The following is a 115,343-nucleotide window of genomic DNA, read 5'->3' on the forward strand; positions in this document are numbered from 1 at the left end:
CTAACGAGCGGCGGACTGGTCGACGCTGCGCCTCACCCATATAATTCCACCCACGATTGGAGTTTTGGATATGTCCCATAGCATCACCGATAGCACCATCCTTTTGGGCCATGGCTCCGGCGGTCAGATGATGAAACGCATCATCGATGAGGTCTTTTTGGATGCCTTTGGGACGCCCGAGTTGCTCGAAGGCAACGACGCCGGCGTCGCCGCGCTGCCCGCGAGCGGGCGCATCGCCATGTCGACCGACAGCTTTGTAGTCTCGCCGCAGTTCTTCCCCGGTGGCAACATCGGCCGTCTCGCCGTGTGCGGAACCGTCAACGATGTCGCGACCTCGGGCGCCAACGTGCGCTACCTATCGTGCGGTTTTATCCTCGAAGAGGGCTATCCCATGGATAAGCTCCGCCAGATTGTGCAGACCATGGCCGAGACGGCGCGCGAGGCGGGCGTAGCGATCATCACCGGCGACACCAAAGTTGTTGAGCGCGGCGGGGCCGACGGCGTCTACATCAATACCGCCGGCGTGGGCGAAGTGCCTGCGGATGTGGCGCTCAGCGGTGCAAACTGCCAGCCTGGCGATGTCATCCTGGTGTCGGGCACACTCGGCGACCACGGCATCGCCATCATGAGCCAGCGCGAGGGCCTGGCGTTTTCGAGCACGATCGAAAGCGATGCCGCGCCGCTCAACCACCTGATTGCCGACGTTTTGGCCGCAGCGCCCGGCACGCGTTGCTTTCGCGACCCCACGCGCGGCGGCCTGGCATCCACACTCAACGAGTTTGCCCAGGCCAGCGGTGTTGCCATGGAGATCGACGAGGATGCCGTGCCCGTGCGCCCCGACGTGCAGGCGGCATGTGAGATGCTCGGCTACGATGTGCTGCAGGTAGCAAACGAGGGCAAGATGGTCGCCGTGGTGCCGGCCGAGCAAGGCGATGCGGCTCTAGCCGCCATGCGCGTCGCCCGCTACGGCGAGAATGCCGCCATCATCGGTCGCGTGCTGCCACTTGCCGAGGGCTCCCGTCCCGCCGTGCGCGTGCGCACCGGCTGGGGCTCTACCCGCATCCTCGACATGCTCGTGGGAGAGCAGCTGCCGAGAATTTGCTAGGGCGGAATCTCATGAGTGGCGCGATGTCACCTGATATCCCTGGAGATGTTCAGATTCCAAGCACACCCAACGCGTAAGCCCAGTATTATGGGGTGCATTTTGAAACCCAACGACGGGAGCTTTCATGGCAGCAGCTTTTTCCCATGTGATCTTTGATCTGGACGGCACCATCCTCAACACGCTCGAGGACCTGGCAGCCGCCGGCAACCATACCTGCGAGGCGCACGGCTGGCCCACGTTTGCCGTTGACGAGTACCGCTACAAGGTGGGAAACGGTATGCTCAAGCTGGTTGAGCGCTTTATGCCCGCCGAGTACGCGGGCGACGGCCGTATGTTTGAGCAGACGCTTGCCGAGTTTAGGGCTTATTACGGCGAGCACAAGGAGGACCACACCGCCCCCTATGCCGGCACGATCGAGATGCTCGACCGCTTGCGTGCCGCGGGTGTGCAGCTTGCCGTGCTCACTAACAAGGACCACGTCTCGGCGGCCCCGCTTATCGAGAAGTATTTTGGTTCCGAGCGCTTTGCGCTGGTACAGGGCCGTGTCGATGCGTTTCCGCCTAAGCCCGAGGCACCCGTCACGCTGCATGTGATGGAAGAGCTGGGCGCCGACCCGGCGACCACGCTCTACGTAGGCGATTCCAATGTCGATATCCTGACCGGCCACAACGCCGGTCTTAAGAGCGCAGGCGTCAGCTGGGGCTTCCGCGGCCGCGCAGAGCTGGAAGCCGCCGGCGCCGACTACGTGGTGGACAGCCAGGCAGAGCTCGCGGCGCTGGTGCTGGGCGAGTAGCGAGCGGGCACCAGAGCGAACAAATTGGCATGAAAAGAGGACGGCATAGACCTTCTGGTCATGCCGTCCTCTTTGAATGACAAGTTGTCGCTCTGGTGCCCACGCAGCGTCGAGCAGTTGCGGCGTTTGGTAAAACGCCGCAACGAACTAGTTCATCATCGCATTCATCATCTCGGTGGTTGCGGAATCGTCGGCAGACCACTCGCTATCCTCGTTGGCGGAATACTTAAAGGTGACCTTGGTGTCCTTGGTCTTAGCGGCCTTGGTCACGTCGACCATCACCTGGCCGGCCATCTTGTACAGCTCGTCCTCGGAAGGCATCGTATCGAGTGCGGCGATCTTCTCCTGATACTGGGTGGCGAAATCTTCGACGATCTTGTTCATGGACTTGCAGGTGATGGTGACCTCGGCGGTCGCGGTGCCCTTGTCCTCATCGACCGTCACATCACCGATCTTGTAATCAAAACCCTCGAGATAGCTCTTGGCATACTCCTTGGGATCGATGCCCAGCTGCTCAAACTCGTCGCCCGAAGCCTCTTCCAGGCCGGAGAGGAAATCATCGCCGCCGTTCTTGATCTCGTCAAACTGACTCGTAAGGTCGTCGGTGATGAGCTCCTCCACCGAAGGCCCTCCGCAGCCGGAAAGCAAAACCACGCACGCGACCAGGGCAGCCATCAGGGGCGCAAGCAGCAGCTTCTTTTTCATGACATTCCTCCAAACAAGCGGCGCTGCGTTTCCCGCGCAGCGCACGTCGTAACAGTAGGTCCATATTAGCGGCTCCGTTCAACCCCCTACGTCGCAAAAGCGTAGGCGGCTCAATTTGACGAGTGAATGGCCCATAAAGCAAGCCCCCTGCAATAAAATGCGCCTACTCGGCCTACTAAAAAAGGGTGGCCGGATAACCCGACCACCCTTGTGCATCTTCTGGATGCCGCAGACTACTTGCGGACGACCTTAACGATGGCGTCACCGGCGGCGACGGCAGACTCGGCCTCGACAGCGAGCTCGACATCGGCAAACTCGGCGGTGTTGGACACGGCCACGACGACGCAGTCCTTGTAACCGGCGGCAGCGATCTTGGCGCGGTCGATCTTGAGCAAGGGCTGGCCGGCCTTCACGACGTCGTCGGCCTTGACGAAGCCCTCGAAGCCGTCGCCATTCATGTTGACGGTATCGACGCCAACGTGCACCAGAACCTCGATGCCGCTATCGGACTGCAGGCCCACGGCGTGACCCATGGTGACGGTCACCTTGCCGTCGCAGGGAGCGTAGACCAGGTCGTCCTCGGGCCACACGGCGCAGCCCTTGCCCAAAACCTCGCCAGCAAAGACGGGATCGGGCACGTCGGCCATCTTGATGACCTTGCCCTTGACGGGCGAACACAGCACGTCGGCGCCGGCAGAAGCAGAAATGGAGGCCGGAGCAGCGGCAGCCACGGGCTCAGCCTTCTTCTTGAACATATCAAACAGACCCATACGTTTTCTCCTCTTGATTAAGCGCAACGTTATGCGCATACCTATGGTGATTATAGTGCCAAATGGCCAAAATGCTAAGGCAAGGGCCCGAATCACAAGCCCTTCCAAGCCCTTCCAAAACCTTTTCCCCAGTGGCACTCATATTGTCGATTAAGCCTCGATAAGCCCCGGGTGAACAAAAGCGTTCCAGATGCCGTCGTCATCGACGTCGGTGGTCACGTAGTCGGCGGCCGGTCCGGCGTTCGGCGGAACGCCGGGGCTCAATTATTCCAAGCCCTCGGTGCCGTTGGACTTGATGATCTCTGGTATGCGAAGAAGCTGTCCTTGCGGCGGCGCTCGTAGGTACCGGTGCCGTCGTCGTACTTATCGACGTGAATGAAGCCGTAGCGCTTGCGCATCTCGCCAGTGCCGGCGGAAACCAGGTCGATGGGACCCCACCAGGTGTAGGCTATCAGGTCAACGCCATCGGCAATGGCCTCGCCCATGGCCTTGATGTGGCTCTGCAGGTAGGCGATGCGATACGGGTCATGGATGGAGCCGTCCTCCTCGACCTCGTCGTAGGCGCCCATGCCGTTCTCGACCACCATCAGCGGAATCTCGTAGCGGGCGTAAATCTCGTTGAGGGCGATGCGCAGGCCCAGCGGATCGATCTGCCAGCCCCAGTCGGTGGGGACGTTCTTAAACGACTAGTCAAACAAGAATGTCCCCAACGACTAGTCGTTTAAGAACGTCCCCAATGGCTACTCTGGCAACGGCAGCGAGCGGGCCGCATCCGGAGCAAGACAACGCCGCAAGTAGAGGACGGACAGCGAGCGACGTCCAGGGAGAACAAGTTGGCATGAAAAAGGCGAGGCATTGACCTTCTGGTCATGCCTCGTCTTTTGAATGACAAATTGTCGCTCTGGGCGGCGCGCAGCGTCGGTGGGTCCGCCGTTCCGCAGAACGGCGGAACCGATAGGGTTGGTAAACCCACGTAACTACCTACTCCCGAGCTCCGTACTGCTCGTAGTAGGCGTCGATGGCGGTCTTAAGTTCGTCATCGATGACGACCTTGCCATCGATCTCGTGGTTGTAGAGGGTCTCGACGACCTCGGCCATGGAGACGATGCTCGCGACGGGGAAACCGTACTTTGCCTCGATCTCCTTCTGAGCGGTGGTCACGCCACCCTTGCCGACCTCCATGCGGTTGAGAGACACGATCAGGCCCTTGATTTCGACGTCGGCGGCAGCCTTAACCTTGGGATAGGTCTCGTCGATGGACTTGCCGCTGGTGGTAACGTCCTCGACCATGACCACACGGTCGCCGTCCTGGGGCTCATAACCCAGCAGGTTGCCCTTATCGGCACCGTGGTCCTTGGCCTCCTTGCGGTCGCAGCAGTACTTGACCTCCTTGCCGTACAGCTCGTGGTAGGCAATTGCGGTCACGACGGCCAGCGGAATACCCTTGTAGGCCGGTCCAAACAGCACATCAAAGTCGTCGCCAAAGTTATCGTGGATGGCCTGGGCGTAATACTCGCCCAGCTTCTTGAGCTGATAGCCTGTCACGTAAGCGCCGGCGTTCATAAAAAACGGGGACTGACGACCACTCTTGAGCGTAAAGCTGCCGAACTTAAGAACGTCGGACTCAACCATAAACTTGATGAACTCTTGCTTGTAAGCCTCCATGCGGGCTCCTCTCGTAATCGCGTACGTGCCCTCCAGTTTAGCGCAGGCGAAGCGTCGATGCGGGTGCGCTTTGGAGCCACATCCCCCCGTTAGAGTAAGGAACTGGGCGGCGCCTCATACGCTAGTCCTTGGGTGCCCAGGACCAGAAGAAGTTGATAAGGGCCACACGCGAGTCGGTACCGGTCTTTCTGTTGATCGAGGAAATGTGGCGGTAGAGCGTAGAGCGCGAAAGGAAAAGCGTTGCGGCAATGTCCTGAACGCTCAACTGTACTCATTTAAGTACGCCCCCAATGAGTGGCCAATGAGTGGCCGAAAATGGGCCATGTGTCCCAGTTGTGGAGACTCCTTGAGCCGTCTGGGTATCGTGAAAGATCGCGCGCTCACCCATCATCAAAAGTGACACACGCTACCTGTTGATGGGAGGCAGCCATGGGCTTCTTTGACAAGATGTTCGAGAAGAAAGAGTGCGCGATTTGCGGTACCGAACTGGGGCTTTTGGGAAAGACCAAAATCAACGAAGGCTACCTGTGCAAAGAGTGCGCAGGCAAGCTCTCCCCCTTCTTTAGTGGTTGGCGCTCCAGCACCGCGGACGATATCCGCGAGCAACTCGCCTACCGCGAGGCCAACGCCGAGCGCCTGGCCTCGTTCAACCCCACGCGCACGCTCTCTGCCGGGCGCACCAACATCATGCTCGATGAGGACGCGGGCCTGCTGATCATCACTTCGCAGAGCCGCTGGCGCGACGCCAATCCCGACATCATCGAGTTCTCACAGGTACTCGGCTGCGATATGGATATCGACGAGCATCGCACCGAGATCTATCGCGAGACCAAGGACGGCGAGCGCGAGAGCTACAACCCGCCGCGCTACGACCTGGATTACGACTTTAACCTGACCATCCACGTCAACACGCCGTACTTTACCGAGATCAACCTGCGCGTGAACGACTCCACCATCGATCAGCGCGGGTCCATCGAGTACCGCGAGGCCAAGCGCCAGGCAACCGAAGTCCGCGATGCGCTGGTACAGCTGCGTCAGGAGACACGCGACAGCGTCGTGGCCGCCAAGGCCCCCAAGACCGCGGTCACCTGCCCCTTCTGCGGTGCAACCACCATTCCCGATGCCAGTGGACGCTGCGAATACTGCGGCGGCGCCATCGGCGCATAGCCTCCGGCACGGAAAGGACCGATCATGGCCTTCGAGAGTGTCAACTATCAGTGCCCCGCGTGTGGCGGCCCCCTTCACTTTGCCAGTGCCGAACAAAAGCTTGTCTGCGTCTACTGCGATTCGCGTTTTGAAGTCGAGGAAGTCGAGGCCCTCTATCGCGAGCGCCAGGACAAGGCAGATGCCAAAGCCGATGCCGCAGCCGCGGCCCCCAAACCTGCTGTCGACGATGCCGTGCAGGATCTGGCCCAAAACGCCGGCTACATCTGCTCGTCGTGCGGCGCCGAGCTGGTCTCGGACGGCACCGTCGCCGTTACCACCTGCCCATACTGCGGCAACTCCGCCGTGGCGCCCGGCCAGCTCTCGGGCGACTTCTCACCCGACCTGGTGATTCCGTTTAAGCTCGGGCGCGATGATGTTATGGCAGCACTCAAAGAGCATTACAAGGGCAAAATCCTGCTGCCCAAGAGCTTTGTCACCGGCAACCACATCGACGAAGTCCAAGGCGTTTACGTGCCGTTTTGGCTCTACGGCGCCCGCGTGGATGGCGAAGTGTACTTCGATGCAACCAACGAGACCGTGACCGAGGAATCCGACCGCACCGTCACGACCACCGACCACTACGACGCCTACCGTAAGGGCAAAATCTCGTTTGAGCGCGTGCCCGTCGACGGATCGTCCAAGATGCCCGACGGCCATATGGATGCCATCGAGCCGTTTGACTACGACGCGCTGCGCCCGTTCTCGGTCGCGTATATGCCCGGCTACATCGCCAACCGCTACGATGAGGATTGCGAGACCTGCAAGGCGCGCGCCGAGCGGCGTATGGAAGAAAGTACGATTTCGGCCCTGCGCGAGACCGTCGTCGACGAATATGACGACGCCACGGTCGAAAGCAAGCAGCTCGACTACACCTGGGAAGAAAACGATTATGCCCTGTTCCCCGTGTGGATGCTTTCCACCTCGTGGAACGGCAAGAGCTACCTGTTTGCCATGAACGGCCAGACCGGTCGCATGGTCGGCGAGCTGCCCTGCTCCAAGCCCAAGCTCGCTATCGCCTCGGTGCTGTTCTTTGTGATCGGATTTGTCCTCTCCCAGATTCTCTTTATGGGCGAGAACGCCTTCGATCCGGATTACCTCACCTTTGATGTCGAGGGCATCCTCATCAACATCGTCGCGCCGCTGATCATCGTAATCATCGGAGACGTGCTGCTGGTAGGCCAGCTCAAGACGACCAACGAGGCCACCCACGCCGATTGCTACTGCGGTGAGCTCGACTTGACCGAGAAGCACGACACCTTCAGCCACACCGAGACCACCGTTGTCATGAAGGACAACAAGGACGATTAGCCATTCTGACCAATACCACCCGGCCTTTGACGAGAAAGGAAGATCACCATGGGACTCTTGAAAGCTGGATTGGGTGCTGCCGGCGGCGTCATGGCCGACCAGTGGAAGGAATATATCTATTGCGAATCGATGCCCGCTGACGTCTTGGCCTGCAAGGGCAGCAAGCGCACCGGCGGCCGCAGCTCCAACACGCGCGGCGAGGACAACGTCATCTCCAACGGCTCCGTCATCGCCGTCAACGACGGCCAGGGCATGCTCGTGGTGCAAAACGGCAAGATCATCGAGGTCGCGCTGGAGCCCGGCGAGTTTGTCTTTGACACCGGCAGCGAGCCGAGCGTCTTTAGCGGCAACCTGGGCGACTCCATCAAGGAGACGTTCGCCAATATCGGCAGCCGTTTTACCTTTGGCGGCGACGCGGGCAAAGACCAGCGCGTCTACTTCATCAACACCAAGGAGATCATCGGCAACAAGTACGGCACCGCCTCGCCTGTGCCCTTCCGCGTGGTCGATAACAACATTGGCCTGGATGTCGACATCTCCGTTCGCTGCAACGGCGAGTATTCGTACCGCATCACCAACCCGCTGCTGTTCTACACCAACGTGTGCGGCAACGTGACCGATAGCTACACGCGCGATAAGATCGACAGCCAGCTTAAGTCCGAGCTGCTCACCGCTCTGCAACCCGCCTTTGCCAAGATCTCGGAGATGGGCATCCGCTACAGCGCTATCCCCGGCCACACCACCGAGCTCGCCCGCGCGCTCAACGAGGTTCTCTCCGCCGACTGGCGCGACCTGCGCGGCGTCGAGATCGTGAGCTTTGGCGTCAACTCCATCGCCGCCTCGCAAGAAGACGAGCAAATGATCAAGGACCTGCAGAAGGCCGCGGTCATGCGCGATCCCACCATGGCAGCCGCCAACATCGCCAGCGCCCAGAGCGATGCGATGCGCGCGGCAGCCGCCAACCCCAACGGCGCGATGGCCGGCTTTATGGGCATGGGCATGGCGGGCGGCATGGGCGGCATGAACGCCAGCCAGCTGTTCGCCGCCGGCCAGGCACAGCAGCAGGCCGCCCCACAGCCGGCTCCGGCACCCGCCCCCGCACCGGCTCCTGCCGCTGCCCCCGCGGCCGGCGCATGGACCTGCAGCTGCGGTGCCACCAACACCGGCAAGTTCTGCCCCGAATGCGGCGGCCCCGCACCCGCCCCGGCACCGGCCAAGTGGTTCTGCCCCAACTGCGGCAGCGAAAACGGCGGCAAGTTCTGCAGCAACTGCGGAACGCCTAGGCCCTAACCCCTCTATCTGGTAATTGGCGGGGGGTCCGCCACCCCCGCATTTGCTTCTATGGGTTTCGTTCGATAAAGGAGGACACCATGAAGACAACGTTCAAAAAGTCCGTACTCGCATTTCTGACATGCGTCCTGGCGCTCGCCTTTGCCCTGACGGGCTGCAGCGGCGGCGGCAAGGACCCCAAGGCCAACTTCGTCGGCAGCTGGGAACTCTCGGGTGGAACCCTGGAGGGCGAAGAGCTCACCGATGAGTACATGGATATGCTCAAGGAGTGGGGCCTCAACTGTATCCTGATCCTCGACGAAGACGGCACGGGCGTCCTCGACATGTTCCTTGAGGTCGCCGACCTGAAATGGGAGGCCAAGGACGCCACCACTGCAACCATCACCGCCGACGGCGATTCGCAGGACATGAAACTCAAGGACGGCAAGCTCGTCCTCGAGGTGGAAGGCGACAAGCTTATCTTTACGAAGTCCGACAAGGATCTGTCCGGTACGCTAAAAAAGGATCGCGAGGCGGCCGAGAAGGAAGAGGAGATCGATGAGGCCGTCGAAGACGACGATGTCCAGAGCGTCGAAATCTCCCCCGCCGTCACCGTCGCCGATGACGATCTGTGCACCATCACCATCACCGAGAAGTTCAAGGACGAATGGGGCGACATCGGCTTTGTCGTCAACATCACCAACAAGAGCGACAAGGACCTGACCTTCTACGCTCCCTCCGGCAAGACCAACGTCAACGGCACCATGAAGGAACCCTGGTTCTCGGCTAACCTGATGCCCGGCACCAACGCCACCGAGGAATTCACGTTCTCGAGCGGCGAGCTTGACAGCCTTGACGACCTGGTCAACACGACCATCGGCATCGACGCCTACCTGACCGATTCCTACGAGGACGTCGCCTCCTACACCGCAACCATCGCGTAGCGGCACGTAACATCAGCCGCGGATTGGCGGACGCATCCGTGCACTTGCCAGGCGGGGCCGCAGGAGTTGATCCTGCGGCCCCGTCGTTTTTATGCCGACAGCACAGCCGCACAAGCAGGCCGCCCGTCGTTTTCTGATGCAAAACGGCGGACGGCCTATCTTTACGGCGCCAGAACACGGCGAGCGCGTCGATTACGGGCGCTCCATGTTGGGAACGATGCTGCCCTCCGTTACCGCGCGCACGGCCAGGCGCATGATGTTGTCGTAGCCGGTCTTGCTCAGAATCTCCGAGATGCGACGCTTGATGGTACCCTCACTCATAAACAGCTCGGCCGCGATCTCGCGGCGGCTTTTGCCCTCGCAGGCAAGGCGCAAAATCGACAGCTCGACATCGTCGAGTGCCGCCGTGCCCGAAAAAATGCTTTCGGGCGGCTTGGGAAACGTGCAGTAGCCCGCCAGCGTGGAGCGCATCACGGCAAACAGCTCGTCGATACCAACGTTCTTGTACACAAAGCTATCGACGCCCGCCTCGCGAGCCTGATCGACAAAGGTGATCTCGGGCATGCCTGTCATGATGATGACGCGGCACTCGGGCAGCTGCTCCTTGATGCGCGCCGCCGCCACGATGCCGTTTGAATCGTGTTCGGTGCACACGTCCATCAATATCATGTCCGGGCGCTCCTTGAGCGCGACACCCAAGGCCTCGGAGGCATCGGCGATCGCGGCGACGACGGTCATATCGGGCTGGTCGCCAACGGAGCGCGCCAGGCTTTCGCGTAGAATGGCCTGATCTTCGACAATTAACACGCGGATCATGAACTTCTCCTTTGGACCGTGGCGTTGGGGCTCAGCGGGATGGACACCGCAAGCGTAAAGGGCTGGGCGGCGTGGACTTCCAGGCCGCCGCCCAAATCTTGCGCGACATGCCTCATACCTGGGATACCCGTTCCCTCGCGATACGATACGGAGGCCGGGGACCCGTCGTTAGAAATCGTCATGTGCGCGACGGCGCTAGCATTCGTCCCCTCCTGCCACAGGCGCACGTGGACCCGATGCGCCTGCGCATGCCTGGTGGCATTGGTCGAGGCCTCGCGGATAATCTGCAAAAATGCGGCGGCGACACGCGCGTCCTCAGGCAGCGCACCCTCAACATCGATCTGCACACTCACCAAGCCAAAGGCGTGGACGATATCGCTCAGCTGCTCTGCAGGCTCGCTGGCACCGCCACTGCGCAAATCGGCGGCGATTGAGCGCAGCAACGGGTCAATCTGCTCGAGTGACTCATCATCCAGACGTCCCTCCTCCAAATAGCGATGAAGAATGGACAGGCGCTGGCCGATCACATCGTGAACGCGGGCACGCATACGTAGGTAGGCCGCATTGTCGGCAACCTTTTTGGCTTCTTCAATCTGGGCCTGGAGCTCTTGGCCAGCACGCTCAAGCAGGTGGTTGGCTTGCGCCAGACGGTCGTAGGCGTGTGCGTATTCCGTCACGTCCAGGCCGACGACGCGCTCGAACGGACGGCTCGAGACCGTAACGGAGTCACGCACGAACAGACGAATCTCGGAAGGAGAGATCTCGACCACGGCGCGATCCCTACCAAAGCGATCAAGGTCGATATGGGCGCGATTGGCGCTGCTTTCGGGCATTTGCATGCTCAGTTTGCGCAGGTCGTTCCATGTGCTGCTCATGTCGCCCAGGTCGGTGGGCATATGGAGCTCTACGAGGTTTTTGCGCATGCAGCGGTTCATGAGCAGCGGACGGCCCCTCGGGTCTAGATACAGGATGCCCACGGGAATCACGTTGATGGTCTCGATCGTCGAGAACAAGGTGATATCCTCTTGGCGGTTACGGACGTCCATCAAGAGCGCCGCGATGGAACGGAACAGGAAGAACGCTCCCTCTGCGATAAGGACAACGGTCCACGCCGAGCCCATGGCAAAAACCACCGGTGGTGTAACGGCGACAACAAGCAACAGCTCGACCAGCATGACGAGGCGACGATAGCGCACCATAAGTACCACGCCATAGGCAAAGATTGCGGCATTGAGCCACAACGCTCCGCCCATTGCCCTGGCGCAAACGTCAAGCGGCGCCACCAGATACGAGCCAGACGACGTGAACAAGATGAGCGCCGAAATCATCAGGTGAAGCACAAGACTCGCCTCGTAGGCGCAAATCACCTTACGGTTATAGGACGAGCGGCGCGATGCGATGAGCGGGACGTGGATCGTCTGCAGACACGCAGCCAGGGCAAAGACAACATCGAGCGCAACGATTTGGGGAAGTATGAGCGAAATCTGCATCGTCACTCACCCGCCCTCGGCATCAAGACGATCATGCGCAGCTGACCGGACTCGCCCTCAAGGCGGTATGCCACGTTGCGCCCTTGCAAAGCGCTTTCGAGCTCTTGCGCAGCGGGCGTCTGCGAAAGATCTTCATCATCGTTGGAAAAAAGTGTGGCGCGCAGCTCGACGCTGCATCGGTCATGGTCGCCCAAGTGATACATAAGTGCCGGATGATCGGTGGCGTAGGCAAAAAACGCAAAGTCATACACGCAGTCGTACAGCGCGCTTACCGTACTGGCGTGCATCGGGCGCCGTATGGCAATAATCGAGGCGCAATCGACATCGATCGTGCGCAGGTCGCTTGCGAGCTCGTTGGCAATGAGCTGAATGCGGTCGCGGTCAAAACCGCTCTCCCCGTGCTGTGCCAACGTGAGCGACCCCTTCCGTTTGCAATAGGCAACGAGCATCTTGGCGCGCTGCAGCATGCGGTAACGCTCGCGCGAAGATTCCTCGTCAGTCAACGGCGGCAGCGAGCTCAACAAGTCGTACATCTCTTCGAGCGCGCGGGCAAGCGCCTGGTCCACGTCTTGGACTAGCAAGGTCTCGGCCTCTTGATCTGCCAAATGTGTCTTAAGGTCGTAGTCGGCGGCAAGCAGCTCGTTTTGGCGTTGCAGCTCCATGCGACGATGTGCCAGTTCGCGATTGAGCTCGTTGAGCTCCGATACATCTTGGGCCAGCAGGGCCGATCCCCCCAGCAGCGGAAAAGCACGATACATCACATCGGGATCGGACGCCACGGTAAAGGCATGGGCGCGTCCGTGCTCCTGGGTCCGCAGCTCCTCGCGCACGCCTACCGGCATTGGCTTTGACACCGGCGTGGCATAGACCTCCTGCAGGTCGCGCGTTAGAACTTTGAGGTCAAGCGGCAAGGTGTCGAAGATGCCGGCGATATCGTGGTACGACGGAATGACACCGCAATCGAGACAGATTTCCATCGCCACCACGCACAGGATGCAATAGACGAGCGAAAAGTTGAGCCTCCATGCCCAGGGCACGCGCAGAGCATATGAGATGCCAAAGAATGCTCCGCCCAGCAGCACGAGCGCCGCCGTGCCCGAGAAACGTTGGATGCGAAAGGACGAGGACCGACCAACCAGGACAAAAAAGGCCACGAAGTTAAAGGCCGTCCACACGAGGAAGGCGAAATAACCCCGGCCGTACGTGTAATCGTTGCTCCAGGTGTCGCTTGTACGGTCAAAGCGGAAGACCTGCTGGTGAAAATCGTTGGTGAGCACAAATCCGATAAGCAGGATGGCCACAATCCACAGCGCAGCACGGTAGCGGCGACCCAGGCGGCGTTGCTCCAGGCCCGCAAGGCGCAGGCCGCAGAGCTGGTAGAGCAGCGGAATGAGCGTCATGGGCACGTAGTACAGGTACCACAGCATGGTGGCATAGAACGGCGTGAACGACTTGTACTTGAGAATGACCTCGATCATCCACAGGGCACAGATGGTGGCGATGGCAACAAGGCGGCGGCGCAACACATAGTCCAAACAACGCAGATAGACCAACACGCCCCAAGTCGAAAATACAATTGCGGCGACAAGCAGCGGGAGAGGGCTCGAATGGGCGAGCGCATCCACGACCTCTTCGGACACCTCGCTATAGGCGGGCACGGCGTTAGAAAGTTTGGGGTCGAAGGCGAACAGCACCGGCAAGATCGCCAAAAGCATGAGGAACAGCGCGGTGATGGCGCCGGCGATAGCAAAGACGCGGTGACGGTACACCTGATGTGTTATGCCAACAAGGAATCGCGGCATGGCGAAGAGCCTGCCGCCCCTGGGATCCGCAACCGGAGCGGTCCGGGCGGCCGCGTGGCCGATATGTCGCTCGCGGGTACTCATAGTCCCTTTAGTGTACCGACAGGCGGGCCCAAAAAGCGGGCCGCATGTCCCAAAATCCGCAGACGGCAAGGCGCCCGGCGAGCAATAACTACTCGCCGGGCGCCTTGGTTAGAAGGCTATGAAGTTGAGCGTCTCAGCTTCCTTAGGACAGGTCCTCACCATTAGAAGCAATAACCTTCTTGTACCAGTCGAAGCTCTTCTTTTTGGAACGCTTGAGGGTACCGTTGCCTGCATCGTCGCGGTCCACATAGATAAAGCCGTAGCGCTTGGACATCTCACCCGTGCCGGCAGACACCAGGTCGATCGGGCCCCAGGTGGTGTAGCCCAGCAGGTCAACGCCGTCCTCGGTCACCGCATCGCGCATCGCGGCGATATGCTGGCGCAGGTAGTCGATACGGTAGTCGTCGTTGATGGAGCCATCCTCCTCGACAACATCCTTGGCGCCCAGACCGTTCTCGACCACAAACAGCGGCTTCTGATAACGGTCGTACAGGTCGTTGAGGGTGATGCGGAAGCCCAGCGGATCGATGGCCCAGCCCCACTGGCTCTCCTGCAGGTAGGGGTTCTTGGCGCCGGCGAAGGCGTTACCCTGGGTGCGCTCGACATCGGGGTTATCGGCACCGGCAGAGCAGCGGGTGCTGTAATAGCTAAAGCTGATGAAGTCGACGGTGTTAGCGGCCAGGATCTCGCGGTCCTCGTCCGTCATGCCCACATCGATGCCTAGACGCTCGAGCTTCTTGACGGCATATGCCGGGTAGTAGCCGCGGCTCTGGACGTCGACGAAGAAGTAGTTGTCCTGGTTATCGAGCTGCGCCTGGCGCACATCGCCCGGACGGCAGCTGTAGGGGTAGTAGCTACCCGCGGCGAGCATGCAGCTTGGCCAGGCCGCGGCCGTCCACGTCGTAGGCACCCTCGCACTGGTTGGCAGCCGTTGCGCCGCCCCACAGGAAGTCATTACGGAAAGCCATGTATCAATCCTTTCGCACGCTGTTGTCATAGGCTCAGTATCCCTGCAAACGGGGTACCGCTCAACGGCAACGGCACAGGCCGATACTTCTTTTCGCGTGCAGGCGCCCGGCAGCCACCCCGCCTGACACTTCTTGATACCCGCCTGCCCAAGCCGCCACAAAGGGGACAGGCACCTTTGTGGTGGGTTGGGGCGGTTTGTCTCGATCTGTAACAGCTAGGCCGTCAAAACCGGGCCTGGTGTTACAGATTGAGATTGTTCGGCCAGTCCCTTGCAGTTTGTCTAAATCTGTAACAGGGAGAGACGATTTAGCCCGCTAGATGTTACAGATCGAGACAGAAGATTCTAGTCGCAGGCGATGTCGAGGTTTTTGCCGATGAGACCTACGTAGCCGCCTTCGCTCAGCAACTCATTTGACTGAATAGGAAAAAAAGGAAAAAATAGGAAAATAATGAAAGGAGACTTATGACTGAAACCATCTTCTCCCCCTCATTTGGAAATCGCCCGTCCTATCTGGTGGGACGCGGGAGCGTGATTTCGACATTCATCTCCGGCCTTGAGCAGGAGCCGGGCAATCGAGACCGAGCCATGCTCATACTCGGCCAGCGAGGCAGCGGCAAAACGGTTCTGTTGTGGGAACTTGCCGATCGCGCCCGCAAGCTCGGCTTTGTTGTCGCCACGCCCACCGTAGCCTCCGAGGATATGCTCGAGCGCATTGTTGAGAAAATCCAGGAAGCGGGCGAGCCTTACGCCAACAAGCATCGTCTCCCCAAACTTACAGGTGGCAGTTTGAGCGTCTTCGGTTTCTCAGCCGGCCTCGAGTTTACGCGCGACGTACAGGAAACTAAGAGTTTCCAGTTCAAACTCACGCAGTTGGCACGCAAGTTAACCGAGCAGGGACACGGCATCCTCATCCTCATCGACGAGCTCCAGGCAAATTCACCCGAGATCAGACAGCTCGTCACCGCCTATCAAGAGCTGGTCGGCGAGGGACTCAACGTCGCGCTCGTCATGGCGGGCCTCCCGGGAGCAGTCTCCGCGACACTCAACGACCGCGTACTGACATTTCTCAACCGCGCACGCAAAGTCACGCTCGAACCGCTTTCAGTCGGAGATGTCGATGCCTATTATCAGCGGGCTTTCGAAGAGCTCGACCTTGATATTCCAGGCGATCTTCGCCTCCGTGCCGCTCGTGCAACCCAAGGATCGCCCTACATGCTGCAGCTCATCGGCTACAACATCGCCAATCGCTGCCAGGCAGGAGAATACGTAACGCCAGAGCAAGTCGACGGAGCTATCGAAGCGTCAAAGGCCGATTTCGAAAACGATGTTTGTGAAACGACGCTCGCCGCGCTGTCGGACCAAGACGTCGCGTTTCTCGACGCAATGACTGATGACAAAGACGGCGTGTCGCGCATCTCCAATGTGGCCGAGCGCATGTCAGTCACACCCGACTATGCGCAAAAGTATCGCCGACGCCTCATCGACGCCGGCGTTATCGAACAGGCACGCCGCGGTTACGTGCGTTTCGCTGTTCCATATATGGCTGACTATCTGCGCAGCCAGCTCTAGACAGCCACCACAATGGGGACAGGCACCTTTGTGGTGGCTGGGGGGGCGGTATGTCTCGATCTGTAACAGGTAGAGACGATTTAGCCCGCTAGATGTTACAGATCGAGACAGAAGATTCTAGTCGCAGGCGATGTCGAGGTTTTTGCCGATGAGACCTACGTAGCCACCTTCGGCTGCCTTGGGGCTGTCAGCATGGCAGAGAACCCACTTGTCGGCCTTCCAGTAGCAGTAGCTGTCGCCGGCAGCAGGCATATCGGCCGCAGCCTCGGGACGCGGACCGTTGGTACCGGCGGGCAGCGCCACCATCACCTGGAAGCCACCGTCGTCGACCATGCACGGCGTGTAGTGGAGCGTGGTGTTGAAAACCTCGACGACCTTGCCTGCCGGCACGCGGAACGCCTTGACGCACGCGGTGTCGAGCTTGCCGCCCTCGATCTCCCAGCGATGCGCCACGAGTAGGATAAAGTCACGCGCCCCCAGGTTGAACTCGCTCGCGCGGTGGTACTCCAGGCAGTTGAGACGCGTGTTGTGCCCGTTGCACCAGCCGAGCTGGAAGGGGCGGCCGCCAAACATGAGAAAGCCAAGCTTGTCGGCATCCATGACACCCTCGAGCTCCGGCGCGCTCGCTACGTACTTACTGCCCTCGGGGATGGGCGTAGCGGAGAGCGCCTCGACGAGTGGGGCGGTCAGGCCGGACGGGACGTCGTCCCACACGCGGCCATAGGACTTGAACTCGGGATCGTTGACAGAGTAGATATGCATGTTCACTCCTGTTCGTAAATGTGACTGTACGAACATTCTAAAACAAATATGAGCGATTTTGAACGCTCGTCCAGACCACTCAACAAAAAGGCGCCCCCGCATAAGCGAAGGCGCCCAATGTGCGCGTTTTGGGCGATAAGCCCTTACGCCTGCTGATAGTGCAGGTGCTTCTCGTCGATATCGGCCAGGTCGCGGTCGAGGTAGCGGCGCGCGAGCCAGTTTGCCATGGGAAGGTTCTGGTCCAGGTAGTTGCCGCACTCCTCGGGAGCGGCTCCGGGGACATCGCCCTCAAAGTCGGCGACAAACTCAAACAACTCACGCACGAGCGGCAGAATCTCCTCGCTCGTCACCTCGCCAAACACGACCAGGTAAAAGCCCGTGCGGCAGCCCATGGGGCCAAAGTAGACAATGCGGCTCGACCACTCGGCATGGTTGCGAAGGAATGTCGCGCCTAGGTGCTCGATGGTGTGGCACTCTGCCGTGTTCATGACCGGCTCCTTGTTGGGCGTGGTCAGGCGCAGGTCAAAGGTGGTAACGACAGCGGCGGTCGCCGGATCGCGGTCGATGCGGCTCACATACACGCCGGGCTCAAGCAGCAAATGGTCAACGGAAAAACTCGCGATGCGCTCCATGGCAGATCCTCTCGATAGTCAATTTGGGACGGGGCTCTTTTAGCTGGTTCGAATGGTCGCACCAATCATACCAGTCAAAAAAGCCCCGTCCCAAATGAGCTGCCCGGGACGGGGATCAATGAGTTTTTAATCCCCGTCCCAGAAAAATCATGCTAGGCAGTGTACGAAATGGTCGCGTCGACGGCTTTGCCGCCCTGCGGCCCGGCGTTGCCTTTGCCTAGATCTCACGCACGCTCTGACGCTCGACAAAATAGGTCGATACGGCTGTCTTGCAGGTATAGCTCTTGGGATTGCGGATGTTGCCCACCAGGCGGCGCACCGCGATCTCGCCCACCTCGTGCTTGGGAACGTGCACCGTGGTGAGCGGCGGGTTGGAGAAGGCACCCAGAGATAGGTCGTCAAAGCCGATGATCGAGACATCCTCGGGCACGCGTATGCCGTGCTCGTTGAGCGCGCGCATGGCACCCACGGCGAGCACGTCGTTTTCGGCAAAGAAAGCCGTCGGCAGGTCGTCGCGCGAGACGCTGTCGAGCCATGCGCCCATGTCGCGATAGGCGCCCTCGAGCGTGGTGCCCAGCGTAACGCGCCATGTCGGGTTGGCCTCAAGGTCTGCGTCCTCAAGCGCTTGGCGATAGCCGCGCTCGCGATCCTTAAAGTTGCGGATGCGAAGGTCGCCTGCCAGATAGCCGATCTGCCTGTGACCTTTCTCGATGAGGTGATCCACGGCGCGCAGCACCGAGTCGGTGTTGGCAATGACCACGGCATCGAAGTACTGACGATCGCTCCAGCCATCGAGCACGATCAGGTGGGCGGCAGCGTTGGCAAACAGGGCGTAGTCTTCCTCACCCAGCTCGGTACCCATCAGCACGATAGCGGCGGACGGATCGGCGATCAGGCCCTCGACCTGCGGACGCACGGCGTCCAAGTCGCTAAAGTCGAGCGAGACAAAGCTCGTGCTCATGCCGTGACGACGCGCCTGGCGCTCCACGCCCTCGATGACCGCGGGATGGAAGGTGCTCTCGTCCAGAATGGCGCCCGTCTTGCGCGCGAGCACAAACTGAATGCTCTCGAGCTGCGTCGACTGCTGATAGCCAAGCGATTGCGCGCACTCCAGGATGACCTTGGCGGTCTCTTCACTCACGCTGCGCTTGCGGTTGAGCGCGTTGGACACGGTCGCAGGCGAAAAACCGGTGATGCGGCTGATCTCGCGAACACTTGCTTTGGCCATTGTTCCCCCTAGCAACGGCCGTGGCGGAGCATCACAACTTGATGACTCGACAACTAAACGACCGCAAATTCAATCTAAACAGAATAGTAAATGTTTATGAGCTAGTTTAGCCTGTTGTCAAGCGAAGTGGCACGACTATTCCCCCAACGGGCACATTTACTCGGTAGCTAAAAAAGCCCCGTCCCAAATTGACTACATGGGGCGGGGCACGGAAATCATCTAGCCAAGAACACGGGCCATGCGCGTCTTGAACTCGGACAGGAAGCGCGGGGCATCCACGGTCAGCGCCACAAGCGCGCTCTTGTCCGGATCGGACAGGCGATGCTCGTCGCAAATGGTGCGGCCGCGATACTCGCCCAGCAGATCAACACGCAGATTGCAGCCGAGCGCACCCACGAGCGTGGGGTCGATCGCCACGGCGACGGCCAGCGGATCGTGCAGCGCACAACCACCCAGGTAGGGAGCGTTCATCTCGTACGAGCCAATGTAGTGCTCGACCATGCTCGCAAACGCACAGCCCGCCATGGTGCCCGAGCCCGTCCATCCGGCAATGTCGCGACGCGTGAGCACCACGCGATGCGTCACATCCAGGCCCACCATAGTGAGCTTGCGGCCCGAACGCAGCACGGCATCGGCCGCTTCGGGATCGCTTGCCATGTTGGCCTCGGCACCCGCGCTCACATTGCCGGGCACGGTCAGGGCGCCGCCCATCACCACCACGCGGCCAATAGACATCACCGCCGTCGCATCGCGCTCCAGGGCAAGCGCCAGGTTGGAGAGCGGTCCGGTCGCTACGTAGACCAGATCGGGACCATAGGTGCGCGCGGCATCGATTAGATAATCGACTGCAGCGTTGCCATCGGCCGACGTCGCCCCCACCGGCTCGTAGGGCGACGCGGGCACGCTCGCGCCGCCGATGCCGTTCTTGCCGTGAATGAGCGCGGTGGACGCCGGCGGCGTATAGGGCTCAGTCGCCTGCAGAGGACGGTCAGCACCCAGGTACACCGGCACCTCGGGACGGCCCAACAGGTCAAGCACCGCCAGGCAGTTGCGCGCCGACTGGTCGACGCGCACGTTGCCAAAACACGTGGTAATGCCCACGAGCTCAACCTCGGGGCTCGCGATGGCATAGGCAAGCGCCATCGCATCGTCCACACCCATATCCAGATCAAGGATCAGCTTCTTGGTTGCCATTGTTCTACTCCGCTTCTCCGTCTTGTACTAAATCGTCTAAACCAAACACGCGCTCAACTTCGGCGCGCGTGGGAATCGACTGCTGCGCGCCCAAGCGCGACACCGTCACCGCCGAGGCGCGTGCACCCGCGGCCATGCACTCAAAGAGCGGCAGGCCCTCCAGACGAGCCGCGGCAAGCGCACCGATAAACGTATCGCCCGCGGCCGTCGTATCGACCACCGCGCTCGAAAGCGCCGGCATGCGCAGCAGCTCGCCGTCGTCGCCGAGCGTAACCGAGCCGGCGCCGCCCAGCGTGATGACCGCAGCACCGGCACCCTTGGCGAGCAAGGCATTGAGCGCCGCGACGCAGCTCGCATCGTCTGCAGGCAAGATGCCCGTCAGTACCTGGCACTCAGTCTCGTTGGGACAAACCAAGTCGACTGCAGGCCAGACCTCCGCAGGCACTTCGCAGGCTGGCGCTGGATTAAAGACCGTATAGAACCCCAGCTCGTGAGCGCAGAAAAGCGCCTCGACAGTCGCCACAAGGTCACATTCGCCCTGGGCGATAAAGACGCTTCCGGCAGCCGGGGCAATCTCGCTGGCGTCGCCGTCGAGCTCATCGGCCACTAGGCGCCTCAGCGCGCGGGCAACGTCCTCGCCCGCAAGTGCATGGTTGGCGCCCGGCGACAGCACGATGCGGTTATCGCCCTCACAGCGAATGATGGTCGCCGTTCCCGTCTCCACGTCGTCGCAGCGCGCCACAAAGTCACAGTCCACGCCAGCATCTTGGAGCCCCGCCACGAGCGACGAGCCAAACGCGTCGCGGCCGACCGCGCCGATCATGCGCGTGCGCGCACCCATGCGCGCAGCTGCTACGGCCTGGTTGGCGCCTTTGCCGCCGGCGTTGGTGATAAACCCGCTGCCGCCGACGGTCTCGCCCGCACGCGGCATGCGGTCGCACGCCACCGAAAGGTCCATGTTCATGCTGCCAAACACCGCAACGATGCCGCAATCTGCCATGAAAACCTCCTCGTCCGCGGGCTCTGCACCCGCTGTCGGCCGTCAATCGTGCACTCTCGCACCTCTATAACTTTAGTTCACTTTGATGTGGACGCGCGCTTGAGCTTACGCCAGCAGCAAGCATTCACAGGAGTAGGCGGCTACAATGAAAGCGTGCTGATTATTCTCGTCATTGGATGATGTTTTATGGAACAATTCCCGCGATCGAGCTCGCGCAGCTCACGCCATGCGAGCGATCAACAAGCGCCGCACGAACGTTCGCGCACTAACCGCCAAACCACCGAGCCGCGCCGCGCTGCAGGCTCCCATCGCTCGCCCGCCAACAAGGGCGCCCGCACCGACAGCGCCGCAAAAGAGCAGGCGCCCACGCGTCCCAAATCTCGCTACATCCCCGCCCTCGACGGCCTTCGCACGCTCGCCGTTGTCGCGGTGGTGCTCTATCACCTCAACCTCACGTGGGCTCAGGGCGGCCTGCTCGGCGTCACGATCTTCTTTGTGCTCTCGGGATACTTGATCACGCGCCTGCTCCTCAACGAAATCGCAAAGACCGGTCGTATCGATCTCAAGAGCTTCTGGATCCGCCGCATCCGTCGCCTGTTCCCCGCCGTGGTAACCGTCGTGGTGGTGACCTGCGCACTGTGCACTGTCTTTAACCATGTGATGCTCACCAAGATGCGCCCCGACATCCTGCCGTCGCTGCTGTTCTTTAATAACTGGTGGCAGATCATGCAGGACGTTTCGTACTTTAACGCCCTGGGCGACCCCTCGCCGCTCACGCACTTTTGGTCGCTTGCCATCGAGGAACAGTTCTATCTTATTTGGCCGCCGCTGCTGCTCGCCATGGTGTCGGTGCACATGAGCAAGCCCAACACGCGCCGCGTGGTCCTGGGCCTCGCCGCCGTCTCCGCCGTCGCCATGATGGTGCTCTACAACCCCGCCACCGACCCCAGCCGCGTGTACTACGGCACCGACACCCGCGTGTTCTCGTTGCTGCTGGGCGCCTGGATGGCCTTTATCCCCGACCGCGACCTGGCGCCTGCGCGCCTTGTCCGCCATCTGGGGCTCGACCGACTGGCCGGCGCCGGCAAGCACGACAAGTCAAAGAGCGACACCGCCGAGGCCGCCACGACAAAGCCAAGTGAGCTCGCACGCTTTTGGTCCTCCCCCGCATCCATCGATTTGATGGGCGTCGTTGGCCTGGTCGGACTCGCCGCCATGGTCGCGCTCACCAACGGCTATACCGCGTTTCAGTATCGCGGAGGCACGCTGCTGTGCTCCATCCTCACACTGATGGTTATCGCGGCATGCGTGCAGCCCCAGGGCATGGTCGCACGGGCCTTGGCCGCCGAGCCGCTCGTATGGATCGGCAAGCGCTCCTACAGCATCTATCTGTGGCATTATCCGCTGCTGCTGCTTATGAACCCGGTCGCCAACATCAACGATACGCCCTGGTGGCACTACATTTTGCAGGTGTTGTTGGTGGTCGCCGTGGCCGAGTGCTCCTATCGCTTTATCGAAACGCCGTTTAGGAAGGGCGCTTTTGGGCGCACCGTTTCCGAGCTCCGCGACGGCACCACCACGCCCGCCGGCTGGATGCGCGCACATGTCCCCACCTGCGCCGTTTGCGCCGTCGCGCTTGTTGTGGCGCTGGGCGGCCTGGTCTTTGTGCCCGACACATCCGCGCTGAGCGGCGAGGGCGCCGAAATCCTAAACAAGGAGGCCAAAAATGCAAAGCCTCAAGATCAGCAGGCGGCCGACGACTCCGACAAAGACGACGACGGCTTCCCCGACGGAGCCTACGACCTGCTCATGATTGGCGACTCCGTGTCCCTGCGCGCCGTCGATGCCTTTGACGGCGTGTTCCCGCACAGCCACATCGATGCCGAAAAGGGCCGCCAGTTTGATGCGGGCCGCGCGACATTTGAGGGCTATATCCAGCAGAACCTTGCCGGCAAGATCGTGGTCTTTGCCCTGGGCACCAACGGTTTGGTAACGGACGCCCAGGTCGACGCGATCATGGCCGACGCCGGTGATCAGCGTATTGTCGTGTTTGTAAACACGCGTAGCCCGCAGCCGTGGGTCGGGTCCACGAACCAGGCCATCGCCAACGCCGCTACGCGCTACAAGAATGTACGCGTTATCGACTGGTACGGGCACAGCGCCAACCGCAACGACCTGTTCGATGGCGACGGCACGCACCTGTCGACTACCGGCGTGACCGAGTACCTTAAGCTCATCCACGATGCCGTCAAGAAGGACCTACCCGTGCACCCCGAGGACCACGTTAACGATCCGCAGCCGGCGGCTGTCAAATCCGCTGCCGAGGCACTCGTCAACGCCCTCGCCTACAAACCGCACAAGCTGGGCACCGACAAGTAACGCACAGCCAAATCTGCTTACAATCCGGCACTTGGGACCACTTCCGCGACTTACAAAGCCGCCTCTGGGCTGTTAATTCACCCCAGAGGCGGCTTTATAGCTGCACATCGGTATATAACTAGCACCCTATAGCAGACAAAAACAGGCCGCAGCCTATGGCGGCGGGCTGTTTAGAGTCCAAGAGAGGCGCTACGCGCTGTAACCCATCGCTTGCAGAACAAACATGACGACCGTCAGCACCGTAATAACGCCGATAGTCGCCCAAGTGAGCACATTCCACACACGGCCGTTGCGGTTGGCGCCCATAATGTGTCGATCGGCGGCAATAACCACCTGAAACACCAGAACCACGGGCAGCAACACGCCGTTGATGACCTGCGAGGTCATCATAATCTGGAACAGGTCGACGCCGGGCATGAGCACCAGCACGGCAGAAATGCCAATGATTGCCGTAATGATGCCGCGATAGACCGGGGCCTCGTCCCAGCTGCGATCGGCACCGCGTTCCCAGCCAAACGCCTCGCAGATAGCGCTGGACGTAACGCCCGGCAGCACACAGGCGGCCAAGAAGCTCGCCGCGACCAGGCCCGAGGCAAACAGCACCGTGGACCACTGGCCCGCAATGGGCTCCAGCGCGCGGGCAGCGTCTGCAGCGTCGCTAATCTGAATGCCCGAGGGGAACAATACCGTACCGGTCGTGATGATAATAAAACCGGCAATGACATCGGCGGCAATCGAGCCGCTCACGGTATCGATGCGCTGCAACACGATATCGTCCTCGCCCGCATTCTTATCGACCACATTGTTCTGTGCCAGGAAAATCATCCAGGGCGCGATGGTGGTACCGATCGTCGCGACCACAAGCGACACGTAGCTGGGGTCATTTTGAATGTTGGGTACAACCAGATCGACCGCCACCTCGCCCCAACTGGGACCAGCCATAATTGCAGCGACAATGTAGGTCACAAACACGCAGCTCACCAGCAACAGAATCTTCTCGATGCGCTGGAAGCTACCCGACATGGTAAGCATCCAAACCATCAGCGCCACAAGCGGCACCGAGATGCTCGCCGGCACGCCAAAGAGGGCAAGGCCGCTCGCGATACCCGCAAACTCCGAAATGGTCACGGCTGTGTTGGCAATCAGTAGCGCCGCCATGGCCAACACACTCCTGCGCACGCCAAAGCGCTCGCGAATGAGCGAGGCCAGGCCCTTGCCCGTCACGCAGCCGCAACGCGCCGCGGTCTCCTGCGTCACGATGAGCAGCACGGTCATGACGGGAAGCATCCAGAGCATCTTGTAACCATAGCTGGCACCGGCGCTGGAATACGTGGCGATGCCGCCGGCGTCATTGCCCGAAAGCGCCGCCAGAAGGCCAGGACCCATGGCACCAAAGATGGCCGCGATGGTCAGCTTTTGCTTGGTGCCCTGCTTTTGCTTGCTATTTTGCACGCGACCACCTAACCCATGACCGACATGGTGTGCAGCACCGCAGCGGCACAGTACGCCACGCACGAGATCATGACGGCAATGACGTTCATGGCGGTACCCGACGTATTGAGGTCGTGCTCGTCGCGCCAGAACAGCACCATCAGGTAAATCACAGCGCTCATGTTGCCAATCAGGCAGACGATGGCCGCGATGTTAAAGCAGCCGGTAAAGAGCTGCTCCTCAAGCATGGGCGCGTCGGGGAACGCCGTGGTGCGCACCAGCTGAGCGCACAGGTAGGTCACGAGCGACAGGATCAGGCCCATGCCCGTGCTCTGGAAGAAGAATCCCAGATACGGCTTGGGTTCATCGTCATGGCCGTCGTACTCCAGGAAGTAGTTCTTGACGAACGACACCATACGCGAGGCAGCCAGCAGCACGAGCGGCATGGCGCACATGGGGAACACCACCAGATGTGCGGAGCCCAGCGCCGTCCCCAGCACTGCCGCCATGATGCACGAGGCAATGCCCCACACGACAACCCAGTGCTGGCGATGCACAAACCAGCTGAGCACATTCGTCGAGTCGTCGGACGCGCTATCGCCCGAGCCGACGCCTGCGATCTGCAGGTCCTCCTGGTGCTCCTCGGCGATAACGTCCATGGCGTCGTCGAAGGTCACAATGCCCAAGATGTGGCGGTTCTCATCGCAGACGGGGATGGCGACCAGGTCGTACTTGGTCATCTCATCCGTTACGTCTTCCTGGTCCTCGTCGGGCGACACATAAACCAAGTCGCGGTAGGCCAGCTGGCCCAGCGTGGCGTCGCGGTCGGCCACGATCAACGTGCGCAGCGAGAGCACGCCGGTCAGCATACCGCTCGGATCCTCGGTATAGACGTAGTAGACGCTTTCGAAATCCTCGTCGAGCTTGCGGATCGCCTCGATGGCGTCACCGACCGTCGCCGTGGCAGGCAGGGAGACAAACTCCGAGGTCATAATGCGGCCGGCAGTGTTTTCCTCATAGCCCAGCAGGTTACGAATCGCCTTCTCCTCCTGAACGCCCATCAGGCGCAGGAGCTTCTCGGCCTTCTCGTAATCGAGCTCGTCGATCAGGTCGGCGGCGTCGTCCGGGTCCATCATGGCCAGCATCGACGACGCATCCGTGTCGGACAGGCCCTCGAGCATCTCGGTCATGAGCTCGTCGTCATCGAACTCCGAGATGGCCTCGGCGGCCTGGGCGGTGTCGAGCTGCGCGAACACCTGCGCGCGCAGGCGAGGATCGAGCTGCTCGATAATGTCGGCAATGTCGGCAGGATGCAGCTCGCCGAGCGTCTTATGCGACACCGACAGCTGGATGTTCTTAGTCGAGCGATCGAGCAGGTCCATGTAGGACCAGGCGATGATGTCCTCGCCGAGCGGTTTGCCCAGGTGCTTCATAAAGCCCTCGACGACATGTTCAAGAGCGGGGCTGATTGCACGCAGCAGACCGCGGGCACCGACTTCGGCACCCAGCAGGCGCAGCTGATTTTCGCCCGACATGGAAAACTTGATGTCGTTTACGCGCACGACCTTCATGCCCTGCGTGTCGACGATTTGTTTATTGAGCACGTCGCGCGCGAGCAAAAGTTCGGTCGGCTGCAGGTACGAAAAACGGATTTCGGTGGCCGACGTCTTAAGGTATACGCCCGTCTCGTCGATACGGTCGACCCATTTTCGCCAGCTGATCATAAACGGCGTCTTGCCGGGACCGCGGAACGCGAGCGACGTCACGTGCGGAAAAACTTCGCCGGTAGCAATGCCAAAATCGTTCACAACGCCGAGCTTTTCGCCATCGACGTCCAAGACCGGCAGCTTGAGCATCTCACTCAGATAATTCACTGGTGCTCCCCATCATTATTCCTTCGGACCGTGGCCATGCCGGCACGCCATCCGTGGACTTTTAGATATGTATACGCATGCGCGGGCGGCACACCGCTCGGCGCTCACACCCCGTGCATGCGCAAGAAGCACCTGCAAGGGGTCATCGACTGTATGGTCGAGGTTTGGATTTCACCTGCAACCTTTCTCTTGACCCTTGTTATCCGCAGTAACTATAGCATCAGCATCGCGCTGTGACGCCAAATTTATGCTCCAAACATCGCAGGCATACCAAACGCTGACGCATCCGTGACATAGTCGTTTAAGAACGTCCCCCATGACTAGTCTGTGGTGTCGTTATCTTCGGCGAGCTGGGGAAACACGGCGTTCTTGGGCATGGAAGTCTTCGTTAGCGAGGTGAGTTTTTTGCTCAGCGACGTATCCGTCTTCACCAAATCGCTCAGCGTCACGATCTTGTAGCCCTTGGCGACAAGGCCATCGATGATCTGCGGCAGCGCTTCGAGCGTCTGTTCGGAGCACTCGTCGCTATCGGTGAACAAAACAATGTTGCCCGGAGTCACCGATTCGAGCACTGTCGAAACCTGTTCGTCGGCGCCGTTGAGCAGCCAGTCGCCCGAATCGACATTCCACGAGACCACGGCAGACACCAGGTCCATCGCATCGATCCAGTTTTGCTCGTCAAACGCGGCGTAGGGAGCACGCAGCAACATCGTCTCGACGCCGGTCGCCGACTTAATCGCCTCGGTGCCCTTCGTGATCTGCTTGCGCACCGCCTCGCGATCCTCGCCCTTGAGCGAATCATCGCTGTAGCTGTTGGAGCCGATCTCGCATCCGGCATCGACAATCGCTTTGGCAGTAGCGGGCGAGGCTTCCGCAGCATCGCCCGAAAGGAAGAACGTCGCCGTGACGCCCTTTTCCTTGAGCACCTGCAAGACCTGCTTGGTCGCGCCGCTCGGACCCTCGTCAAATGTCAGGGCCACGTACTTTTCGTTGCCCTTGGGCGCTACGCTCGCGCACTCGACTACACAGTCGGTGGCGGGCACGACCTCGCCGCGGTCCTGCGTCTTGCCCGACTGCTCGCCGACCCATACCTCGGAGCGGCCCTGAACGCCCCAGGTTTTAACGTATTCGATAGCGCCCGTGCCCTCGACCTTCAACTTGGGCTCAATGGTCGTGACCTGGACCTCGTGCTTCTCGTACGTGTCGCGGCCGTCTTTGACCGTCACTTTCTCGCCGCCCGTTAGCTCGCGGCTATTCCACTTGCCCTGCTTCACCCGTTTGCCGTCCACCTTCACCGACAGCTTTTCGCCGCCACGGCGGGTAAGCACGCTATCGTCGACAGCCAACAAGTCGCCGGCATCGTAGGTGTCGGTCAGGCCTTGATCATCGATAAGGTTCTGCAACGTGGAGCCCACGCGCACCGAAGCCTGCTCCCCATTGAGCACAATGTCCACGCTGCGATTGACATAGCCCACGACGGCAGCGATAAATAGCACGAGCGCACAGCCGACAGCGATGAGCGCATAGGGCAGGCGGGACGGTCGACGCGGTGAGCGCCCGTTGCCGATGCGCGCGCTGCGATCGCTAAACCCACGGCTATGGTTGAGGTACATCGCGCCGGGTTTACGGCGACGTCGACGCTGACCGCTGGGCAGCTGCCCCAGGTCGCGTCGCGCCGTCGGACACGCACCCGAGCGCCCGTTTAAGTTAGATCCGTTTTGGCGCATGTGCCCTCCCCCATAAACACAGCGAGCCGGAGCAACATGTCTCCGGCTCGCCCCCCGTCATTTGGTACGTCGCTATTTGCTAGCTTTTGACGAGCCCCCGCTCGCCTTTTGATATTCGTCCTTAAAGGCCTTGAACATACCGCGCGTCTTGCCGAGCTGCTTGCCCAGTGCGCGACTGCCCTTGTCCACGGCGGCCGATCCCTTGTCATCGAGCACCTTGGCGCCCTTCTTGACCTTATCGCCCACCACGACACTGGCCTCGGCAGCCTTGGCGGCCGCGCCGCCCGAATACCCGAGCGACTTGACCTCGTCCGAGACAATCATCGCGCCGTTCTCGTAGCCGCGCAGCATCGTCGGCGGCATCTGTGTGTCGCCCACCAGCACACTCGAGGCAGTGCCGGCGGTCACGTAGAACGTCTGCACGATACCCGAACGCGGCTTGAACTCAACGTCCGAGCAGTAGCCCACGACGTCGCCCGATTCCGTGCGCACGTCCATGCCAACCCAGATGATGCAATCGTCCAGGTTGATATCGAGGCGCTTGGCCGCGGCGGCATCGTAGGTGCCCTTGACATCGTCGACCGCGACAGCACCCTCATAGACGCCGATGGCATCGAGCGCCACAAATCGATCGGGGCGCTCGATCATGCCCGCGATATCGGACTGGCGAACCATAAAGCCCACCACGCGCGTACCGCCCGGGGTAAAGACCGGAAAGTGAATCTTGCCGAGCTTTTTGGGGCTGCGCGGCGTGCCGTCCTTTTTGGTGCGCTTGTCTTCGGCAGGCTTACGATAAACCTTGACGCCGACAAAATCCCCTGCGCGCATTATGCCTCGGTCGAGGGCTCCGTGGCCTCGGTGTCGGCCTCAGTGACGTTCTCGACCACGACGTCGGCAGCGGGCGTCACGTTGCCGCCCGAGATGGCGTCGTTGAGCTGCTCGCGAAGCTGGTCCATGCGCTCGCGGGCCAGGTCGACCTTGGCGCGCAGGTCATCGGTCTTGGCGTCGACCATCGGACCAAAGTCGTTGACCGCGGCACGAGCCTCCTCGGCACCGTGCTCGTAGGTGTCGCGCATGTTGTCCCAGGCATCGTTGGCGATATCGGCGGCCATGGCACGGGTCTCGGCACCCGAGCGCGGGGCCAGAGCAACGCCGATGATAGCGCCGGCGGCAGCGCCAAAGAGCGCACCGGAAACAAAGCTGAAAGTCTTTCCCATGATCATTCCTCTCCTGCGGGCACCTCGATGCCCACCGTTTGAATGCTGTCCATTATACCCGCAGCGCAACACTTGCCGTCGCGCTCATCTGCGTACGGTAAAAGCGCAGGTACATGATGGTGATAAGCGAGTGAGCCTACTCCTGCGGCATGGCAGGCATGGCCACCGTGGCGGCCGGGTCCTCGCCGGCGCCATCAACGAGCGGAAGCGCACCTTCCTGTGCGGGGCCTGCCGGAACCGTCGCCGCGCCACCGTAGACGGCAGCGGGGGCCTCGTGGCTCTCGGCGGTCGCGCCCTCGGTATCGATTGCCTCCTGCAGCTCATCGTCAAAGCTCGGGACACCCTGGGGCTCCGCGGGCTCGGACTCGACAGCTTCCTCAGCAGCTGCCTCGACGCCGGGTTCGGAATCGGCAGGAGCCTCGCCTTCGGCCCCGTCCTCGGCGTTTGCGGCGGCGATGGCCTCGTGCGGATCCTTGCCCTCGGCCTCGGCGCGCATGCCCAGCACCAGGTTGCGCAGGCCCGCGACCGTGCCCTCCACGTCAGGGGTAGGCTGGTCGGCGTGCAGATAGGCCCAGTCCATCATAAAGGTCGCCGAAGACAGCGCGCCGATGGCCAGCGCGTCATCGGGGCATGAAAGCTCAACCTCAAAGACACGCTCATCGTGCTCGCTTACGCGGGTACGGCCGCACGAAATGCTGCCGGCGAGACCGGTCTCGTTCATGAGCTCCACTGTCACGTGCTCCAGCAGATGGCAAAGCTCGGTCTGGCCCATGCAGTCCTGGAATTCACGACCGGAATCGCCTAGGCACAGGTGCTTGGCAATCGCGGGCACCAGATAGTACACGCGCGCCGTGGCCTCGATGTCCTCCGAGGTCATGAGCGGCATGCCGGGGTTCACCAGCACATGCGCGCAGATCTTGTCCTCGCTGACGGTGACCTTAAGGATGTTGAACAGGCCTGCCATAACTCTCCCCTACTCTTCCTTGCCCTACTCGTCGCCGTCGTGCGGGCCCGCAGAGCCCGCGCCCGGCGTCGCCGGCTTATCTGCCGAGGACTCGGAATCCTTCTTATCGGTTTCGGCCGGAGCGATCACGCGAATAAGCGAGATGCGCTGGCCACGCATCGACTGCACCTTGAACTTGTACCCTGCAACCTCAAACACCTCTCCGATGTCGGGCACCGAGTCGCAAAGTTCCAAAATCCAGCCGGCGATGGTCTCATAATCATCGCTTTCCTCGAGCGGCCAACCAAGCTCAATCGCATCATCGCACGAAAAACGCCCATCGACGAGCCACTCACGGCGCGAAAGACGCGTGAGGTACTTGTTGTCGGGGTCGAACTCGTCCTCGATCTCGCCCACGATCTCCTCGACGATGTCCTCGATGGTAATGATGCCAGCCGTGCCGCCGTACTCGTCCACGACCACCACGATCTGGTCGTGCGAAGTCTGCATCTCGGACAGCAGCGGCAGGATGTCCTTGGTGTCGGGCACAAAGGTGGCGTCGCGCAAATAACCGGCGATGGGCTGGTCGCCCTCGCCGTCGAGCGAGGGCTGAATCAGGTCCTTGATGTGCGCGATGCCCGCCACGTTGTCGGGATCTTCGTGATAGACGGGGATGCGGCTAAAGCCGGTCTGGCGCATAGTGGACAGCACGTCGGCGACCGTCTCGTCGTCCTCGCACATGGTGGTGTCCACGCGCGGCACCATAACCTCGCGGGCAACGGTATCGCCCAGGTCGAAGATCTCGTGGATCATACGCTTTTCCTCGTCGAGCAGGTCGTCCTGCTCCGAGACCATGTACTTAATCTCTTCCTCCGAGACGTTTTGGCGATCGTCGGCGCTCTTGATGCGCAGGATGCGGGCCAGACCATCGGAGCAAGCACCAGTCAGCCACACGAGCGGACGGGCGATCTTTTGGAAAAACGACAGCGGCCCCACGACCTGCTTGGACACGCCTTCGGCATTGGCCAGACCAATGCGCTTGGGCACAAGCTCGCCAATCACGATGGACACGAAGGCGACCGCAACGGTGATGATGACCGGCGCCAGTCCGCGCGCGATGGCAGAGAGCGGCGCGATGCCAAAGCTCATGAGCCACGTGGCGAGCGGGTCGGACAAGCTCGTCGAGGCGACGGCGGACGAGGCAAAGCCCACGAGCGTGATGGCGACCTGGATGGTGGCGAGCAGCTGGTCGGAGTCGGCGGCCAGCTTAACGGCGCGCTCGGCGCGTTTGTCGCCTTCCTCGGCCTCGTGCTCCAGCACGGCGCGCTTTGCCGTGGTGAGCGCCATCTCGGACATAGAGAAGTAGCCGTTGATGAGGGTCAAAACGAGGGTGGTGATAAGGGAGATGGTTATGTCCATCGGGAGTTTCTCGAACCTCCAAGATTCGGGACGTTAGGTAGTAAGCGTAGATAACGGATAGGGCAGTTGCGTCCGGCGGCCGCTTGGATGGGTCCGCAGGCACAGACGTGATCGCTAGATTACGAAGAGGATCACCGCCATGAACTGGAAGATACTGCCGGCGAGCACCCACAAGTGAAACACACTGTGCAGGTAGCGCACGTTTTTAGCGATGTAGAACGGCACGCCCACGGTGTAGCACACGCCGCCGACAGCGAGCAGGGCAAGTGCCACGGGGTTGAGCAGCGACACGAGCTCGGGCAGCTTAAAGACGACGAGCCAGCCCATCAGCAGGTAGACCAGGCCGCTTACCCAGTGCGGTTGACGCTCGCGCATAAAGCACTCGAGGGCGATGCCGATAATGGCGATGGCCCATACGGCAAAGAACAGCATAGGGCCGCCATCGTTTGCGAGCGTGATGAGGCAAAACGGCGTATAGCTGCCGGCTATGAGCAGGTAGATGCAGCTGTGGTCGATGATGCGAAACACGCGCTTGGCGCGTGCGGGCTGAATCGCGTGGTAGAGCGTAGAGGCTAGGTATTCGAGGATAATGCTGACGCCATAGACAATCGCCGCGGCCATGTGAGCCGGGCCTCCGCCGCGAAGAGCGGCAAATACGATCAGGAGCACCAGGCCCGCGATGCCCAGCAGGCAACCGACACCATGGGTGACGGAGTTCATGATCTCCTCACCCACCGTGTAGTGTGGAACGGCCGCGGTCTTGGGTCGCGGCTTAGAACTGTCGCTCGAATCGGACATGCCGGTTACATCCTCCAACGTAAAGAGTTCTCAACACTATATCAAAGCGTCTGGGTACGTGCGAAATTTGCACCATACGTGACCCCTTGTTTACCCATTCTTTTCTTGTTGACGCATCAACGGCGAACAATCATGGTTGATTACAGCGCTGGAGGACCGTTTTGGCTCCCGCCTTCGGAAGTATGCGGCAAAATCTGGAACTGCCGAGCAGACTGCAGTTTTACCAACAATTTATCAGGGGTTTTGTTGCCAAAAAATGTCGTGTGCTCGGCGGTCTCGAAATTTGCCGCATACTTCCGGAAAGCCGCCCGCGAGCGCTGTGCTCGCGGGCGGCTTTTGCCCGAATTACGCCACAAAGGCGCTTGTATTGTCCAATAGCTAGGCGCTATTTGACCTCGACGAGCTCGTACTTGCTCGTGCCCAGGCCGATCTTCTCGGCGTGCGCGATGCACGCGCGCCAGTCGGTGTCGGGATGCGTGATGCAGAAGGGGTCACGCGCCTGCTCGCCCTCCAGATGCTCGTGGTTATGCTCCATCTTGGCCGCGCTATCGGTGAGCTCGGTGTTGGGCAGCGGCTCGGACGCCATGACGGCATCGGCACAGGCCTGGTCGATGGCGACCGGGTCGAAGCTCGCGAACATGCCGATATCGTTGACGATAGGCGTATCGTTTTCGGGATGGCAATCACAGTTGGGGCTGATATCCATGGCAAGCGAGATGTGGAAGCTCGGGCGGCCGTCGACGACGGCCTTGGTGTACTCGGCGATCTTGCAGTTGAGCACGTCGGCCGCGGCGTCATAGACGGGCTTGATGGCGTCCTGGTTGCACACGCCGATGCAGCGTCCGCAGCCCACGCAGCGATCGTGGTCGATGGCGGCCACGTGCACCGTGCGAGTAGCGCCGCTGGCAAGCTCGCGCTCGCGGGTGTCGTCGAACGAGATAGCGTTGTGCGCGCAGATCTTTTCGCAGGCACGGCAGCCAATGCAGTGCTCGGTCGCGACGTTCGGCTTGCCGGCGGCATGCTGCTCCATCTTGCCCGCACGGCTACCGCCTCCCATGCCCAAGTTCTTCATGGCGCCGCCAAAACCGGCCTGCTCATGGCCCTTAAAGTGGGTGAGGCTAATCACGATATCGGCATCCATGAGCGCCTGGCCGATCTTGGCCTCGCGCACGTACTCGCCGCCCTCGACCGGGACGAGCGCCTCGTCGGTGCCCTTAAGGCCGTCGGCGATGATGATCTGGCAACCCGTGGCATACGGGGTAAAGCCGTTCTGATAGGCGGTATCGATGTGCTCGAGCGCGTTTTTGCGACTACCCACATAGAGCGTGTTGCAGTCGGTGAGGAAGGGCTTGCCACCCAGCTCCTTCACGACATCCGCGACGGCGCGGGCGTAGTTGGGGCGCAAAAAGCTCAGGTTGCCCAGCTCGCCAAAGTGAATCTTGATAGCGACGAACTTGTTCTCAAAGTCGATCTGCTCAATACCGGCGCGGCGGATGAGGCGCTTGAGCTTGTCGAGCTGGCTCTCGCGAGCATGCGTACGCAAGTTGGTGAAGTACACCTTAGCGGGTGCTGCGGGTGAAGTTGCGGTCATATATATCCCCTCGGTCTATATGGCGTTACAGACATAGAGGATGGTACCCGTTAAAGCGGGGTCAATGTCAAGTACGGCGCCTAGTCATTGGGGACAGACTTATTGGGGACAGACTTAAATGACTGAAACCACTCATTGGGGACGGACTTAAATGAGTGCCTCGCCACCTGGCGGCTAGGGACGTTCCTTTCCTGCCGGCAGCTGGGGACAGCCCTTGCCAACCCGACCGGCGAGCCGGCGAATCGGCAAAGACTGTCCCCGATGACTAGTCGTTTAAGTCTGTCCCCAATGACCACTCTTGGTCGTTTAAGTCTGTCCCCAATGAGCACCCAATGACTAGGTAGCTAGGCGTGGGATTTGGCGCGTGCGAGGGCTAGGCCTACGGCGGCGATGGCCGCGGCAAAGAGCACCGTGACGCCCAGATCGCAGGCGATGTCTCCCAGCACGGCGGACGTCAGGTCCGCGGCGAGCGCCTTGCCGATCGCGTCGTTCACCCAATATGTCGGCACAAAGTGCGCTACGGTCTGCACGGCCGGGCCCATCAGCGACAGCGGCATCCAGGCGCCGCCCAAAAACGTCATGAGCATGCCGAGCAGGTTACCCACACCGTTGAGCAGCTCCTCGCGCGCGCCCAAGCCCGACAACGCAAAGCCAACGGCCAGCGGCGTGCACGCCAGGGCAAACGTTGCCGCCAGCGCCAGGCATACACGACCTACGCCGACCTCGGCGACCGCGCCGGCAAAGCCCACGACGCCCATCATGCTCGACACAAACCAGATGCAGACGGCGAGCACGGCGGCGGCCGCAAACACGGCAAGGGAGCGCTGGCGCTCGGAGATTGGGCCGGCCTCCATGCGGCGCACGCGCTCGGGCTTGTTCATGCCCGAGAACACCAGCCCCACCGATACGATGACCGACGAGATAATCGCGTACGTGCCAAAGTTGAAGTACGACTCAAGCGTGGCGGCGGCTGTCGAGTCGACCTTGACCTGCTCAATCTCGACCTCCGCGCGCTTGACGGCGGCATGCTCGGCGGCCTTGGCGACGTCACCGTCGGAGGCAGTAGGATCAAGTGCGGCCGCAGCGCCCGCGAGCGAGATCCAGCGCGAGGCCTCGGCAGACGAGAGCGCCGCCGCCATGGTGCCGGCGCCATAGGTCACATCAAGCTTGGGCAGGGACTCCCCCGCACGGGCGGCTGCAACGAGGTCGTCCTCAAACCCCTCCGGGATAAAGAACACGCAGTCGGCGCTGCCCTTGGCGCTGTTGCTCTTGGAGAGCGCGTCCGCAAGGTCGTAGGTGTCCTCGCCGATACCCGTGACCAGATCAAAGCGCGAGCCCAGGTGCTTGGTAAGCGCACGCGAAAGGTCGCTGTCGTCGCGGTCGACCACGATCACGTTGGTGTCGTAGGGCTCGTACTCGGTGAGCTGCGACGAGTTCCAGCTCACCGATGCCGCGATGAATACGCCCATGAGTGAGATGAACACCGTATAGATGAGCAGGTAGAACGGGTGCGCCAGCGCCATGCGAAGCGCAGTCTTAAAGGTGCTCATAGCGGCTCCTTCCAAAGATCAGCGTGGCGACGGCAACGAACAGCAACGCCATAAGGACCAGCGCGCCAGCGCGAACGGCAAAGGGGCCCAGGTCCTCAAAGAAATACAAGCGGTTGAACATGTCGCAGATAAGCTTGACGGGATTGAGCCAACTCTCGGCCGGGCAGGCGCGGGCGACGTCGTCGGCAAGCGCCATCGCCGGCTCGCCGTAGAGGCCGGCGAACAGGGCGCACGTGGTGGCGAAGCCCGTGAGGATGCCCGACTTGGACGCCTTGCCGCCCTTAACGGGAAGCGTGCCCACAAAAAGGCCCAGACCCGTCGCGGCAAGCGCGGAGGCAGCGCCACCCACCAGGCAGAGCCCCTCGCGCCCGCCAAAGCCGACGCCCACGACCAGGCGCACGTAGCCGATCGCAATCGTCATCGAGGCAAAGGAGACCAACCACGAGCCCACAAAGATGCCGGCCAGCGACGCCGTCTTGGAAAGACCGCCCACGCAGCGACGCGCACCAAGGCCAGACAGATTGGGCTGCAGGTCGACGACGCTCAAGGCGGCAAACTCGGCAGACATCATCGCGACCAGGCCAAAGAGCGCGTAGTAGTAGATGACCGTGCCATCGGGCGTGGCACGCGTCAGGCTCACACGGCGGGTTCCGCCCTCGAGCGACAGGGCGCGCGCAACCGCCTCCGGGTCGGCTAGCGCCGCCGGGTTGTCCTGGGCAATCTGGCGCATGAGCTCGGCATTTTGCGTATACGAGCTTGCCACCGTCTCCAGGATGCTGCGGTCGGTGAGCACCGACGTCGCACGCGAGCTGTCATAGCTCGAAAGCAACGTGAGTTTGGGCGTGCCCGCGGCATCGACCGTATAGATGCCCGCGACCTCGCCGGCCTTAAGAGCACGGTTCGCATCGACTGCGTCGTCGCACTCGTGGATCTCGAGCAGTTGGTCGTCGCCTTCCTTGGCAAGCGACGTCGCCACGTCCTTAAAGGTCGAGGCGCCCCAGGCCTCATTCACTACGACGGCCACCGGCACCGGGTCGACCGTGCCGTCGGAGCTCAGATTCGCAAACATAAACATGAACATCGTGGAAAGCGCGACGGGAAAGATCGCGCCCCAAACCCACGTGCTCGGCCGGCGCAGCAGCGTCTTGACCGTAATGATAATGGTGTTGAACATGGCCGCCCCCTAGTCGCGCAGCTCGCGGCCGGTGATCTCGAGGAATACGTCGTTGAGGGTCGGCGGCTCGCTCCACACGCGGCCGAGCGCAACGTCGGCGGCGCGCAGCGTGTCGAGGATGTCAACCAGATTGTGCGGGCTCGCTTCGCAGGTGCAGACGAGCTCGCCGCCGGAAAGCTCAACCGAAAGCACGTGCTCGAGGGCGCGCAGCCGCTCGACCGTGGCGAGCTCGACGGCGCCGACCTCGACGGTCACGCGCTCACCCATCTGAATCATGCGCTTGAGCTCGTCGTTGGTGCCCTGCGCCAGCACGCGCCCGCCGTCCATGATCATGATGCGGCTGCAGATCTGCTCGACTTCCTCCATGTAATGGCTGGTATACACCACCGTGGCGCCTTCGTCGCGCAGGCGGCAGATGCCCTCCAGGATGGCGTTTCGGCTCTGCGGGTCGACGGCCACCGTGGGTTCGTCGAAGAAGATGAGCTCGGGCTTGTGCGCGATGCCGCAGGCGATGTTGAGGCGACGCGCCAGACCGCCCGAGAGCTTGCCGGGGCGAAACTTGGCAAAGTCGCCCAGCCCGACGAAGTCAATCGCCTCGTCGACCAGCGCGCGACGGCGTTTGCGGTCGTTGACGTAAAGGCTGCAGAAATAGTCGATGTTCTCGCGCACCGTGAGCTCGTCGAACACCGCCACCTGCTGCGGCACCACGCCGATGCGGCGCTTGAGGTCGTAGCGGGCGGGCGTCATGGGCTCGCCGAACAACTCGATGGTGCCTTTGTCGTAGGCGAGCAGCTGCAGAATGCAGTTGATGGACGTGGTCTTGCCCGAGCCGTTGGGGCCCAGCAGACCAAAGATCTCGCCGGGGGCGATGCTCAGGTTAAAGTGGTCGAGCGCGATAAGATCGTCGTAGCGCTTGACGAGGTTTTCGACGCGGACGATGTCTGTCATGAGGTGGCCCTTCTGTTGATTTCGGCCCGGTACGATTGCATCATCGCAGGTGCGGGCGGCGCGCACCAGTGAGCTTTGTCACGAGTGCGGCGGGGGCGGGCGGGAGGAATGTCACGGTTGCGGCACCTGAGCAATCGTCGCGCGCACCATCGCGTACAATACCCGTATGAACAGGCTATTCGACAAATCGATCGTGCTGGCGTGCTGTATCGCGGCCGCTCTGGGCCTTGCTGTGGATGCTTGCTTGGTCGCGGCGTTTTGTCTTGGCGTCGCAGTCGCCTCGCTTACGGAAATTGCGCAAGGCGAACGTGCCCGCCGCGCCGGTGAGGCCGCGAGCTACGCTTACATTATGGTGACCGTCTTTGTGCCGTCGTTTGTGCCGTTTGCGCCCCTCGCCCTCTATGACATCGCGCGATACGTGCGCCGTGAACACGTTTGGGTCGCGCTGGGCGCCGGCGCCATCTTTGTCTGCGCACTCGTCGCATATGCCCACGCCGGCGCGCTTCCCACCCGTGCGCTGCTGTTGACCGCCATCCTTTCAGTCGCCGCCACCTTGCTGTCTCTGCGCACCGCTCAGCTAGAGCGCGAGCAGGAGCGCATGCGTCGCACCCGCGACGAGCTGCAGGAGCGAGCCCTCGCGCTCGAGGCGCGCAACCGCGACCTTGCCGACCGCCAGGACTACGAGGTCGAGCTCGCAACGCTCGCCGAGCGAGCCCGCATCGCACGCGAGATCCACGATAACGTGGGACACCAGCTCACGCGCGCCTCGCTGCAAACCGAGGCCCTACGCGTGGTCCACGCCAACGAGCCCGGCGTCGCCGCCGACTTCGCTGACGTCAAGCGCACCGTGGACGAAGCGCTTCAGCTCGTGCGCTCGAGCGTCCACGCGCTCAACGACAACGCGGCGAATCTCTCCGTACAGCTCGAGCGCATCGTGGAGGGCGCGCGCTCAGATGGCGGGCCGCAGATTGAACTTGAGGTTTTGGCCGAGCATGCGCCCGCAAATGTCGCCAACTGCTTTACGGCGGTCCTGCGCGAGGCGCTTTCCAACGCCATACGCCATGCTTGCGCCCATACTGTCACCGTACGATGCATGGAGCATCCGTCGTTTTACCAGCTCATCGTTACCGACGATGGCGCGGGCGGGGTCCAAGCAAGCAGCCGCGGCACCGCAGAGGGCATGGGGCTCGGCTCCATGCGCGAGCGCGTCGAGGCGCTTGGCGGCACCTTCACCGCCGGCCCGCGCGCCGGCACCGGCGGCTGGCGTGTGTTTGCCACCGTTCCCAAACAGCAAGGAGATGAGGGCCGATGAGGCTCATCGTTGTCGACGACGACCGCTTGGTGGTCGATTCGCTCAAGATAATCCTGGGCGCCCAGCCGCAGATCGAGGTGGTGGGTACCGGCGCCGACGGCAACGACGCAGTGGCTCTTTATGCCGAACACGCACCCGATATTGCGCTGCTCGACATTCAGATGCCGGGGCGCGACGGGCTTTCGGCGGCCCGCGAGATCCTTGAGCGCGACCCTGCGGCGCGCGTGGTATTTCTGACGACATTCTCGGATGACGAGTACATTGTGTCGGCGCTCAAACTGGGTGCCCGCGGCTACCTGATCAAAACCGATGTCGCCGCCATCCCGCCGGCGTTGGCCCAGGTCATGGACGGTAAACGCGTGCTCGAGGGTAAGGCGATCGAAGATATCAACTTTGATGGGGCGGGCGTCGAGGTGGGCACGACCCGCCGGCCCGCGGCCTTCGTCAGCCTGACCGACCGCGAGTTCGAGGTCGCCGAGCTCATTGCCCGCGGCCTCGATAACAAGGAGATTGCGGCCACCGCCTATATGGGCGAAGGCACCGTGCGAAACCACATCAGCTCAATCCTGGCCAAAATGGGCCTGCGCAACCGCACCCAAATCGCCATCGCCTACCTGCGAGGGTAGTTGCCCGAAGACCGACCGCCCCGACATAACAAAATGTCTGCTACCGGTTTAATGCCATTTCAAAACGATGCCAGTTTACTACGATGAATCGCCCACCTTCAACCACAGCAAATTGCGAGCTTGCAAAACCGCAGGTAGAACGCTTGCAATATTTGGAAAAATGCAGTCATGGTCGGGGATGTCGAATTTATCGTAGTAAACCGACATAGTTTTGTTCGGGCGCCCCTGCACGAATGCCTCCGCAAGCCTCGCAGGACCAAAGTGATCCGTTTTCTTCCGCCCGCGGAGATCGGCTGACGGCGCCCGCCACGAAATCGGCCCATCTACTACGTTTAGTCCTGCACCCCCGACCATAACCGCGTTTCATGAAAAACCACAGGAGTTTTACCTGCGGTTTTTATTTCGCATTATTTGCCATGGTTGAGGGCGACGGCTTAAACGTAGTAGATAGGCCCATTTCGTGGCAGACGGGTCACGAGGCAGCCCTCGCAAGGCCAAAATGGTCCGTTTTCCTCCGTCCACGGGAGATCAAAGGCTGTTACGGATATGGTGCCATTTCAAAACCATGCCGGATTACGGAGCTAAAGTCGGGACCCTCATCCATACCTTCATTTTTTGGAAAACGGCAGGCTGTCTACCTGCGGTTTTGTTTTTGCAATTTTCTGTATGGTCGGAGGTTCGCTATCCAGCCCCGTAAACCGGCATAGTTTTGTTAACGGCAGCCTAGCCGCGCGTTTAAGCGCGGGGCCGGTGGGGCATTTTTGCCCCACCGGCCCCTATTCCAGCGCTACTCCGGCTTGGTTTCTACCGTGGGAGTCTTGTTCGCCGCAACTGGAGTACGGGCGGTGTCCATAGTCAGGCAGTGCTTGGGGCAGCTCTCGATGCACTCGCCACACACCACGCAAGCGTACGGGTCGATCGACCAGGTACCACCCTTGCGATCGACCGCAAGCGCGCCCGCCGGGCAGCGACGTGCGCACATACCGCAGCAGATGCACACGTCCATATCGTTGACGATATGCCCGCGCAGGCGCTCGGGCACCGTCAGCTCCTCCTGCGGATAGCACACCGTGACCGGTTGCTTGACCATAGAGCCCAAGGCCGTCTTGGCAAATGTCATCAAACTCATGCCGCGCCTACCTTTCCGTGCAACTAATGCAGGGGTCGATGGTCAGGATAATCATGGGCACGTTGGCAATGAGCACGCCCTGCAGTGCATGCGTCAGGCCCGCCAGGTTTTGCGACGTCGGCGTGCGCACACGGAAACGGTCCAAATTCTTGGTGCCGTTACCGCGCACATAGTAGTACGCCTCGCCGCGCGGCTGCTCAATCACAACCTCGCCGCGTGCGCCGTCGGCCGGCGTAAGCTTGGTGCGCCCGCCGATGCCGTCGTGCGGAATCTTGCCCACAAGCTCCTTAATGATGTCCATGGCCTGCGTGACCTCGGCGCAACGCACCTGGCAGCGGGCATAGCAGTCGCCATCGGTAGCAACGACGGGCTCAAACGCAGCCAGGTCCGCATAGGCACCGTCGCCAAACATGCGCACGTCGTAGTCCACGCCCGAGGCGCGCCCAAACGGACCGACCATCGAAAGCTCCAGCGCGTCTTTCTTGCTGATCACGCCCACGCCATGCAGGCGCTCGCCGCAGCTGTTGTCGTCCAAAAACGTATGCACCAGGGCCTCGTAGTCGGGGCGCATGGCATCGAGCGTCTGGACAATGCCCGCCAGCTCGGAGTCCTCGATATCGTGCTTAAGGCCGCCGATCTCGTTAATCGACAGAATCACGCGACCGCCACACGTGCTCTCAAAGATCTTGAGAATCTGCTCGCGCAGGGTCCACGACCGATAGAACAGCGCCTCGAAGCCAAAGGCATCGGCGAGCAGGCCCAGCCACAGCAGGTGCGAGTGAATGCGCGAAAGCTCGTGCAAAATGGTGCGAATATACCGCACGCGGCCGGGCACCTCGATATCGAGCATGCGCTCGCAGGCGCTGGCATAGCCGCAGCTGTGACCCACGGCGCAAATGCCGCAGATGCGCTCGGCGATGTAGCCAAACTGGTGCATGTCACGCTTTTCGGTGAGCTTCTCGAGTCCGCGGTGCACAAAGCCGTTCTGCGGAATTGCCTCGATAACGCGGTCGTCCTCGAGCACCAGGTCCAGGTGAAGCGGCTCGGGCAGCACCGGGTGCTGCGGGCCAAACGGAATAACGGAGCGATGTGCCATGGACCTTACGCCTCCTTTTTCTGCTTATCGCGGGCGGCTTTGGCGGCAAGCGCCGCGCGAACCTTGGCCGCTTTCTCGGGATCCATGGCGGCGAGCTTTGCCTCCATCTCGGCAGCCTTGAGCGCGGCCTTGGCGGCAGCCTCGTCATGCTGAGCATCGGAGCCGGCAGCCGCAGCGGGCTGAGCGACGGCAGCGCCCGCAGCATCGCCGACGCTCGCAGCGCCCTCCCCTGCAGCAGCCGCGGCGGCCTTCTCGGCCGCAGCCTTGCGCGCCTTGGCCTCGGCAGCGGCACGGACCTTCATGGCCTTCTCGCGCGCAGCCTTAACCTCGGGCGTGATGACGCTCATGGGCTCGGCAGTCGAGACCTGGTAGAAAAAGCCCTTAAAGTCAATCTGCATGTCGGTAATGGCAAGCCCAAACAGGTCGTGCGCCTCATTTTCAAACGGGAACACCGCAGGGTAGTACGAGCTGATGGACGGAATCTCCTGGTACTGGTCGATGCCCTCGACTACCAGGTTCTCAATCGCATAGCTGCCGTCCTGCGCGATCTGCTCCTGGGCAGCACGAACGTTGATGAACGTATAGACCAAGCGATACGTGCCGTCGTCCACATTGCGCTCGGCGTGCATCTGTACAAAGCGGGCACCGGCACCCTTGAGCGCCTGGACATGCGACAGCAGCGCATCGAGCTCGACGGTGGTATAGATTGCCTTTTGCATTACTCGGCCCCCCTTGCAGCGGCGGACGCGGCGGGCGTCCCAGCAGGTGCGTCGCCAGCGGCGGGCGCGTCGCCGGCCTCAGCCGCGGCCACAAATCCGTCCTCGCCCAGCTCAACGCCGCCATCCCAGGTAGCAGCACCGCCCACGGTAAGCGGGTCGCCGCCGGCGCGCATCACGGCCTCCTTCTGGTCCAGAATGCCGCACGCCTCCACGATGGCGTCGATCACCGTCTCGGGACGAATGGCGCATCCTGGCGCGTACACGTCCACGGGAATTGCGCGGTCCACGCCACCGATCACGTTGTACGCATCGCGGAACACGCCGCCCGAGCACGCGCAGATGCCGCACGCCACCACGCACTTGGGCTCGAGCATCTGGTTGTAAATCTGGCGCACGACGGGCAAGTTCTGGGCGTTGACCGACCCCGTCACCAAAAAGATGTCCGCATGTTTGGGGTTGCCGGTGTTGACCACGCCAAAGCGCTCCGCATCGAACAGCGGCGTGAGCGAGGCCAGCACCTCGATATCGCATCCGTTGCAGCTCGAGCCGTCGTAATGAATAACCCACGGCGAGCGCGACATTTTATGATCCATGGATGCCGCCTCCTAAATAAACACGTCGACGAGGATGGGCATAAGGTTGAGCAGGCCAAACACCAGCGCCACGCCCCAGCCGAGCTTAAAGCAGCTGCGCCAGGTGCTGCGCGCGAAGGTATTGTCAATCAGCACCTCGACAAAATACGTCATGACCATAACGACCAGGGCGACCAACCAGCTCACCGGGTTGTCCCAAACAAAGAACATGCCCACCCACATCAAAAACAGCACGGTCTCGCACCAGTGCATAAGGGTCATCTTGGCCAGCGTGCCGCCGCTCATCTCGGTGGCGACGCCCTGGACGATCTCCTGATGCGCGTGATGCGAGTACGAAAGATCGAACGGTGACTTGCGCAGCTTGATGGTAAGCACCGCGAGCAGTGCGAGGAAGATGGGCGCGCTGTACACGATGATGGGGGCCGACTGCCCCGTCACGGCGATGGAATCGAAGCTATCGGTGGCAAGGTACAGGCCCACACTCATCAGCAAAACGGCGGGCTCGTAACTCATGACCTGCAGCAGCTCGCGGTCGGCGCCGACCTGGGCAAACGGGCTTTGCGTCGAGGCGGACGCCAGCACCACAAAGATCGCAGCGAGGGTAACCATAAAGGCGCATAACAGTGTGTTGGAACCCGACACAAAGATGCCGCCGCCCACCACGGTAAAGACGAGCGCGCACGCCATGTAGGTATCGTCCACGGTGTTTACGCTGGCAGGGGCTTTGCGCAGGAGCTTGGCTACATCGTAGAACGGTTGCAGCAGACGCGGTCCCACGCGGCCCTGCATGCGGGCGGACAGCTTGCGGTCGATGCCGTCGATCAGGCCACCAACCAAAGGCGCCAGCAGGGCAAACGCCACGGTGCCTATAAAGATGCCCACGACGCCCGAGCCTTCGAAATACTTTCCGCGCAGCACCGAGGGCTCGCCCATGGCGAGCGTATCGGGACCAATCCATACGCAGCATAGCAGCGCGAACAGGATGATGCTGCAGCACACGATGCTGCCCGCGGGGCCAATGCGATTCTCGCCAAGGGCATCCTCCAGGTACCAATTGCGCTTTTCGGCCTTCACCTCGTGTCCCATCGAGCCGCGGAAATGACGGTAATTGTCGGTTCCCACACCCGAAAGATATACGTTTACGTGCGGTTTGTTGCTCACGCGGAATGAAGTCAGCAGCACCACGGCGATAAAAGCCACGATAACCACCATTAGATACATGGCATCCTTGCCAATAACATACGGAACGCGGCCAAACACCATGGCCAAGTAAGGCGACACCAGACCGCTCGAGATAATCGGGAACGCTACACAGCACAGAATCAGCAGCGCGGCGATAGTGTTGAGCGCTATCCATTCGGTCTTATGGACATTGCCCTCCACGTTTTCGGCCGTAGAATCCACGCCCGAGAGCTTGGCGAGCCACTTGCCCCAGAAGAAGAACGTCGCGGCCGAGCCAAAGGCCAGCACCATGATCATGAGCACATTGCCGGTCTGCGCAAACGCCACCAGGGCGCCCCACTTGGACACGAGCATGCCAAACGGCGCCACGAACATGCCCATGATGCCCAGCATCATCAGACGCGTCAGGTGCGGCATGCGGCTGAACATACCGTCCATGTCCTCGATATCGCGGCTGCCGATATGATGCTCGGCGGTGCCCACGCACAGGAACAGCAGCGACTTTGCCACCGTATGGAACAAGATCAAGAAGATGGCGGCCCACACGGCCTCGGGCGCGCCGACACCCAGGCAGGCACTGATGAGGCCCAGGTTGGAAATGGTGGAGTACGCGAGCACACGCTTGGCATTGCTCTGCGAGATGGCCATGAGGGCGGCGAGCAAAAACGTGATGGCGCCCACGCTCGTGACCATAAAGCCGGTCACGGGATAGGTGGCGTACAGCGGGCTCAGCTTGACCATCAAAAACACGCCGGCCTTGACCATGGTGGACGAGTGCAGCAGGGCGCTCGTGGGCGTGGGGGCGACCATGGCGCCGAGCAGCCAGGTGTGGAACGGCATCTGTGCGGCCTTGGTAAGCGCGGCGATCGACAGCAAGACGACCGGCAGCACCAGCAGCGCGGATTGCGCGGTTCCGGCGCCGGAAAGCTCGATCATGCCCGAGATGGTCAGCGGCACGCCGTTGACGTGCAGGAACATAAGGCCCGCCAAAAACGCGATGCCGCCCAGCATGTTGAGGATGATCTGGGTAAAGGCGTTTTTGATGGCCTCGGGCGTGCGCGTATAGCCAATCATAAGAAACGAGCACACGGTGGTGATTTCCCAGCCGCAGAACAGCCACTCCAGGTCGTCGCTCGTCACGATGACGAACATGGCCGAAAGGAACAGGAACATAAGCGCCAGGAACTGCGGGCGTCGGTCGGGCGCGGTCTGCCCACGCAGCGCGGCCTCGTGCTCATCGTGCGCCTGGAAGTCCTTCATGTAGCCCAGGGCATACACGCAGATCAGGCTGCCGACAATGCCAACGGCGAGCACCATGATCACGCTCATATAGTCCAGGTAGAGCGGCGTGGCGGTGACGACCTCGGCCGTGGGCAGCGTCATGGCAGCGAAGGCAACCGAACCCACCAGCTGCACCACGCCGAGCACACCGGTAAGCGCGTTCCTATATTTGAACGCGTTGTACAGGATGACGGCGCACAGAATTACGTCGACGACGGAGCTGATGATCGAGAGCACATGCGAGGTGCCGGGGGCAACCTCAAAGCCCTGCGGACCCGTGCCAAAAAATAAGACGGCGACTACAACGGTCACCGCCATAATAATGCCGGAGCCTACAAGCCCTACCGCATCGCGGGCTCGGTCACTGCGCGCGAGCAGCATGCCCATCGCCGGTACCAGCGGAAACAGGGTAAGGAAATACAGTAGCGTCATACCATCACTCCCCCATGCAAAAACGCTGCAATTGCTTAACGTTATAGCTCAAATTGGGAGTTCAGGCGGCAGGTTTTCGGTCAACTGGGAAGTTTTAGGCGTATGGGGTAAGGACATGTCCGCTTTGGAGCAGAGAGGCGACGCTCCCCCTCTCGTAGCGGCGGGCGCACGGGCCACTGCGCGCGGTTTATTGACCACTTTGAAGGATGTCCCGATAGACTCGCGGCGATCCAAAAAGTTGGCGCGGCAAGAAAAATGCGCCCCTGCGGACGCACCATCCCGTTCGCTATTCCGCCTTTTTAACGCGCGGTTTACGACCCCGCGGCTTATCGACCAAGGCGGCCTCGCCACCGTCGCGATACTGTCGGCACCAAGCTTTAACCGAAGACTCGCTGGGGATCTTGTGCTTGACCATGACCTCACGCACCGTCAGACCGTGTTCCAAGCGGTCCTTAACCACGGCAAGCTTAACGTCAAACGAATATGTGTGGTGATGAGAGCCCGCATTGAGAACGGCGTCGGCGCCGCCCACGGCATACGCACGGGCCCACTGACGGGCTGTGGCCTGGGGGATGCCAAGCTCTGCGGCGAGCGCGCGATGGCCAACCCCTTCTTGGAGGATCTCGACAGCGCGCTGCCTAATCTCGGGCGCATGCGTGCGAGTCCTTGTTGTTTCTGACATACCTGCCACTTCTACTTCTTAGCCTTAAACGTTAAATTGCTTTCTTACGTGCAAGTTAGATAGTAGCATTTTACTGTTTGCTCAAAGCAGTTAATTAAAATAGACGCGGCGCTATCTGGGAATTTGACACCAATTTACGACATTTCTTTATTGATTATTTACGCTGGTAACTAGCTCGCAGCTAATCGTCATTCGCTTGCCAGCAAAATTGGCATCTCTTTATATCCTTTGGAATAGAGGGTATGATTATTAACCCCTCCTCCAATAATTTTGAGCAGCCTGCAAGGCAGTAGACGCCTCACTCCCCATGATTAGCGCGCATTGCCGTCCACCGGGGCAAAACAAAAAGGGCGGGACCTGCTGCGCTTGCAGGCCCCGCCCCGATTGACACCCGATGGGACGCGGCCGGGCGAGACAGATCCGTGCTACCGCCCCGCCTGGCCGCGATGTTCAACTACAGCTCGTTGGCCGCGTGATATGCCGTGCGAATGGCGTTCGCAATGTCGGCGGTGCGCTCGCCCGAGCAGTCGCCCACACAGGTCACGGGCACCGTAACGCCATCCAAGTCAAACGCGTTGGCCTTGGAACCGACGGCCATCACCACGTAATCGCAGGCGATCTTCACCGGCTCCTCGGCGCCGTCATCGGCAGTGCGAATGGCCTCCACGCCCTCGTCGGTAATGGCGGTCAGACGGGTCTTAACATGCTGCTCCACGTTGTGCTCTGCAAAGACGCTCATAATCAGCGGCAGAATGGTCTCGGACTCGCCCGCGGCAATCTTGTCGAGCATCTCCACAATCGCCACTTCGCAGCCGTGCTGCAGCAGGTACTCGGCAGTCTCGGTGCCCACCAGGCCACCGCCAATGACGGCGACGCGGCCCGTAAGCTCCACCTTGCCGGCCAGCACGTCCCAGCTCGAGACGACCTTCTTAGAATCGGCACCCGGAACAGGAATGACCACGTCGTGCGCGCCCACAGCCACAATCGCGGCGTCGGCGGCGTTGAGGTCCTCAGTGGTAGCGGCATGGTTGAGCTCAACCTTCACGCCCAGGCCGGGCAGAATCTTCTCGTAATACTCGACCGAGCGCATGATCTCGTCCTTGCGCGGAGGCGCGGCCGCCAGCACAATCTGGCCGCCCAGATGATCGCTCGCCTCGTAGACGGTCACGTCGTAGCCGCGCTTGGCCGCCACGCGCGCGGCCTCCAGACCGGCAATACCGCCGCCCACAACGGCGATCTTCTTGTCGCCCTCGCCCGGCTTAATGGCGATGGTAGCCTCGTCGCCGTTCTCGGCATTGAGCACACACGAGATGTACTTGCGGTTTTGAATCGCATCGACGCAGCCCTTGTTGCAGTTGAGGCACTCGCGGATGGGCTCGCCCGTGGCGGCCTTCAGCGCAATGTCGGGGTCGCACATGAGCGAGCGGCCGTAGGCGATGATGTCGGCGGCGCCGTCTTCCAGGATCTTCTCGCCAGCCTCGACCGAGACAACACGGCCCACAGTTGCAACCGGCACGGAGACCAGGGCCTTGACGCGCTCGGCCACGGGCAGCGTCCAGTTGTAGGGCATGGCGCCCATGGACGGAATGGTGTCGCCCATATTGCCGGTGTGGTTGGCTTGTGTAACCTGGATCATATCGATGCCCGCGCCCTCGAGCAGCTTGGCAAACTCGCAGGCCTCATCGGGCTGCAGGCCGCCCTTGCCACGCAGCGTGCCGTCGGGGTTCTCCATGATCACGGGGAGCTTATACTCCACCATCAGCTGCGGCGCGGCTTCCTTGATGGCAGCGACGACCTCCAGCGCGTAGCGAACACGGTTCTCAAACGAGCCACCGTACTCGTCGGTTCGCTTGTTGAGGATCGCGGAGCACAGCGAACCCACCAGGCGGTCGCCGTGGACCTCGATGGCGTCGATGCCGGCCTGCTGCGCGCGAGCGGCCGAGGCAGCGATGGCCTCCTTGATCTGGGTGAGCTGCTCTACGCTCGCCTCGTTCACAAAGTGCTGCATGTCGTGGTGCAGCTTGGCGTATGCTTGCTTGCGGATTTCGTTGGACTCGGCCATCTTGGCGGCAAAGGTCTCCTCGTCGCCGGCGGCCTTGGCCTCCTGCGCGGCTTTGGCTGCAGCCATGGAGCCCATGACCATGCGGCCGACACCGGGCACGTCGTACTCGGGGTGGAACAGCTGCAGCGCGACCTTGGCACCGTGCTTGTGGACGGCGTCGGCCAGCGCCTTAAACGTGGGGATCTGGGCGTCGGTCGCCAGCTTGGGCGTGGGGCTTGCGGTCATGACGGGAGCGACGTCGCCAATGACGATGTAGCCCACGCCGCCACGGGCCAGGCGCTCGTAAAAAGCCAGGCTGCGCTCGCCGATGGAACCGTCGCGCTCCTCATAGCCGGTGGTCAGCGGCGGGAACATAATGCGGTTCTTGAGCTCAAGGGGGCCAACCGTAATGGGCTGGAGCAGCTTGGACGCAGGTGCGGTCATGAACATTCCTCTCTTGTAGACGCGGCGGCGATGGTGCCGCGTAGTTGTTTAGAGGATATGGCATGGGGGTACAGCGGCACAACGAAAATCGGCGAATATCAGGTGGAGGCAGGCGGATGGGGCGGGGCGGCCCGTCGGTTTGTCTCAATCTGTAACAGTTACTCAGCAAAACCGGGTCTTACTGTTACAGATCGAGATATTCCTCTCGACCCATCCTCAACAATCTAAATCTGTAACAGCTAGGCCCACTTTTGACCCCTACCTGTTACAGATCGAGACAATAGAAACCATCCCAACAAAACGTCTCGATCTGTAACATCTATCGACCAAAACCGGCCCTAGGCGTTACAGATCGAGACAAACCAAACCGGGCTTCCGAATAATCTTGATCTGTAACAATTAGACGACAAAAATCGCTCCTCGTGTTACAGATTTAGACAAACGGAGGCTGGCGTGCTGGTTTGTCTCGATTTGTAACGGCCAGACGTCCAAATCGGGTCCATCTGTTACAGATCAAGATATTGTTTGAGAAGCTGCGGACCGTACCGAAAACACGATCCCGGAATAACAAAAAAGCTCGTCGGCTAGGCCGACGAGCTGCAAGTTCTTGGTCGCGGGGCAGGATTTGAACCTACGACCTCCGGGTTACGGATATGGCGGGCCGTCAAACAGCGATTGGACTAAAGCCGGGCCTTCCACAGTGTTTAGTCCTATAAACAGTCCAACATCTTTATTTCTAGTCGTTAGATTGGACTAAAATGACTTTGATTTCGGTATTTAGTCGTATCTTACGACTAAATATCAGCCACGAGACCGTTAGGAGCGATCTTGTACTACAGCGATCACGACGTCCTTGAACTCATCGCCCGTATCGAGAAGCCCTACGAGAGCGAGGTTATCGAGCTCAAGGAAGCGAAAAACGACTTCAGTTTCAAGAACCTCGGGAAGTACTTCTCCGCCCTGAGTAACGAAGCGGTCCTGCGCGGGAAACAAGACGCCTGGCTCATCTTCGGTATGGACAACGACAAGGTCGCATGCGGAACCGCTTACCGAGAAGGAAATCGGCCAACCTTAGATCCCTTAAAAAGGAGATTGCGGACCGCGCGAACAACCACCTCACCCTGAGAGAGATCCATGAACTCAGGATTGACGGCAAACGCGTCCTCGCGTTTCAAATCCCCGCCGCAACGCCGGGCATGCCAACGGCGTTCAACAATGCGGCATGGGCGCGCGAGGGCGAATCACTCGGGCCACTCCCCATCGATAAGTACGAGCAGATACGCCAAATGCGGAGGCCGGACTGGAGTGCCCTCGAAATCGAAGAAGCAACCTTCGAGGACCTCGACCCCGAAGCCGTGAAGAAAGCGGTGGGGCTCTTTCTCTCCAAGCACCGACGGCATTCCGGGGCGTTCGCGGACATGGATGACCGCACGATTCTCGACATGGCAAACCTAACCAGAAACGGCAAGATCACCCCGACGACACTCATCCTGCTCGGAAGGCCGGAATCCACCCGCTTGCTCGATGGGATGAGCCCGCGCATCACCTGGACTCTCTATGCCTCCAATGGATCGGTAACCTCTTACGAGCACTTCAAACCACCCTTCCTTCTCGCGATTGACCAGGTACTCGGGAAAATCCGCAACGAGAAGTACCGGTTCAACGCAAATGGCGCGAGTCTGTTTCCCTTTGAGGCTGACCAGTACGAACCCGAGATCATCAGAGAGCTCCTGAACAACTGTATCGCCCATCAAGACTATTCCATGCAGGGGCGAATCAACGTCGAGGAATTCGAGGATCACCTCGTTTTCCTAAACGAAGGGTCCTTCATTCCGGAGACAATCGAAAATGCGATGCGGCCGGGTTTTAAGCCAAGCTACTACCGCAACCCCTTCCTTTCCGAGGCGATGGTGCAGATGGACATGATCGACACCATCGCCATGGGAATCCCCAAAGTATTCCAGATGCAGAGAAAGCGATACTTCCCCCTACCCACCTGCGACCTTTCGGATCCAACCCGCGTGCGCGTAAGTGTCTACGGTAAGACCATCAATGAGAGCTACAGCAGGCTACTCTATGCTAAGCCGGACCTTCCGATGGACGTCGTCTACCTTTTGGACAAGGTTCAAAAAGGCGAGGAAATCACGAACGAGGAGGCCTCAGAGCTGCATCGACTCAAGCTTATCGAAGGCAGGTACCCCCATATCTCCATCACGAACGCCCTTGCCTCGAAGACGGGACAGGAGGTGTCTTACACGCGCAGCAAAGGCCTCAATGAAGAGGCCTGCAAGGCGCTTGTCATTCAGATGCTCTCAGAAACGGGGCCCGCACCACGTGCGAAAATCACCGCCCTCATTAACGATCTTCTCCCCTCGGGCCTTACCGACGCGCAAAAGGCCAAGAAGGTATCGAACCTTCTAGCGAAAATGAAGAAGGTGGACAAGACCATCGATAGCGACGGAACGGGAAAGACCGCAAGATGGCATGCCCTGTAACATCGTGATAGATCTTACCGTCAGATGCACGGCCCCCAACAGACCGACCGCGATGCGTCCGGGCACCTTACCGGGCGCATCGTCTAGCATCGGAATCCTTGCTCGCGATATCTATCCCCACCAGAATCTGGATACCGCAAGCGTTGTTTTCGATGACATCCCCGCATTTTGTAGTCAGAAAACAGTCGGCTTATAGGACAAAAAGTGTGTCCAATAAGCCCAGTAATTGCCGAAGCGCTTTTAAAGTCCGATCTCCGCGATTATTTTTTTCATCTCGAGGGCCCATCCGAGCTGTTCCTCGATGTACCCCGGCCATGCGTCCTGGTGGCCCTTGATGGGGTGGCCCGCCTTGTAGAAGCGCAGTCCCGAGGCCTTTTTCGCATCGAAGGGTGCCGCCGTCAGCCCGAGGCACTCCTCGAAGATTCCGCTGTTGGCGATGGCGCGGTGCCCGATCTCCTTGTCGTCGTCCACGTACAGCTCGATACCCGTGCGGCCCTTGTGCGTATCGATGAGCAGGGCGAGATGGTATGCCGAGACCCCCAGGCGAAGCGTCGACCAATGGTCCTTGCTGGGCTTCTGCGGGCTGAACTCCTTGAGGAACTCCGGATGGCCGCCCGCCACCTCGCGGTAGGCCGTCCAGTACGCCAGCTTGACCTTTTCGGTTTCGCTGAGCCCTTCGGAGAGCTTCACGGCCTTGGTCCACTCGTTCGGCTGCTCGACCACGCCGAAGCGCGGGGCGGGCAGGGAGTCCCCGATCTTCCAGAGCTCGACCTCGACCAGGAAGAACCCGAAGTCGCTGTCGGTGTGCTGGTTGAGCCACTCGATGGCCTGGCGGTGCTCGTCGCGGGCGCGCGCCACGACCCAGATGACGACCTCTGCGCCCTTGCCGGCGGCGTACGTGATCACCTTGCCGAGGTGGTCGTGGTTGGTGTCCTCGAGCTGGTTCTCGATGATCACCTTGCGGCCCGTACCGGACTCCTGCGCGTAGATGTCCACGTTGAACGATCCGACCGAGGACTCAGTCTCTATGAGCTCGAGCTCGATTCCGACCGCCATCCCGAGGGTTGCGAGGTTCTGCTCCTCGGCCAGCCACTTGGTGAAGTCGTGGGCCTCATGCGGCCACACCTCGCGCAGGGGAACCTTCTGGATGGTGTCCAGGTTATAAGTCTTCATCCGTCACCCTCTCGCCCGATGCGTGCCTTTCGCAGTCTTCAAGTTAATTGCCATATCTGGCTCCTCTTTCTGTTCTAGTTTACCGAATCGGCTTATAGCCCAACGGGGCCCGACCGTTCCGCAGTTGCGGGGCCTGCCGCCTGTGGCAACAACCTGAGCTCCCCTGCAAGTCTCCTGGACCCGCCTTTGAGGCTAACGAACGTGAGGCCGCCCGAGATGAAGCCGCCGACGACCGGAACGACTTTGCTCACCGCGTCGCCGAAACTGCTTTTGGTGATCTTGACGCCGATTCCGGCAAGAACCTTTTTGATGATCGGGTAGTAGCTCGTCTGCGTAAGCGCCTTGCTGGCGACCTTCTTGGCGATATTCGACTGAACCGTTTTGGAAAACGCCGTCAACGCGGAGTTGGCCCCGCCCACTCCGACCATCACAGCCAGGAGAAGGGCAAAAGCCGCCAAGGTCTCATCGTCCATCTCGTCGCAATCGTCGATGAAGGACCGCCAGCCGTAAAGATACGCCAGTTTCTGCATGATTCGAAAGGCGTGGACATAGTACTGCGTCACGTCCGCCGGGATCGTTCCGAGCATCGCGAGTCCTCCGGGCAATCCCGCGGAAAACGAAAGGACGCTCGATTTCTTCGTCTCGAAATCAATGACGTCCATGGCGATGGAGTCGACAAGGCCGGAATCCATCCCGGCGGCTGCCGGGCTCGTTGAAATAGCGAGCTCCACTCGCTCGTCCGAGACGCCTCGTTTCCGGAGCTCAGAACGGAGGAAATGGTCGCGCTCGATCGCCACGCCCTTCAGTCTCATCACCTTCTGGAGGAAGGCGACGGCATATCTCTGGGCTTCTTCCTCCTCCCGATCAGCCTCGGCCTTTAGGCCCCCAATACCTTCTTTCACAGAATCGGACTCGGATAGCTCCGCCCCCTCTTTTGGCTTTACGGCACTCCCCTTCACGCTACTCACCGACCTTTTCGGCATAGAGATTAAATAGATGGGAGACGATCTTGTTCTCGTCTCCATTGAAATCGACACCGTAGGCCGATTCGATTGCCTCGTCGAGCTTGCCGTGGGCTTCGAACAGCTCTGGATACAGGAACTCGTCCGCCGGTTTATAGAGGTCGGCCAGGGACGCGCCGTGATACAGCCCCCTTGCAGAAAGCACCGCCTGACCGGCATCGATGATGGCCCGCCGTCCCTCATCGGTTAATTTCGGCAGGGGGAAATTGTTCCACACGATGGTGTTCGAGAAACGGCAGTCGCTCTTGAGCTCGCCTCCGACCGCCTTCTGCCACGCCATGAAGACCCCTGATGAGATGATTCCGAACAGGAGACCATCGGGGTCGTCGGCGAAGAAACAGGCGTCCGTAGCGATTTCCCCGGATTCACACCGTTTGACCGTGAAGTACTTTCGCCCACCGGAAAAATGACGCGGGACGCAGAGGAACGGCCCGTCGGCCTTCCTCACCTCAGCATAGCGCCAGGGCTCATCAGCAAGCCGCCTCGTCGATGCTTTCTTCGAAGCCAAACGGAAATCTCGGACTCCCTGGACCCTCTCCCTCAAGATCGGGGATTTCGCGATATCCGATCTAGGCGCGTCCGCAAGCCACAAAGACCATCTTTCCTTGTTGTTAATCAACTCCTGGGCTCCCACACACGGGACTACATATTTTGCGGCGACGCTGTCGGAAATAACGTCCTCGTATTCTTCTCTTGTCTTAATCTGGAAGTATCCCCCATCCGCCGGTTTACCTCCGATGACCATAGGAGATACATCCTCAAACAGTGGTCTCATTTTCTTCTCAACAAAGACGTTCGGAGCGTCAAGCAAGTAACCGTTCAAATTGTTCGGATGCTCAATCGTCCTTTTGCCCCGATGATACGAGAAGGCAACAGGCTCCACGGGACCCTGGGAGAATCCAACGATGACTACGTGCACATGGGCCTCGTCGTCAGCCGCCGAATCCCATACGAAAGAACGGTGTGCGAAACTGACCCTCCATCCCGCGTCGAATAGGGGCCTGAAAAGGGATGGAACCGGCTGGCCCTGGCAAATCGAGTTCGTCGAGACAAACGAAAACTCCGCGTCAGTATTAACCAAATAATCGGCCGCTTTCCTATACCAGCATGTCGCATAGTCGAGATAGCCGTCGTAGCCCCGGCCCCAAACATACTTGAGGTCGTCCACCTGCTCATCGGTCCTTTGGGACTGCCCGATAAACGGCGGATTGCCGAGAACGTAGTTGACCTCATCACTTGGGACCACGTCGTTCCAGTCGATGCGAAGCGCGTTTGCGTTGACGATGCCCTCGTAGTCCGTGAGCGGCAGTTCCTGATAGACGCGCTGCGTCACCTTTGCCGTATCGGCATCCGCCTGCTTCTCGGCAATCCAGAGCGCAGTGCGGGCAACGCAGCAGGCGAAATCCTCAAGCTCGATGCCATGGAAATTCTTCAGACTGACAAGGACGTCGGCGGCCTCGACCTCCTCAAAGCGGAAAGACGTTTGTTCTCCTTGGAGTTCAAAAAGAATACGGTTTTCTAACTGTCGCAGGCAGAGATAGCTCTCCGTAAGGAAATTACCCGAACCTGCCGCCGGATCGAGGATAGAGATGCTACCGATCTTCTCATGGAGCTCCTTGAGAGCACGGGTCCTCGCGCCGCCCGCGACGGGCTTTGCACAGGCCTCATCAAACTCCACCTTGAGATCGTCGAGAAAAAGCGGGTCAATCACTTTATGGATGTTCTCGGGGCTCGTGAAGTGTTGGCCGTTCGCACGCCGATGGTCATGCGACAGCGCCCCCTCAAAGATGGAACCGAAGACCGTGGGGCTCACGCCAGTCCAATCGAATTCCTGACAGCCCTCGACAATGAGCGTATGTCGGAAACTCTCGGACAATGGCGGGATTTCCGTCCTCTCACGAAAGAGGCCGCCGTTCATGTAGGGCAGCTTCTTCAGCCAGGACTCGGCATACTTGTCGCGGTCCTCATCTTTGGTATCGAGCCAGACGAACAGGTCCTTGAGGCCTCGCCTGAGATCACCCGCCTGGAAGTGTGCGACGTAGTCTCGGAAGGCATTTGGCTCCATGAGACCAGCGTCCTCGCAGAACATAAGGAACATGAGGCGCGTCATGAGCACGGAGAGCGCATGGTGGTTCTCGGGCGCGTCGGGGTCGTCGAACGCCTCGGCAACCTGGTCATGAAGTTTCGACATGATCTTGCCGGCCTCTACGGAGACGGCACGGGAGATCGTGGCCGGGGCCTCCGCCCCGCCCTTGAGGAACTGAATGGCCGCGAGATTCTTGGGGAGCTCGGCGAGTGGCAACTTGAAAAGAGGCTCCCGGCATAGCGAGTCCCGTTCGCGGTCGAAGACCCAAAACTCGGCAAAATTGCAAGCGATAATGTAGCGCGGCTGTTGGGAGAGGGGCATGCCCTGAGCATAGGCGTTACCCTGCTTCGCTGGTGTCACCTTGCGTCCCTGGTGCGTCTCCTCCTTGGCGAGATCGATTCCAAGCGACTTCTGCTCGACGAGGGTTTTTGCCGACGGGATGAAGACGTCGATGTACCCTTCATGTGTGCTCGCATCGGTGGAAACGGGCTTTTCGAACTCAAGCCGTGACACCGCGTCCTCTACGCCGAGGACGTTCTGGTAAAAGTCAATCCAGAACCGCTGGGTGTCCTGGTTCTCATTTCCCTTTTTCGCCCACCTGCTTGCAAAAGCTTCTGCATCGGCTTTCTTTCCTGGCATACGGACCCTCACTTGATAGCCTTTTCCACTGAGAAAGATTCTACGGGTTCTTCACTTCTATTTAGCTGGTTTTAGTTTTATTGGCATCCGTTTTGCCTTGGCGGTCGTTGCAATCTGCTCATATTCCGCTCAGGAGTCCTCGCTGCATTGTCAAGATAAAAGAAAACAGCCCAGAGGAACAATGCCTCTGAGCTGTTAAAAATCTTGGTCGCGGGGGCAGGATTTGAACCTACGACCTCCGGGTTATGAGCCCGGCGAGCTACCAGACTGCTCCACCCCGCAATGTCTGGGCGCCTCATGTGCGCAAGAAAGGATACTACTCGGGAGTTCGGTGGACGGCAAGGAAATTCTCGTAGAGCATAATTCCTTCATATTTAAAACCCCTCAGCCCATATCACCGTAAACGAATCGCAGCCGAGCGCCGTCGACAGCACGTATACAATGGTGCGCGTCCTTTTATGCCGAAACCGGGAGTAGACATGCTGCTCGCTATCGATATGGGAAACACGCAGACGGCCATGGGCCTGTTTGACGGAGACGAGCTGGTGCAGTCGTGGCGCATGCCCACCGACCGCTCCTATACCGCAGATGAGATCCATGTGCGCCTGATGGGTTTTTTTAAGATGTACGGCCTTTCGCTCGACGCGGTCGACGCTATCGCCTTTGCGGGCGTGGTGCCGCAGCTCTCGCGCGAATGGCATGCCGTGGCCGACCGCATTGCCGCAGACGTCATCGTCATTGGGCCGCAGACGGCCGCCGTAACCAAGCTGCGCGCGGCGCGTCCCCGGGCCGTAGGTGCCGATCGCGTCGCCAACGCCGTTGCGGCTGAGACTTTCTACGGCGCGCCGGCAATCGTGGTGGACTTTGGCACCGCAACCAATATCGACGTCATCGATGAGGACGGCTATTACATTGGCGGAGCGATCGCGCCGGGCATCCGCATCTCCATGGATGCACTTGCCGCCCGCGCCGCCAAGCTCGCCAGCGTGCCGCTCGAGGCGCCCGAGCACGCCATCGGCCGCGATACCGAGGAGTGCATCAAGGTCGGCGCCGTGGTGGGCACCGCCGCTATGGCCGAAGGCCTGGTCGCGCGCATGAAGCGCGAGCTGGGCCGCGAGGATGCCAACGTTATCGCCACGGGAGGCCTCGCCGGCATCGTCGCCGATTCGACCGATGCCTTCGACGTGGTCGATGGACAGCTCACCATTAAGGGTATCTGCGAAATCTACCGCCGCATGCAGGAGCTGGGGCAAGACAGGGACCGGAGCCAAGCGTGAGCACTGTCTTAACCCCTCGGTTTCTCTGACGCACGGACTAGGTGACTCTAGTTCTCCAACCCCTCCGTGAGCCAGATCAAGCGACTACGTTTCATCAAAACAGAATAGTCAGCTGGAAAGAGTACGTTGGCAACCCTTGGCATAGCAGCCCCCCTCGCAAACCTCAACCTCACCTTTCTTGCACGTCCACCGACGGCAGCGCGACGCTTGCCACAAAGAGCGGTACGCCGGTGCGAGACACGAGCGCTGCATAGAAAGGCCTGTCAAGCGTTATCTTGCGCGGCTCTGGCGGGTTCTCCGGCGGAAGGCCCGCGACAGCGACCATCACCGTGTACGCGCCGGCCTCTACGCCGTTCTCATCGACAGCGAACTTCGCGCCATGGACAATCTGCGTTGGAGTCCCCTCTACCCCCACCATAGGTGTAAGCTCCATCGCAGTTGCCGTAGAGACGCCGGCGGCCTTTAGCAGCGAGCAGACGTCCGAGAGCGTCGACTCGCATTCAAAGCGAGGAATCCCCAGGTCGACGGGCTCCCATTCTCCCTCGCCTTGGGACAGACGCTCGAATAGCCCAAGCGCGTCATCAATATGATCATCCTCGCCGCTCGGAAGAACAAAACACACGCCGGCATCGGAGCTGAGCGGCAACAAGAAGGCAACCCTGCCGTTCTCGACGATCACCGCACAATCGCGCTCGCCACGCATAAACGCTGCTTGAACATCGCCGTTCTTTGCATGGAAGGTCTCAACTTTGGTCGATTCGCCGTCAAACGGATCCGCCCATGCATCCTTCATGTAAAGCGCGCTCACAAGACAGGCAAGAGCCACTGGTGATAACTCGATGCTTGGCGACAGCAGGCCGTGAGTTTGTTCGGCTATCCAATCGGTCACCCGTTGGCTAACGCGCGGATCGGCCAAGTCATCGATTGACACATGCACGCTGCATTTGTCGCACTCGTGCAGAAACGCCTCCGATGGGCTCGCGGACCTGGAAAGCCAAGCTGCCGTTGCCGAGCTCGCATCATAACCGTCATAGCCCCAGTTCCGCTCCAGCTCGATGCCGAAGGGATCACGCTCGCTAAACATGTCGCCATCGCCCAGGAGCATGTCGAGCTCCCGACATGTGGCGCCCGAGGCACCCTTTCGTACAATCGTCAACAAGCTCGCGACGCACGCAGGCGACCAAACCCCGTTCTTGCCTTGAGCGAGTATTTTCTCGGATAGGGATTTTGCAACCCTCCATGCCTGTGGACACGCCGAATTTGCTTTGTCAGCCATAGTCTGCTCCCATCGTTAGGACATAAACTATTATTTCGCACGGCGCGGACACAAATCTCGCACCGGAAAGGCAGCCCAATGGCTTTCTAAGAGGCTCAAAGCCTTTCTATTCCTCAAAAACAAAAATTTTTCAGTTTTGAGGAATAGGCTCGATGCACGCTACGCCTCACCGCACAGCCACCTCGCCAGGTCCACGATCTGCACTCCGTCGCGGTCCGTGGCCTCGTGATGCGTGCGGGCGAGAATCATTTTGGGGTACGCGTCGCCAATGCTCAGCAGTGGTGAAATCTCGCGTTCAAATGTCTTATCCGAGCTGATGTCGTCGCTCACCTGAATGTAGAGCTTCTCGCTTCGCTTGATTGCTACAAAGTCAATTTCCTTTTTATAGAGTACGCCGACGTATACCTCATATCCGCGGCGCAGCAGCTCGATGGCCACCATGTTCTCGTACACGCGACCCCAGTCCATATCGCGCGTACCGAGCAGCGCGTATTTGAACGCGTGGTCTGCCAGGTAATACTTCTCGCCGCTCTTAAGGTATTTCTTGCCGCGAATGTCATATCGACGAACTTTATAGAAGGCAAACGCATCGCACAGGTACCCCATGTACGCACCGACCGTCTTGTTCGTAATCTTTAGCCCTTCCGCATTTAATGCATCGGTAATGTTGCGTGCCGACGTAATGTTGGAAACGTTGTCCATCATGTAATCGGCAATGCGCAGCAGCGCCGATTCGTTTCTCACGTTATGCCGTTGCACGATATCTCTCACAATGAGCGTCTTAAAGACGTTGGAGAGATATTGATAGCGCTGCTCCTGCAGTGGATAAGGGTAAGAGCCAGACATACCGCCGGTTCTCGCGTACTCATCGAAGTCACGGTCGACCTCGCCCTCGTCGCCATAGAGACGATACTCCTCAAACGAGAATGGGAAAACCTCGATCTCGAACGTGCGCCCCGTAAAGAGCGTCGACAGATCGCTCGACAGCAAAAAGGCATTCGATCCGGTAATGAAGATGTCATACTGCTCGGATGCGTGAAGGCTGTTGATCGCACGCTCAAAACCGTCGCACATCTGAACCTCATCGATAAGCAGGAAGTTTTGCTTGCCGGGCACCCGGTGATCTTTTACATAAGCGAGCAACGCGTGATACTCGAGAAGGTTCTCGAACTCATCGAGGTTGTAGTTGATATGGATGACATTCGAATTAGGCAGATTTGCCTCCACGTAATCGCGGAGGGCCTCGAGCAATTTTGATTTACCGCTGCGGCGGATGCCCGTGATGACCTTGATATCCGGCACGCCAATAAGACTCGTCAACGTGTCCATATATGACGCTCTATTGATGAGTTTCATCGGGGCCTCCTCGCGGTCTTTTATCTCTATTCCTCAAAAACGAAAATTTTTCAGTTTTGAGGAATAGGCTCTATAGCGAATATACCTCGCAAAAGGCCGAGCTGCCTTAATCCTATTCCTCAAAAACGAAAATTTTTCAGTTTTGAGGAATAGGGCCGCGATGCCACCCTGTAGTCGCGCAAAGACCCTCCCCGGCTGAACCGCCTCCCATTTCTCGTGTCCAAGAAATGGGAGGCGGTTCAGAGGCCGGGGAGGGTCTTGTTGTCATCGTTGTCTTTGAGCGCGGGCATCTCGTGTTACAGCCCGCGAATCCGTACGGCCTCGGGCGGAAACTCCTGCTCGCCGGCATCGGTCTTGATGGTCGCGCGACCCCAGATGTCCAGGCCCGCAAACACACCGACCGCAAGCGGCAAGCCGTTGGGCGACACCGCCGCAACCTGGCGGCCCAGCAGCGGCACCATGTCGAAGTACTCGCCCAGCACGGGAGCCAGCGGGCCGGCGGCGCCCTGCGGTGTGTTGGCGACAACCGCCCAGGCGTACACGCGGGCCAGCACGGCGGTAGTCAGCGCTTCGACCAGCGCTTCATCGGCCACATCCACGCCAAGTTCGCCCAGCGCAGCGCGCTCAATATCCACCGTCACGGCACCGAACATGCCCGCGGCACCGGCACCGCCGTTGACGGTGACGCGTGCAAACGACGTCTCAAACGCGGGCGCGCCGTACACGATATCGCTCGGCCACTGAATGCCCACCTTACCGGCAAGACCCAGCCCCGGCGTCGATACCGTTCCCGCGAGCGCGTCCATCATGCCCATCGCCGCCACAAACGGCAGGCCATGGAAGGCGTGCATATTCACATCCGGGCGCACGACCAGCGAAAACGTCAACGACGCCTCGCCCACGCTCCAAGCGCACCAGCCCGCGGGCACACCCTCGCGACCCGCGTCACGTGCCGCGTCGAGCTCGGTACCGGCGGCAACAGCATTCATCTCAATCATCTACATACGCCCCAATTCGCCCACGATATGGCCCACGCGATCCTCGGGCTCCTTGACCTCTACACCGTTGTAGCGGAAGAACCGCGCCGGGTCGTGCATCAGGTCCTCGAGCGGCACCAGCACAAAGTCGCGTTCGCCAATGAGCGGATGCGGCAGGCGCAGCTTTTTGCCGCCATGGGTCTCGCCATCCATCCACAGCAGGTCCAGGTCGATGGTGCGCGGGCCGTTGACCTTGGCCTTCTTGGATCGGTCGCGCCCCAGCTCGGCCTCGATCTTCATAAGCTCGTCGAGCAGCACCAGCGGCGCCAGCTCGGTCTTGATCTCGATGACAGCGTTGGCAAACGCGTCCTGGCGCGTCTCGTAGGCCGGCTCGCTCTCGTAGATGCGCGAGCAGTTGGACACACAGGTGAGCGGAATCTCGGCGATCATGTCGCGCGCGGCGCGGATGTTGTCGCAACGATGCCCCAGGTTGGAGCCCACGGCCACAAACGCGCGACGCGGCTGCGGCTTGGCAACAGCCCAGTAGCCGTTCAGGAACTGCGCAAAGCCGGTGACATCGTGCACGCGCACGATGTTGGCACCGGCCTGGATAGCGCCCAGGCACACGCCAAATGTGGCGGCATCGCGCTCGGCGGCCTCGGTCACGCCCGAGACGGCGCCCACAAAGCGCTTGCGCGACACGGCGCACATGAGCGGATAGCCCAGCGACGCCATCTTGGCGGTCTCGCGCTGGATGACGATGTCTTCGTTGGCCGTCTTGCCAAAACCCGGACCCGGATCGATGCAGATACGGTCGCGTGACACGCCGGCGTGGATGAGCGCGCGGGCCTGATCGGACAGAAAGCCCATGACGCGGCGCATGATGGGCGCCGAATCGGGCAGGGTAAAGCGGCGAAGCTGCGAGGTGGGCACATAAGCCTCCTCGCGGCGGGCGCTGCGGCGCATCATGGCGGCCAAGTGATCGCTGGGCTCCGGCGCGGGCTCAGGGGTCGCGGCGGCCTCGGCGGCAGGGGCAGCCTGCTCGGCGGCCGGCGTCTCCTGCTTCTGCTCGCCCGTTGGCTCGGGCGCTGGCTCCGGATCGCCAAACGGCAGCGAGGGCTGCACCACGCCACCCGGCAGTTTGGCCTCCGTCTTGGGCTCGCCCAGCAGCTTGCCACGACGACGGCGGGCGGGCTTCTCGGCCTCGCGCGCGGCCTCGGCAGCCGCCTCGCGCGCCTTCTCGGCAACAAACGCCGCGGCAGAGGTATCGAGCTGCACCGTTGCATGCGTGCGAGCAGGCGCGGCGACCTCGCCGGCGTGCATCACGATGACGCCGCAGGTGCTCGTCGCGACAAACTCGACCATCTTGGGGTCGGTGAAGCCCGTCACGTCGTTGACGATCGAGGCGCCGCAGCGCACGGCCGCCTTGGCAACCGCCACGTGACGTGTGTCGATCGAGACGATGGCGCCCTCTTTGGCCAACGCACGCACAACAGGCAGCACGCGGCGAGCCTCCTCGTCGGGGTTGACCGGGGTAAAACCGGGGCGCGTGGACTCGCCGCCCACGTCGATGATGTCGGCACCGGCATCGAGCATCGCCAGGCCGTACTCGATGGCGGCATCCGGGTCGAAATGCTCCCCGCCGTCGCTAAACGAATCGGGCGTCACGTTGAGGACGCCCATGATGCGCGGACGGTCAAAGCTGAGCTCGTACTTTCCGCACCGCCATGTCTTGCTGTCGTTCGCCATGAACATCCTCCTAAAATGCCCGCGCCGCCACGCTCGGGCGCAGGCGGCGGGGTCGCTTTGCAATCAGTCTTTCTATTGTATCCGCGCACGCGGGCTAGAACGCAAACGCGGCAGCGATGTCGCAAGAAATCAGCAGGTCGGCATTTGCATCCTGATCGGTGGGAGCAAGATTGCATATGGCCAGCGTATCGCCGGTAAAGTATCGCGTAAGACCCGCCGCCGGATACACCACGAGCGAGGTCCCGCCCACAATGAGGGCATCGGCCGCGGCAATGGCGGCAACGGCGTCGGTCAGCACATGCTCGTCGAGCGGCTCCTCGTAGAGCACCACATCGGGCTTAATGCGCCCGCCGCACGCGGGGCACACGGGCACACCCGCGGCGTCCTCTTGCCCGCGGGCGCAAATCCACTCGGCGCTATAGACCGCGCCGCACGACTGGCAAATGTTGCGATGGACCGATCCGTGCAGCTCGAACACGCGCTGCGAGCCCGCCATCTGATGCAGGCCGTCGATGTTTTGCGTCACCACGGCATTTAGTTTGCCGGCACGCTCCAGCTCGGCCAGTTTGGTGTGGCAGCGGTTGGGCTTGGCGCCAAGTGAGATCATCTTGGTGCGGTAGAAGTCGAAGAACTCGGCCGGATGCGCCTCGTAAAAGCTATGCGAGAGCATGGTCTCGGGAGGGTAGGCAAACTGTTGGTGATATAGGCCGTCCACGCTGCGGAAATCGGGGATGCCACTCGCCGTGGAAACACCGGCGCCGCCAAAGAAGACCACACGCTTGTGGGTACCAAACAGCTCCGCCAGTGCGGCGGAGGCCCGCTTGGGATCCGATATCGCCTGCGTCATATGAGTCCTCCGTCCTTGTTGGTCGGGCAGCGTCGGGCGACATCCCAGCATGCGGCCTTTGAGTCAGCACGCGCGGAGCCCACCACCGCCCCTTTTGCGCTAATCTTAAGCCTGCAAACCCCGTCGAAAGGACACCATGCCTCAGACTTACACTTTCGCCTCGTGGAACGTCAACGGTCTGCGCGCCGTGCTCAAAAAGGACCCGAGCTTTATCCAGATCGCACAGGAGCTCAATGTCGATATCCTGGCGCTGCAAGAGACCAAGCTGCAGGAGGGCCAGGCCGATATCGACCTGCCCGGTTATCACCAAACCTGGAGCTACGCCGAGCGTAAAGGCTATTCGGGCACTGCGGTCTTTAGCCGCCAGGAACCGCTGCGCGTGCTGCGCGCCGATGCGCTGCTGCCTTACGCCGGCGAGGGCGCGGCAGCCGAGCTCGTGGCGCAGGCCGCGACCGAGGGCCGCGTCTGCGCGCTCGAGTTCGACAAGTTTTGGTTTGTGGACGTCTATACGCCCAACGCCCAAAATGAGCTCGCGCGCATCGATGTGCGCATGGCCTGGGACGATGCCTATCGCGGCTTTTTGGCGGGACTCGAGCGCGAGACCGGCAAGCCCGTGGTGACCTGCGGCGACTTTAACGTCGCGCACGAGGAGATCGACCTTAAGAACCCCAAGTCCAACCGCGGCAACGCAGGCTTTTCGGACGAGGAGCGCGGTAAGTTTACCGAGCTGCTCGACGCCGGGTTTACCGATACCTGGCGCGCGGCAAATCCCGACGTCGAGGGCGTCTACAGCTGGTGGAGCTACCGCTTTAATGCCCGCAAGAACAACGCGGGCTGGCGCATCGATTACTTCCTGGTGAGCGACGCCATCGCCGGCAACGTGCGCGACACCGGCATCCGCGGCGACATCTTTGGCAGCGACCACTGCCCCGTCACCCTCGCCCTAGAGCTCTAGCCCCAGCCGACCCCTCGGGGACGAAGCAAAACGGATCATTTTCACCTCGCGAGGGAATCCACGCGGCACACCCGCCACGAAACTGCCCCATCTACTACGTTTAAGCCACTACCCTCAACCACGGCGAACAACGCAAAAAGAAAACCGCAGGTAGAAAGCCTGCGGTTTTCATAAAACGCGGTCATGGTCGAGGGTATCAAGCTAAACGTAGTAGATGGGCTAGTTTCGTGGCAAGCGCCGTCAACTGATTCCCTGGGGACGTCTGGGGGCGGAAGAAAACGGATCGATTTGGCTCTCTGAGGGCCACGACGCCCGTCATATCAGCCGGCCATTCCAAAACCATGCCGGTTGACGGGGCTGAATCGCAAATCCCCAACCAAACGCAATTCAAGCAAAATAAAACCGCAGGTAGACGGATCGTCTATTTTCGGAAAAAGCCGGTATGGTCTACCTGTGCCAATCTAGCCCCGTAAACCGGCATAGTTTTAAAATGGCACTTCGACAGTATTGATTCTCGCCCCGGTGCAACCGCCACTACAGCCCGTATTTCACGACGACACGGTTAATGCGACGACACCAAGGTTTGTAGAGAGCGGCCAAGAACACGCAGGTCGCAAGGCCGTGTGTGATATCGAACGGTACCGCCGTGGCAAGACGCGCCACGGCGCCCGCCCACGTGAGCGGTTGCACAAAACCGATGATGTCGTAGGCGTTAATCACGGCGCCATAGAGCAGGCCCGACGCAAAGCCGTACGCCATCAGCGCCGGCATGCGCACGGTTCCATCGGCACGGTCGAACGCCCCCGCATGCGCCAGCGCGCCGCCAACATAGCCGACCAGACCCCAGGCATACATCTGCCACGGTGTCCACATGCCCTGCCCAAAAAAGAAATTGCTGGTCAGCGCCGCCAGCGCACCGACCATAAAGCCGTTACGACGACCGAGCGTCGCCCCGGCGATAATGGCGATGGCGCTCACGGGTTTAAAGTCGGGAATGGGGCCAAACAAGATACGCCCCGCCGCGGCCAACGCCGCCAAAACCAGCGCGGGCATAATCTGGCGTAGGCCCGGTCGCGACGCCTCGTAACCCGCAAAGAACAGCGCGAGCACCAGCGCCACCACGACAAGCATGGCAAGCGCCGCCTGCTCAACGCCTGCCAGCAACGCCGCGGCCATTACCGCTGGCACCGCCAGCAGCAGTGGGATCTCCAGTTTTGCGAGTATGCGCAGGACGCGATAATCCGCCATCCCATCACGCCCTATAAAACACATTGTCGGCAAAAAAGTCGGCCGGCGGCTCCATGCAGGCAATCTCACCGTCGAACATCATGGCAATGTCATCGGCAACCTGCTCGGCAAAACCCAGATCGTGCGTTGCCATGATGACGGTACCGCCGGCCTCCGCATGGTCGCGCAGGGCGCGGGCGATGATGCGACGGCTGGCCAGGTCCAGACCCTTGGTGGGCTCATCGAGCAATAGCAGCTCGGGGCCGATCAACAGCAGCTTTGCCAACGCAAGCAGCTGGCGCTGCCCGCCCGAAAGATCGTACGGATGGCGCCCATCCAAGCCGGACAATCCCAGACTCGTCGCGCGCTCTCGCGCCATAGCCTCGTCATATCCGCAGGTCGAAGCCCATTCCATCAGCTCCTCGCGCACCGTCTCGGCAACCAGCAGCGCCTTGGGATTCTGAGGCAGCAGTGCCGCCGAGGCCGCCCCGCGCTCCATATGCCCACGCTGCAACTTGACCGTCTTGGCCAGCACCGAAAGCATTGTCGACTTACCGCAGCCGTTACCGCCCACAACAGCATGCACCGCGCCTGCCGAAAACGACGCATCGAGCCCGCGCAGCACCCAGCCGGACGCTCGATCGTAGCGAAACCAGCCCCCTGCCAGGGTGGTAGCCGACCCAGCGTGCATTTTTGGGAGTATTCGGCATCCACCGGCGCACGACGGCGCCCCCGAGTCGTCTTGCAACAGGATTTGCGCCTCAAATTCAGCCGATTTGTCCGATTTCGGTCTTTTTTTTGCGCCCGGAGCGCCCACGCGCGGGTCCAAATAGCCCGGCCGGCCACTGGCGCTGCTGAAAACTCCGTTTTTTGCACGCCACGAGCCACCCCACCCTGGCACCTCGCCATAAAACAGCTCTTCGCGATGCCCCAAGGAGGCGATGTCAGCGACCTCGCATACGCGCCCGCCCTCAATCCGATACGCGCACGTCGCGTATTCAAGCATCGGGCGCGGCTGGTGCGTTGCCACAACAACCGTGCAGCCCAGCTCGCGATTCACGCGAAACAGCGCATGCAGAAAATTTTTCTCGGCAACGGGATCCAGTTGGGACGTGGGCTCGTCGAGCAGCAGCACGCGAGGGCGCAACGCCAGCACGGCTGCCAGCGACAGCAGCTGCTTGCGTCCGCCCGAAAGCGTATCGGTATCGCGGTGGAGCCAATCCTCCACCCCAAAGAAATAACTGGTCTCGGCCACGCGACGGCGCATCTCGTCGCGCGACATGCCTAAGTTTTCCAGGCCAAACGCCATCTCGTGCCACACGGTTTCGCACACAATCTGGTTCTCGGGGTCCTGAAACACATAGCCCACGCGCTCCGCGGACGCGCGAACGTCCATGTCGGCAACGCTTTCGCCCAGCATGCGCAGCTCGCCGGAGCATTCGCCCGCCGGCGAAATCTCGGGCTTGAGCAACGAGAGTAATGTCGACTTGCCCGACCCGGTACCACCGACAAGCAACGCAAACGTCCCTTGGGGAACACGCCAATCGAGCCCCTCGAACACCGGCACTTCGGCCCCGGGGTAGGCAAAGCGCAGGCCCCGCACTTCAATCGCCGGCATATCCGAGCCGCACACCGCGTCCGCCATGATGCTCCCGTCCAACCGAGCCATCAGCCAAACCTCTTCTCGTCAATCGCATGCACCACGCAGGGCAGCGCCATCCAGGTCGCGTATACAACATAGCCAGGCCACGGCGCTGGCACCGAAAGCTGCGGGTAAAACGAATACTGCATCGTCGCGGTCCACGCCACTGCCGCCGTGGCCACGCCAAACAGCGCAAGCCCAACCAGCGCGGCAACGTCGCCGCGCGCCAGCCGATACCGCGCGTACGTCGTGCGACGCGCCGCGGCGCCCCACCCACGGGAGCGCATGGCGTCCGCACGCTCCAGCGAATCTTCCATGCCCCAGCCCATCAACACGCTCGATGCCCGTAGGCGCGAACGCACGGGGTCGGCCGGCGCGCGGCCCGGCACATCAATCGCATCCTGCACCGCCAGCACCGTGCGACCGCGACGCAAAAACTGCGGGATAAGCCGCATACACATCGAGATCATGAGCGCGATCACCGGCGCGGTGTTACCCAAAAGCGCAAGCACCCTGTCGTAGCTAAGCATGGACGCCGCGGCCTCAAACCACAGCACGCTCGCCACAAACAGCCCGCCCATGCACAGGCCGTATACCATGCTCTCCAGATACACCGCACGCATGCCAATACGGAACAGTTCCGTCGAGCCCGAAGCGCTAAATAACGGGTTGAGCACCGCGATAATCAAAATCACCGGCAGCTGCCAGCGAAGCGCCCCCAACGTGCGCGCGACGCCGCGCGTCGCAAACCCATACGCCAGCCCGCCCGCAAGCGACAGCGCAAGCAGTACCGGCTGCATCGAGAACATGGTGAGCCCCAACGTCAGCACCATGTAGAGCGCCGGCACCGCCGGATGCGACATCGAAAATGCCGCGACGGGTTCGTTGCCCGATTCCTCTCGCATGATATCCACGGACACCCCCATCCCCTCGCTCAAACGCCAACGCCGCAGTGCCGCCGCCATGCACAACCAGCGCAAACGTCACGCCGGCGGCACCGACATCAGCCGCCATGCGCCAATCGTTACGCGCTCATCATATGCCTGCGGTATCATATTGCGCCGTGTATCGTTTCCAAACTCACGTGTCTATAACGTAACAGGAGATCACATGGACGCAACCGCAATTATCCTCGCCGCCGGCGAGGGTACCCGCATGAAGTCGAACCACTGCAAGGTTTCGCACAAGATCCTGGGCAAGCCCATGGTCCAGTGGATCGTCGACGCCACCATCAAGGCCGGCTGCAGCCGCGTCGTGGTCGTCATCGGCAGCCACGCCGACGAGATGCGCGCCCTTATCGACGGCGCCTACGCCAACAGCGCCACCAAGGTCGAGTGCGTCGAACAGACCGAGCGCCTGGGCACCGGCCACGCCGTAAAGGTCGCCCTCGAGGCATGCGGCATCATGCAAGGCCCCGTCGTCGTGCTCAACGGCGACCTGCCGCTCATCACCGCCGACACCGTCGCCAAGTTCGCGAAGACCGTCGCTACCGGCGAGCTCGCCTGCACCGTCATGACCATGACCCCGCCCGATCCCTTTGGCTACGGCCGCATCAAGCTGGGCGCCGACGGCCAGATCGAGCGCATCATCGAGCAGAAGGACTGCACGCCCGAGCAGGCCGCCACGCTGCTCGAGTGCAACGCCGGCTGCTACGCCTTCGACGGCGCGCAGCTCGCAGCCCACATCAGCGAGATCGGCAACGACAACGCGCAGTCCGAGTACTACCTGCCCGACATGCTCGAGATTCTCAAGGGCCACGGCCAGGCAGTCTCCATCTTCCACTGCGACGACTACCGCGACGGCCTGGGCGTCAACAGCCGCATCCAGCTCGCGCAACTCACCGCTATCGCGCGCGACCGCATCAACGAGCACTGGATGGCCGAGGGCGTTACCTTCATCGACCCCACGCAGGCCTGGATCGGCCCCGACGCCGTCATCGGCCGCGACACCGTCGTGTGGCCGCAGACGCACCTGATCGGCCACGTCACCGTGGGCGAGGAGTGCCAGCTCGGCCCCAACAGCCGCCTCACCGACACCACCGTTGGCAGCGGCTGCACCATCGATGAGACCATCGCCATCGAGGCTGTCATCGAGAACGGCGTCGACTGCGGCCCGCGCGCCTACCTGCGCCCGGGCACCCACATGCTCGATGGCTCCAAGGCCGGCACACACGTGGAAATCAAGAAGTCCACGATCGGCGAGGGCTCCAAGGTGCCGCACCTGTCCTACATCGGCGACACCACCATGGGTTCCGGCGTCAACGTGGGCGCGGGCTCCATCACCTGCAACTACGACGGCGTGCACAAGCACAAGACCGTCATCGGCAAGGATGCCTTCATCGGTTCCGATACCATGATGGTCGCGCCCGCCCAGATCGGCGACGGCGCGCTCGTGGCCGCCGGCTCCGTCATCACCGAGCCGGTCCCGGCTGACGCACTCGGCCTGGGCCGCGCCCGTCAGGTAAATATTGAGGACTGGGCCGCCGATTATCGCCGCCGTCTGCACGAGGACGACGAGGTATAACGTTTTACCAAGCATCCAAGGAGCTGTTCCCATGGGGATGGCTCCTTTTTCTATGCTGACCTGCGCGACCGGATGAGTGGTCGGTTCGTGTCCGTTGACGGTAAAGACGTTATCAAGACCCGATAAACCCCGCCGCGCGGTTACAATGCAACAAGGCATCTATATGGCATTCGATATATAAAGGAGAAGGGTAATGCCGATTAATGATCCCGAGAAGTCGGAGAATATGCGCAAGTCCATCCGCGTGTATTCCGGTTCCTCCAACCGTCCCCTCGCTCAGAAGATCGCTGAGTACCTTGGGGTCGAGCTTTCGGGCCTTACGCTAAAGCAGTTCGCCAATGGTGAGATTTACGCCCGCTACGACGAGACCGTCCGCGGCGCCGACGTCTTCCTGATTCAGTCCGTGGCCGGCGGCAACGTCAACGACATGCTCATGGAGCTGCTCATCGCCACCGACGCTGCCAAGCGCGCATCCGCCCGCTCCATCACCGCCGTCATCACCCACTACGGCTATGCCCGCCAGGACCGCAAGGCCGGCCCGCGCGAGCCCATCACCGCCCGCCTCGTCGCCAACCTGCTCGAGCGCGCTGGCGTCAACCGCATCATCACCCTCGACCTGCATCAGGGCCAGATTCAGGGTTTCTTCGATATCCCGGTTAACCACCTGTCTGCACTGCCGCTGTTTGGCCAGTACTACAACGACATGCACTTCGACACCGACAACCTGGTTGTCGTCTCCCCCGACGTGGGTCGCGCCAAAGCTGCCAAGAAACTCTCCGACATGCTCGGCTGCAGCCTCGCCATCGCCCACAAGGGCCGTCCGCGCCACAACGCCGCCGAGGTCATGGGCATCATCGGTGACATCAAGGGCAAGACCTGCATCATCAATGACGACATGATCGACACCGCTGGCACCCTGTGCGCCAACGTCAAGGAGCTCAAGGCTATGGGTGCCGGCGACATCTACGTGTGCGCCACCCACGGCATCTTCTCGGGCCCGGCCATCGAGCGCCTGAACGACGCCCCCATCGTCGAGTGCCTCGTCACCGATGCCATCCCCGTCGAGGTTGGCGGCAAGATCAAGACCATCTCGGTCGCCGAGGAGTTCGCCGAGGCCATCTCTGCCGTTTACCACGAGGAGCCCGTCTCCACGCTCGTCGGCGGCGACTTCGCGCTGTAATCCAGCGCGCATCGCATCATCTTTGGTGTTTTTGAAGGGTCGGAGGCTCGCTTCCGACCCTTTTTTCTGCCCCTCGACAACCCGCCTTGGACAGTTAGTTCAGATTTGTATTAATTTGGGCATTCGTTTGGGCCATTTAATGTATCGAAAGCTCTCTTGCCGGCATAATTCCGCTCGATTCCTCCTCCCATGGATCTCTTCACCATGCCATTGGCCCCATTTTGCCCACCGAGTCCCTCAACAGCGGCAATACACCCAGGTCGCCTTGTACAAATCTGAACTAACTGTCCAGCATCCATCTCAGTAGATGCCTCCAAGGCCAACCCATCACTCCATTCTCCACTTTTCCAAGGCATTCCGTATGATGTCGTTACCGCCCGCGGCGCGCGACGCCCCTTTGAGCGAAAAGAACGCCACGGCCATATCATTTCGCCAACGGCTTAGTACCTTATAGCTATGACAACCGTAATTTCACACCTCTCCGCCCTCCGCGCAATTCGCCGCGCTCGACGGGCGTACTCCGCCCTTCCCTGGGACGCCATCGATGACGGGCAACAGACACAAGCCCTCGTAGGTTGCGTTCCCAACAAGGACGCCATAGACTTTGCGGCCCTTGCAATACTTGACGCCTGGAGCGAAGACGACTCCGAGCGTCTAGACCTCTTTGTTGCGAGCGGCAGCAACAGACGACCCGACGGACGGCTCCTCCAGCACACCATCACCGCCCCTCTCCCCCAGGGCGCGATCATGCACATCGAAGCCGACATCTACGCAACGTCTCCCGCCATGACGGCCATGCTTTGTTCCAAAAATGAATCGGTTGCCAAAACCTTGATGCTTCTCATGGAACTGCTCGGGACCTACTCACTTCCGCCCGAAGCAACTTACCCCATCGCCTACGACGACACGTGGCCCGAGGCCAACAGCTTCGAAACGATGGACGATCTCGATTGCCAGGGCGACCAACCGACACCCGAAAAGCAAGCCGAAACCCGCTACGAACAGGCGCACTACAAATGCGAGCCCGCCACAACCATCGAAGAGCTCGAGGCGGTCGCACGGTTTGCCAAAAGTAGTTCCTACGCCTCGTTTCGCACAGCTATCAAACTCGCCCGGGCCGGATCCGCATCCCCAGCGGAATCATTGATGTTCGCCGTCCTGGGCGCACCCATGCGCTTTGGCGGATTCGGGTGTTGCAGCCTGCCCATGGGAGGCCTGCTGCTCAACTATCGAGTCGATTTCGACACCCTTGCGGTCAACATGTCCTCGGGCATCCCCTACGCCATCTGCGACTTATATTGTCCAGCCGCCGGAGTCGACAACGAATACAACGGAATTGGACATGAGCTTCAAAACGCTCGCATCCACGATGGCAATCGCAACAATGGCCTTAAGGCCATGGGTATCCACGTCCTGGTTATCAACCGTGACCAAATGAAGGACCTTGTTGCACTCGAAGCCTTCGCCCAGACGATGCATCGACTTGCGGGAGTTCGATTCCGCTACCGCATCAAGGGTTATCGCAAGCGTCAGGCCGCCTGGCTCAACACCCTGCGGGCCGGAATCGGCCTCGCGCCGGTCTAAAAGACTTTTACCCAGTGTTACCGAGCATGGCTGGACAGTTAGTTCATATTTGTACAAACAGACGGCTCATTTCGAGGTGGTTTGCCGCCATCCCGGCGCCAATCACCTCATTTGAAGACTCAAAAGATCTGAAATAGCACAAATTGTGCTCCCCAAAGCGCCGTGACAGTTCCGTGGCCCCGATTTTGGCAGTCAAAGATCTCTTGGTTTATACAAATCTGAACTAACTGTCCATCCCGGCTTCTGACGACTGTCCAAACGCCCTCATGCGGCCTCAATCACCCTCCATTTGACAGCAGCAACGGGGTCGCTCACCATAGCAGGCGACAAATCGATGAAAGGAAGCACATGGCAGCTGCACAGCCGCTTAAGATTCGCATGGTTGCCGGACTTGGCAACCCTGGCGATGAGTATGCCGAGACCCGCCACAACGCAGGCTTTAAGGCAATCGACGAGCTGGCGCGTCAGGCCGGCGTCACGTACTGGAAAAACCAGGCCGGCGCCGAGGTCGCGCTCATCAACATCAACGATCCAGAGGAAGAGGGCGGCAAGCGCCAGATTGTGCTGGTCAAGCCGCAGTCGTACATGAACACCTCGGGCGGCCCCATCTCCAAGCTTTGCCGCGAGTACAAAATCAAGGCCGAGGAGCTGCTCGTAATCCACGATGAGCTCGACATTCCCGCCGGCGACGTGCGCGTCAAGGTGGGCGGCGGCCACGCCGGCCACAACGGCCTGCGTTCCATCATCGACAAGATGGGCAGCCGCGACTTTAGCCGCATCCGCACCGGCATCGGCAACCCTCCCGGCAAGATGGCTGTCGCCGACTACGTGCTCAAGCAGCTGCGCGCCCGCGAGGCCGAGGACTTCCAGGACACCTGCGCCCGCGCCGCCGACGCCGCCGGCCTGGCGATTGTGCACGGCGTAATCTATGCCCGCGACCACGTCAACGGCTCCGCCTCTGCCAACGGCAAGCACTAAAACCTACCAAAAAGGGATGTTTATTTTGGCAGATTTTATATGCGAAAACGCCGCAGCGGCCGCATCGCAATAAACCCTGTGCCGCCATACATACCCAACACCCCAAAAGGGGCCGGCCTCACCGATGTGCAAGGCCGGCCCCTTTTGTCGTTTTATCTGATAAAACCCGCCAAAATAAACCTGTCTCTTTGTGCTAAATCACTTTTCCCGCCTGCCAAAGATACACGTAAGCAACATGTCCATGAGGGTATAATCTACACCGTATGTCTGCACAACGCCTGTGCGCGTACGGTTTTATTCGGGCTGCCGTCCATTTCCGTGGAGGCACGGTTCGGTTGCCCTAACAAGAGAGGGGTTCTATGTATAAGATCCTGGAGAAGACGCAGTTCTCGGAGAAGGTGTTCAAGTTCCGCATCGAGGCGCCTGCAATCGCCAAGCATGCGCACGCTGGACAGTTCCTCATGGTTCGCGCCAACGAGACGGGCGAGCGTGTCCCGTTTACCCTGGCCGGCTGGAACGGTGACGAGGGCTGGGTCGAGTTCATCTTCATGGTGATCGGCAAGACCACCGAGATGCTTTCCACCTACGAGGCCGGCGAGTCGCTGCGCGACGTCGTAGGCCCGCTGGGCGTTCCCACCGAGATGGCCGAGGGCCCCTGCGCCGTCATTGGCGGCGGCGTCGGCCTGGCAATTGCCTTCCCGGTCGCCAAGCACCTGGTCGAGACCGGCCACGAGGTGCACGCCATCATGGGCGCTCGCACCAAGGACCTCCTGCTCATGGAGGACCAGTTCCGCGAGCTCCTCGACGAGGACCACATCCACATCACCACCGACGACGGTTCCTACGGCGAGCAGGGCGTTGTCACCGCTCCGCTGGAGCGCCTGCTGCAGGACAAGGCCGTGAGCCAGGTCTTCTGCGTCGGCCCCGTTCCGATGATGAAGTTCTCGACCCTCACCGCCCAGAAGTACGACACCCCCATCACCGCGTCGCTCAACCCCATCATGGTTGACGGCACCGGTATGTGCGGCTGCTGCCGCGTCGAGGTGGGCGGCGTGACCAAGTTTGCTTGCGTCGACGGCCCCGACTTCGATGCCACCCTGGTCGACTGGGATGACCTTCGTGCCCGCCAGGCCGCTTACCGTTCCGAAGAGGGCGAGTCCCTCAAGGCCTATGAGGAAAAGAGCTGCGCATGCCACTAGTTAACGGTCGTTTCGTTACCGATATGAAGTCGCCCCGCACCCCCGATAACGAGGAGCCGGCTGCCGAGCGCGCCTGCGACTTCCGCCCCGTCGACAAGGGCTTCACCGAGGAGATGGCGCTGGCCGAGGCCGAGCGCTGCCTCAACTGCAAGAAGCCGCTCTGCGTCGAGGGCTGCCCCGTCAACATCAACATTCCCCGCTTTATCGAGCAAATCCGCGAGAAGGACTTTGGCGGCGCCCTCGATACCATCCGCGAGGACTCCATGCTTCCCGCCATCTGCGGTCGCGTCTGCCCGCAGGAGAACCAGTGCGAGGGCAAGTGCATCCGTGGTAAGAAGTCCGAGCCCGTGGCCATCGGCCAGCTCGAGCGCTTCCTGGGTGACCGCCCCGAGCTCGCCTCCACGCCCAAGATGGCTCCCAAGAACGGCAAGAAGGTCGCCGTCGTCGGCTCCGGCCCGTCCGGCATCACCTGCGCCGGCGAGCTCGCCCGCAACGGCTTTGACGTTACCGTCTTTGAGGCCTTCTTCACCGGCGGCGGCGTGCTGGTCTACGGCATCCCCGAGTTCCGTCTGCCCAAGGCGGTCGTCAAGCGCGAGATTGACGGCCTTGAGGACATGGGCGTCAAGTTTGAGTACAACTCCGTCGTGGGCAACATGGCCACGGCCGAGGAGCTGTTCGAGCAGGGCTTCGACGCCATCTACGTGGCGACCGGCGCTGGCCTGCCCAAGTTCCTCAACGTCCCCGGCGAGAACCTGCCCAACGTCTTCTTCGCAAACGAGTACCTCACCCGCGTGAACCTGATGAAGGCCAACAAGTTCCCCGAGTACGACACCCCCACCAAGCACGGCAAGAACGTCGTCGTCTTTGGCGGCGGCAACGTGGCTATGGACGCTGTCCGTACCGCCAAGCGCCTGGGCGCCGAGCACGCCATCATCGCCTACCGTCGTACCGAGGACGAGATGCCCTGCCGTCGCGCCGAACTGCACCATGCCAAGGCCGAGGGCGTCGAGGTTCTGCCGCTCGTCTCCCCGCTCGAGTTTGTCGCTGGCGAGGACGGCTCCGTGTGCGCCGTCAAGGTCCAGAAGATGGAGCTCGGCGAGCCCGACGAGTCCGGCCGTCGTCGCCCGGTGCCCATCGAGGGCGCCATCGAGGAGATCCCCTGCGACGTCGCGATCTCGGCTATCGGTACCAACGCCAACCCCTTCGCTGCCAAGATCGGCGGCAAGATGGAGCTCAACAAGTGGGGCTACATCGTTGCCGACGAGGAGACCGGCCAGACCACCGATCCCCGCATCTGGGCCGGCGGCGACATCGTCACCGGTGCCGCTACGGTCATTCTGGCGATGGGCGCCGGCAAGAAGGCCGCCGCTTCCATCACCAAGAGCCTGCTGGGCGAGTAATCACCTACAGCGCTAGCCACCAAACGGCAAAGTCCCCGTCGGGCACACGCCCGGCGGGGACTTTTTTCTATGCCAGCCGCTCGATCATCACAAAGGTGCCTGTCCCCTTTGTGATGGCTTTTGGTCGGCTAGCCTTCGAGCTGAGCCACTTTGTAGCGGTAGGCAGCGGCTATGACGTCTTTGCAGCCCTCGCGACCCAGCTTGGCGCGGTTGACGACGATATCCTTGCCGCTCGTCATCTTCCACTTTCCGGCGCTGTAGCGCTTATAGAACGCCTCGCGTGCCTTCTGCTGCTGCTTGACCAGCTTGGCGCCCTTCTTTTTGTTGAGCCCACGCTTCTTGCGCACGATCTCGACGCGGTCCTCAAAGGGTGCGGTCACCAACACGGCAATGTGATTAGGGTTGTTACGCAGCAGGTAATCGGACAGGCGACCCTCGATAATGCAGCTCTCGGTCTCGCCCAGGTCCAAAATCACCTGGCTCATCTTTTGGAACAACTTGTCCGAGTACGAACGCGCATCGTAGCGGTCGGGCAGAAACGCCATGTTCTCCACGGCCAGACGCTCGTCATAGGCGGCCATCTTATCGAGCGACTCACCCGCGCGCATCGACGCACGCACCAGCAGCTCGTTGTCGTACAGCGGAATTCCCAACTCGTTGGCAAGCATGCGGCCAATCTCGTGGCCCTCGGCGCCAAAGTCGCGCGCGATGGTAATGACCACAGGATTCTTCTTGTTCTCCAGATCGCTCATCGCGATTCCTTTCTCTATGTGACAAAGGGACAGTCCCTTTGTCACATTCATTTTGCCCCCACCTTCGTCCTGGTTTCCCAAGTGCGGCAGATTGCCCCGAAAGAGGAGCGCCGCGTACTAAATGTACGCAAGCGATGATTGAGGGGCAAGGTGCCGTGCTTGGGGAAGCAGGACTATGCGGCCACAATGCGACGCTGATATGCCCTCACCAGCAGCGAGATACCAAAGTTGAGCACAAAGTACATCGCAAACACCAGGCCGTAGAGCATAAGCACCTGCGACAGGTCGATCGCGTGGGCCATCACGACGTTTGCCGTGTACATGAGCTCGGCCACGTTAATGCCCGAAAGATACGAGCTGTCCTTGATGACGGTCGTGCACTGGCTAAACAGCGCCGGAATGATTGTCTTAAACGTCTGCGGCAGAATGATATAGCGCATGGTGGCAAAGAAGCCAAAGCCCTGGCTCTGCGCCGCCTCAAACTGGCCGCGCGGAATCGAGTTGAGGCCGCCACGCACAATCTCGGCCATAACAGCGCTGGTAAACAGCGTAAAGGCGATGGTCGAAATCACAATGTCCAAACCCTGCACCGTAAAGTAGATGAACAGGATCCACAGCAAGTTTGGCGTGCAACGGAACAGCTCGATATAGGCGCTCACCAAAATACGGAACGGACGGGGCGCGTAGCTTTTAACGAGCGCCAGCACCGTGCCAAAGATGAGCGAGAAAAAGATCGACAGCGCCGAGATCTCGATTGTCTTAACAAAGCCGCCCCAAATGTAGAGCAGGTTGGTCGCGTTGAAGATTTCCATGCGCTAGGCCTCCTCTACGTTGTCGAGCCCCAGCTCGGCCAGGCTCATGCCGCGCGGGCGCTCCTTGGAGCGGCGCTCGAGCCACTGCACCAGCATGGCGAGCGGAAAGCAGATGATGAAGTACATAAGGCAGCAGACGATGTATCCCTGCAGGTAACCGTACAGACTCACAAAGTTGTCGGAACGGTACATAAGGTCGCCGCCGGCCACAAGCGCCAGCACCGACGTGTTTTTGACCAGGTTGAGTGCCTGGTTACACAGCGGCGGCAGAATGATCTTGAACGTCTGGGGCAGCACGATGTAGCAGTATGCCTGCGCACGGGTGAAGCCCTGGCTCTGGGCCGCCTCCATCTGGCCACGCGGAACGGCCTCGATACCGGTACGGATGACCTCCGAAATGTAGGCAGCGTGATACAGGCCCACGCCCAAGAAGCCCAGCACAAACGGCGCGATACGCACCGGCTGGTCGGCACCGGTTATGGCCTGCAAAAACTGCGGACCGGCCATGTACATAAAGAGCACCTGCACGGGCAGCGGGGTGTTCTGGTAAAACTCCACGTACACGCGGCTTATGGCGCGCAGAACGCGAGAACGAGTGGTAGAGAACACGCCAAGCAGCGTGCCCAACACCAGCGACAGCAGCAGGCCGGCAACGACCACCTGCATCGTCACGCCAAAGCCCTCCCAGAAGGGCCCCATGTTTTGGAATGTCGTCGACCAGCGGTCGGCGTCAAACAATCCTTCGAGCATTTGATTCCTTCCTTGGACGATGCGCCTATACAAGACCCCAGGTCTTGACCTCTTGGTCGAGCCAGCCGTCGGCCAGGCGATCGCATATCACCTGATCGACCACGGCCGAAAGATCGCAGCCCTTCTTGGTCGCCACGCCGTAGCCCTGCTCGCCAAACTTGACCTCGGGTTGCAGCAGCTCGACGGTCTCGTTCATGTAACCGGCCAGCGTGGAGCGGTCCATGGCAAAGACGTCGATATTGCCGGCATCGAGCGAACTCTTAATGATGGGGTAGCCGCTAAAGGCCCTAAACTCGGGCTTGCAGCTAAAGCCGTTGTCCTTGATCATCTGCTCGATCAGGCCCTGCGTGGTGGCACCCTGGCTCACGCCAATGACCTTGCCGTCCAGGTCCTCAATCGAGGTAAAGCCCGAACGCTTCTTGACCATGAGTCCCACGTAGTCGGTACGGTACGGCGTCGAGAAATCCCAGCTCTTCTTGCGCTCGTCGGTGATGGTGTAGGTCGCCGCGACCACGTCGAGCTGGCCGTTATCGATCAGCGGGCCGCGCGTCTTGGGCGTTACGTCAGTAAACTCGACAAGCTCCTGGGCACGGGCCTCCTTGTAGCTCACGCCAAAGACGGCAGCGGCGATCTGGTAGCACAAATCGACCTCCATGCCCTCAAACCGGCCCTTGGCGGTGTCGTAATAGCCGTAGCCAGGAACGTCCTTCTTAACGCCGGCATTCAGATGGCCACGCGACTTGATGGCCGCAAGCTTAGACCCCTTGTCGGAGTCCTCGCCGCCGGTGGAGTTGCCGCAGCCGGTAAGCGCGGTCCCCGTCAGCGCGAGCATACCGGCGCCCGCCAGCTGCAAAAAGTGGCGGCGCGACACGGCCGCCCTCGTCATATCCGTCATGTCCATCACCGCGCCTAGTGCAGAATCTTGGACAGAAACTCGCGGCAGCGCGGGTTCTCGGGGTTATCGAAGAAGTGCTCGGGTGTGCCCTCCTCCAGGATGCGGCCGTCCTCCATAAAGATGACGCGGTCGGCCACCTGGCGCGCAAAGCCCATCTCGTGCGTCACGCAGATCATGGTGATATCCTCCTGCGCGAGCTCAATCATAACGTCCAGGACTTCCTGGACCATCTCGGGGTCGAGCGCCGAGGTCGGCTCGTCAAACAAGATGATGGGCTGCTTGGTGCACAGGGCACGGGCAATGGCGATGCGCTGCTGCTGACCGCCCGAGAGGTTCTGCGGATACTCGCCGGCCTTATGCGCCATGCCGACGCGCTTGAGCGCGGCGATGGCGATCTCGGTCGCCTCCTCCTTACTCTTCTTTTGCAGCTTGATGGGCGCGAGCGTCAGGTTGCCCAGCACCGTCATGTTGGGATATAGGTTGAACTGCTGAAACACCATGGAGCTGTACTTGCGAGCCATCTCCAGGTGATTCTTTTTGGTGAGCGGCGTACCGTCGATGACGACCTCGCCCGACGTGGGCTCCTCCAGATAATCGACGCAACGGATGAGCGTGGACTTGCCCGAGCCGGAAGGCCCGATCATTACGAGCTTCTCGCCGCGCTTGACGGTGAGGTTGATATCTTTGAGCACATGCAGGTCGCCAAAGTACTTGTTGAGATGCTTGATCTCGATCATGTCTGCCATGAATATCCCTTCCCTGCGCTTACACGAATTGCTCTATTTTACGGAAAGAACCACGTTTCCGCAGCCCACACTACATTCCCGTAAAGAACCCGCAACCTTTAACCCACTCATTGGGGACAGGCTTAAATGAGTACCCAGCCCACCAAAAAGGGGCGCGACCATGACGGCCACACCCCTCAAGACCCGAAAATAATACAACCGCCCTTGTTGAGCATAAGTCAGCGAAAACCCGTACACGCGAGCAAGGTGACGTGAAATGAAAGGGCGCAGACCTCATGGTCGCGCCCTTGAAATTGAACGTCAGATTGCCGCGTGTACGGGTTTGCAGCGTCGAGCCGTTACGCGGTTTGGTAAAACCGCGTAACAAATTACGCGAGTTTGCCGCCGACAATCTTGGCAGCTGCAGGCTTATCGAAGTTGCCGCCGGTGGCCTTGCCGAGCGCCCCCATAACCTGGCCCATCTGCTTCTTGGACGTGGCGCCCAGCTCGGCGATGACCTGCTCGATCAGCGCCTCGAGCTCCTCGCCCGAAACCTGCGCGGGCAGTAGGCTCTCCAGAATCTTGACCTGCTCGGTCAGGTTGTCGGTACGATCTTGATCGGTACCGGCCTTGATGGACATCTCCAACGTCTCGCTTGTCTGCTTAATCAGACGCTTGATCATGCTGTTGACGTCTTCCTCGGTCACGTCGCGGCGCTCGTTGACCTCGATGTTCTTAACCTCGGCCTTGACCTGGCGAATGATAGACAGGCGAACCTTGTCCTTGGCCTTCATGGCGGCAATCATTTCCTGCTGCAGCTCTTCGTTGGTCATCTGCAAATCCTCCTCAATAACATGGGCGGCACTCGCACGAGCACCGCCCCTTGATTACTCAGTCGTCGACGAATCGTCGGTCGAGCTCTTGGTGACGCCCTTCAGGCTCACGTTATAGGGCACGTCCTTGGGCATGGGGTTGACGGTAATGTCGGCATCCTTCGTGTACTTCTCCAGCCACTCGTTGTATGCCGTGCCCGATGCCTGGGTCTTCACCACATTGGAAACGTACTTCTTAATAGCCTTGGGCACCTGATTGATGTCATCGACCTGGCCATCGACATGGAAGTAGTCGGTGCACTTGATGATGTGGTAGCCATACGTCGACTCGACCACGTCGCTCACATCGCCCTTGTTAAGGCCCTCGAGCGCCGTCTGGTAGCTGTCGACAAAGGTGGTGAGCTTATCCCAGCCCACGTCACCCTTCTTCTCCTTGGAACCGGTGTCGTCGGAATACTGCTTCACGGCATCCTCAAAGCTCAGCTCGCCGGAGTTGATCTTATCCAGGCACTCCTGCGCCTTGGCCTTGGCGGCGGCCTTGTCCTCGTCCGAAGCGTCGGAATCAACCTTGATCAGGATGTTCGACGAGCGGCGGGCATCGTTGTAGTTAGACAGGTTCTCGTTAATGTAATCGACAATCTCGCTGTCCTTGGGCTTGCTGGTGGGAGCAACGGCATCCTTAAGCTTCTGCTGCGCCAGGCTCTCCTTGAGCGAGTCCTTGTAGGTGTCCTCGGTATAGCCGTAGGTCTTAAGGGTCTCCTTAAAGGTCTTGGCGCCGCCCGCGCTCTTGCAGGCGTCCTTCCAAGCCTTCTCTACTTCCTCGTCCGAAACCGTCACGCCGTTCTCCTTCTGCGCCTGCTGGAGCAGAATCTGCTGCGTATAGGAATCGATGAGCTGTTTGCGGTACTTCTTGGGCGTCAGGTCATTGTCAACCAGATACTGCGCCCAATCCTCATCCTTGGTGTAGCCGTAGGACGTGCGCATGCTCATGATCTGCTTGGTTACGGTGTCCTCGGTGAGATTGGTTCCGTTGACGGTAGCAGCCACACCGCCGGTCAGTTTGTAACCCGAGTTATTGTTCTCGGTCTGCGACATCAAACCGGAGCACGCCATGGCCGAGACGGAAAGCAGCATTGCCAGCACGCCGATAACCACCAGGACGATCTTGACGGTCTTAGACACGTACGTCTTGCGCTGCTTCTTGCGAGAGCTGGAGGCAGCGCGGGACCGTTGCTCGGGCGTCGGTGCGGCCTCGGAGTTCTTTTTCTTGTTTGCCATAGTTGGCCTTTCGCATCACGAATCGAACAAACGTCATTGTGTCACAACGCAGCCCCGCGGCACACCTGGTGCATGGGAGACAGGTTAATCTGCACCATTTTGGTGCAAAGGGGACAGCTCCGACAGCTAGGGACGTTCCTTTTCTGCCGGCAGTTAGGGACAGTCCCCAAATGCCGGCCCTAGAAGTGGCGGCGGATGGCGTCGACCATGCCCTGGGACGAAGTCTGGCCGAGCACGTCGGCTGCGGCGTCAGCATCCATAAAGATATTCATAAGCGCTTGCAGAGCCTCGACCTGGCCGCCCGGCTCGGCAATACCCAGATTGATGATGATCTGCGCCGGCACGGGGGCACCCATACCCGCCATAGCATTGAACGTCACGGGCGCGGAGGGCTTCATCACCGCGATATAGGGCTTAGCCACAAACCCCGGATCGGTATGCGGAATGGCAATATTGGCCGCCGGCATAGCGAGGCCCGTGGGATAGATGTCCTCGCGCGTACGGACGGCATCGAGCCAACCGGACGCAATGTAGCCGCGCGGAGCGAGCTCGCCCTCGAGCCGCGCAAACACCTCATCCGGCGTCGCGCACTCCCAATCAAAAAACACCAGCTCAGGCGCGAATAGCATCTCGGCGTTATCCGCCATACCGTCCTCCAAAGTTGCATGAGGTTCACAATGCCCCATATGATAGCGAAACCAGACAGGCAAGGTTAGCCGAGGATCCCAATCATCTCGAGTGCGCGGGCAGGCGTCAAGCACACCTCGGGCATCGCCTCCAGCATGCGCCGGTCGCTCGTGACCACGTAGTCAACATCTGCCGTCTCGCCCGAAGCGATGATGAGGTTGTCTTCGAGATCCGGCATGCGCTTGCCAAGCATGCGCGCCATCTCGCACTCTGCCAACGAAAGCGGAGAGGCAGTTGCCACCTGCATCATGTGCTCGATGCAGGCCCATGACGCCGAGGCAAACGACACGTTAATCCCATTCGCATTCCGCCGGGCCAGACGCCGAGGCAGGATATAGAACACATCCTTTGCCGTCGTGGGCGTGTACAGAAGGTCAATCTTTCCCGCTTCGGCCAGTTCAACTAATCTCTTCGCTTCGTCGAACGCCCCCTCTTGCAGGTAATAATCGAGCCAAACGTTCGTATCTACCAAGAGATGCTTTGCCTCGATCATCGACAATTCGCCTCAATATCGGCACTCATCGTGTCATACATATCATCTCGTACGGCGTCCCAGTCTTCCGCAGATGATCCAACTGGCGCAAAATCCGAAGCATTTAGCCCCAGCGATGAAAAAGCTAGGCCACACCCCTGCTCAGCCAGGCTCTCCTCACGGAGTGCCTCACGCTTATCCGCCACCATAAATCCCGGCAACGTTTGATGCTCGACGAGATAGGCCCAAAGCGCACGAACGGCATCGCTCGGCCCCAATCCATTGCGAGCCAGGACCGCATCGCCACCAGCTTTGAGCATAGGATCGATTCGCGTATTGAGCTGCACCGTCGCTGTACCCATAGCGGCTCCTCTCTACTTGCTAGCAGTATAGCAAACATAAAAGGCCACGCAAAAGGGCCCCGCCCACACACGGACGAGGCCCTATCGGATTTCTTGGAATGGGAATGGTGCCCGTCACGTTATCCAAAGCCCAAAATCAAAGAGGTATTAAGCTGATTGGGGCACATGTGATTCCATATGCCCCAATCAGCTTTTTGATAGTTTACGTCGCAAGGAAAACCAGGCGAATCCTTTTACGCACGATGGCGCGCCGGATCAATTGCCACCTTACCGCTCTCCAGCACGTGGACGCGGCCGTCAGCGAGCATCTGCACGACCTCGGGATACAGCACGTGCTCGATCGCATGGATGTGCTCCTCGAGCGTGTCGACGTCCCAGCCTTCCTCAACGGCCAGCGCGCGCTGGGCAATGATGGGGCCGTTGTCGTAGATCTCGTTGGCAAAATGCACAGTCACACCGGTCACCTTGACGCCGCGCGTAAAGGCATCGTCGATCGCATGCGCACCGGTAAAGCTCGGCAGCAGCGCCGGATGCAGATTGACAACGCGGTTGGGGAACGCCGCCAGCAGCGGCGTATGCACCATGCGCATGTAGCCAGCCATGACCACATACTCGCAGCCGCGCTCGAGAAGCTCGTGCGCAATAATCTCGTCGGCGGCGATAGGGTCGGCGTAGACATCCTTGGAGAGCGTCAGCGTCTGGATACCCGCACGCTCTGCACGCTGCAGGCCCTTGGCCGAAGGACGGCTCGACACCACGAGCTCGATCGAAGCATTGAGCTTGCCGGCGGCGATCAGGTCGACGAGCGCCTGTAGGTTGGTGCCCGAACCGCTGATGAGCACGCCGATCTTGAGCGGCTCGGTGGTATCGGTGCCGGTCGGACGGGTATAGGGCGCAAAACCCAGGCCCTCGGCGGCAGCCGTCTGCTCGTTAGCGCTCATCGGAGTACACGACCTTACCGGAGCCCTCGACGCATTCGCCCACGCGGAACGGCTTCTCGCCCAGCGCGACCAGGGCATCGGTTACCGCGGCCTCATCTTCGGGAGCGACAATCAGGCACAGGCCGACGCCCATGTTGAAGGTCTTGCATGCCTCGTTGGGCGTAAGCTCGGCCTGGTGCGAAACATAGGCGATGACGGGCGGAATGTCCCAGCCCATCTCGGCGCCATTGCGGGTGACCACGGCGTCGACGTCGTCGGCCAACGCACGGTTAAGGTTCTCGGTGATGCCACCGCCGGTGATATGGGCGATGGCGTGCACCGGAGCGCCGCCGCGGAGCAGCTCAAGAATCGGCTTGACGTAGATGCGCGTGGGGGCCAGCAGAGCGTCTGCCAGTGATGCGCCGCCGAGCTCCTCGAGCGGACGGCTCAGCTCCTCGGCCTTAGCGGCGGCCTCGGGCGTACCAGGCTTGATGCCGTCAACGCCGATGACCTTACGCACGAGCGAGTAGCCGTTGGAGTGCACGCCGGTGGAGGGAAGGCCCAGAATCACGTCGCCGGGGCGGACGTTGGCGGGGTCGAGCATCTTGGGACGGTCGACGACACCCACGGTAAAGCCGGCGAGGTCGTAGTCGGCGGGAGCCATGACGCCCGGGTGCTCGGCCATCTCGCCGCCCACGAGCGCGCAGCCCGCGAGCTTGCAGCCGTCTGCCACGCCCTTGATGATCTTTGCCATGTGCTCGGCCTCGATGTGACCGATGGCAACATAGTCCAAAAAGAAGAGCGGCTCGGCGCCCGAAGCCAAAATGTCGTTGACGCACATGGCGACCAGGTCCTGGCCCACCGTCTCGTGACGGTCCATGATCTGGGCGAGGACGAGCTTGGTGCCCACGCCGTCGGTACCGCTGATCAGGATCGGGTCTTCCATATCCTTAAGCGCGGCGGCCGAGAACAGGCCGCCAAAGCCACCGATGCCACCGATAACCTCGGGACGGTTGGTATCCTTAACCATTTGCTTAATAGCGTCGACGGCGCGGCCGCCCTCGGCGGTATCGACGCCGGCATCCTCATACGTCACATGCTTGCTGTCGCTCATCTGAGCCTTCCTCTCCCACTACCGTTTGACACACAGACGCCAAACAGTGCTCATAGTTGCGTTCATATCGGCGCACACCGCAGCGGTGCGCGCCGTCATATCAACAAAACAGCAGATAAAACCTGCCAAAATAAACCTGTCCCTAAATGGCAGGTTTTAGGCCTCGCCGTGCTTCTCTTCCCAGCTGCGGTCATCGTATTTCTCGACCACGGCGTCGTCGCCAAAGTGCAGCGGCTTATCCAGGTTGCGGGGCTTAAAGCCCTCCATAAACTTGTCGCGGCCAAAGCTCTCGGGAATCGCCACGGGATAACGACCGGTAAAGCACGCATCGCAGTAGCCGCCCTTGGGCATGACCTTCAGCAGGCCCTCGACCGAAAGGAAGGCCAGCGAATCGGCGCCAATGTACTCGCAGATCTCATCGACCGTCTTGTTAGCGCTGATGAGCTGCGACTGCACGTCGGTATCGATGCCGTAGAAGCACGGCCAGATGACCTCGGGCGAGTTGATGCGGATGTGAATCTCCTTGGCGCCGGCGTTGCGCAGCATCTTGACGAGCTGCACCATGGTGGTGCCGCGAACGATGGAGTCGTCGATGACGACCAGGCGCTTGCCCTCGATATTGTCGCGCAGTGGATTGAGCTTCATGCGCACGCCCATGGCACGCAGCTCCTGCGTGGGCTCGATAAACGTACGGCCCACATAGCGATTCTTGATGAGGCCCTCGCCAAAGGGAATGCCGCTCTCGCGCGAATAACCCTCCGCAGGCGGCAGGCCGGAGTCGGGCACGCCGATGACCAGGTCGGCATCGACGGGCTCCTCGTGTGCCAGCTGACGACCCATGTCGTAACGGCAGGCGTAGACGCTCTTGCCATTCATGATGGAGTCGGGGCGGGCAAAGTAGACCTGCTCAAAGATGCAGTTAGCGGGCTCTTTGGCAGCGGGCACACCCTGCTCGGATACCAGGCCCTCGGCACTGATGCGCAAGATCTCGCCGGGACGGACATCACGGACATACTCGGCGCCCACGATATCGAGTGCACATGTCTCGGAGGCAACGACCCAGCCGCCAGCGCGCGTGACATGAGCGGCAGCGTCGACCCTCGCGGCGTCGTCTTGCGACGGTAGCTGCGAAACGGATGCGGCGTCGGCCTGGTCCAGGCCCTCGTCCACGAGCTTGCCCAGCACCAGCGGACGAATGCCATGCGGGTCACGGAAAGCGTAGAGTGCCTGCTCGTTGATGAGCGTCATGGCGTAGCCGCCGCGCACGAGCTCCATGGTCTTGCGAATGCCCTCGCGCAGGTGGCCCGTACGCTGGGTAAAGTAGCCAATGAGCTTGGTCGCGACCTCGGAATCCGAATTGGAGAGGAACGGCACGCCGAGCTCGATCAGCTGGCGGCGCAGCTCGTCAGTGTTAACCAGGGTGCCGTTGTGCGCGAGCGCGATGATGACGCTGTTGATGGTGGAAAGATGCGGCTGCGAGGCTTCCCAGCTCTTGGCGCCGGCGGTGCCATAGCGCACGTGGCCCACAGCCAACTGGCCGGAGAGCGTCGACAGGTCGGCGTTGGAGAACACGCGATCGAGCAGTCCCAGGTCTTTGCGAACCATAACCGTGCCGCCATCGCCCACGGCGATTCCCGCCGATTCCTGGCCGCGATGCTGCAGCGCACGCAGACCAAAGTACGTCAGTCGAGCCACGTCGCGATCGGGTGCCCACACACCAAAGATGCCGCATTCCTCATGCAGCTGGTCGGAGTCCGGATCATACGTCGACATGGTCGTCACCCGTCCCGTAGCACGCTCGGCCGCGCGGATGGTTTCTTGAGACATGGCATCCCCTCAGAGCCTCGTTATTTGTCGTTACCTGCCTTATTATACGCACGGCAAGACAAGCACTCCCGCGCATGAACAGCGGTTTTTAAAAGCCCACCGAGCTTATAATCCGTTTTGCGGCCAAACATTTTATTGGGCAACCCGCCCTCGGGGCCAACAGTCCCGTATGTTTCCGTCGCGACGCGTCTCGCCCACCGTTAGGGCTTACATTGCTGCAATTGGGCCATTCGTCCTGTCTTTTAGCAGGTCGGCGGCGTATCCTTGTAACCTACAACAAAACGAGAAAGGTTCCGTATGGATCGAAACGAACTCGACCCCAGCGTCCCCAGCGCCACGGAGGTCAAGAAGATTCCCCTCATCATTAAGGTGTACGCCGTCCTGTGCATCCTGTCCGGCGTAGGCACGCTCCCTTCGGTCGGCGCCTTTATGTGGCAGGTCATCACCGCGCTCATCAACGGCAACGCCGCCGCCAAGCTCGGCGACAACACGCTCGTCGCGGTCGGCCTTATCGTCGCCGGCATCATGCTCTCGGCGGCGAGCGCGGTCATCTTGATCATCTTTGGCCTGGACCTCATCAAGAACCAGCGCCGCAACGCCGCGCGCCTGTCCTATATCCTTATCGCACTTACCGTCGTTGAGCTTTTGGTCGACGTGATGCTCCAGGGTATCGGGCCGTTCTTGCTGCGCCCCGCCATCCAGCTCGGCATCCTCGTCGCGCTTTCGGCCACTGTTGACCCAACGCTTCGTCAGGAGCGCGAACTGCAGCGCCGCCTGCAGGAGATGCTCGATCGCGACGCCGCCGCCGAGGGCATGCTCGGCCGCGATGAGACCGGCGAGGGCTACATCAAGCTCAACTACTTCAACCTGTTCTGGGTATTCTTTGTCTGCTGCGTGCTCGGCCTGATCATGGAGGACATCTGGCACATGACGGTCGACGATCCAGGCGTCTACCAGAACCGCGCCGGCATGCTATTTGGCCCCTTCAGCCCCATCTACGGATTTGGCGCCGTACTCATGACCATGGTGCTCAACCGCTTCTACAAAAAGAACCCCATCATTATCTTTTTGGTGAGCGCCCTGCTTGGCGCAAGCTTTGAGGTCTTTGTGGGCTGGTTTATGCAGACCTCGTTCGGTGTGGTCTCGTGGAGCTACTCGCATATGAAGCTCTTTGGCATGCCCGATCCGCTCGCCGTGCTTACGGGCGGTCGCACTTGCACGGGCTTCGCCTGCCTGTGGGGTCTGGGCGGACTCATCTGGATCAAGCTGCTGCTGCCCAGATTGCTCAAGCTCATTAACATGATTCCCTGGAAGAGTCGCTACTCAGCCACCGTCATCTTTACCATCATCATGCTGGTCGACGGCGTCATGACGCTGCAATCGCTCGACTACTGGTACCAGCGTGTCAACGGCACGGCCAGCGATATTCCCGTTGCGCAGTTCTACGGAAAGTACTTCGATAACGAGTATATGGAAAATCGCTTCCAAAGCATGACCATGAGCCCCAAGGACGCCACACGCGTGTAGCGAGCGCCGGCACAAAACAGCCCCAACACACCAAAGCCCGCTGGCAGATCTACATGAACTGCCAGCGGACTTTTGCTATAGACGTACACGGGTTGCCGGCTAGGCGTTACGCTTCGCGCTCGACCTCGCTCACGCACTCGTTCTTGATAGTGCCGACGAGCGCCTGCAGGGCATCGACCACATGCGGGCGAATGTCTCCGCCAATGAGCACGAGCATGATATCGTCGCCCACGGCAAGCTCGCCGCTCGCCAGCCATACGCGCACATAGCCGATACCCGGCATCGCGCGCGTTGACTCGATAGCGGCCTGCACCTTTTCGGCATCGAAGCCAAACACCATGCCGCCCACCTTGTGGCCCGGCGCCACGCCATCGGTCTCGACACCGCGCGCCTCGGACTTGGGTGTCGCACGCACCACGCCATTGTGCGTCAGGTACATGCCACACGCCGGCGCCGAAGCGTCGGCCTTGGCTTCGCGCAGCCACGCATCGACCGAAGGCATCAATTTGCCGCTTTCAAGCATCGCTTCCCCTTTTTTCCGTCGTCGAGTAGCTAATTTGGGACGGGGCTCTTTTAGCTACCGCGGGCATGCAGAATGATTTTGCTGGGTTAGGTGACTGGGGTAGCTAAAAGAGCCCCGTCCCAAATTAGCTACTCTCGAACCACTTATTCCTCGACCGGTGTGAGCACCATGACGGCGCGCGTATTGCTAAATGACAGTGAGCGGCAGGTCACAAGCGTTACAACCTTAGTTGCCGAGGCAGCACGGTCGGTCGCATCGTTTGCCACGGCCGAGGCGCCATCGAGCATCTCGGACAGATAATTCGTCAGCCCGTCGTCGCCCTCAAAGTTGGTCGCGCGCGCCTTGGCATACGTATCCTCAACCACCTTGGTCGCCAGCGGTCTCAGCTTATACGTACCGTCGCGCGTAATGTAGTACACATACTCGATGCTATCGAACTTTGCCTGGTCGGTTGTGTCCGAAATAATGTTGAACATCGAGCCGTCGTTCATATGATGGCCATAGATCGTGGTCTGCTGGTCCACCATACCGGGGGCCGTATCGTCGCAGTCCAGGAAAATTGCACCGGAAGCGTTGGATGTACCGTCAAACAACGTGTTGAGGTACTTGGAGTTATTGTTGGCCTGAACCACCGGATAATTGATAGTAGTATCCGGAACGTAAATCCAGCCGACAATCTCGGGGTTCGTCTGCGCAAGGGCATCAAAATCAACGACGGGGATGCCGCTGCCATCCTTATCGCTCACATATTGTTTCTCGATCTTTGCATACGAGTCGCTTGCCTGTTTGTAGCCAATTTGCGCATTGATGTAGATAGCCGCTGCGGCAACAATCAATCCGATTCCGACAATGATGAGCAAGATAGGGAAAATCGACCGACGTTTTTTGCGCGGCTGTTGGACATGTCCCGCCGAGTCCTTATGGGCCGGTGGCGTAGTACGCTGCGGCGATTTCGCCGTGCTATACGCCGAAGGACGGTATGCGGCAGGCGTATTCTGGTGCTGGCGGCGCTGCCCTGTCGGCACCACGGGGCGTGGGGCACGGGCATGCTGGGGAGAGGATGCCCGACCCTGCTGAGGCGCACGGCTGTCAGCGGGCTTTGAAGGGTCGGGGATTTGAGAGGACCTAAAACGTTTTCCCTGATAGTCGGACATAACTCTCCTTATGGCACAAAAGGAATGGTGGCGATCTTACGCGTCAGCCATCTCCTGTTTCATTTTCTCAATGACCGTACGATACTCGGGGTCGCAAGCGCCCAGAATCTGTGTGGCGTAGATAGCGGCGTTCTTGGCGCCGTTGATGGCAACACAGGCTACGGGCACGCCCGAAGGCATTTGCACCATCGACAACAGCGAATCCATGCCGCCCAGGTCACTCGTCTTCATAGGAACACCGATAACCGGCAGCGGCGTAAAGGCAGCCACGACACCGCCCAAGTGAGCGGCCTTGCCGGCGGCGGCGATAATCACCTTGATACCGCGATCGGCAGCAGTCGAAGCCCACTCGTGAACCTTCGCCGGCGTGCGGTGCGCGCTTGCGATCACGAGCTCATAGGGCACGCCCAGCGCCTCGAGCTCGGCGGTGCAGCCTTCCATAACGCCCAGATCGGACTTGGAGCCCATGATGATCCCGACAACCGGCTTCTGATCTGCCATAAATAAAGACCTCCTGTTGAGAGCGGTGACGCGGCGAATCCGCGACCCTTAACTACTGAGAGTAGTATAGCCGCTCCCGTCCCTGCGGTCTGTGGGTGCTCTGCAGCGGCCCGGTGTTTTCATCTTCACTCCGGTTGCTACGCAAAGTCGTTCAGATGAAAACACCGGGCCGCCGCAGAGCACCTTCGACCTACCGGGAATTGCCATGACGTACGTTGGCTGAAATAATGAGCTTCCCTTGCTTCGCAAAGTCGCTCAGCTAAATAACCCAGCCCGCCGCGGGGCACCCGGGGACCTACCGGATATTGCCATGACGTACGTTGGCTGATTTGGTTTGGAATGGGAGGTTGACGAGGCTGAAAGTCCCTCCTACATAACGTGGGCGCCGTCGTTCGAATGAACGACGGCGCCCACACTCAATTTTATTCAGCCCCAGTCATCGCGCAAAGCCCCTTCTGCAGCACACGGTGCAGCAAAGTCACCGCAGGCCGGGGCGGGAGGGGCCGAGTTTCCTCCTGAGCGACTCTGCTTGCAGCCGGAGCGAAAGGGGGAAATCTCAGCCCCTCCCGCCCCGGCCGACCAGGTCACATTACACCGTGTACTGCGGCAGGTCCTGCAGGGCGATGACGTCCATGCCCATGTCGTTGGCGCTGCCGTGGCCCTGCTGGTCCTCGCGCACAGCCTCGATGGCGCTCACATACGTGTTGGCGGCAGACATCGCCGTCACGCAGGTCACGCCACGACGGACGGCCTCGGTGCGCAGCAGATAGCCGTCGCCGCGCGAACCCGGACCGTACGGCGTGTTGATGATCACCGCGATCTTGCCGTCGGCAATCAGGTCGCCGATGTTGGGACGCTCGCCGTCGTGCGGGCCGCTGATCTTCTCCACAATCTCGCACGTCACGTTGCCGCCGCGCAGCACGCGCGCCGTACCCTCGGTAGAGCAGATGTCAAAGCCCAGATAGCGCAGGATACGGGCGACCGAAAGGATATGGCGCTTATCGCGATCGCACACGCTAATGAACACCTTGCCGGCGCTCGGATCGGGCAGTTTGTAGTCAATCGCCAGCTGTGTCTTGGCGTATGCCTCGGGATAGCTCTTGGCGACACCCATGACCTCGCCCGTCGACTTCATCTCGGGCCCCAGGATAACGTCGGCTCCCGGGAAACGACCCCAGGGCATAACGGCTTCCTTCATGCAGAAGCAGTCCAGCTGGCGCTCGTCGCTCGGCAGGCCCAGGCTCGCGATGGAATCGCCCGCCATGATGCGCGCCGCGCACTTGGCCAGCGGCACGCCGGTGGCCTTGGAGATAAACGGCACGGTACGGCTGGCACGCGGGTTGGCCTCGATCACGTAGACGGTCTCGCCCTTGATGGCATACTGCACATTGACCAGGCCGCGGACTCCCAGCGCCATCGCGATGCGGCGCGTGGTCTCGCGGAGCTTCGCCTGCAGACTCTCGCTAAAGCTAAACGGCGGAATGCAAGTCGCGGAGTCACCGGAGTGGATACCGGCCTCCTCGATATGCTCCAGAATACCGCCGATGTAGACCTCCTCGCCGTCGCACAGGGCATCGACATCGGACTCGATCGCGCCCTCCAGGAAGCGGTCGAGGTACACCGGGTAGTCGGGGCTAATGCGAGCAGCCTCGGCCATGTAATCGTGCAGATGCTCGGCATCGTAGGCGATCATCATGCCGCGGCCGCCCAACACATAGCTCGGACGAACCAGCAGCGGGTAGCCGATATGCGCGGCCACAGCCTCGGCCTCCTCAAACGAGGTGGCCTGACCCGCCGGCGGGTACATAATGCCCAGCTTGTCGAGCAGGGCGGCAAAGCGCTCGCGGTCCTCGGCAAAATCGATGGCATCGGGCTTAGTACCCATGATGTTCACGCCGCTCTCCTCGAGCATGCGCGCCAGCTTAAGCGGGGTCTGGCCGCCGAGCGTCACCACGACGCCGTCGGGGCGCTCAACATCGATAACGTCCATGACGTCCTCGTAGGTGAGCGGCTCAAAGTACAGACGATCGGACGTGTCGTAGTCGGTCGAGACGGTCTCGGGGTTGCAGTTGACCATGATGGTCTCGAAGCCACGGGCCGCCAGCGCGTAGCTCGCGTGCACGCAGCAGTAGTCAAACTCGATACCCTGGCCGATACGGTTGGGGCCGGCACCCAGAATCATCGCCTTGGGTTTGCTTGCCGGCGTGGTCTCGTCGGGGGCGACGCACTTCTTGGCGACCGGGCTCGTGCGGTAGATGTTTTCGTAGGTCTTGTAGTGATACTCCGTGGCACTCGAGAACTCAGCAGCGCAGGTGTCGACCGTCTTCATGCTGGGAACCACGCCCAGACCCTTACGGTAAGCGCGAACAAAGCGCTCGTCCGAGCCGGTCAGCGCGGCAATCTCGGCATCGCTCGTGCCATACTGCTTGAGCAGGCGCATCGCGTCGGCGTCGATGTCCTCCACGCGCAGGCCGCGAATGCTCTCCTGGACCTGCACCATATCGTTGATACGGTTGAGATACCAAGGATCGATACCGCAAATGGCATGGATGCGCGCGACATCCCAGCCACGACGCAGGGCCTCGACCACAAAGAAGATGCGGTGCTCAGTCGGGGTGCCCACGGCCTGAGCGAGCTCGTCGTCGCTCAGCTTATCGGCACCTTCCTTGCCACCAGCGCAAATGCCCTGATGCCCGTCCTCCAGCGAGCGCATGGCCTTACCAAAGGCCTCCTCAAAGGTGCGGCCGATCGCCATGATCTCGCCCACGGCTTTCATGCGCGTTGTGAGCGTGGGGTCGGTACCCTTGAACTTCTCAAAGGCAAAGCGCGGCACCTTGACCACACAGTAGTCGATCGTGGGCTCAAAGCAGGCAGGCGTGGCTTTGGTGATGTCGTTGACGATCTCGTCGAGCGTGTAGCCCACGGCCAGGCGAGCGGCGGCCTTGGCGATGGGGAAGCCCGTGGCCTTGGAGGCCAGTGCGGACGAACGGCTCACGCGCGGGTTCATCTCGATGACGATCAGGCGACCGGTCTGCGGGTTCACGGCAAACTGCACGTTGGAGCCACCGGTCTCGACGCCGATCTTCTCCAGAATGGCGAGCGAGGCGACACGCATGCGCTGATACTCAAGGTCGGAGAGGGTCTGCGCCGGCGCCACGGTGATGGAGTCGCCGGTATGCACGCCCATGGGGTCGAGGTTCTCGATGGAGCACACGATGATGCCGTTGCCGGCGTGGTCGCGCATGACCTCCATCTCGTACTCTTTCCAACCCTCGATGGACTCCTCGACCAGCACCTCGTGGGCGGGCGAGAGCTCAAGGCCCTGGCTCACGATGGAGACGAGCTCCTCGTGGGTGTGCGCGATGCCGCCGCCGGCGCCGCCCAGGGTAAAGCTCGGGCGCAGCACGCAGGGATATCCCACGCGCTCGGCGATGGCCTCGGCGTCGGCCACGCTGTAGGCATAGCCCGAGCGCGCGACCTCCAGGCCGATCTCGGCCATGGCCTCGTTAAAGAGCTTGCGGTCCTCGCCGCGCTCGATGGCGGCAAGGTCGCAGCCGATCATCTCGACGCCGTACTGGTCGAGCGTGCCGTCCTTTGCCAGCTCGACGGCGGCGTTCAGACCGGTCTGGCCGCCCAGCGTGGGCAGCAGCGCGTCCGGGCGCTCCTTCTTGATCACGCGCTCGATAAATTCGGCGGTGATGGGCTCGACATAGGTGCGGTCGGCCAGGCCCGGGTCGGTCATGATGGTCGCCGGGTTGGAGTTGACCAGGATGACCTCAAAGCCATCCTCCTTGAGCACCTTGCAGGCCTGGGCGCCGGAGTAATCGAACTCGCAGGCCTGGCCAATGACGATGGGGCCCGAGCCAATGACGAGGATACGCTTGATGTCAGTACGCTTAGGCATGTTAGTTCTCCTCGGTCTCGGTCGTGGCGGAACCATTGTCGGCAAAGTTCCAGCCCTGCAGGCGGTCCTTCGCGGTGTCGATGTCCAGGTAGTTCTCCTCGCCGTCCATGAGTCGCGTAAAGGCGGTAAAGAGATAGTGGGCGTCGGTGGGGCCGGGCGAGGCCTCGGGGTGGTACTGGACCGAGAAGCACGGGGCGTCGAGCAGCTGAATGCCCTCGGCGGTGCCGTCGTTGAGGTTCACGTGCGTCAGGCGAATGCGGCCAAAGCGCTCGTTCATCACGACGGGCGCGATACCACGGCGCACCCAGACGCGCAGATCGCCGTCGGCCGCATGCTCGGTCTCGCCGCCCGAAAGTTCGGGGACAAGCTTGCCCAAGCTGGGGAACAGCAGGCCAAAGCCATGGTTTTGCGCGGTAATTTCCACGCGGCGGCTGACCAGGTTCATAACCGGCTGGTTACCGCCACGGTGACCGAATTTGAGTTTTTCCATCTGGGCGCCGCATGCCAAGCTGATCATCTGGTGACCCAGGCAAATGCCAAAGACGGGCACCTTGCCGATCAGCTGCTGCGCCTGCTCGTAGGTCTCTACCACGGCATCGGGGTCGCCGGGACCGTTGGACAAAAAGACGCCATCGGGATTCATATCGAGTACCTGACGCGCGGGTGTATCCCACGGCACGACGGTGAGGTCGCAGCCAGCACGGACCAGACCCTCCAGGATGCCACGCTTGACACCGCAGTCGTACGCGACCACGTTGTGGCGGGCGGGAGCGGGGGCCGCAAGCGCAAAGCCATGCTCGGCGGGCAGATCGCTTCCGGCGAACGGATGGGGCGCAGGGCAGCTCACGGTCTTGACCAGGTTCTCCCCCACCAGCGTGGGAGCAGAGGCCAAGCGCTCGGCAAGCTCGTCGATGTCGAGGACCTCGGTCGAGATAATGCCCATCTTGGAGCCATTGTCGCGCAGGTGGCGCACCAGGGCTCGGGTGTCGACGCCCTCGATAGCGACGATGCCGTGTGCGCGCAGGTACTCCGGCACGCTGACGGCCGAGCGCCAGTTAGAAGGCGTGGCACACATGTCGCGCACGATCATGCCGCGCATGGCGGGAGCACTCGCAGGGCGTACGTCATCGCCGGGGAAGGCGGACTGGACATCGGTCTCGTCGATGCCATAGTTGCCAATCTGCGAATAGGTCATGGTAACGATCTGGCCAGCATAGCTCGGGTCGGTCATAACCTCAAAGTAACCCTCGAGTGAAGTATTGAAGCAGACTTCGCCGGTCGCGGTGCCCTCGGCACCACATGCACGGCCATAAAAAATGGTCCCATCCTCAAGGTACAGGATGCAGGGACCGCAAGCACCCTTGCTGGTTTTGGCCAGCATGCGCTGGCACAGTTCGCTGGGCGCGATGGTGCGGGCGGCAGCGCCCGCAATATGGTTGTTCGCCATAGTTCTCCTTCCCGGTCTCTCGGGACCGGCTTAAAGGTGTGTAGTTAGGCCTCGCGGTATTCTAACCGTAAGTATGCCTTATGGCGTTAATTACATAGAATTGTTTACAAAATGATAATTATGACTTCTTATGCATAATGATTTTTCTGGGACGGGATTAAAAAATCATTCTGAAAGCAGAGCTTTGTCGCTGAGTAGTCAATTTGGGACGGGGCTATTTTAGCTACCCCGTCCGTCAATCAACCTAACCGTCGTGCCACCAGCCGGGGTAGCTAAAATAGCCCCGTCCCAAATTGACTACTCGCCAACCGCATACATGACAGAATAATTTTTTAATCCCCGTCCCAGAAAAATCGTCCCGCGTGGGCTTGCGGCTCACGCGGGATGTCATCATTCTATGTGGCTGCGGACTACTTTTGCTTGTCCTGCTCAAGTAATTCGGACGGGGTGCGGCCAAGCTTGCCGCCACGGAAAATCTCGCGGCCGTGCAGGCGGTGCTCCAGATCACGTTCGGCCTTTTCCTCGTCAATCTTAGTCTGGCTCACCGCCGGGTCCTCGATGAGCGACGATACCGAGTTCACCTGTTTCTGAATACGCTCGGCAATGGTGTCATCCATGCTCACGATACGCATCTTCCAGTCGATATTGGTGGCGTTGGAAGAGCTCTTGGTCCAGACGAACGTCATGATGGCACTCTGGTGGCCCTGGGCGGGAAACATGCCAAAGAAGGAATCATGCTGAATCCTGCTGTCCTCGTCGATATAGGCGTGGACGTTATACACCACACGGTCAATCTTGTCGTTGAGCAGGGCATTGGTTGCGAGCGCCGCCGCCTGAATCTGACCGTTGGACAGCAACTCGAGTTCATTGGCAGAAGACGTGTCCAGCACCGTCACCTCAACCGTGCCCGTACCCTCGTCGGCCTCGTCGACGGTAAAATCGAGCGGGAACTGCGTAAAGCCGTTGCCCCATTCAAGTCCACCTTTGAGCGCGGTCGAAACGGTATCCACCGAAACGCTCTCGGAGAGGTTCGCGGTGTTCAGGCGTCGCATCACGCCGTAGCCGATCTGCATGCCCACAATCAGCACCAGGATGCCGATAACCACGGCCATGGCAGTTTTCGTAATGGTATGGCTCACCTGCGAACCCGAAGGATCGTCCTCGGACAGCGGGTCGATATGTTTTGCCTGGCTCGCGCGATCCTCGCTGCGCAGCCGCGCCAGTGTCGCCTTGTCACCGCGTTTGACGGCAGACTCTTTCTCGCGCATGCGCTCGGTACGCTTTTTGGCGAGTGTAGGATCCAAGACGCCGGATGCATCGATTTCGGAGAATAACTCCGTCACTTCTTCCGGAGTCAGATGGTTCTTATCAGCCATAACCTTCCTGTCATATCAATCAGTCGAGCTCGTGCGCACGCGCACCTTCGAACTGCATTCGATAGTAACGGGCATAAGTGCCGCCACGGGCGAGAAGCTCCTCGTGCGTGCCACGTTCCACAACGCGACCATGCTCAACGGTCGCAATCTCGTCGGCATGCTTGATGGTCGAGAGACGGTGAGCGATGATGATCGTGGTGCGGCCGCGCGCCAAGCGCTCGAGCGACTCCTGCACCGCCTCCTCGCTCTCGTTATCCAGAGCACTGGTCGCCTCATCCAAAATAAGGATCTTGGGATTTTTGAGAAACACGCGCGCGATGGCGACGCGCTGCTTTTGACCACCAGAAAGACGGCTGCCGCGCTCGCCCACCACGGTGTCGTAGCCCTGCGGAAGCGACTCGATAAAAGCATCGATGTTGGCGCGATGGGCCGCCTCGGCGATTTCTTCTGCCGTGGCGCCCGGCTTGCCATAGGCGATGTTCTCGCCAATCGTTCCGTCGAACAGATAGACATCTTGCTGCACCAGGCCGATGGATTGGCGCAGGCTACGCTGCGTCACGTCGCGCACATCCTGGCCGTCAATGCTAATGGAGCCGGCGGCGACGTCGTAAAAGCGCGGCAACAGCGAACAAGTCGTTGATTTGCCGCCGCCCGAGGGACCAACCAAAGCGATGGTTTGACCGGGCTTAATGGACAGATCCATATGGTCGATAACGGGACGCGTCCCGTCGCCCGCGCCCAGCTCGACATCCTCGTAGCTAAAGCACACGTCGCGATACTCAACAGCGCCGGCCGTCACCTGCAGATCCGCAGCACCCGGCTTATCCTGAATATCGGGGACAGTCGAGAGCACCTCGTCCATGCGCCTAAAGCCGGCGATGGCTTTCTGGTACGTCTCGGCCGAATTGACGAGCGTCTCAAGCGGCGTGCAGAACAGCGAAATGTAGAGCGCGAAGGTTGCCATATCGACCGCCTGCAGCTGACCTTGGGCAACGAGCCAACCGCCCAGCAGCACCACGATCACATAGAGCACGCCCGAGAGCAGACCATACGTCGCGGTGTAGACGCCCATGGCGTGATACATGTTTTCCTTGGACGAAAGGTAGCGATCGTTAGAGGCACGGAACTTAGAGCGTTCGGTCTGCTCATTGGCAAAGCTTTTGACCACACGCATGCCCGCCAGCGAATCCTGCAGCTGCGCATTGATGCCGCTGATCTTTTTGCGGTTATCGCTAAAGACCTCGCGCATGCGCATATTCTGCCAAAACATAATGACCGCGAACACCGCCGTCACCACGGCCATGGCGAGCGCGAGCACCGGCGCAATGGTAAACAGAATCACAAACGAGCCAATGATCTCGATACCGCAAATAATGATCCATTCGGGCACGTGGTGCGCCGCCTCGCAGATATCGAACAGGTCGTTGACCACGCGGCTCATCATGTCACCCGAGCTGTTGCGATCAAAGTACGCAAAGCTAAAACGCTCGTACTGATCGAACAAGTCCTCGCGCATCTTGGACTCCATGCGCGCGCCCATCACGTGGCCCCAATAGCTCACAAAGTAGCGGCAGGCGCAGCGGGTGGCATACATCAGCACCAGTCCCACCGCGACCATACCGAGCGCCTGCATAATGGCAGTCTGGCCCTGGGTAAACAGCCCGCCGCACAGATTGCGCAGGATAATGGGAAACGCCAGGTCAATGGCGGCGAGCACCAGGGCGCAAATGGTATCGGCAACAAAAAGCCCCATCTGGGGCTTGTAGTAAGACAGAAAACGCTTCAGCATGTGATCCTCAAAGAAATATCAGCAACATAAGACCCTGGGACAAAGCAATCAGTAGTACTTGTCCCAGGGCTATCCCCACTCGTTACAGCTCAGAACCACCAAGGCGGTGCGCGATGCTGTCGCAGGCAAGTGCGCCCACGACGGTCTTGGCATCCTCGATCTTGCCGTCGAGCACGGCATCGATCAGCTCGTGCAGCGGCACCAGGTCAACGTTGACAAACTCGTCATCGTCGGGGTTGGGCGCATCGAACTCGAGTTTGGTGGCCAGGTAGATGTGAATAATCTCGTCGCAAAAACCGCAGGTCGTGACAATCGACGTTAAAAAGCGAATGCGCCCGGCCTTAAAGCCCGTCTCCTCATGCAGCTCGCGCCTGGCACAATCGAGCGGGTCCTCGCCTGGGTCGAGCTTGCCGGCGGGAATCTCAACCGTCACGCGGTCGATGGCGGTGCGGTACTGACGCACCAGTACGATCTTGCCGCTCTCGGTCAGCGCCACAACGGCCGCCGCACCCGGATGGCGAACGATATCGCGGGCGCTGCGGTGACCGTTGGGCAGCTCAACCTCAAGACGGTGGACGTCGAGGATCTTGCCCTTCCAGGCGCACTCCTCCGAAAGAATCTTCTCGTGCAGCTCGGCATCGTGCGGGTCGTCGTCGCCCAGCACCAGCGCCGGCTCGTCAGCGACCTCGCCACCAGGCTCGCCCTCGGCGTGCCCATACATGTGGCTGTCCTCTTCGACGATTTGCGCGTCCACGAGCTCTTCGTTCTTCTCGTCCATCCGTCTCATTCCTCTCGGATTTTAAGCATCCCAGGCGTCGCGGCCGCGCAGCGCGCGCAGGCCAATGTCGTGACGCAGGGTCTTGCCCTCAAAATCGATCTTCTCGCAAGCCTCGTAGGCAAGGTTGCGAGCGTTCTCGAACGTGTCGCCCAGCGCGGTCACGGCGAGCACGCGGCCGCCGTTGGTCACGAGCTGGCCGTCCACCACGGCGGTGCCGGCGTGATACACGGTCACGTTCTCCATGGCCTCGGCATCCTCGATGCCGGTGATTACCTTGCCCTTCTCGTAGCTGCCGGGATAACCCGCGCTCGTCAGGACAACGGCCACCGCCCACTCGTCACGCCAATCGAGCTCAATCTGGTCGAGCTCGCAGTTAGCGCAGGCAAGCATGACCTCGACCAGGTCGTTCTTAAGGCGCGGCAGTACGACCTGCGTCTCGGGGTCGCCAAAGCGGGCGTTAAACTCCAGCACCTTGGGGCCGGCGGGGGTAAGCATAAAGCCGCCGTACAGGCAGCCACGGTAATCGATGCCCTCGGCGGCGAGCTCGGCCACGGTCTGCTCCATGACCTTCACCATGGTGGCGTGCTCCTCGTCGGTCACGATGGGCACCGGGCTGTAGACGCCCATGCCGCCCGTGTTGGGACCAAGGTCGCCCTCAAGCGCGCGCTTGTGGTCCTGCGAGGTGGCCATGGGGCGCACGGTCTTGCCGTCGGTAAAGGCCAGCAGCGAGCACTCGGGGCCAACGAGCATCTCCTCGATAACCACGGTGTTGCCGGCATCGCCAAAGGTGCCGCCAAAGCACTCGCGCACGGCCTCTTCGGCCTGCGAAAGCTCGGTTGCCACAATAACGCCCTTGCCCGCGGCAAGACCGTCGGCCTTCACGACCAGCGGAGCGCCCTGCTCGCGCACATAGGCGAGAGCCGAAGCCTCGTCGGTAAACGAGCCGTAGGCGGCCGTCGGAATGCCCGCGCGCTCCATGAGCTGCTTGGAGAACAGTTTAGAGCCCTCCATCTGGGCGCCCTCGGCACCCGGGCCAAAGCAGGGAATACCCGCCGCGCGCACGGCGTCGGCCACGCCCGCCACGAGCGGAGCCTCGGGGCCAATCACCACGAGTCCGCATCCGTGGCTCTGTGCAAACGCCGCCACGGCAGCAGGATCGCAATCGTCGAGAACCACGTTCTCGCCGCAGCTCGCGGTGCCGCCGTTGCCCGGGGCGATGTAGAGCTTGCCGGCGCGCGGTGATGCCGCGAGCTTGGCTGCCAAAGCATGCTCGCGGCCGCCGCTGCCCAACAACAGGATGTCGATGGTTTGAGTGTCCGCCTTCAAGGGTGCCTCCTCTATGGATTAACGGCCCGTCAACCATGCGGGCCCATTACAAGCAAATATACCCCTCGGCCGCCCGTCCGGGCTGCGAAGGGGTATATCGCAATAACCAAATAACGCCGATTACTTCCAGAATCGGTTGATGATCTGCTCGCGGCCGGCGCCAACACCGACAAACGTCACGCGCGTGTGCGCCAGATCCTCGACAAATGCCACGTAGTCCTGAGCCTCCTGCGGCAGCTCCTCAAAGCTGCGGCAGCCGGTGATATCGCACTTCCAGCCAGGAAGCTCCTCGTAGATGGGCTTGGCATGCTCAAAGCGCACCTGGTGCTCGGGCACGCTGGTGTAGCGCTCGCCGTCGACGTCATAGGCCACGCACACCTTAATGGTGTCGAAGACCGAAAGCACGTCGAGCTTGGTCAGGGCGATGTCGGTAAGACCGTTGACGCGCGAGGCGTAGTTGGCGATGGGACCGTCAAACCAGCCGCAGCGACGACGGCGACCGGTAGTCACGCCGTACTCATAGCCCTCCTCGGTCAGCGTATGGCCGGCCTCGGACTCGTAGGAAAGCTCAGTGGGCATGGGGCCTGCACCGACGCGGGTGATGTAGGCCTTCATGACGCCCAGCACGCGGTCGACGTTTTTCATGCCAACACCAGAACCGGTGATCGCTCCGCCGGCGGTGCAGTTGGAAGACGTGACAAACGGATAGGTGCCGTGGTCGATATCGAGCAATGTTGCCTGGGCGCCCTCAAAGAGCAGGGTCTTGCCCTCATCGATCATGTTGTTGAGCAGCAGGCTCGTCTCGGTGATGTACGGGCGCAGGCGCTCGGCCATGGGCAGGTACTCTTCACAGATCTGGTCCACGGTGTAGGTGGGCAGGCCGTAAAGCAGCTCGAGCTCGGGATTCACGCGGGCAAGAGCGGTTTCCAGCTTGTCGCGGAAGAGCTCCTCGTCCAGCATGTCCTGCATACGAAGGCCAATACGAGCCATCTTGTCCTGATAGCACGGGCCAATGCCGCGCTTGGTGGTACCGATGCTCTTCTTGCCGAGCTTCTGCTCAAAGGCGCCGTCCAGGTCGACGTGATACGGCATGATCACGTGTGCGTTGCCGCTGATCTTGAGGTTCTTGGTGGTGATGCCATCGGCCTCGAACATGTCGATCTCCTCAAGGACAACCTTGGGGTTGACGACGCAGCCGTTGCCAATCACCGACACGTGGTCGGCGTACATGATGCCGGAGGGCACCTGGTGCAGGCCGTACTTCTTGCCGTTGACAACGATGGTGTGGCCGGCGTTGTTGCCGCCCGAATAGCGCACGACGGCATCGAAGTCGCCGGCGATCAGGTCGCAGATCTTACCCTTGCCCTCATCGCCCCACTGGGCACCGACCAAAACGGTTGACGGCATGTTTACTCCTTACATACATGGACTGTCTGCGCGCCACACGGCGGGCAGAAGCACAAAACATTCCCAGTATACCCGTGCAACGGGCGCCTGTCCTACTCCTCGGTATGCACCCCATCAAGCTCATAGAACTTGGTAGACGCCGGCAGAAACATCAGGTCGACGTCACCGATCGGGCCCGAACGGTTCTTGGCCACGACAATACGCGTGACGCCCTCGTCAGGTCGGTCGTCGCGCGAGGCCTCAGCCTCGTCGGCGGAACGGTCCAAGAACATGACGATATCGGCGTCCTGCTCGATGGAGCCCGATTCGCGCAGGTCGGAAAGCTGCGGGCGCTTGCCGGTACGGGATTCGACCTGACGCGACAGCTGAGACAGCGCGATCAGCGGAATCTTGAGTTCCTTGGCCATAATCTTTAAGCCACGCGACATCTCGGAGACCTCGACGGTGCGGCTCTCGGAACGGCGTCCCGGCGGAGGACTCACCAGCTGCAGGTAGTCCAAGATAATGATGGCCTTCTCCTTGTTGTGGAGCATGCGGCGGCTCTTGGCGCGAATCTCGGTCACCGTGGTGCCGGGCGTATCGTCAATCAGAATATCGAGCTTGGACAAGGTCTGCGTGGCCTCGTTGATATTGGCCCACTGCTCGGGGCTAATGCGACCCATGCGAAAATCACTGATCGAAATCATGGCATAGGCGCAAATCAGGCGCTGGGCAATTTCCTTGCCCGACATCTCCAGCGAGAAAAAGCCGACGGTGTAGCCCGCAGCGGCGGCATTGAGCGCCAGGTTTAGAGCGAACGAGGTCTTACCCACGGCGGGGCGGGCGCCGATAATGATGAGCTGGCCCTCGCGGAAGCCCATAAGCATGCGGTCGAGTGACGGGAAGCCCGTGGGAACGCCCGCTGCCTGGCCACCGGCCTGGCACACTTCCTCGGCCTCGTTATAGGCCTCGACCATAAACTCGGTCAGTGTCTTGTAGCTCGACTTAACCTCGCGCGCCGTAACCTTGAGCAGCTTGCTCTCGGCCAGCTCCACGACCTCTTTGGTATCGGTGGGGGCGTTATAGGCCAGCGCGTTAATCTCGTTGGTGGCGCCAATCAGCTCACGCAGCATCGAGTCGCGACGAACGATGGCGGCATGGTGCTGCCAGTTGACGAGCGACAGGGTCTGACCCATCAGCTCCAAAATGTACGCCTCGCCGCCCACGGCATCGAGCTTGTTGATGCTTCGCAGGTAATCGATCAGCGAGATGGAGTCGATGGGAATGCGACTGTTGTACATATCGACCATCGCGGTATAGATGGTCTTATGAATGGGCCGGTAGAAATCATCGGGCTGCAGCTCGACCTGGGCTTCTTCGACCACTTCGGGCGATAGCAGCATGGCGGCCAGTACGTTGGCCTCTGCATCTTGGTTTTGGGGGAGACCCAACTTGGAGCCGCGGTCCTCGACCGTCAGCCATGTCTCCCTATCGTCATATGCCATGAGCATCCTCATTCATATCGCTTGCGAGCATCCATAGTATCAGCCACAGCTTTAAATCGAGGCGCGCCTTAACAATCATCACCGAACCAAACGGATGAACGGTCCCTTATGTGCGTTGTGTTAGACCACTTTGGATACTGGGACTTTTCCTATAATCTTTCTTGCTTAAATAGCAGGCGAAAGCGAAGGAGCTCCTATGGTCACCAAGGATGATGCGTGTTGGATAATCGGCCTTTCCGCAGGTGCGGGCATTGGCGTATATCTTGATGGCGGCTGGGGCGTCGATGCGCTTGTCGGGCGTGAGACCAGGGCTCATAACGACATCGACCTGTTCGTTCAGCGCGGGGATTACCAAAGGTTCGTGGATCTAATTGCTGATGAGGGGTTTTCCGAGGTGGCTGCATCTTTCACCACCGAAGATCACACGGTGTGGCAAGACGAGGCGGGGCGCATCGTCGACCTGCATTGCTTCGATTTCGCCGAGAATGGCGATATTCTGTATCAGGGAGATCGTTTTCCCGGGGAGGTCTTTTCGGGGAGGGGGCGCATCGGCGAGGTGGAGGTGTCGTGCATCGACCCCGAAAGCCAGCTGTTGTTTCACTTGGGCTATCAGCATGACGAGCACGACGCCCACGATGTCATGCTCCTATGCCGTGAGTACGGTTTCGACGTTCCCGAAGAATATCGCTAGCTGTTGCTATTTGCATCGGGGCACGACTTCAGCGCTTGCCGCAGATGCGCTGCGCCAGACCGCCCTGGACATCACGCCACGCCGTATATGGCCCTCCGCGCACGCGAGTCCCATTTCGCCTGCTTGATCCAGTACTCGTAGAACGGATAGGGGGTCACCTTGTACTGGCGCCAGGTCTTCTCGTACGTGCCGCGGGCTGCCTGCCTCACTATGAGCTCGGCGAGCTCGTCCGCGCTCCTGCGGACCTTGAAGCACCATGTCCACTTGAACCAGGCGAGGTAGTTCTCGAGGCGTCTCGTGGAGACACCCCGGAACCTGCCGATGAAGTGCCTCATCTGGGAGTGGAGGCTGTTCACCCTGTTGATGGCGTGCTCCTCCCTCTTGCTGGCGATGTGCGCGCCGACGCCGAGGGCGGGCAGGACGCGGCGGTACACGTGCGCACGGTCCGTCGAGATTATCGCGCCGACCGCGAGCTTGTCGGCGAGCAGCTCCCTGGCTGCCGCCTCATCGAGGCCGCCCCTCCCCGCGATCTCGTAGAAGATGTCGCCGGCGTCGTTGATGCCGGTGAGCACGCATATCTTCTCGTGCCCGTCGGTTCCCTGCGACCTTGTGCGGGGCTTCCTGGGCATGCCGGACTCCGACCTGGAGCGGTTTCCCTTGAAGCTCTCCCTGAAGAAGCACTCGTCGAGCTCGGCCCCGCCGCCGGCCTCCACGCGGAAGGCGGGCATGCGCTTGGCCATGGCCTCGAGCAGCCTGTGGCGCATGAAGAACGCCGTCTTGAGGCACACGCCGCACTTTTCCGCCGACTCGCGCAGCGGGAGCATGTCCACGTGGCACTCCGCGAACCTCATCCAGGCCGACCTGTCGAGCTTGGTGGTGGAGAAGATGCGCATGGTGGCGTCGGTGAAGGTCCTGGCGCACCCTCGGCAGAGGAACCGCTGACGGCCGCGCCCGTCTCGCCCCCTCTTCACGTAATGCGGGGAGCCGCACCAGGGGCAGGCTCTGTCGGGATCGTCTTCCGCCCCCTCGCTTGCCGCGAGTTCGAAAAGCTCCGCGTCTATCAGCGCCTTGAGCGATCTCAGGACCCTGCTCTTCTCGGCAGCCGTCATCTGCGGGAGGAACTGCCTCGTCAGCTGGGTGAGCACGTCTTCCATTGCAACCTCCATCTTTCCTGATGATGGAATTGTCGCAATTGGGGGTCCTGCTGCGTGTACTGTGCATAGGACACTTATCCAAAGCGGTCTAACACAACGCTTATGTGGAACTGCATCTCAATGTATGACGTGACGCCCACTCAGCGCAAAAAAATAAAAGGGCGCCCCGGTCTCCCAGAGCGCCCTTCTTAGAACAAGATTGTTGCGTTGCAGCAAATGCTACTCAGCAGCAGCCTCGGTCTCGACCTCGGCGGTCTCGGCCTCGGCGACCTCAGCGGCCTCCTCGACCTCAGCCTCGGCAGCGAGCTCCTCGGCGGTAACGCCGACGAGAACGACAACCTCGGCCTTGATCTCGCGGTACAGCGAGATGGCAACGGTGTGGGCACCGGCAACCTTGATGGGCTTACCGAGCTCGACGCGCTTGCGGTCGATGTCCATACCGAGCTGATCCTTAATGGCGTCAGCGATCATAGCGGCGGTGACGGAGCCAAAGAGGATGCCCTCGTCGCCGACCTTGACGTCAACGGTGACCTGCTTGCCCTCGAGGGCAGCCTTGGTCTCGTTGGCGGTAGCCAGACGGACGGCCTCGCGCTTGGCGATGTTGTTGCGACGCTCGTCAAGCTGCTTGAGGTTGCCCTTGGTGGCGGCAACAGCGAGCTTCTTGGGGAACAGGAAGTTCTCAGCGTAACCCTGAGCGACCTCTACGACGTCACCCTCGCCGCCCTTGCCCTTGATCTCATCGAGAAGAATAACCTTCATGATGCGTCTCCCTTCTTAGCCGCGGTCGCGGTTGCCACGAGAGGAAACCACGGGGACGGTGTACGGCAGGAGAGCCATCTCGCGGGCACGCTTGATGGCGTTGGCGATGTCATGCTGATGCTGCGTGCAAGCGCCAGTGACGCGACGGGGCTTGATCTTGCCACGGTCGGTCATGTACTTACGGAGAAGCTGAGTGTCCTTATAGTCGATGAACTCAGTGTTCTCCTTGCAGAACTGGCAGTACTTACGACGCGGCTGACGTGCAGAAAAATCATTAGCCATGTCAAAATACCTTTCATTTGGCAACTTCGGCGAACCGAAGCCGCCTCTCACTCAAAAATAGGTGAACAACCCTTAAAACGGGATGTCCTCATCGTAGACGTCGACCGCGGGCGGCGTAGCCACCGGTGCGGCAGGACGTGCTGCGGGCGCGGGAGCTGCGGGGGCGTAACCGCCCTGATCGTAGCCACCCTGGCCACCACGGGAGCTCATAAACTCGATCTCATCGACGATGACCTCAAGCTTGCTCCTGCGCTGACCGTCGCGCTCCCAAGAGCTGTAGCGCAGCTTGCCCTCGATCGCGACCTTGTTTCCCTTTGCCAGGAAACGGCTCACGGCCTCGGCGCGGGTGCCGAACATAGTGCAGTCGACAAAGTTGGGATAGTCCTCCCACTCGCCAGTCTGCGCATTGCGGCGGCGATCGTTCACGGCGACGCCAAAGGACAGAACCTGGGTTCCGCCGGCAGTGGCGCGCAGCTCGGGATCGCGGGTGAGGTTACCGGTGATGTTCACTCGATTGATGCTCATTACTCACTACTTCCTCTTGGGGCACAAGCCCAGTCCAAAACGACAGTCTTACTCCTGGTCGTCGCGACGGACGATCATGTGGCGGACCACAGCGTCGGTGATGCGCAGGACGCGATCAAGCTCGGCGATCTGGGTAGGATCTGCGTGGAAGTTGATGAGGGTGTAGTCACCATCGGTGAGGTCGTTGATCTCGTAGGCGAGCTTGCGCTTGCCCCACTCGTCAACGGAGTCGACCTTGCCAGCGCCCTCAGCGATCGTGGTATCGATACGCTTCATAACAGCGAGACGAGTCTCGGGGTCGAGCGACGGGTCAACAAAGAACAGCAGTTCATAAGCCTTCATATTGTCACCTCCTCTGGACAAATGTGGCTTCAGGTCGTGAAGGTGCGCCTGAAGCAGGAAAAGACTTGGTAATAGTATCTTTCAACCTCCCAGGCTGCAAGAATATGCAGCTACAACCTCATGACCTCCACATATGCCCATACTCGCACGGCCTTTCTTGCATATTCCAACCAAATGCTGTCCAAGAGCTTGACGGATTTGAGGACAAGGGCGGGTACATACCGACTTTCTGCCAGATAACCGCAAGTCGCTCGCAGTATGGCTGCGGTCGCAAAATGCATACCAGCGGTACAACGCGACATTTTGAATGATTAAACTTGATTCCCGACCGTCCGTAACTACCTCATTTGAACAGTTCGTCTGGTCCGATTACGCAGGTCATCGATTGGTTTCGGCACGGTTGGGCAAACGACGGAGCGATGCAATTTAAAAAATGCCAAGTTTTTGGTTTGCACTTTGCGATTCCTCGTGTATACTGACTTTCGCATTTAACGGAGAGTTGTCCGAGTGGCCGAAGGAGCACGATTGGAAATCGTGTAGGCGTCAAAAGCGTCTCCAGGGTTCAAATCCCTGACTCTCCGCCAGTTAATTCCAAAGCAGGCCTTTGTGCCTGCTTTGTTTTTACCCCACGCGGAGGGGTGGCAGAGTGGTTGAATGCGGCGGTCTCGAAAACCGTTTGGCCTGTATAAGGTCACGAGGGTTCGAATCCCTCCTCCTCCGCCATTTTGGTTGAGAAAGCTCCCAACAAAGGGAGCTTTTTTGTTTTGAGTCCCTTACAGACAAATACGGCGGCGGAGGAGGGGTTCGAACCCGACAGGGCGTTCAACACCAACCCAGATCTCCAAACATGTACATCACCCTCCAAAGATGTCAAAAAATGTCGTTTTTGGAGGCTGATGTACATGTTTGGAACCTGTGACCGCGCCCAGTTCCGACCGTTTACCGAGCAATGGGGTCACGACCTCCCACAACCATGTACTATGTACGGGCATTTTCCAATCCAGCTACCCAAAGGAACCCACCTTGCCCGTCATCGCCACTGTAATCGTTACCGCACACGCCTCGGATGCCATGGTTGCCATCCCGTTTTGGCTCGAGATGTTCGCTGTCGTCGCGGCGTCGATTTCGGGTGTACTGGTTGCGCGCGAGCACAAACTCGATCTGGTGGGCGCCGTCGCGCTCGCCGTGGTCTGCGGTCTGGGCGGCGGTCTTTTGCGCGATATGACGCTCCAGGTGGGCAACGTCTACATCCTTAACCAGCCCATGGCGCTTCCGCTGTCCATCGCCACGGCGGCCATCATCTACATCTTCCCTGCCATCGTCGACAAGCCCGACAAGCTCATCCCCCTGCTCGACATCATCTCGGTGGGTATTTATGCGGCAACCGGCGCAGATAAGGCGCTCGTGTACGGATTTGCACCGGTCGTGTGCATCATGATGGGCTTTTTTACCGCGGTAGGCGGCGGCATGCTGCGCGATGGTTTTATGGGCGTGGTGCCGGGTATTTTCCAGCGCACCAACTTCTATGCCATCGCGGCTATCGCTGGATCGGCAAGCTATGTTTGCCTTGTCATGAGCGGCCTGGTCAGCAATGTCGTCGCGCTGGTCGTTTGCGTCGCAGTGACCATGGGCCTGCGCTGGCTCTCGCTGCGCTTTGACATCAAAAGTCCCACCGAGGACGATATCGCGCGTTTCCTACATCGTAAAAAATAGATAGCACGGCCCGGCCCATCGCAAGGTGACAGCCTGTCTACAACCGGTCGCAGACCCGATATCCCGCGACACCTTACGTAGGCAATTGCCCATGCAGAATACTGCAACCGCGAGTTTCTTTTAGAGCGAAGGCGCAATGGGTACCATATTGGGCGTATGCAAATCACCAAGCAAAGGATTCACCATGCCTCACAACCAACCCGCGGCGGCGCAACATCACAGCATGCGCGGACACCTCATTATGGCCTTCGCGCTTATCGCGCTGGCGTTTACCGCGCTGCCTTCCATGGCATTCGCCGGCACCGACACCGCGGGCAATGTTTTCGTGTCCGACGGGGATTCCAGTCCATCCGGCGTCGGGGGCGATCTGTACTGGGCCGGTCAAAGCCTTAGCCTGGACGACGCGTCCATCGACCGCGATATCATCGCCGCCGGCGAAAGCCTGTCGATTCGCGACTGCACCGTAGGCGGCGCCGTTCGCCTGGCGGCGCGCACCATCGATATCGCCAAGACCACCATTGATGGAAGCGTGACAGTTGCCGCTCAGCACGTCGTACTTAACTCCGGCAGTACCGCCAATTGCTTCTATGCCGCAGGTGAGACGGTTGCCCTGCGCGGCTCCGCCAAGTCGGCAGCGCTCGCGGGCAGTACGGTAACCATCGACGGCACTGTCGATGGCGATGTTGAGGTCTGGGCCGACAAGCTGGTGCTCGGCAAAAACGCCAACATCACCGGTACCGTAAACGCTCATGTCTCACAGGACCCCGAACGCGCCGACGGCGCCAAAGTGGGAGCCCTCAAGATCGACCGCACCGAGAACGAAGATACCTCCACCGTCAACGACGTCATCGGCGGCATCGTTGCCGCAGCTCTTTCCACCTGCTTTGTCGCGATTCTCCTTGAGCTCGTCTTTCCGCGTGCAACAGCCAGCGCGGCCGGCATGCTTCACCAGCACCCCGCCCCGCTGTGGGTGAGCGGTCTTTTGGGCACGGTAGCCGCCGTTCCCGCCATCTTGCTGCTCATCATCTCTATTGCCGGCCTGTCGCTCGCCGGAGCCCTGATGTGCGGCGTCATCGGCATCGCCCTGGTCTCGGCGGCCTTTGCGGGCACCGCGATCGCACGCATGGTCGGGCACAGCCAGAACCGCTACGCCATGGCCGCCGTGGGCGGCGCCATCGCCGGCGCCCTTACAGCACTTCCCCTTATGGGCAACTTTATCAGCGGCGTAGCCTTCGTCTTTATGCTGGGCTATCTCATTCAGATCATCTGGCGCAACGCCCACGTCAAGCCGCAAAAGGCCCCCAACACCCCGGGCCTTCCCTCCGCCTAACCGCCAACCACCGCAAAGGTGTCCTTCCTCTTTGTGGTGGTACAAAAAGGGCGCCGACCGCGATGGTCGACGCCCTTTCTTGTGAATGCTACAGAGCTCAGCGCTTATTTGTTGACCTGACCGGCGCGAACGGCAGCCTTCTTGCGATCGGTGGCGTTGAGCAGACGCTTGCGCAGACGGATGTTCTTGGGGGTGATCTCCACCAGTTCGTCATCGGCGATGTACTCCAGCGCCTCCTCCAGCGAGAAGGTGCGAGGCGGCACCAGCTGCACGGAGATATCGGAGGTCGAGGAACGCTGGTTGCCCAGGTTCTTGGTACGAGCGATGTTGACGACCATGTCGCCGGCCTTGCTGCGCTCGCCCACGATCATGCCCTCGTAGCACTCGACACCCGGCTCAACAAACAGCTGGCCGCGCTCCTGCAGCGTGCCCAGAGCGTAGGCAACGGCCTTCTCGGTGGTCATGGAGATCATGGCGCCGTTCTGACGGTTGCCGATCTCGCCGGCGTAAGGACCGTACTCCAGGAAGGTGTGATAGAACACGCCCTCGCCGTGAGTGACGTTCATGATGCGGTTCTTAAGGCCCATGATGCCGCGGGTCGGGATCTTAAACTCAAGGTGCGTCACGATGCCCGAGGTGTCCATGCTGGTCATAATGCCGCCAGAGGTGCCAAAGACCTCGACGACCTTGCCCGAGTACTCGTCCGGGCACTCGACGACAGCCTGCTCGACGGGCTCCATCTTGTTGCCGTTCTCATCCTTCTTAAACAGAACGCGGGGACGGCCGACCTGGAACTCAAAGCCCTCGCGACGCATGGACTCCATCAGGACGGACAGGTGCAGAATGCCGCGGCCCGAGACCTCGACGCCGCTCTTGTCCTCGAGCTCCTCGATCTTCATGGTCACATTGTTCTCGGCCTCATTGAACAGGCGCTCCTTGAGCTGACGAGCGCCCACAATGTCACCATCGCGGCCGACGAGCGGAGAGGTCGAGGCCTCGAAGACGATGGACAGGGTCGGCGGATCGATCTCGATAGGCTCGAGCTCGACGGGGTTCTCGGGATCGGTGTAGACATCGCCGATGTCGGTGCGCTCGATACCCACGACGGCGGCAATGTCGCCGGCGCCGACTTCCTGGCACTCGGTGCGGCCCAGGTAGTCGAAGGTAAAGAGCTGCTTGACGGTAGCGGTGGCGCTGGAACCGTCGTTCTTGACGACCAGGATCTGATCGCCCTGGCGAATGGTGCCGGAGTACACGCGGCCAATGCCGATGCGGCCGACAAAGTTGGAGTGGTCGATGGTCACGCACTGCATAGCGAGCGGCGCGGTCTCGTCAACCTCGGGCGCGGGCATGTCGTCGATGATCATGTCGAGCAGCGGGTACATGTCCATGTTGCCGTCGTTGGGGTCAAGGCGGGCAAAGCCATTCATGGCGCTGGCATAGACCACGTGCTCCATGGCAAACTCGAGCTGGTCGTCGGTGGCGCCCAGGTCGGCCATAAGGTCCAGACAGTCGTTGTAGGCCTTCTCGGGGTTGGCGCCCGGACGGTCGATCTTGTTGATGACGATCATGATCTTAAGGCCGGTGTCGATGGCGTGACGTAGGACAAAGCGGGTCTGGGGCATGGGGCCCTCAAAGGCGTCGACCAGCAGCAGAGCGCCGTCGGCCATGCGCAGCACGCGCTCGACCTCACCGCCAAAGTCGGCGTGGCCCGGGGTGTCGATGACGTTGATCTTAACGTCCTTGTACTCGATAGAGATGTTCTTGGCGAGAATCGTGATGCCGCGCTCGCGCTCCTGGTCGTTGGAGTCCAGGACGCGATCCTCGACCTGCTGGTTGGCACGGAAGGCGTCCGTGGCACGCAGGAGCTTATCGACCATCGTCGTCTTACCGTGGTCGACGTGGGCGATAATGGCGATGTTCCTCAGATTGTCTACGCGCATGTAGTTCCCCTATCTTCTATCTATATACAAACGGCACGCGTATGTGACCCGTCCAGCAACACAACGCTCGGCGGGAATATTGAGCCTTTTACCGAAAAACTCGTTTATTTTAGCGATTCTAGATGAGAGGGGTTTCCTCACCTGCAGGTTCAGGGTCGCTCCACATAAAACCATCGCCGGCGCCCATGCCCTCGTACAGCACATATGCCGAAAAACCGCTCTCGAGCGTGGTCTCGAAGAAGCTAACGAGCAAAGCGTCGTGATATCCGCCCTCGATCTCCACACAGCCGGTATAGCCGATGGCATAGCGGGCGATGCGGCCCAGGCCTTCGTCCTTGAGACCCATCTTGTGCTCGGAGATAAAGTTGGTGGCAGCCTCCAGGCATGCCTCCTCACCGTCCTCGTCGAGAGCCGCAAGATAGCGGTTGGAGGCGGCATCCTCGATTGCCACGACAACGCCCGGGTTTTCACCGGCG

Annotated in this window: 98 protein-coding genes, 3 tRNA genes and 2 pseudogenes (1 of these 103 only partly in view); 26 read left to right on the forward strand and 77 right to left on the reverse strand. The window is 60.6% G+C overall.

What is annotated here, in order from left to right:
* Nucleotides 1–70: 70 nt before the first annotated feature.
* The gene (hypE, locus tag ACTQVX_RS03675; protein WP_441057303.1) at nt 71–1,105 is read left to right on the forward strand and encodes a hydrogenase expression/formation protein HypE; all 1,035 of its coding nucleotides are present in this window, start codon (nt 71–73) and stop codon (nt 1,103–1,105) included.
* 124 nt (nt 1,106–1,229) lie between these two features.
* Nucleotides 1,230–1,898: an HAD family hydrolase gene (locus ACTQVX_RS03680; protein WP_229770728.1), complete on the forward strand. Its 669-nt coding sequence runs from the start codon at nt 1,230–1,232 to the stop codon at nt 1,896–1,898.
* Between the two features lie 147 nt (nt 1,899–2,045).
* Here the strand turns inward: ACTQVX_RS03680 and ACTQVX_RS03685 are convergent, their stop codons facing one another.
* From ACTQVX_RS03685 to ACTQVX_RS03705, 5 genes and pseudogenes are all read right to left on the reverse strand, one after another.
* Nucleotides 2,046–2,603: a hypothetical protein gene (locus tag ACTQVX_RS03685; protein WP_441560243.1), complete on the reverse strand. Its 558-nt coding sequence runs from the start codon at nt 2,601–2,603 to the stop codon at nt 2,046–2,048.
* Between the two features lie 233 nt (nt 2,604–2,836).
* On the reverse strand, nt 2,837–3,373 hold the full coding sequence (locus ACTQVX_RS03690) for a PTS sugar transporter subunit IIA (RefSeq protein WP_427719835.1): 537 nt from the start codon (nt 3,371–3,373) through the stop codon (nt 2,837–2,839).
* Nucleotides 3,374–3,637: 264 nt separating this feature from the next.
* Nucleotides 3,638–4,041: pseudogene (locus tag ACTQVX_RS03695) on the reverse strand (family 1 glycosylhydrolase); the annotation flags it as partial.
* A gap of 313 nt (nt 4,042–4,354) precedes the next feature.
* Nucleotides 4,355–5,038: an orotate phosphoribosyltransferase gene (pyrE, locus tag ACTQVX_RS03700; RefSeq protein ID WP_006236284.1), complete on the reverse strand. Its 684-nt coding sequence runs from the start codon at nt 5,036–5,038 to the stop codon at nt 4,355–4,357.
* A 121-nt stretch (nt 5,039–5,159) separates the two neighbouring features.
* A complete protein-coding gene (locus ACTQVX_RS03705; protein WP_427727303.1) occupies nt 5,160–5,303 on the reverse strand; it encodes a LuxR C-terminal-related transcriptional regulator in 144 nt (47 codons plus the stop codon).
* A gap of 164 nt (nt 5,304–5,467) precedes the next feature.
* On the opposite strand from ACTQVX_RS03705, the gene ACTQVX_RS03710 reads away from it, so the two are divergent.
* The 4 genes from ACTQVX_RS03710 to ACTQVX_RS03725 all read left to right on the forward strand — a co-directional run bounded on the left by ACTQVX_RS03710 (nt 5,468) and on the right by ACTQVX_RS03725 (nt 9,765).
* Nucleotides 5,468–6,205 (forward strand): DUF4428 domain-containing protein, encoded by a 738-nt coding sequence (locus ACTQVX_RS03710; protein WP_441032084.1) that lies wholly within the window; start codon nt 5,468–5,470, stop codon nt 6,203–6,205.
* Between the two features lie 24 nt (nt 6,206–6,229).
* On the forward strand, nt 6,230–7,552 hold the full coding sequence (locus tag ACTQVX_RS03715; RefSeq protein WP_441560245.1) for a hypothetical protein: 1,323 nt from the start codon (nt 6,230–6,232) through the stop codon (nt 7,550–7,552).
* 48 nt (nt 7,553–7,600) lie between these two features.
* A complete protein-coding gene (locus ACTQVX_RS03720; RefSeq protein ID WP_441560247.1) occupies nt 7,601–8,842 on the forward strand; it encodes an SPFH domain-containing protein in 1,242 nt (413 codons plus the stop codon).
* A gap of 80 nt (nt 8,843–8,922) precedes the next feature.
* Nucleotides 8,923–9,765 carry a hypothetical protein gene (locus ACTQVX_RS03725; RefSeq protein WP_427727291.1) on the forward strand — a complete coding sequence of 281 codons (843 nt, stop codon included), beginning with the start codon at nt 8,923–8,925 and terminating at the stop codon, nt 9,763–9,765.
* A 192-nt stretch (nt 9,766–9,957) separates the two neighbouring features.
* On the opposite strand, the gene ACTQVX_RS03730 is transcribed toward ACTQVX_RS03725, so the two are convergent.
* The 5 genes and pseudogenes from ACTQVX_RS03730 to ACTQVX_RS03750 all read right to left on the reverse strand — a co-directional run bounded on the left by ACTQVX_RS03730 (nt 9,958) and on the right by ACTQVX_RS03750 (nt 14,925).
* A complete protein-coding gene (locus tag ACTQVX_RS03730) occupies nt 9,958–10,581 on the reverse strand; it encodes a response regulator transcription factor (protein ID WP_418825693.1) in 624 nt (207 codons plus the stop codon).
* Entirely contained in the window at nt 10,578–12,077 is a 1,500-nt protein-coding gene (locus tag ACTQVX_RS03735) for a sensor histidine kinase (RefSeq protein WP_441560249.1), read from the reverse strand. Before ACTQVX_RS03735 ends, ACTQVX_RS03730 begins: the two co-directional genes overlap by 4 nt.
* The gene (locus ACTQVX_RS03740) at nt 12,074–13,957 is read right to left on the reverse strand and encodes a histidine kinase N-terminal 7TM domain-containing protein (RefSeq protein WP_441540373.1); all 1,884 of its coding nucleotides are present in this window, start codon (nt 13,955–13,957) and stop codon (nt 12,074–12,076) included. Before ACTQVX_RS03740 ends, ACTQVX_RS03735 begins: the two co-directional genes overlap by 4 nt.
* 142 nt (nt 13,958–14,099) lie before the next feature.
* Nucleotides 14,100–14,831 (reverse strand): annotated as a pseudogene (locus ACTQVX_RS03745) (family 1 glycosylhydrolase); the annotation flags it as partial.
* On the reverse strand, nt 14,812–14,925 hold the full coding sequence (locus ACTQVX_RS03750) for a family 1 glycosylhydrolase (protein ID WP_154518215.1): 114 nt from the start codon (nt 14,923–14,925) through the stop codon (nt 14,812–14,814). The gene ACTQVX_RS03750 and the pseudogene ACTQVX_RS03745, both read right to left, overlap by 20 nt.
* 464 nt (nt 14,926–15,389) lie before the next feature.
* On the opposite strand from ACTQVX_RS03750, the gene ACTQVX_RS03755 reads away from it, so the two are divergent.
* A complete protein-coding gene (locus ACTQVX_RS03755; RefSeq protein ID WP_441560251.1) occupies nt 15,390–16,496 on the forward strand; it encodes an ATP-binding protein in 1,107 nt (368 codons plus the stop codon).
* A 117-nt stretch (nt 16,497–16,613) separates the two neighbouring features.
* On the opposite strand, the gene ACTQVX_RS03760 is transcribed toward ACTQVX_RS03755, so the two are convergent.
* The 5 genes from ACTQVX_RS03760 to ACTQVX_RS03780 form a co-directional block, all read right to left on the reverse strand.
* Nucleotides 16,614–17,258: a DUF4867 family protein gene (locus ACTQVX_RS03760; protein ID WP_427727276.1), complete on the reverse strand. Its 645-nt coding sequence runs from the start codon at nt 17,256–17,258 to the stop codon at nt 16,614–16,616.
* Between the two features lie 143 nt (nt 17,259–17,401).
* Nucleotides 17,402–17,890 carry an S-ribosylhomocysteine lyase gene (locus ACTQVX_RS03765; RefSeq protein ID WP_441015328.1) on the reverse strand — a complete coding sequence of 163 codons (489 nt, stop codon included), beginning with the start codon at nt 17,888–17,890 and terminating at the stop codon, nt 17,402–17,404.
* A gap of 217 nt (nt 17,891–18,107) precedes the next feature.
* Nucleotides 18,108–19,118 (reverse strand): LacI family DNA-binding transcriptional regulator, encoded by a 1,011-nt coding sequence (locus tag ACTQVX_RS03770; RefSeq protein WP_427793677.1) that lies wholly within the window; start codon nt 19,116–19,118, stop codon nt 18,108–18,110.
* 219 nt (nt 19,119–19,337) lie between these two features.
* On the reverse strand, nt 19,338–20,312 hold the full coding sequence (locus tag ACTQVX_RS03775; RefSeq protein WP_441560253.1) for a nucleoside hydrolase: 975 nt from the start codon (nt 20,310–20,312) through the stop codon (nt 19,338–19,340).
* Between the two features lie 4 nt (nt 20,313–20,316).
* On the reverse strand, nt 20,317–21,312 hold the full coding sequence (locus tag ACTQVX_RS03780; protein WP_441560254.1) for a ribokinase: 996 nt from the start codon (nt 21,310–21,312) through the stop codon (nt 20,317–20,319).
* Nucleotides 21,313–21,498: 186 nt separating this feature from the next.
* Here ACTQVX_RS03780 and ACTQVX_RS03785 point away from each other — a divergent pair, with 186 nt between their 5' ends.
* On the forward strand, nt 21,499–23,691 hold the full coding sequence (locus ACTQVX_RS03785; RefSeq protein ID WP_441560256.1) for an acyltransferase family protein: 2,193 nt from the start codon (nt 21,499–21,501) through the stop codon (nt 23,689–23,691).
* Nucleotides 23,692–23,880: 189 nt separating this feature from the next.
* Here the strand turns inward: ACTQVX_RS03785 and ACTQVX_RS03790 are convergent, their stop codons facing one another.
* From ACTQVX_RS03790 to ACTQVX_RS03845, 12 genes are all read right to left on the reverse strand, one after another.
* Nucleotides 23,881–25,077, reverse strand: a complete 1,197-nt coding sequence (locus ACTQVX_RS03790; protein ID WP_441560306.1) for an Nramp family divalent metal transporter — start codon at nt 25,075–25,077, stop codon at nt 23,881–23,883.
* 74 nt (nt 25,078–25,151) lie between these two features.
* A complete protein-coding gene (locus ACTQVX_RS03795) occupies nt 25,152–26,996 on the reverse strand; it encodes a magnesium transporter (protein ID WP_441560257.1) in 1,845 nt (614 codons plus the stop codon).
* Between the two features lie 320 nt (nt 26,997–27,316).
* A complete protein-coding gene (locus ACTQVX_RS03800; RefSeq protein WP_441560259.1) occupies nt 27,317–28,723 on the reverse strand; it encodes a polysaccharide deacetylase family protein in 1,407 nt (468 codons plus the stop codon).
* A gap of 72 nt (nt 28,724–28,795) precedes the next feature.
* A complete protein-coding gene (locus ACTQVX_RS03805; protein WP_154516592.1) occupies nt 28,796–29,551 on the reverse strand; it encodes a PRC-barrel domain containing protein in 756 nt (251 codons plus the stop codon).
* Nucleotides 29,551–29,940: a YtxH domain-containing protein gene (locus ACTQVX_RS03810; protein ID WP_154516595.1), complete on the reverse strand. Its 390-nt coding sequence runs from the start codon at nt 29,938–29,940 to the stop codon at nt 29,551–29,553. The genes ACTQVX_RS03805 and ACTQVX_RS03810 overlap by 1 nt, the downstream gene beginning before the upstream one ends.
* Nucleotides 29,941–30,076: 136 nt before the next feature.
* On the reverse strand, nt 30,077–30,904 hold the full coding sequence (locus tag ACTQVX_RS03815; RefSeq protein WP_441560261.1) for a cyanophycin synthetase family protein: 828 nt from the start codon (nt 30,902–30,904) through the stop codon (nt 30,077–30,079).
* 24 nt (nt 30,905–30,928) lie between these two features.
* Nucleotides 30,929–32,302, reverse strand: a complete 1,374-nt coding sequence (locus ACTQVX_RS03820; RefSeq protein WP_154516597.1) for a hemolysin family protein — start codon at nt 32,300–32,302, stop codon at nt 30,929–30,931.
* A 114-nt stretch (nt 32,303–32,416) separates the two neighbouring features.
* Nucleotides 32,417–33,100 (reverse strand): PAQR family membrane homeostasis protein TrhA, encoded by a 684-nt coding sequence (trhA, locus tag ACTQVX_RS03825; RefSeq protein ID WP_427747617.1) that lies wholly within the window; start codon nt 33,098–33,100, stop codon nt 32,417–32,419.
* 385 nt (nt 33,101–33,485) lie between these two features.
* Complete coding sequence (locus tag ACTQVX_RS03830) at nt 33,486–34,691, reverse strand: DUF362 domain-containing protein (RefSeq protein ID WP_441560263.1); 1,206 nt, start codon at nt 34,689–34,691, stop codon at nt 33,486–33,488.
* 344 nt (nt 34,692–35,035) lie between these two features.
* On the reverse strand, nt 35,036–36,241 hold the full coding sequence (locus ACTQVX_RS03835; RefSeq protein ID WP_441560265.1) for an ABC transporter permease: 1,206 nt from the start codon (nt 36,239–36,241) through the stop codon (nt 35,036–35,038).
* A complete protein-coding gene (locus ACTQVX_RS03840) occupies nt 36,228–37,415 on the reverse strand; it encodes an ABC transporter permease (protein ID WP_441560267.1) in 1,188 nt (395 codons plus the stop codon). The genes ACTQVX_RS03835 and ACTQVX_RS03840 overlap by 14 nt, the downstream gene beginning before the upstream one ends.
* A 9-nt stretch (nt 37,416–37,424) precedes the next feature.
* Nucleotides 37,425–38,363 carry an ATP-binding cassette domain-containing protein gene (locus ACTQVX_RS03845; RefSeq protein WP_441560269.1) on the reverse strand — a complete coding sequence of 313 codons (939 nt, stop codon included), beginning with the start codon at nt 38,361–38,363 and terminating at the stop codon, nt 37,425–37,427.
* Between the two features lie 166 nt (nt 38,364–38,529).
* On the opposite strand from ACTQVX_RS03845, the gene ACTQVX_RS03850 reads away from it, so the two are divergent.
* Both ACTQVX_RS03850 and ACTQVX_RS03855 read left to right on the forward strand, forming a co-directional pair.
* Nucleotides 38,530–39,675 carry a sensor histidine kinase gene (locus tag ACTQVX_RS03850; protein ID WP_441560271.1) on the forward strand — a complete coding sequence of 382 codons (1,146 nt, stop codon included), beginning with the start codon at nt 38,530–38,532 and terminating at the stop codon, nt 39,673–39,675.
* Entirely contained in the window at nt 39,672–40,301 is a 630-nt protein-coding gene (locus tag ACTQVX_RS03855) for a response regulator (protein ID WP_441054772.1), read from the forward strand. Before ACTQVX_RS03850 ends, ACTQVX_RS03855 begins: the two co-directional genes overlap by 4 nt.
* Nucleotides 40,302–41,088: 787 nt before the next feature.
* On the opposite strand, the gene ACTQVX_RS03860 is transcribed toward ACTQVX_RS03855, so the two are convergent.
* The 7 genes from ACTQVX_RS03860 to bilR all read right to left on the reverse strand — a co-directional run bounded on the left by ACTQVX_RS03860 (nt 41,089) and on the right by bilR (nt 49,900).
* On the reverse strand, nt 41,089–41,430 hold the full coding sequence (locus ACTQVX_RS03860) for a 4Fe-4S dicluster domain-containing protein (protein ID WP_441067464.1): 342 nt from the start codon (nt 41,428–41,430) through the stop codon (nt 41,089–41,091).
* A gap of 7 nt (nt 41,431–41,437) precedes the next feature.
* Complete coding sequence (locus tag ACTQVX_RS03865; RefSeq protein WP_441560273.1) at nt 41,438–42,526, reverse strand: hydrogenase large subunit; 1,089 nt, start codon at nt 42,524–42,526, stop codon at nt 41,438–41,440.
* Nucleotides 42,527–42,531: 5 nt separating this feature from the next.
* Nucleotides 42,532–43,245, reverse strand: a complete 714-nt coding sequence (locus ACTQVX_RS03870) for an NADH-quinone oxidoreductase subunit C (RefSeq protein ID WP_441560275.1) — start codon at nt 43,243–43,245, stop codon at nt 42,532–42,534.
* Nucleotides 43,245–43,838, reverse strand: a complete 594-nt coding sequence (locus ACTQVX_RS03875) for an NADH-quinone oxidoreductase subunit B family protein (RefSeq protein WP_427795592.1) — start codon at nt 43,836–43,838, stop codon at nt 43,245–43,247. The genes ACTQVX_RS03870 and ACTQVX_RS03875 overlap by 1 nt, the downstream gene beginning before the upstream one ends.
* A 12-nt stretch (nt 43,839–43,850) precedes the next feature.
* On the reverse strand, nt 43,851–46,733 hold the full coding sequence (locus tag ACTQVX_RS03880; protein WP_441560277.1) for a proton-conducting transporter transmembrane domain-containing protein: 2,883 nt from the start codon (nt 46,731–46,733) through the stop codon (nt 43,851–43,853).
* A 286-nt stretch (nt 46,734–47,019) separates the two neighbouring features.
* The gene (locus ACTQVX_RS03885; protein ID WP_229770663.1) at nt 47,020–47,415 is read right to left on the reverse strand and encodes a helix-turn-helix domain-containing protein; all 396 of its coding nucleotides are present in this window, start codon (nt 47,413–47,415) and stop codon (nt 47,020–47,022) included.
* Nucleotides 47,416–47,869: 454 nt separating this feature from the next.
* On the reverse strand, nt 47,870–49,900 hold the full coding sequence (gene bilR, locus ACTQVX_RS03890; RefSeq protein WP_441560279.1) for a bilirubin reductase, long form: 2,031 nt from the start codon (nt 49,898–49,900) through the stop codon (nt 47,870–47,872).
* 828 nt (nt 49,901–50,728) lie between these two features.
* Here bilR and ACTQVX_RS03895 point away from each other — a divergent pair.
* Complete coding sequence (locus ACTQVX_RS03895) at nt 50,729–51,025, forward strand: ATP-binding protein (RefSeq protein WP_441560281.1); 297 nt, start codon at nt 50,729–50,731, stop codon at nt 51,023–51,025.
* Nucleotides 50,935–52,395: an ATP-binding protein gene (locus ACTQVX_RS03900; RefSeq protein ID WP_441560282.1), complete on the forward strand. Its 1,461-nt coding sequence runs from the start codon at nt 50,935–50,937 to the stop codon at nt 52,393–52,395. The genes ACTQVX_RS03895 and ACTQVX_RS03900 overlap by 91 nt, the downstream gene beginning before the upstream one ends.
* 240 nt (nt 52,396–52,635) lie before the next feature.
* On the opposite strand, the gene ACTQVX_RS03905 is transcribed toward ACTQVX_RS03900, so the two are convergent.
* From ACTQVX_RS03905 to ACTQVX_RS03920, 4 genes are all read right to left on the reverse strand, one after another.
* Nucleotides 52,636–53,568: a DUF4268 domain-containing protein gene (locus ACTQVX_RS03905; RefSeq protein ID WP_441560284.1), complete on the reverse strand. Its 933-nt coding sequence runs from the start codon at nt 53,566–53,568 to the stop codon at nt 52,636–52,638.
* 92 nt (nt 53,569–53,660) lie between these two features.
* Nucleotides 53,661–54,536, reverse strand: coding sequence for a hypothetical protein (locus ACTQVX_RS03910; protein WP_441560286.1), 876 nt, complete (start codon nt 54,534–54,536; stop codon nt 53,661–53,663).
* Nucleotides 54,529–57,315, reverse strand: coding sequence for a class I SAM-dependent DNA methyltransferase (locus ACTQVX_RS03915; protein WP_441560288.1), 2,787 nt, complete (start codon nt 57,313–57,315; stop codon nt 54,529–54,531). Before ACTQVX_RS03915 ends, ACTQVX_RS03910 begins: the two co-directional genes overlap by 8 nt.
* 205 nt (nt 57,316–57,520) lie before the next feature.
* Nucleotides 57,521–57,597 (reverse strand) — tRNA-Met (locus ACTQVX_RS03920).
* A 197-nt stretch (nt 57,598–57,794) separates the two neighbouring features.
* Between ACTQVX_RS03920 and ACTQVX_RS03925 the strand changes: the two genes are divergently transcribed.
* Complete coding sequence (locus ACTQVX_RS03925) at nt 57,795–58,592, forward strand: type III pantothenate kinase (RefSeq protein WP_441538447.1); 798 nt, start codon at nt 57,795–57,797, stop codon at nt 58,590–58,592.
* A 169-nt stretch (nt 58,593–58,761) separates the two neighbouring features.
* Here the strand turns inward: ACTQVX_RS03925 and ACTQVX_RS03930 are convergent, their stop codons facing one another.
* From ACTQVX_RS03930 to ACTQVX_RS03950, 5 genes are all read right to left on the reverse strand, one after another.
* Nucleotides 58,762–59,868 carry a serpin family protein gene (locus tag ACTQVX_RS03930; RefSeq protein ID WP_441546468.1) on the reverse strand — a complete coding sequence of 369 codons (1,107 nt, stop codon included), beginning with the start codon at nt 59,866–59,868 and terminating at the stop codon, nt 58,762–58,764.
* Between the two features lie 159 nt (nt 59,869–60,027).
* A complete protein-coding gene (locus ACTQVX_RS03935; RefSeq protein ID WP_441560290.1) occupies nt 60,028–61,224 on the reverse strand; it encodes an ATP-binding protein in 1,197 nt (398 codons plus the stop codon).
* Between the two features lie 296 nt (nt 61,225–61,520).
* Entirely contained in the window at nt 61,521–62,222 is a 702-nt protein-coding gene (locus ACTQVX_RS03940) for a hypothetical protein (RefSeq protein WP_441546466.1), read from the reverse strand.
* Nucleotides 62,223–63,950: a dihydropteroate synthase gene (gene folP / locus ACTQVX_RS03945; protein WP_441546465.1), complete on the reverse strand. Its 1,728-nt coding sequence runs from the start codon at nt 63,948–63,950 to the stop codon at nt 62,223–62,225.
* 94 nt (nt 63,951–64,044) lie between these two features.
* Nucleotides 64,045–64,797 carry an NAD-dependent protein deacylase gene (locus tag ACTQVX_RS03950; protein ID WP_441546464.1) on the reverse strand — a complete coding sequence of 251 codons (753 nt, stop codon included), beginning with the start codon at nt 64,795–64,797 and terminating at the stop codon, nt 64,045–64,047.
* A 136-nt stretch (nt 64,798–64,933) separates the two neighbouring features.
* Between ACTQVX_RS03950 and ACTQVX_RS03955 the strand changes: the two genes are divergently transcribed.
* On the forward strand, nt 64,934–65,752 hold the full coding sequence (locus ACTQVX_RS03955; RefSeq protein ID WP_441546463.1) for an exodeoxyribonuclease III: 819 nt from the start codon (nt 64,934–64,936) through the stop codon (nt 65,750–65,752).
* 534 nt (nt 65,753–66,286) lie between these two features.
* Here the strand turns inward: ACTQVX_RS03955 and ACTQVX_RS03960 are convergent.
* Genes ACTQVX_RS03960 through ACTQVX_RS03970 form a run of 3 tightly spaced genes read right to left on the reverse strand, consistent with a single transcriptional unit; the run spans nt 66,287 to nt 69,526 of the window.
* Nucleotides 66,287–67,000, reverse strand: a complete 714-nt coding sequence (locus ACTQVX_RS03960; protein WP_441546462.1) for a DUF6580 family putative transport protein — start codon at nt 66,998–67,000, stop codon at nt 66,287–66,289.
* Nucleotides 67,001–67,004: 4 nt separating this feature from the next.
* On the reverse strand, nt 67,005–68,624 hold the full coding sequence (locus ACTQVX_RS03965) for an ABC transporter ATP-binding protein (protein ID WP_441546461.1): 1,620 nt from the start codon (nt 68,622–68,624) through the stop codon (nt 67,005–67,007).
* A gap of 23 nt (nt 68,625–68,647) precedes the next feature.
* Nucleotides 68,648–69,526 (reverse strand): energy-coupling factor transporter transmembrane component T family protein, encoded by an 879-nt coding sequence (locus ACTQVX_RS03970; RefSeq protein ID WP_427718158.1) that lies wholly within the window; start codon nt 69,524–69,526, stop codon nt 68,648–68,650.
* Between the two features lie 205 nt (nt 69,527–69,731).
* On the opposite strand from ACTQVX_RS03970, the gene glmU reads away from it, so the two are divergent.
* The 6 genes from glmU to gltA all read left to right on the forward strand — a co-directional run bounded on the left by glmU (nt 69,732) and on the right by gltA (nt 77,485).
* Nucleotides 69,732–71,144 (forward strand): bifunctional UDP-N-acetylglucosamine diphosphorylase/glucosamine-1-phosphate N-acetyltransferase GlmU, encoded by a 1,413-nt coding sequence (gene glmU / locus ACTQVX_RS03975; protein WP_441546460.1) that lies wholly within the window; start codon nt 69,732–69,734, stop codon nt 71,142–71,144.
* A gap of 193 nt (nt 71,145–71,337) precedes the next feature.
* A complete protein-coding gene (locus ACTQVX_RS03980) occupies nt 71,338–72,324 on the forward strand; it encodes a ribose-phosphate diphosphokinase (RefSeq protein ID WP_154516678.1) in 987 nt (328 codons plus the stop codon).
* A gap of 747 nt (nt 72,325–73,071) precedes the next feature.
* Nucleotides 73,072–73,908 (forward strand): hypothetical protein, encoded by an 837-nt coding sequence (locus ACTQVX_RS03985; RefSeq protein ID WP_427717995.1) that lies wholly within the window; start codon nt 73,072–73,074, stop codon nt 73,906–73,908.
* A 348-nt stretch (nt 73,909–74,256) separates the two neighbouring features.
* On the forward strand, nt 74,257–74,886 hold the full coding sequence (gene pth, locus ACTQVX_RS03990; protein WP_427717993.1) for an aminoacyl-tRNA hydrolase: 630 nt from the start codon (nt 74,257–74,259) through the stop codon (nt 74,884–74,886).
* A 359-nt stretch (nt 74,887–75,245) separates the two neighbouring features.
* Nucleotides 75,246–76,085 (forward strand): sulfide/dihydroorotate dehydrogenase-like FAD/NAD-binding protein, encoded by an 840-nt coding sequence (locus tag ACTQVX_RS03995; RefSeq protein ID WP_006235793.1) that lies wholly within the window; start codon nt 75,246–75,248, stop codon nt 76,083–76,085.
* Nucleotides 76,076–77,485, forward strand: coding sequence for an NADPH-dependent glutamate synthase (gltA, locus tag ACTQVX_RS04000; protein ID WP_441560292.1), 1,410 nt, complete (start codon nt 76,076–76,078; stop codon nt 77,483–77,485). Before ACTQVX_RS03995 ends, gltA begins: the two co-directional genes overlap by 10 nt.
* A 128-nt stretch (nt 77,486–77,613) precedes the next feature.
* Here gltA and ACTQVX_RS04005 read toward each other — a convergent pair whose 3' ends face one another.
* From ACTQVX_RS04005 to purF, 13 genes are all read right to left on the reverse strand, one after another.
* A complete protein-coding gene (locus ACTQVX_RS04005) occupies nt 77,614–78,237 on the reverse strand; it encodes an AAA family ATPase (RefSeq protein WP_427717988.1) in 624 nt (207 codons plus the stop codon).
* A 173-nt stretch (nt 78,238–78,410) separates the two neighbouring features.
* Nucleotides 78,411–79,049 (reverse strand): amino acid ABC transporter permease, encoded by a 639-nt coding sequence (locus tag ACTQVX_RS04010; protein WP_055285379.1) that lies wholly within the window; start codon nt 79,047–79,049, stop codon nt 78,411–78,413.
* 3 nt (nt 79,050–79,052) lie between these two features.
* The gene (locus tag ACTQVX_RS04015; RefSeq protein WP_441033137.1) at nt 79,053–79,799 is read right to left on the reverse strand and encodes an amino acid ABC transporter permease; all 747 of its coding nucleotides are present in this window, start codon (nt 79,797–79,799) and stop codon (nt 79,053–79,055) included.
* A gap of 25 nt (nt 79,800–79,824) precedes the next feature.
* Nucleotides 79,825–80,700, reverse strand: a complete 876-nt coding sequence (locus ACTQVX_RS04020) for a transporter substrate-binding domain-containing protein (protein WP_441033134.1) — start codon at nt 80,698–80,700, stop codon at nt 79,825–79,827.
* An 8-nt stretch (nt 80,701–80,708) separates the two neighbouring features.
* Entirely contained in the window at nt 80,709–81,440 is a 732-nt protein-coding gene (locus ACTQVX_RS04025) for an amino acid ABC transporter ATP-binding protein (protein ID WP_022094215.1), read from the reverse strand.
* Between the two features lie 368 nt (nt 81,441–81,808).
* On the reverse strand, nt 81,809–82,252 hold the full coding sequence (locus ACTQVX_RS04030; RefSeq protein ID WP_427795123.1) for a GatB/YqeY domain-containing protein: 444 nt from the start codon (nt 82,250–82,252) through the stop codon (nt 81,809–81,811).
* A gap of 54 nt (nt 82,253–82,306) precedes the next feature.
* Nucleotides 82,307–83,530 (reverse strand): peptidylprolyl isomerase, encoded by a 1,224-nt coding sequence (locus tag ACTQVX_RS04035; RefSeq protein WP_441033130.1) that lies wholly within the window; start codon nt 83,528–83,530, stop codon nt 82,307–82,309.
* A gap of 179 nt (nt 83,531–83,709) precedes the next feature.
* Complete coding sequence (locus ACTQVX_RS04040) at nt 83,710–84,177, reverse strand: PTS sugar transporter subunit IIA (RefSeq protein WP_427793748.1); 468 nt, start codon at nt 84,175–84,177, stop codon at nt 83,710–83,712.
* A 65-nt stretch (nt 84,178–84,242) separates the two neighbouring features.
* Nucleotides 84,243–84,710 carry a PIN domain-containing protein gene (locus ACTQVX_RS04045; protein ID WP_427747589.1) on the reverse strand — a complete coding sequence of 156 codons (468 nt, stop codon included), beginning with the start codon at nt 84,708–84,710 and terminating at the stop codon, nt 84,243–84,245.
* A complete protein-coding gene (locus ACTQVX_RS04050) occupies nt 84,707–85,051 on the reverse strand; it encodes a type II toxin-antitoxin system RelB/DinJ family antitoxin (RefSeq protein ID WP_441560294.1) in 345 nt (114 codons plus the stop codon). The genes ACTQVX_RS04045 and ACTQVX_RS04050 overlap by 4 nt, the downstream gene beginning before the upstream one ends.
* Nucleotides 85,052–85,284: 233 nt before the next feature.
* On the reverse strand, nt 85,285–85,992 hold the full coding sequence (gene purN / locus ACTQVX_RS04055) for a phosphoribosylglycinamide formyltransferase (RefSeq protein WP_427728849.1): 708 nt from the start codon (nt 85,990–85,992) through the stop codon (nt 85,285–85,287).
* Nucleotides 85,982–87,085: a phosphoribosylformylglycinamidine cyclo-ligase gene (purM, locus tag ACTQVX_RS04060; RefSeq protein WP_154516718.1), complete on the reverse strand. Its 1,104-nt coding sequence runs from the start codon at nt 87,083–87,085 to the stop codon at nt 85,982–85,984. Before purM ends, purN begins: the two co-directional genes overlap by 11 nt.
* Before the next feature lie 156 nt (nt 87,086–87,241).
* Nucleotides 87,242–88,912, reverse strand: a complete 1,671-nt coding sequence (gene purF / locus ACTQVX_RS04065; RefSeq protein WP_441560296.1) for an amidophosphoribosyltransferase — start codon at nt 88,910–88,912, stop codon at nt 87,242–87,244.
* Nucleotides 88,913–89,209: 297 nt separating this feature from the next.
* Here purF and ACTQVX_RS04070 point away from each other — a divergent pair, with 297 nt between their 5' ends.
* Nucleotides 89,210–90,439 (forward strand): putative ABC transporter permease, encoded by a 1,230-nt coding sequence (locus ACTQVX_RS04070; RefSeq protein ID WP_441560298.1) that lies wholly within the window; start codon nt 89,210–89,212, stop codon nt 90,437–90,439.
* Between the two features lie 106 nt (nt 90,440–90,545).
* Here the strand turns inward: ACTQVX_RS04070 and ACTQVX_RS04075 are convergent, their stop codons facing one another.
* From ACTQVX_RS04075 to dnaB, 11 genes are all read right to left on the reverse strand, one after another.
* Complete coding sequence (locus ACTQVX_RS04075; RefSeq protein ID WP_441560300.1) at nt 90,546–90,962, reverse strand: molybdenum cofactor biosynthesis protein MoaE; 417 nt, start codon at nt 90,960–90,962, stop codon at nt 90,546–90,548.
* A 143-nt stretch (nt 90,963–91,105) separates the two neighbouring features.
* Nucleotides 91,106–91,798 carry a class B sortase gene (locus ACTQVX_RS04080; protein WP_441041468.1) on the reverse strand — a complete coding sequence of 231 codons (693 nt, stop codon included), beginning with the start codon at nt 91,796–91,798 and terminating at the stop codon, nt 91,106–91,108.
* A gap of 354 nt (nt 91,799–92,152) precedes the next feature.
* The gene (purE, locus tag ACTQVX_RS04085; RefSeq protein WP_373575402.1) at nt 92,153–92,617 is read right to left on the reverse strand and encodes a 5-(carboxyamino)imidazole ribonucleotide mutase; all 465 of its coding nucleotides are present in this window, start codon (nt 92,615–92,617) and stop codon (nt 92,153–92,155) included.
* 589 nt (nt 92,618–93,206) lie between these two features.
* A complete protein-coding gene (carB, locus tag ACTQVX_RS04090) occupies nt 93,207–96,521 on the reverse strand; it encodes a carbamoyl-phosphate synthase large subunit (protein WP_441560302.1) in 3,315 nt (1,104 codons plus the stop codon).
* Nucleotide 96,522: 1 nt separating this feature from the next.
* Nucleotides 96,523–97,968, reverse strand: coding sequence for a glutamine-hydrolyzing carbamoyl-phosphate synthase small subunit (gene carA, locus ACTQVX_RS04095; RefSeq protein WP_441560304.1), 1,446 nt, complete (start codon nt 97,966–97,968; stop codon nt 96,523–96,525).
* A 410-nt stretch (nt 97,969–98,378) separates the two neighbouring features.
* The gene (locus ACTQVX_RS04100; RefSeq protein WP_154516741.1) at nt 98,379–99,344 is read right to left on the reverse strand and encodes a hypothetical protein; all 966 of its coding nucleotides are present in this window, start codon (nt 99,342–99,344) and stop codon (nt 98,379–98,381) included.
* Between the two features lie 19 nt (nt 99,345–99,363).
* Nucleotides 99,364–101,133, reverse strand: a complete 1,770-nt coding sequence (locus ACTQVX_RS04105) for an ABC transporter ATP-binding protein (RefSeq protein WP_441033473.1) — start codon at nt 101,131–101,133, stop codon at nt 99,364–99,366.
* Nucleotides 101,134–101,215: 82 nt separating this feature from the next.
* Nucleotides 101,216–101,911: an NUDIX domain-containing protein gene (locus ACTQVX_RS04110; RefSeq protein WP_441033470.1), complete on the reverse strand. Its 696-nt coding sequence runs from the start codon at nt 101,909–101,911 to the stop codon at nt 101,216–101,218.
* 21 nt (nt 101,912–101,932) lie between these two features.
* Complete coding sequence (gene purD, locus ACTQVX_RS04115; protein WP_154516747.1) at nt 101,933–103,237, reverse strand: phosphoribosylamine--glycine ligase; 1,305 nt, start codon at nt 103,235–103,237, stop codon at nt 101,933–101,935.
* Between the two features lie 120 nt (nt 103,238–103,357).
* Complete coding sequence (locus tag ACTQVX_RS04120) at nt 103,358–104,644, reverse strand: adenylosuccinate synthase (protein WP_427717940.1); 1,287 nt, start codon at nt 104,642–104,644, stop codon at nt 103,358–103,360.
* 92 nt (nt 104,645–104,736) lie between these two features.
* Complete coding sequence (gene dnaB / locus ACTQVX_RS04125) at nt 104,737–106,134, reverse strand: replicative DNA helicase (protein WP_427718155.1); 1,398 nt, start codon at nt 106,132–106,134, stop codon at nt 104,737–104,739.
* Nucleotides 106,135–106,324: 190 nt separating this feature from the next.
* On the opposite strand from dnaB, the gene ACTQVX_RS04130 reads away from it, so the two are divergent.
* Nucleotides 106,325–106,819: a nucleotidyltransferase domain-containing protein gene (locus ACTQVX_RS04130; RefSeq protein ID WP_117635919.1), complete on the forward strand. Its 495-nt coding sequence runs from the start codon at nt 106,325–106,327 to the stop codon at nt 106,817–106,819.
* Nucleotides 106,820–106,890: 71 nt separating this feature from the next.
* Here the strand turns inward: ACTQVX_RS04130 and ACTQVX_RS04135 are convergent, their stop codons facing one another.
* The 5 genes from ACTQVX_RS04135 to rpsF form a co-directional block, all read right to left on the reverse strand.
* On the reverse strand, nt 106,891–107,973 hold the full coding sequence (locus ACTQVX_RS04135; protein WP_158553197.1) for an IS1595 family transposase: 1,083 nt from the start codon (nt 107,971–107,973) through the stop codon (nt 106,891–106,893).
* Nucleotides 107,974–108,192: 219 nt separating this feature from the next.
* Complete coding sequence (gene rplI / locus ACTQVX_RS04140) at nt 108,193–108,732, reverse strand: 50S ribosomal protein L9 (RefSeq protein WP_154516756.1); 540 nt, start codon at nt 108,730–108,732, stop codon at nt 108,193–108,195.
* Between the two features lie 15 nt (nt 108,733–108,747).
* On the reverse strand, nt 108,748–109,014 hold the full coding sequence (rpsR, locus tag ACTQVX_RS04145) for a 30S ribosomal protein S18 (RefSeq protein ID WP_006235829.1): 267 nt from the start codon (nt 109,012–109,014) through the stop codon (nt 108,748–108,750).
* Nucleotides 109,015–109,086: 72 nt separating this feature from the next.
* Nucleotides 109,087–109,539: a single-stranded DNA-binding protein gene (locus tag ACTQVX_RS04150; protein ID WP_006235830.1), complete on the reverse strand. Its 453-nt coding sequence runs from the start codon at nt 109,537–109,539 to the stop codon at nt 109,087–109,089.
* Nucleotides 109,540–109,587: 48 nt separating this feature from the next.
* Nucleotides 109,588–109,881, reverse strand: coding sequence for a 30S ribosomal protein S6 (gene rpsF, locus ACTQVX_RS04155; protein WP_006235831.1), 294 nt, complete (start codon nt 109,879–109,881; stop codon nt 109,588–109,590).
* A 493-nt stretch (nt 109,882–110,374) separates the two neighbouring features.
* On the opposite strand from rpsF, the gene ACTQVX_RS04160 reads away from it, so the two are divergent.
* The 4 genes from ACTQVX_RS04160 to ACTQVX_RS04175 all read left to right on the forward strand — a co-directional run bounded on the left by ACTQVX_RS04160 (nt 110,375) and on the right by ACTQVX_RS04175 (nt 112,924).
* Nucleotides 110,375–110,465 (forward strand) — tRNA-Ser (locus ACTQVX_RS04160).
* A gap of 48 nt (nt 110,466–110,513) precedes the next feature.
* Nucleotides 110,514–110,604 (forward strand) — tRNA-Ser (locus ACTQVX_RS04165).
* 300 nt (nt 110,605–110,904) lie between these two features.
* Nucleotides 110,905–111,594 (forward strand): trimeric intracellular cation channel family protein, encoded by a 690-nt coding sequence (locus ACTQVX_RS04170; protein ID WP_229770653.1) that lies wholly within the window; start codon nt 110,905–110,907, stop codon nt 111,592–111,594.
* Nucleotides 111,595–111,778: 184 nt separating this feature from the next.
* Nucleotides 111,779–112,924, forward strand: coding sequence for a polymer-forming cytoskeletal protein (locus tag ACTQVX_RS04175; protein ID WP_441546458.1), 1,146 nt, complete (start codon nt 111,779–111,781; stop codon nt 112,922–112,924).
* 104 nt (nt 112,925–113,028) lie between these two features.
* On the opposite strand, the gene typA is transcribed toward ACTQVX_RS04175, so the two are convergent.
* Nucleotides 113,029–114,867 carry a translational GTPase TypA gene (gene typA, locus ACTQVX_RS04180; RefSeq protein ID WP_154516764.1) on the reverse strand — a complete coding sequence of 613 codons (1,839 nt, stop codon included), beginning with the start codon at nt 114,865–114,867 and terminating at the stop codon, nt 113,029–113,031.
* A gap of 118 nt (nt 114,868–114,985) precedes the next feature.
* On the reverse strand, nt 114,986–115,343 hold the 3' portion of the coding sequence (locus ACTQVX_RS04185) for a hypothetical protein (protein WP_441540325.1). Its footprint extends 92 nt past the window's final position; 358 of the gene's 450 nt are visible here — the last part of the coding sequence; the start codon falls outside the window, past its right edge — the gene reads right to left on this strand; its stop codon occupies nt 114,986–114,988.

Source organism: Collinsella sp. LCP19S3_A6, from assembly GCF_052122015.1.
Lineage (GTDB): Bacteria > Actinomycetota > Coriobacteriia > Coriobacteriales > Coriobacteriaceae > Collinsella.

Coding starts and splice junctions, on each gene's coding strand:
- hypE (WP_441057303.1), top strand. CDS start 71: ATGTCCCATAGCATCACCGATAGCACCATCCTTTTGGGCCATGGCTCC.
- ACTQVX_RS03680 (WP_229770728.1), top strand. CDS start 1,230: ATGGCAGCAGCTTTTTCCCATGTGATCTTTGATCTGGACGGCACCATC.
- ACTQVX_RS03685 (WP_441560243.1), bottom strand. CDS start 2,603: ATGAAAAAGAAGCTGCTGCTTGCGCCCCTGATGGCTGCCCTGGTCGCG.
- ACTQVX_RS03690 (WP_427719835.1), bottom strand. CDS start 3,373: ATGGGTCTGTTTGATATGTTCAAGAAGAAGGCTGAGCCCGTGGCTGCC.
- pyrE (WP_006236284.1), bottom strand. CDS start 5,038: ATGGAGGCTTACAAGCAAGAGTTCATCAAGTTTATGGTTGAGTCCGAC.
- ACTQVX_RS03710 (WP_441032084.1), top strand. CDS start 5,468: ATGGGCTTCTTTGACAAGATGTTCGAGAAGAAAGAGTGCGCGATTTGC.
- ACTQVX_RS03715 (WP_441560245.1), top strand. CDS start 6,230: ATGGCCTTCGAGAGTGTCAACTATCAGTGCCCCGCGTGTGGCGGCCCC.
- ACTQVX_RS03720 (WP_441560247.1), top strand. CDS start 7,601: ATGGGACTCTTGAAAGCTGGATTGGGTGCTGCCGGCGGCGTCATGGCC.
- ACTQVX_RS03725 (WP_427727291.1), top strand. CDS start 8,923: ATGAAGACAACGTTCAAAAAGTCCGTACTCGCATTTCTGACATGCGTC.
- ACTQVX_RS03730 (WP_418825693.1), bottom strand. CDS start 10,581: ATGATCCGCGTGTTAATTGTCGAAGATCAGGCCATTCTACGCGAAAGC.
- ACTQVX_RS03740 (WP_441540373.1), bottom strand. CDS start 13,957: ATGAGTACCCGCGAGCGACATATCGGCCACGCGGCCGCCCGGACCGCT.
- ACTQVX_RS03750 (WP_154518215.1), bottom strand. CDS start 14,925: ATGGCTTTCCGTAATGACTTCCTGTGGGGCGGCGCAACGGCTGCCAAC.
- ACTQVX_RS03755 (WP_441560251.1), top strand. CDS start 15,390: ATGACTGAAACCATCTTCTCCCCCTCATTTGGAAATCGCCCGTCCTAT.
- ACTQVX_RS03760 (WP_427727276.1), bottom strand. CDS start 17,258: ATGCATATCTACTCTGTCAACGATCCCGAGTTCAAGTCCTATGGCCGC.
- ACTQVX_RS03765 (WP_441015328.1), bottom strand. CDS start 17,890: ATGGAGCGCATCGCGAGTTTTTCCGTTGACCATTTGCTGCTTGAGCCC.
- ACTQVX_RS03770 (WP_427793677.1), bottom strand. CDS start 19,118: ATGGCCAAAGCAAGTGTTCGCGAGATCAGCCGCATCACCGGTTTTTCG.
- ACTQVX_RS03775 (WP_441560253.1), bottom strand. CDS start 20,312: ATGGCAACCAAGAAGCTGATCCTTGATCTGGATATGGGTGTGGACGAT.
- ACTQVX_RS03780 (WP_441560254.1), bottom strand. CDS start 21,312: ATGGCAGATTGCGGCATCGTTGCGGTGTTTGGCAGCATGAACATGGAC.
- ACTQVX_RS03785 (WP_441560256.1), top strand. CDS start 21,499: ATGGAACAATTCCCGCGATCGAGCTCGCGCAGCTCACGCCATGCGAGC.
- ACTQVX_RS03790 (WP_441560306.1), bottom strand. CDS start 25,077: ATGGGTCCTGGCCTTCTGGCGGCGCTTTCGGGCAATGACGCCGGCGGC.
- ACTQVX_RS03800 (WP_441560259.1), bottom strand. CDS start 28,723: ATGCGCCAAAACGGATCTAACTTAAACGGGCGCTCGGGTGCGTGTCCG.
- ACTQVX_RS03805 (WP_154516592.1), bottom strand. CDS start 29,551: ATGCGCGCAGGGGATTTTGTCGGCGTCAAGGTTTATCGTAAGCCTGCC.
- ACTQVX_RS03810 (WP_154516595.1), bottom strand. CDS start 29,940: ATGGGAAAGACTTTCAGCTTTGTTTCCGGTGCGCTCTTTGGCGCTGCC.
- ACTQVX_RS03815 (WP_441560261.1), bottom strand. CDS start 30,904: ATGGCAGGCCTGTTCAACATCCTTAAGGTCACCGTCAGCGAGGACAAG.
- ACTQVX_RS03820 (WP_154516597.1), bottom strand. CDS start 32,302: ATGGACATAACCATCTCCCTTATCACCACCCTCGTTTTGACCCTCATC.
- trhA (WP_427747617.1), bottom strand. CDS start 33,100: ATGTCCGATTCGAGCGACAGTTCTAAGCCGCGACCCAAGACCGCGGCC.
- ACTQVX_RS03830 (WP_441560263.1), bottom strand. CDS start 34,691: ATGACCGCAACTTCACCCGCAGCACCCGCTAAGGTGTACTTCACCAAC.
- ACTQVX_RS03835 (WP_441560265.1), bottom strand. CDS start 36,241: ATGAGCACCTTTAAGACTGCGCTTCGCATGGCGCTGGCGCACCCGTTC.
- ACTQVX_RS03840 (WP_441560267.1), bottom strand. CDS start 37,415: ATGTTCAACACCATTATCATTACGGTCAAGACGCTGCTGCGCCGGCCG.
- ACTQVX_RS03845 (WP_441560269.1), bottom strand. CDS start 38,363: ATGACAGACATCGTCCGCGTCGAAAACCTCGTCAAGCGCTACGACGAT.
- ACTQVX_RS03850 (WP_441560271.1), top strand. CDS start 38,530: ATGAACAGGCTATTCGACAAATCGATCGTGCTGGCGTGCTGTATCGCG.
- ACTQVX_RS03855 (WP_441054772.1), top strand. CDS start 39,672: ATGAGGCTCATCGTTGTCGACGACGACCGCTTGGTGGTCGATTCGCTC.
- ACTQVX_RS03860 (WP_441067464.1), bottom strand. CDS start 41,430: ATGAGTTTGATGACATTTGCCAAGACGGCCTTGGGCTCTATGGTCAAG.
- ACTQVX_RS03865 (WP_441560273.1), bottom strand. CDS start 42,526: ATGGCACATCGCTCCGTTATTCCGTTTGGCCCGCAGCACCCGGTGCTG.
- ACTQVX_RS03870 (WP_441560275.1), bottom strand. CDS start 43,245: ATGCAAAAGGCAATCTATACCACCGTCGAGCTCGATGCGCTGCTGTCG.
- ACTQVX_RS03875 (WP_427795592.1), bottom strand. CDS start 43,838: ATGGATCATAAAATGTCGCGCTCGCCGTGGGTTATTCATTACGACGGC.
- ACTQVX_RS03880 (WP_441560277.1), bottom strand. CDS start 46,733: ATGACGCTACTGTATTTCCTTACCCTGTTTCCGCTGGTACCGGCGATG.
- ACTQVX_RS03885 (WP_229770663.1), bottom strand. CDS start 47,415: ATGTCAGAAACAACAAGGACTCGCACGCATGCGCCCGAGATTAGGCAG.
- bilR (WP_441560279.1), bottom strand. CDS start 49,900: ATGACCGCACCTGCGTCCAAGCTGCTCCAGCCCATTACGGTTGGCCCC.
- ACTQVX_RS03900 (WP_441560282.1), top strand. CDS start 50,935: ATGCGGAACCGCTTACCGAGAAGGAAATCGGCCAACCTTAGATCCCTT.
- ACTQVX_RS03905 (WP_441560284.1), bottom strand. CDS start 53,568: ATGAAGACTTATAACCTGGACACCATCCAGAAGGTTCCCCTGCGCGAG.
- ACTQVX_RS03915 (WP_441560288.1), bottom strand. CDS start 57,315: ATGCCAGGAAAGAAAGCCGATGCAGAAGCTTTTGCAAGCAGGTGGGCG.
- ACTQVX_RS03925 (WP_441538447.1), top strand. CDS start 57,795: ATGCTGCTCGCTATCGATATGGGAAACACGCAGACGGCCATGGGCCTG.
- ACTQVX_RS03930 (WP_441546468.1), bottom strand. CDS start 59,868: ATGGCTGACAAAGCAAATTCGGCGTGTCCACAGGCATGGAGGGTTGCA.
- ACTQVX_RS03935 (WP_441560290.1), bottom strand. CDS start 61,224: ATGAAACTCATCAATAGAGCGTCATATATGGACACGTTGACGAGTCTT.
- ACTQVX_RS03940 (WP_441546466.1), bottom strand. CDS start 62,222: ATGATTGAGATGAATGCTGTTGCCGCCGGTACCGAGCTCGACGCGGCA.
- folP (WP_441546465.1), bottom strand. CDS start 63,950: ATGGCGAACGACAGCAAGACATGGCGGTGCGGAAAGTACGAGCTCAGC.
- ACTQVX_RS03950 (WP_441546464.1), bottom strand. CDS start 64,797: ATGACGCAGGCGATATCGGATCCCAAGCGGGCCTCCGCCGCACTGGCG.
- ACTQVX_RS03955 (WP_441546463.1), top strand. CDS start 64,934: ATGCCTCAGACTTACACTTTCGCCTCGTGGAACGTCAACGGTCTGCGC.
- ACTQVX_RS03960 (WP_441546462.1), bottom strand. CDS start 67,000: ATGGCGGATTATCGCGTCCTGCGCATACTCGCAAAACTGGAGATCCCA.
- ACTQVX_RS03965 (WP_441546461.1), bottom strand. CDS start 68,624: ATGGCGGACGCGGTGTGCGGCTCGGATATGCCGGCGATTGAAGTGCGG.
- ACTQVX_RS03970 (WP_427718158.1), bottom strand. CDS start 69,526: ATGCGAGAGGAATCGGGCAACGAACCCGTCGCGGCATTTTCGATGTCG.
- glmU (WP_441546460.1), top strand. CDS start 69,732: ATGGACGCAACCGCAATTATCCTCGCCGCCGGCGAGGGTACCCGCATG.
- ACTQVX_RS03980 (WP_154516678.1), top strand. CDS start 71,338: ATGCCGATTAATGATCCCGAGAAGTCGGAGAATATGCGCAAGTCCATC.
- ACTQVX_RS03985 (WP_427717995.1), top strand. CDS start 73,072: ATGCACATCGAAGCCGACATCTACGCAACGTCTCCCGCCATGACGGCC.
- pth (WP_427717993.1), top strand. CDS start 74,257: ATGGCAGCTGCACAGCCGCTTAAGATTCGCATGGTTGCCGGACTTGGC.
- ACTQVX_RS03995 (WP_006235793.1), top strand. CDS start 75,246: ATGTATAAGATCCTGGAGAAGACGCAGTTCTCGGAGAAGGTGTTCAAG.
- gltA (WP_441560292.1), top strand. CDS start 76,076: ATGCCACTAGTTAACGGTCGTTTCGTTACCGATATGAAGTCGCCCCGC.
- ACTQVX_RS04005 (WP_427717988.1), bottom strand. CDS start 78,237: ATGAGCGATCTGGAGAACAAGAAGAATCCTGTGGTCATTACCATCGCG.
- ACTQVX_RS04010 (WP_055285379.1), bottom strand. CDS start 79,049: ATGGAAATCTTCAACGCGACCAACCTGCTCTACATTTGGGGCGGCTTT.
- ACTQVX_RS04015 (WP_441033137.1), bottom strand. CDS start 79,799: ATGCTCGAAGGATTGTTTGACGCCGACCGCTGGTCGACGACATTCCAA.
- ACTQVX_RS04020 (WP_441033134.1), bottom strand. CDS start 80,700: ATGGACATGACGGATATGACGAGGGCGGCCGTGTCGCGCCGCCACTTT.
- ACTQVX_RS04025 (WP_022094215.1), bottom strand. CDS start 81,440: ATGGCAGACATGATCGAGATCAAGCATCTCAACAAGTACTTTGGCGAC.
- ACTQVX_RS04030 (WP_427795123.1), bottom strand. CDS start 82,252: ATGACCAACGAAGAGCTGCAGCAGGAAATGATTGCCGCCATGAAGGCC.
- ACTQVX_RS04035 (WP_441033130.1), bottom strand. CDS start 83,530: ATGGCAAACAAGAAAAAGAACTCCGAGGCCGCACCGACGCCCGAGCAA.
- ACTQVX_RS04040 (WP_427793748.1), bottom strand. CDS start 84,177: ATGGCGGATAACGCCGAGATGCTATTCGCGCCTGAGCTGGTGTTTTTT.
- ACTQVX_RS04045 (WP_427747589.1), bottom strand. CDS start 84,710: ATGATCGAGGCAAAGCATCTCTTGGTAGATACGAACGTTTGGCTCGAT.
- ACTQVX_RS04050 (WP_441560294.1), bottom strand. CDS start 85,051: ATGGGTACAGCGACGGTGCAGCTCAATACGCGAATCGATCCTATGCTC.
- purN (WP_427728849.1), bottom strand. CDS start 85,992: ATGAGCGCTAACGAGCAGACGGCTGCCGCCGAGGGCCTGGGTTTTGCG.
- purM (WP_154516718.1), bottom strand. CDS start 87,085: ATGAGCGACAGCAAGCATGTGACGTATGAGGATGCCGGCGTCGATACC.
- purF (WP_441560296.1), bottom strand. CDS start 88,912: ATGTCTCAAGAAACCATCCGCGCGGCCGAGCGTGCTACGGGACGGGTG.
- ACTQVX_RS04070 (WP_441560298.1), top strand. CDS start 89,210: ATGGATCGAAACGAACTCGACCCCAGCGTCCCCAGCGCCACGGAGGTC.
- ACTQVX_RS04075 (WP_441560300.1), bottom strand. CDS start 90,962: ATGCTTGAAAGCGGCAAATTGATGCCTTCGGTCGATGCGTGGCTGCGC.
- purE (WP_373575402.1), bottom strand. CDS start 92,617: ATGGCAGATCAGAAGCCGGTTGTCGGGATCATCATGGGCTCCAAGTCC.
- carB (WP_441560302.1), bottom strand. CDS start 96,521: ATGCCTAAGCGTACTGACATCAAGCGTATCCTCGTCATTGGCTCGGGC.
- carA (WP_441560304.1), bottom strand. CDS start 97,968: ATGGCGAACAACCATATTGCGGGCGCTGCCGCCCGCACCATCGCGCCC.
- ACTQVX_RS04100 (WP_154516741.1), bottom strand. CDS start 99,344: ATGGCTGATAAGAACCATCTGACTCCGGAAGAAGTGACGGAGTTATTC.
- ACTQVX_RS04105 (WP_441033473.1), bottom strand. CDS start 101,133: ATGCTGAAGCGTTTTCTGTCTTACTACAAGCCCCAGATGGGGCTTTTT.
- ACTQVX_RS04110 (WP_441033470.1), bottom strand. CDS start 101,911: ATGGACGAGAAGAACGAAGAGCTCGTGGACGCGCAAATCGTCGAAGAG.
- ACTQVX_RS04120 (WP_427717940.1), bottom strand. CDS start 104,644: ATGCCGTCAACCGTTTTGGTCGGTGCCCAGTGGGGCGATGAGGGCAAG.
- dnaB (WP_427718155.1), bottom strand. CDS start 106,134: ATGCTCATGGCATATGACGATAGGGAGACATGGCTGACGGTCGAGGAC.
- ACTQVX_RS04130 (WP_117635919.1), top strand. CDS start 106,325: ATGGTCACCAAGGATGATGCGTGTTGGATAATCGGCCTTTCCGCAGGT.
- ACTQVX_RS04135 (WP_158553197.1), bottom strand. CDS start 107,973: ATGGAAGACGTGCTCACCCAGCTGACGAGGCAGTTCCTCCCGCAGATG.
- rplI (WP_154516756.1), bottom strand. CDS start 108,732: ATGAAGGTTATTCTTCTCGATGAGATCAAGGGCAAGGGCGGCGAGGGT.
- rpsR (WP_006235829.1), bottom strand. CDS start 109,014: ATGGCTAATGATTTTTCTGCACGTCAGCCGCGTCGTAAGTACTGCCAG.
- ACTQVX_RS04150 (WP_006235830.1), bottom strand. CDS start 109,539: ATGAGCATCAATCGAGTGAACATCACCGGTAACCTCACCCGCGATCCC.
- rpsF (WP_006235831.1), bottom strand. CDS start 109,881: ATGAAGGCTTATGAACTGCTGTTCTTTGTTGACCCGTCGCTCGACCCC.
- ACTQVX_RS04175 (WP_441546458.1), top strand. CDS start 111,779: ATGCCTCACAACCAACCCGCGGCGGCGCAACATCACAGCATGCGCGGA.
- typA (WP_154516764.1), bottom strand. CDS start 114,867: ATGCGCGTAGACAATCTGAGGAACATCGCCATTATCGCCCACGTCGAC.